Below are 115,343 nucleotides of genomic sequence, written 5' to 3'. Positions count from 1 at the left end.
TGGAGGACGTGCCGCGGCATCTGTTCGTGCCGTACTACTTCGTGAGCCGGGGATACGCCCCGAGCGACGGCGTCGGCAAGGGCGCGTACGAGCGGCTGTGGTGCGAGGACCCCGATCCGCAGCGGCGGGCCCGCTGGCTGCGGGGCGCCTATGCCGACGGGCCGCTCGCTACGCGGGTGCGCGACGGGCAGCTGATCTCCTCCAGCAGCCAGCCCTCGCTGATGGCGCGCATGCTCGATGAGCTGGAGGTACGCGACGGGGATGCCGTTCTGGAGATCGGCGCGGGCACCGGCTACAACGCCGCCCTGCTCGCCCACCGGCTCGGCGACGAGCTGGTGACGACCATCGACGTGGACCCGGAGATCACCGAGTCGGCACGCTCGCATCTGGCCGCCGCGGGCTACCACCCGGCCGTGATCACCGGCGACGGCGCGCGCGGCTGCCCCGAACGCGCACCCTTCGACCGCATCATCGCGACCTGCACCCTGCCGTCCGTTCCCTTCGACTGGCTGCCGCAGTGCAGGCCGGGGGCGCGGATCCTGGCGCCGCTGTCCACCGGTCTGATCGCCCTGCGGGTGCACGACGACAGCCGCGGCCGCACCGCGGAGGGGCGCTTTCTGCGGACGGCCGCCTACTTCGTGCCGCTGCGCGGCGGCTCCGCCGCACGGGAGGGGCACACCGGCGGGCTGCCCAGGCGCGCGATCGAGAACGAGCTGTTCCGTTTCCTGCTGACGCTGACCTCGGGCAGCCTCGACCCGCACGAGGCATTGTCGCTGTGGGAGCGGGAGCGGCGCCCGCAGCGGGACCGCTTCGGGGTCACGGTCAGCGGACACCACCAGTGGGCCTGGCTGGACGACCCCGAGGGGCCGTACGCCTGGCCCCTCGGGCGTCCCACACGCCAGGCTTAGCCCCGGCGGATCGTGATCGTCGTCCAGGCTCCGACATGGACCCGGTCGCCGTCGTTCAGCGGGATCGGGACATAGGGCTGGATCGGGTCCTCGGCGCCGTTGAGCGTGGTGCCGTTGGTGGAGTTCTGGTCGACGACCGCCCACGAGCCGTCGGGCTGCTGCACCAGCACCGCGTGCTGGTGCGAGACACCCGGGTCCTCCGGAGGCACCGAGAGATCGATGTCGGGGGACTCGCCGGTGGAGTGCCGGCGGCGGCCGATGGTGATCTGGTTGCCGACGAGCGGGAGCTGCTGCTCGGGGGAGTACGCGGGCAGGTTGAGGCCGCTCGCGTCCGGGCCGCTGCGCTGCATCATCGCCAGGAAGTACTCACGGTCGGGCGCGATGACGGCCGTCCAGCCCGCGGGTGCGGCCTGCTGGTACGGGGGCGGAGCCTGCTGACCCTGCGGCGGGCCGGGCTGCTGGGTGTACTGCGGCTGCATCGGCTGCTGCTGCTGGAACGGGTGCGTCTGCTGCGGTGCCTGCGTCTGCTGCGGCGCCTGCGCCTGCGAGGGCGGAGGCAGCATCCAGTCGTCCCCGCCGCCCGTCTGCTGGTGCCCCGGCGGCGCGGGAGTTGCGGGCTGCTGATACGCGGGCGGCGCCGGCGGGCCCGGCTGCTGCTGGAACGCCTGCGGCACAGGCGGCGGCCCCTGCTGCTGGAAGCCCTGCGGCGGCTGCTGCTGCGACGGCGGCTCGTTCATCAGCGGCTCGGCGGGCCGGTTCATCTGCGAGGGCCGCGAGCTCTGGTACTCGTACGGGTCGTGCTGCTGCGGACTGGGGTGCTGCTGCTGCGGCGCGGGCGCCGGCTGCGCCTGGAAGCCCGGCGGCAGGTTCAGCCCGCCGACCGGCTGCGGGGGCGGAGCCAGTGGGGTGTACGAGGTCGCCGTGTGCGTGAGGAAGTTGTACCGGCACTCCTCGCAGAAGGGGGCCATGGCCTCGCGCGGGGTGCGGCACTGCGGGCAGAGCTCGGCCTGGGCGGTGGCGTTCGGGTCGCCGGAGCCGGGACCCGGGCCGGGGTAGCCGTAGGCCGGCGGCGGCGGTGGTGGTGGAGGCGGCGGCACGGCACCCGCGGGAGCGCCAGGACCGGCCATGCGGTGGCCACAGACCTCGCACCAGTCGTCGGAACCCGACTGGTGTCCGTTCGGGCAGGTCGGCATGTCGGCGCTTCCCCCTCTCCTCGTCCGGCCCGGGGGCCGTTTCACATCGGTCAATCTGGGTGCTTCTGCTGGCTACTTCTTCACACGAACCGTCTTGGTGGAGCGCGTTTCGAGGGTCATCTCGTCCGCCTCCGCGACCTTCGCCTTCAGTCGCACAGTACCCGTCGCCGCATCGACGACGTCCACCACCTTCGAAAGCAGTTTCGCAGTGTCCTCGTTCCCCGAGTCAGCCGCGAGCTGCACCGCGCGGCCGAGCTTCGCGGTCGCGCCGTCGATGTCGCCCGACTTGCGGGCATCCAGCCCCTGTTGGATGACTTGTGCCAGTTCGGCCTGACCCGTGTAGTGCGCGACCTGCGGGTTGATCGAGGTGGACGCCACCATGTCGTCCGTCCACACCGCGCGTACGAGACCCTGCGAGAGCACCTGCGGAGCGCCGCCGTCCGCGGCCGGAATGATCAGCGAGACGCGGGCGGCGAGCATCTCCTGGCCGATGCCCGCCTCCGGCACCTGGACGCACACGTGATAGTCGCGGGACTCGTCGCCCCAGGATCCCGTGGGGTAGTCCCCGGCCCGCGGACCCGCCTCCGTGCGCCGCCCGGTCAGCTCCTCGACCGTCGGCGCCACCTGCTTGATGAACTTGATCTCCACGCCGACGGGTGTCCACAGCCGCAGCGCCACGTCCGCGACCTCCTTGCCCATCGCGTTCTCCATCATGCTCGTGAAGTCCGTGGCCAGCTCCGCCGGGTTCGCGACGATGTCCGCCGTGCCGAGCAGCGCGGAGGCGATACCGGTGACCTCCTTGACCTCCCAGTCGGTCCCGACGCCGCGGGCGTCGCACGTGAAGCGGCCCCCGACCGCGTCGAGCGTGGCCCGCAGATCCTCCGGCGCCTCGTGCTCGTTACGGCCGTCGGTGAGCAGGATGCCGTGCCTGATCGCGACATCGGAGGTGGCGAACAGCCGGTCGGCCAGCCGCAGCCAGGTGCCGATCGCGGTGCCGCCGCCCGCGGTGAGACGCCGCAGTGCGTCCTTGGCCCGGGCGCGGGTCGCCGGATCGGCGACGGCGAGCTTTCCGTCGCCGGGGAAGACCTCGGCGGCCACATGCGTGCCAGCGACCACCGCGAACGCGACGCCGTCGCGCAGGGTGTCGATGGCGGCGGCCGTGGCATCACGGGCATTGCGCATCTTGGTCGGCGGGTAGTCCATCGAGCCGGAACAGTCGACCATGATCACAACGGCCGCGCTCGGCGTCTGCCCCGGTATGGCGGTGGGGGAGGGCGTGGCGCCCGTGAGCGGAGCCCCGCCCCTGGTGCCGCCTCCGGTGGAGGTGACGGTGACGATCGCGTTCACCTCGCGGCCGCCCTCGGGCAGGTATGCGTTCTGGTACACCTCGACGGAGAACTGCGGCACCTGGGACTTGGAGAAAACAGCCATCTGAATCGGCTCCTTGAGGCTCCGCTCGGGCAGAGTTGGTCAGAATCGGTCAGCGAGAAACGGCATGACGGTCCGCAAGCCGCGGACAAAAGGGGGCTCAAGCCTTGTTGTAGGCCGATCCTGCCCCTTGCTGCGGCACGGCGAACGGCAGGACGGCCACTGTTACGTTGTCGTGGCCCCCGCCGTCCAGGGCATGACCGACCAGAACCTGCGCACTGTGCAGCGGCCGGTCCGCGGCATCGGCGGGGATCGCCCGGGCCATGTCCTCGGCGCCCTCGGCGTAGTTCCACAGGCCGTCCGTGCAGACCACGACCACACCGGAACGGTCCGGCTTGAAGGACGCGGTGTGCGGCTCCAGTTCGTACGCGTCAGCTCCCAGCCAGCCCGTGATGGCGTGGGCGCGCTCGTCCGCGTACGCCTCGGCCTCGCTCATCAGGCCCGCCGCCACCATCTGGGCGGCCCAGGAGTCGTCCTCGGTGAGCCGGGCGGGCGGGCCGCTGCGGTCGTCGGGCACCCAGTACGCCCGGCTGTCGCCGACCCAGCCGACGACCAGCAGGCCGCCGGCCGCGACCGCGCCGACGATCGTGCACGCGGGCGCGTTCTGGTGGCGGTGCGGGTCGTGCTCCATCGCCTCGCCCTCACCGGGGTCGGTGGCAAGGGAGTTGACCGCGTCCGCGGCTGCGACGATCGCCTCGTGCATGGCCTGCTGGGGGTGCGTGCCGCGCGGCAGGGTCTCCAGCAGCAGCTCGTTGGCGGCACTCGCCGCGGCCTCGGAGGCCTCGTCGGGGCGGGTCGCCGACGACACTCCGTCGCAGACGATCGCGACGACGGCCGGTGAGCCGTCGGGCAGAGCCGTGGAGGAGACCGCGAACGAGTCCTCGTTGCGGTGGTGGCGCAGTCCGCGGTCGCTGACCGCGGCGACCGAGCCGAGCTCACGCTCCATGTGGTCGCGTTCGCGGGGCTGGGCGTGCCCGCAGTTCTCGCAGTAGCCGTCGGTGTCGACATGGCCGGCGCGGCAGGCCACGCAGAGCTTGGTCCCGGACGGGGCAGTGACGGGGTCCGCGGCGCGCGGGTCGGTGGCGCCGGCGGGGGCCGCCTCGGGTGCGGGCAGCTCGAAGTCGCCACTGGGTGAGACGCTCGGCGCGGCGCTCGGCGCGGCGTTGGGGGCGGTGTTGGGCGAGGTGGCTTGGACAGGGACGACGGGGACATCGGGCGAGGCCTCACGGCCCGGCCGGTTGTCGTACCGTACGGCCGCCGGGGCGGCCAGCGGGCCGCCGCCCGAGTCCGTGCCCGGCAGATCGCCGGGCCGGTGCGTGGGCGCCGGGGTACCCGCACTGTCCGTGCCGGTGGCCGTCGGCCACTGGACCCCCGTACCGATGGCGATGGTCGGGTGGTCGTCCGGCTGCTCGGGTACGGCCGAGAGGTCGTATCCGCACGCGCCGCAGAAGAGGTCACCCGTCTCCAGCGGCTCGTCGCAGCTTGGGCAGGTCGACCCCGCGGCCGGCTGGTGCATCTGCGAGGCCATCAATCACACCCACGTCCGGGGGCGGAAGCGGTTGGCCCGCTCCACCAGGTCGATCCGCTCCTCGCCGCGCTGGGCGAGCCGGGCGAGTACCCGGTAGGAGCGTTCCAGCCCGAAGCGCAGTCCGCGCTCGTCCAGTTCACTGCCGAGCAGCACGGTCGGCGTGCTCTGCGCCGCCGCGTGCGGTGCGCTCGGCGCGTTCTGTACGGACGGAGGGGCTCCGGGACTACCGGAGAGTACCCAGTCCAGGGCCGTGCCGAGTACTTCTGTCGACAACTGTTCGCGGCGTACCGCGTCCAGACCGAAGTCCTTCAGGCCGTCCACCTGCGCGGCGGCGGCCAACAGGTCGCCGATCAGCGGCTCGTGCACGGCGCGTCGCCGCAGCCTCGCCCGCACGGCGGCCACGCGGGCCGCCGTGTAGTGGATCGACGCCTCCGGCACCGACTCCAGAGTCCGTACGGCTCCGGCCCGGTCGCCCGCCGCGAGCTGCACCCGCGCGAGGCCGAAGGCGGCGCTGACATAGCTCGGGTCGGTCGTCCACACCAGGCGGTAGTACTCAGCGGCGTTGTCCAGCTGACCGAGCACCTCGGCGCAGACGCCCAGCGCGAGCTTGGGCGCGGGCTCGCCGGGGAACGCGTCGTAGATCGCGTCGAAGGAGAGCGCCGCGACCTCGTTCTCCCCGGTCACCAGGGAGGTGAGACCGCGGTACCAGACGACCCGCCAGTCGTCGGGGTGCTGGCCCTCCAGGGTCGCGAGCGCCTTGCTCGCGGAGTCCAGTTCGCCCATCTCCAGGCGGGCGCGCAGCTCACGCAGCCGGGTCTCCGGGGAGGCGGCGGACGTGGAGTGCAGCGCGGCGATCAGCTCGGCGGGGGCCGAGGCCATGAGGCCGGCGAGGAAACCGGCGTTGGGGTCGTTCGGGTCGACGCGCGGCACGGGCAGGGCGAGTGAGGTCGCGCGGGTGTCGAGCGTGGCGAGATGAGGCGCGAGAGGGTAGACACCTGCGGCCCCTCCGCCAGCGATCCCGGCAACCGGTGCGGGCGTCCCGCCCAGGTGGCCGGGCCCGCCGTTGCCGTATCCGGCGCCCGAGACGCCCAGTTGGGGCGCGCCTTCGCCCACACGAGCCCCCGGGACCAGCGCGCCGCCCGCACCCAACGGGGCTGAGCCGCCCACCACCGCAGGACCCGTGCCCACCGAGCCGTTCGCTGCCGCCGACTGCCTACCGCGCCCGCGCCCACGGCCCCAAGCCGCCGCCGCACGCCCGCCCAGCTGCGAAACGTCTCCCGTCAGCTCCGCGAACAACTGCGTGTCCGTGACCCGCAGTTCGGGCCCGAACGTCGTCGACAGCGAGGGCCGCGGGCGGCCCGTCTGGATCGCGACGACCTCCCTGAGCACCCCCGTCAGCTGCTCCGCCATCTCCTGCGCCGAGGCGAACCGCCGCGCCGGGTCCGGGTCCGTCGCCCGCACCAGCAGCCGGTAGAAGGACTCGTACGTCTGGAAGACCTTGATGTTCTCCGGGTCCGGAAGGGAGTCCACGAACACGTTCGTGTAGCCCTGGAAGTCGAAGGTCAGCACCGCCAGCGTGCGCGCCACGGTGTACAGGTCGGAGGCGACCGAAGGGCCGACCTCGGCGACCTCCGGGGCCTGGTAGCCGACCGTGCCGTAGATCGCGGACTCGTCGTCGTCCATCCTGCGGACCGCGCCCATGTCGATGAGCTTGAGCTGGTCCTGCTGCTGGATGGCGTTGTCGACCTTGAAGTCGCAGTACAGCAGGTTCCGGCTGTGCAGATGCCCGAGGGCCTCCAGCGCCTCGATGCCGTACGCACACGCCTGTTCGACCGGCAGCGGATCGCGCTTGCCCGCCGTGTCGCGCCGCTCGTTGGCGATCTCCTTCAGCGACTTGCCGCCGACGTACTCCATGACGATGTAGCCGTCGAGCGAGCCCGTGCGCTGGTCGAGATGCTCCACGAAGTTGTAGATCCGGACGATGTTGGAGTGCTCGATCTCCGCGAGGAAGCGGCGCTCCGAGATCGCCGCGGCCATGGCGTCCTGGTCGCCCGTGTCCAGCAGGCCCTTGAGCACCACCCACCGGTCGGAGACCGCGCGGTCCACCGCCAGATAGACCCAGCCCAGGCCGCCGTGGGCGAGGCAGCCCACCACTTCGTACTGCCCGTGCACGATGTCGCCGTCGGCGAGCTTGGGCACGAACGAATACGGGTGGCCGCACTTGGTGCAGAAACCTTCCGTACGCCCGGGACGCTCACCGCGCGAACGGCCCACCGGTGCCCCGCAGTCGGAGCGCGAGCAGAACCGCTTGCGCTCGGGAACCTCGGGGTTCTCCATCACCGCGGTGCGCGGGTCGGGGCGCGGCACCTGCGGCACGGTGACCAGGCCCGCACCCAGCCGGTTACGGCCGGACGCGCCTGTGGAAGTGCCGGAGCTGCGCACCGAGACCGACCGGGTCGAGGTGCTGCTCCCGGTCAGCGAGCGCGAAAGCCGCCCCGAGACGGAACGCCGCGAGGTCGACGAGCGCGAAGAGGCCCGCGAGGAGCGTGAACTGCGCGCCGAGCCGGAGTCCCTGCCGCCGCCCGTGATGCCGGTGGGCTGCGAGGACACCATGCCGTTCGACGAGACGACGGGAGCGAGCCCGCAGGTGTCGCAGTACAGCTCACCGCCGCCCATGTCCTCGTAACCGCCCTCGCAGTCGGGGCGCTGGCACTTGTTGTTCTCGCTCATGAATCCCCCCTGCGGTCCTGGGGCCCGGCCGGTCCGGCCTGGCGCGGGACCAGTACTTCGGCGGCGGCCTGCTGATAGCGCAGCACCGCCTGTTCGGCGACGCGCAGATCGCACGGCGCGCTCCACAGCATCCGGCGGGCCGCGTCGTACCGCTCGATCAGCAGCGGGTCCTCCGCCATGCCGTGCCGGGCCACCTTCGCCTTGTACGCGTCGAGGCGGCCGCGCAGCTCCGCGCGGACCGCGAGCGGCGCGGTCACGGCCGTCAACGACTCGCGGGCGCGCATCAGTTCGTCCTCGGCCTCGCGCTCCAGCGATTCGAGCAGCGGCGAGAGCCGGTGCCACTGGGAGTGCCTGCGGTACTCGGCCGCCGTGGCGAGCCGCTCCTGCAGCGCGGTCGGCGGGCCGCTGACCGCGGGCACCTCGGAGGCCGCGATCTTCGCGAGCACCTCGCCGCGCGCGGACCGTGCCTCGGTCAGCGTCCGGTCGGCGCGCGACAGGACGTCGCGCAGCCGCAGCAGCCGCTCCTCGGAGTCCTGCCGGACCTGGAGCACCGCCTCGATCTCACGGCGGATGTCCTCAAGGGCGCGGGCCGCCCGGTCGTAGCGGTCGGTGTCGGGCCGTCCGCCGCCCGGGGCCGAACTGCTGGGCGCGGGCCGCCAGAAGGCGAGCGGATCGGAGATCACCTGGGCACGCAGCGTGGACAGCTCATGGGTGATCGCCTCCAGCTCGTCGCCGGCCGGGTGCTCGCCTGGCCGTACGCCGACGGAGTGCGCGAGCGATCGGGTCCGCTGCAGTTCGGCGGAGAGCAGATCTATGCGGGCGGGCAGCGCCGACCACACCGAGTCGGCCGTGACGACCATGTCCAGCGAGCTCGCGTACAGCTCGTTCATCCGGGCGACCAGCTCTTCGAGCGTGAACTGCTCGGAGAGCTTGGCGGGTCCGGTGATCGACGGCGCGGTGTGGGTGGCGGTGCCCGCGACCGTGACGCTGCGGCCGCGCAGCCGCTCGGTCAGCTCCACCAGGTCCTCACGGCTGGGCCAGCGACGGCGGGAACGCAGCTCACGGGTGTCGTTCAGGGCGGCGGCGTACGCGTCGAAGTACCCCCACAGCAGGGTGATCGCCTGCTCGGCGGAGGCCCAGCGGTCCTTGGTGACGCCCGTGAGCTCGGCGCCTTCGAGGAGCCGGCGGCCCGCATGGTCCTGGAGGGCGAGGAGCGACGTCTCGATCGCTTCGTGCTCGGCGCCGAGGCGCGCCAGAGCACGGTCCACCTCGTCCCGGTCCATCACCGGTCCTGGGGGTCCCGCCGCGAAGCTGGGGGAGGGTCCCGCCGCGCCCATCGATCACCTCTCCGCTCTTCCTTGCCGGACTAGCTTTCCTGCAGCACTAGTTGTTCGTTGTCCGGCTTCAGCCGGTGCGGTACTTCGGCGCGGGCGGCCCGGGTATCCCGGGCAGATCGGCCACCAGCCACTTGTTGTACGCCTCCGTCCACGGGCCCTTGCGGTAGTCGTCGAGCACGCTGTTCACCCGGCGCACCAGGTCGTCGTTGCCGAGCTTGGTGGCGACGCCGTAGAACTCGGTGGTGAAGGGCTTGCCGCCCTTCAGCGCGACCGCCGGGTCCTGAGCGGCCTGGCCCGCCGCGAGGGCCGCGTCCGTGACGACGGCGTCGACGAGGCCCAGCTGCAGCCGCACCAGGCAGTCGAGCTGATTGGGCACGGTGAGCTGGTCCTCGTCCGATGCCTGCCCGTCGTGCGAGTCCTTGAACGTCGCCCCGAACGAGTTCTTCTCCAGTGCCTCGTAGGCCGTCGAGCCCTCGGCCGAGCAGACCTTCTTCCCGGACAGCGACTTGTCGTAACCGGTGATCGACGACCCCTTCGGGGCGAGCACCTGCTGGCCGGTCTGGAAGTACGCCGTGGAGAACGCGACCTGCTTGATCCGGGCACAGTTGATCGTCATCGTACGGACGACGATGTCCACCGTGCCGTTGTTCAGGGCGGGTATGCGCTGGTTGGTCGGGATGGCGCGGAAGATGATGGCGTCGGGCCTGCCGAGGATGTCCTTGGCGATGGCCCGGGCGAGGTCGATGTCGAAGCCTTCGAGGCCGCCGGTGGCGGGATTGCGGTAACCCCAGCGGTAGCTGTTCTGGTCGACGCCGACGATCAGCTTGCCGCGCTGCACGATCGCGTCGATGGTCGGTCCGCCGGCGGTCGACGACGGCAGCGAGGCCTCGGGGGTGGTGCAGCTGTCCTCCTTGGCGGGCACGACGGAGGCCACGCCCTGCGTGGCCGGCTCGGCGCCGGGCTCCTGCGTGCCTCTGGCCAGCGGCAGCAGTGTGACGGCGGCGGTCAGCGCGCAGGCCGCGGCCATCCCCGCGACGCCCTCCCAGCCGCGGATCCTGCTCCTCACGTCCCTCATGGCGCCCCCTGTCACCGGTACTCCGAAAGCCTGCGGTTGATGCCGAGTACGGCTCCTGCCGCGCCGAGCACGGCCAGCGCGGCGGCGCCGACCGGCAGCCCGTCCAGCGCGCCGCGCCCGGACGTCGCCGACGCCGTGAACTCCCGCTGCTCATGGTCGATCGCCCTGCGCAGCGCCGCGTCCACCGTGTCGAACGACTGGCCCGTCGAGGCCTTCGGGCCGATGATCTGCTGCAGCGCGCTGTCGTAGTCGCCGCCGTTGTCGGTGGCACGCGCCTTCTTGTGGCGGGTGCGCCACTCGGCGACGGCGTTGGTGGCGTCCGCGACGGGATCGCGCCCCTCGGAGTCGTCGGCCAGGTCCTTCGCCGACGTCAGCGTGACACCGACGGCGTCCATCCGGTTCGTGTAATTGAATTCGTACTGGTCGTTCTTCCCGTCCGGGGTGAGGACCGCGCCCCGGGAGACGACCGCCAGATTCTCGTTGGCACGGGCCTGCAGCGCCTGCACCCGTGAGCTGTTGAGGGCCTTCAGGGACTCCTGGCCGCGCTCCATGGCGTTGTTCAGCTCGGCACGGGCCACCGAGTGCCCCACGATCAGCCAGAGCACGACGACCGTCGACGCGGCCGTGGCGGCGAGCAGCCCGTGGTTGAACATCCGGTTCGTCCGCCGGTAGTTGCGCCGCTGGGCCCAGACGAGCGCTCCGAGCACCAGCACACCGAGTCCGAACGAGACGAACGGCCAGTCGCGCGCGTCGTCGTTGTCCTCACCGAGGCGCTTCGTCTCCGCCTGGTAGAGCTTGTCGGCCGCGGGCAGCAGCTCGTTCGACATTTTCAGGTTGGCGTAGCGCAGATAGGCGCCGCCGAGCGGAAGGCCCTGCCGGTTGTTGGCACGGGCGCGCTCGATCAGGCCCGTGTAGCGGGGCAGCTGCTCGTTGAGCGCGGCAATCTGGCGGCCCGACTCGGTCGAACTGTCGGTGTTCGCCGCGGCGCTGACGAGCAGCCTGGACGCGGCCGTGATGTCCTTCTCGTACCGCTCATGGATCGCGCGGGGCTCTTCGGCGCCCGCGAGGAAGCCATTGGCGGCCGCCGCGTCCGCGTCGGCCAGCGAGCGGTGGATGGACGCGGCGTCCGCGCTCAGCGGCTGACTGCGGCTCACCACATCGTCGGCCGCGGAAGCGCGGTCGGAGATCTCGAACGCGGTGACCGCGCCGAAGGCCACGACCAGCGCGGCCAGAACGGCCCCGATGATCTGCAGCCGCCCCGGCTCGGTCGTCGCCGCGGTGCGCAGTCGCTCCTTGCCCACGGCCCAGGCGCCGCGGTGTGCGGGCGGCTGGATGGCCGGCCGGGCCGGTGGCTGTGCGGGCGCATGCCCCGGAGCCGACTGGGGCGCGGTGCGCACATTCGGCGGGTATGTCACGTGACCTCCCCCTCGGTCCCTGACGTCGGCCCGCCCCCCGGCGGGTCGGGAGACTGCTCCCGGCCAGCAGTATGGCCGGAGTGACCGACATTCACACCAGGATTGACTGGATCTTGTTCCCATCGCAGCCATCCAGGATCCTGCCAGACCGGTCTCCCCACCATGAATACGCCCCCCGACCTCGATCGGTTCCCATTGGCGAGGGGTGGACACGGGTGCCGGACGGGCATGAGTTCAAACCCGTCCGGCGAGTGAGGACAGCGCTCCCCAATTGACCCTGCGCCACACGTAAATTGACCCTGGGCTACGCGTAGTACCCGCGCAGCCGGGCACGGGCCTGTGGTGGCGCCCCCACATGGTCGAGCCCCAGCAGAGCCGCGCCGAGCACCGGTGGGGCCGTCACCACCTCGACGACCGCCTTCGGAGCCCTGGCCGCCAGCAAGGCGCCGATCTGCTCGTCCAGTTCCGGATGCCGGGCCGCCAGCACACTGCCGCCCAGCAGCACCGGCACCTCCTCGTCCAGGAGATCCAGCCGGGCCATCGCCACCGTGGACAGCGCGACGACCTCCTGTGCCAGCCGGTGCACCAGCGAGCGGGCCACCGGGTCGCCCTCCGCGCTGGTCGTGAAGAGGACCGGAGTCAGCTCGTGCCTGCGCCCCGAGGGGATGTGCTCCAGGTGCAGTGCCTCTATCAGGGCGTACATCGAGTCGAGTCCGAAGTGCGCGGGCAGCGTACGGGCCAGGGCCGTCGGCTCGCCCCGCCCGTCCTCCGCCCGCGCCGCGAACCACAGCGCCTCCTCCGCGAGCCCCGCGCCTCCGCCCCAGTCCCCGGAGATCTTGCCGATCGCCGGGAAGCGCGCGGTGCGGCCGTCCGGCAGCATGCCGACGCAGTTGATTCCCGCGCCGCACACCACCGCGACACCGCGCGGCTCGTCGACACCGGCGCGCAGGATCGCGAAGGTGTCGTTGCGGACTTCGGTCGTACGCCCCCAGCCGCGCCGCTGCACTGCCTCGGCCAACTCCCGTTCCTCCACCGGAAGATCGGCGTTGGCCAGGCAGGCCGAAACATGCGCGACGCCCGTCACGTCCGCCTCGGCCAGTGCCCGGCCGACCACTTCGGCGAGGGCGTCGATCGCCGCCTCCACGCCGACCCGTGGCGGCTGGAAGCCACCACCGCGCGCGGCACCGAGCACGGCGCCATCCCGACCGATCACGGCCACATCGGTCTTGCTGTTGCCCGCGTCGATGGCGAGCACGTTCGTCTCCGCGGGCCGACGTGCGTTCAGGCCCACGCGAGGTGCTCCTGGTTGTGCGCGATCAGCTTGTCGGTGAGCGCATCGGCGTACTCGTACTGGCCGATCAGGGGATGAGACAGCAGCGCCTTGAAGACACGGTCGCGGCCGCCGCGCAGGGCAGCCTCCAGGGCCAGGTCCTCGTACGCCGTGACATGGGTGATCAGCCCGGCGTACAGCGGGTCGAGCTCGGGCACGGGCAGCGGGGTCGCGCCCTGCGCGCCGACGGTGGCCTGCACCTCGATCACCGCGTCGTCGGGGAGGAAGGACAGGGTGCCGTTGTTGACGGTGTTGACGACCTGGTACGGGCTGCCGCCCCCGCCGATGAGGGAGGCCGCGAGATCCACGGCCGCCTCCGAGTAGAAGGCGCCGCCACGCTTGGCCAGCAGCTCCGGCTTGGTGTCGAGCGCCGGGTCGCCGTACATCTTGAGCAGCTGCTTCTCCATCGCCGCGACCTCGGCGGCTCGTGAAGGCTTGGTCCTCATTTCCCGTACGACCTCGTCGTGCGCGTAGAAGTAGCGTAGGTAGTACGAGGGGACGACGCCGAGCCGGTCGAGCACCCCACGCGGCAGACGCAGATCGTCGGCGATCGCGTCGACGTGCTCGGCCAGCAGCTTCGGCAGTACGTCCGCGCCCTCCGGGCCGCCGAGTCGCACCCCCGTCTCCCACGTCAGGTGGTTGAGGCCCACATGGTTCAAGTGGACGTCGGCGGCGGCGACGTCAAGGAGGGCCGCGAACCTGCGCTGGAAGCCGATGGCGACATTGCACAGGCCCACGGCCTTGTGGCCGGCCTGAAGCAGCGCCCTGGTCACGATGCCCACCGGATTGGTGAAGTCGATGATCCAGGCGTCCGGGTTGGTACGCCGCACCCGCTCGGCGATGTCGAGGACGACGGGGACCGTGCGCAGCGCCTTGGCGAGGCCGCCCGCGCCCGTCGTCTCCTGACCGACGCAGCCGCACTCCAGCGGCCAGGTCTCGTCCTGGTTGCGGGCCGCCTGACCGCCGACGCGCAGCTGAAGGAGTACCGCGTCGGCGTCCGCGACGCCCGCGTCGACGTCGGAGGTGGTGACGATCTTCCCGTCGTGGCCCTGCCTGGCGAAGATCCGCCGCGCCAGACCACCGACGAGCTCCAGCCGGTCGGCCGCCGGGTCGATGAGGACCAGTTCGCTGATCGGGAGGGTGTCCCTCAGCCGGGCGAAGCCGTCGATCAACTCAGGGGTATAGGTGGATCCGCCACCCACGACTGCGAGCTTCATGTGGTTCTAGCCCTTCACTCCGGTCAGTGTGACGCCCTCGACGAATGCCTTCTGGGCAAAGAAGAAGACGAGGATGACGGGGGCCATGACCAGGACGGTCGCGGCCATGGTCAGATTCCAGTCCGTGTGGTGCGCGCCCTTGAACGACTCCAGGCCGTAACTCAGCGTCCAGGCCGCCGGGTTCTCCGAGGCGTAGATCTGCGGGCCGAAGTAGTCGTTCCAGGCGTAGAAGAACTGGAAGAGCGCTACGGCGGCGATGCCCGGCCTGGCCATCGGCAGCACCACCTTGAGCAGGGTGCGCAGTTCGCTGCAGCCGTCGACCTTCGCCGCGTCCAGATACTCATTGGGGATGGTGAGCAGGAACTGGCGCAGCAGGAAGATCGAGAACGCGTCGCCGAACGCCATCGGGATGATCAGCGGCCACAGCGTGCCCGCCAGGTCGAGCTGCTTCGCCCAGAACAAGTACATCGGGATGATGACCACCTGGGGCGGCAGCATCATCATCGAGATGACGAGCATCAGCGCGAGTCTCTGGCCGCGGAAGCGGAACTTGGCGAGGGCGTACGCGACCGGGATCGAGGACACCACCGTGAGCACGGTGCCGAGCCCCGCGTACAGCAGGGTGTTGCGCCACCAGGTCACAAAGCCCGGAGTGTCCAGCACGCGGCTGTAGTTGTCCCACTCCCAGGTCTTCGGGACGAGGTCGCGGGTAAGTGCCTGCTGGTCGCTCATCAGCGAGGTGAGGACGACGAAGACGAACGGCAGCACGAAGAAGAGCGCGGCCGCGACACCCAGGGAGTGCACGGCGATCCAGTGCAGCAGCGTCTTGCGGCGTGCGGTCCGTTCGGCGTCGCCGACGATGCTTGCCGCCCGGACGGGCTTGTCGAGGATCTGGGTCATGATGGTCAGTCACCCACCTGGACGAGGCCGCCGCGCCTGCGCATCAGGAACGCGGTGAAGACCATGGAGAGCACGAACAGGACGAGCGCGATGACGGCCGCGGCACCGTAGTCGAAGCGCTGGAAGCCGACGTTGTAGACGAGCTGCGGCAGTGTCAGGGTCGACTTCTCGGGGTAACCGGGCTCGAACTGCTGCCCGCTGCCGCCGATGATTCCGGACGCGACCTTTCCGGCCACCAGCGGCTGTGTGTAGTACTGCATCGTCTGGATCACACCCGTGACCACGGCGAACATCACGATCGGCGAGATGTTCGGCAGGGTGACGAAGCGGAAGCGCTGCCAGGCCGAGGCGCCGTCCAGCTCGGCCGCCTCGTACTGCTCCTTCGGTACATCGAGCAGCGCCGCCATGAAGATCACCATCAGATCGCCGATGCCCCAGAGCGCGAGCGCGGTGAGCGCGGGCTTGGACCAGCCGGCGTCGGTGAACCAGCCCGGGGTCGGCAGCCCGATCGAGTCGAGGATCGAATTGACCGGTCCCGTACCGGGGTTGAGCAGAAAGACGAAGGCGAGCGTCGCCGCGACCGGCGGGGCCAGATACGGCAGATAGAACAGGGTCCTGAAGACCCCGGCGCCCGTCTTGATCTTGGTGATGAGCAGTCCGACACCGAGGCCGAACAGGACACGGCAGGTGACCATCACGAGCACCAGCCACAGCGTGTTGCGCAGGGCGGGCCAGAACATCGGGTACTCGCTGAAGACGTACGTCCAGTTGTCCAGGCCGTTGAAGACGGGGGGCCGGAAGCCGTCGTACTTCATGAAGGAGAAGTAGACGGTCGAGATCAGCGGGTAGGCGAAGAAGACGCTGAAGCCGATCAGCCACGGTGACATGAAAGCCGCCGTTCGAAGCGCCGAACGCCGGCGCTTCGTCCGCAGCGTGTGCGTAGCCACTGTTCTTCTCGGCTACTTCTGCTTGGCGATGTCGGTGTCGATCTGCTTGGCCGTCTTTTCCAGACCGGCCTTCAGGTCGTTCGCCTTTCCGGACTCGTACTGGTAGCCGAAGTCCTGGAAGGTCACCTGGTACGCGCCGCCGTCGACGTTGGCGGGCGTGGTGTTGGACTTCGGGTGCTGCGCGATGTCGATGAAGGTCTTGAAGCCCGGGTCGATCTTCAGGTTCGGCGACTTGAGCGCCTCGATCGTGGAGGGCACGTTGTGGATGCCGTTGGCGAAGGCCACCACCGCCTCGGTGTCCGTGGTCATGTACCTCACCAGCTCCCACGCGGCGTTCTGCTTCTTGCTCGTGGAGGCGATGCCCATGATCGTGCCGGAGAGATAGCCCTTGCCGTAGTCGGCGACCTGCTCGTCGGCGACGGGCAGCGGCGCGGTGCCGATCTCGAACTTCACCTTCGCGTCCTGAGCCATGCCCAGCCGCCACTCGCCGTCCAGCTGCATGGCGACCTGACCGGTCTGGAAGGGGTGCTTGGCGCCCCACTCGTCACCGAAGGTGTTGCGGTACTTCTCCAGCTTGGTGAAGCCGCCCAGCTTGTGGACTAGGCCCTTCTGGAAGGTCAGCATCTTCGAGAACGCCGGGTCCTTGGCGATGTTGGACTTGCCGTCCGCATCGAAGTAGGTGGGGCCCCACTGCGAGGCGTAGTGCATGGGGGTCGTCTCGTAGCCGTGGTAGTTCGGCATGAAGCCCAGCTGCTCGTAGCTGTCGCCCTTGGTCTTGGTCAGCTTCTCGGCGACCTTCTCGAATTCGCTCCAGGTCTTCGGCGGGGCGGTGATCCCGGCGGCCTTGAAGGCGTTCTTGTTGTAGTAGAGGCCGTACGCGTCGTTGAGCAGCGGCAGCGAGCACTGGTTGCCCTCGAACTGCGTGTAGTCGAGCAGCGGCTTGTGGAAGACCTTCGCCGGGTCGATCTTCGACTTCGCCAGGAAGGGCTTGAGGTCGACGAAGGCACCGGAGGTGCAGAACTTGCCCACGCTGTCGGTGGTGAAGGAGGAGACCACATCCGGGGCGTTCGAACCGCCCGCCCGCAGCGCCTGGTTGATCTTGTCGTCGGTCATATTGCCGACGATCTTGACCTTGATGTTGCTGTGCGCCTTCTCGAAGCGGGAGACGTTCTCCTGGATGGCCTTGACCTCGCTGGGGGCGCTCCAGCCGTGCCAGAAGGTAATGGTCGTCCTGGCGTTCGGATCGTCGTTGGCCGCGGAGTCGCTCGAGCCCGTACAAGCCGAGGCGAACAGGGATATCGCGGCGGTCGCGGCGAGCGCGGCGGCCGTCTTCCGGGTGCGTGTGGACATGGCGGAGTCTCCCTGTGACGGGTCGTGGGCTTGGCGGGTCTTTCGGCAGTTTCGGGCGGGATCAGCTGGATCAGCGGGAGGTGTCGAAGACTTCGTCGCGCGTGGTGGCCAGGGCGCTCTCCAACGCGCCGCGCAGGACGGGGTGTTCTCGTACGGAACCGAGTACGAGACGGGGCCGGGGGGCGGCCAGTTCGGTGAGCTCCGCCTGCACGCGTTCGCGCAGCGGCTCCCCGCCGGCGGCGATCACATCGCCGGACAGGACGACGAGTTCGGGGTCGAGCACGGCGACCATGGAGGCCAGACCGGTGGCGAGACCGGTCGCGTAGGCGTCGAGCAGCTTGCGGTACGGTCCCGAGTCGGCCTCCGCGGCCCGGGCGACGAGAGAGGCGGCGACCTCGGCGTGCGGTCCGTGACCGACGCCCTCGACCCCGAACTCGCGCGCCAGCCGGGGCAGCGCCTGGGCGCCGGCCAGCTCCTGGAAGCCGCCGCTGTTGGCCTTGGTCACCTGCCTCACCAGGGGGGTGCCGGGCACGGGCAGGAAACCGACCTCCCCGGCGCCGCCTGTGAAGCCCCGATGGAGGCGCCCGCCGATGACGACGGCGGCGCCGAGGCCCTCCTCGTTCCACAGCAGTACGAAGTTCTCGTGCCCGTGCGCGGCGCCCAGGCGCTGCTCGGCGACCGCGACCAGGTTGACGTCGTTCTCGTACTCGACGGGCATGGGCAGCACGGCGGCCAGCTCGTCGAGGAGGGTGGGGGCGTGCCAGCCGGGCAGGTGGGAGGCGTACCGCAGCCGCCCGGTGGACGGATCGAAGGCACCGGGCGTACCGATGACGAGCCGGTGCACATCGGACCGGGTCACCCCGGCGGCCTTGACGGCCCCGTCGAGCGCCTCGGTGACCTGCCGCACGACACTCTCGGCGCGCCGCCCCGGGGTCGGCAGCTCGAACTCCCCGACGGTGGCACCGGTGACATCGGCGACGGCGGCGTGAATGCGCTGCGGCGTCACATCGAGCCCGGCGGCGAAGGCGGCGCGCGCGTTGACGGCGTACAACTGCGCATTGGGCCCGGGCCGCCCCTCGGTGGTCCCGGTGGCGACGACGAGCCCGGCGGACTCCAGCCGCGCGAGCAGCTGCGAGGCGGTGGGCTTGGAGAGGCCGGTCAGCTTTCCTATTTTGGTGCGCGACAGCGGCCCGTGCTCCAGCAGCAGATCGAGCGCGGCCCGGTCGTTCATGGCGCGCAGTACGCGCGGTGTACCGGGTGTGGTTCCGGGTGTACCCGGTGTACCCCCGGGTGTGGTTCCGGCCACGACGGATGCACCTGCCCTTCGGCTGCGGACGTCCTCAGCTGGACTGTTAGGAAAGTTTCCTATTCAGTTGGGAGGAAGGTAAGCCGCATGTCAGGCGAGAGTCAATGGTCGGCGCGGACTGGGCAACCAAAGCGTTACGTGGGCGGGCCGCGGGGCCAGGTACAGGAACCGGGTTCACTGACGCGGACATGAGAACGGGACCCCTGTCGAATGGCAGGGGCCCGTGCACCTTGCTGAGCCGCGTCAGCGGCCGTCGGTGAGCACCTGAGCGGTGGGCGCCCAGTACCCGGTGAGCCCGCCGGCGGTGATCCGGACCATGGGGCGGCCGTTCACGATTGCCCTGCGGTCGAAGGGCGCGTTGGACGCACTGGCGAACTTCACCTTCTTGGTGGAGCCGGTGATCCCGTCGGCACCGAACTTGACGCAGGTGACCTCCACGTTCGCGGGGAAGGTCGCCGTGCGCTGCGGACGATAGGTGGTGGAGACGTACTCACCGCGCAGGAAGACCCTCGGGTAGGCCTCACCGACCCACCAGCCGGCGTACGTACCGGCGTTGATCCGGTAGTAGATACCGCGGCCCATGATGCGGCGGCGCACATTGACCGGCGCCTGGGTGGCCTTGGCGAAGGTCACCTTCTTGATGGCCAGCTGCTTGTCGCCCTTGGAGGAGGACCATCCGTAGTTGCCCTCGGCGCCGAGCGTGTCGAGCTTGTAGAGCGTGTGCGTGCCGGCGGCGAAGGCCGCGACGGACCCCGCGCGCAGGATGTACGCCGGGAAGTCGTCGATCAGCAGGTCGTGCCGGTTGGCGATGGTGGGGCTTCCGGTCTGCCAGTGGAGCTGGCGGAGCAGGTTGATGTGGTGCTGGTGGTAGGTCGGCGCGGGTATCCGGTGGGTGCCGCAGTAGAACGAGTACCAGCGGGTGTTGCGCAGCCGCGGGAAGTGATCGCGGATCGTGGTGAGCGAACCGTCGTACAGCTGCTCGGCCAGCGGGTTTCCGGTCGCCTGGAAGTAGTCCCAGAGGCCGAACATGGCGAAGACCATGCCGTTGTAGGTGTAGTCCGAGGTGCCCGGGGCGTCGATCGGGTACTCCTGGATCCACAGGTACCCGTCGCTGTCCTTGTTCACCGCCCACGGCTTGGCGTCGTCGGCGCGCAGCATCGAGGCGAAGGCACCGTCGGCGGCCGCCTTGTAGAGGGTGCGCTCCGCCTCGGTGATCCCGTCGAGCTGGGAGAGCTGGGTGAAGAGGCTGATCGCCTCGCCCTGCGCCATGCCGGAGTACCAGGGAGCCGTGTAGGCGATACCGCTGTGCGCGGCGTGTGCGAAGTTGAAGGGGTACGGGAAGTACCAGGCACCCCGGGACTCCACCCGCTTGTCGATCAGGCGCTGAGCCTGCGCCTTCGCGCGCTTGAGGAAGAGCGCCTTGCGGGCGGGGTCCTTCTCGATGCGGTAGCTGGATATGCAGCCCAGACCGAACTGCATCTGGGTGACGGGCTGGTCGTATCCGGCCGCGGTCCAGCTCGGCCGGTACTGGATGACGCCCTGCGCGTCGAGGAAGGTGTGCTCGGTCTTGGGCGTGACATTGGCCCACGACGTCGGCCGGTCCCGCCACGGGCGCATCGACTCGGGCAGATCGGTCACACACTTGTAGCCGGCCGTCTTGAACTCGAACGGCAGGACGGTCGGCACGGAGTCCTCGACCACCTGCGGGTTCACGGGCTGATCGGCGTACGGGATCAGCGTCCGCCGCGCACCCGGCTTGGAGATGGTGCCCTCGGCCATCTGATCGGGCAGCGGCGGCAGCGGCGGCGGCTCGGTCCCGCCGGGCGTTGCGGGAAGACTCAGCGCGAGCGACCTCGGCATCCCGCCGAAGGGGTCGGACGTGGGGGTGTCGAACACCCCGGTGGCCATGGCGGTGAACGTCCCCCCACCCGCCACGGCAGCACCGGCGACGGTGCCTCCAGCCACACGTATGAAACGTCTGCGGCCGATGTCGGCACGTCTCTTTCCAGCCATGACTGAAGAACCCCCCACGGGTAACACGCGTCAGTAAGTGTGGAGATCCTATGTGCCTCCTGGAGCAGTTGTGATGCCAGTGCTCGGAAGGCGCGCAAAGTGAAGCATTGAAACAGCCCAGCTCCGCTCAAATCAGGCCGGGGGAAGTGCTGTTGAGTCAAAAAGTTGAGCTCGGCCGCCTTGGGGCTCAGCTCGACGGTCGTGCGCAGACTGTGTCGTTTTGTGGAGCGACTGTGATGAATATGTGACCGAGTGGATCGGTCGATGTCGGACTTGCGCCACTGGTGTCACGGGTTGCCTCCGGGAAAGATCAGTTTTCTTTGCATGGACTGACTGGGTGGGGATCTTCGATGTCCGGGGTGGGGAAAAACTGGCAGCGCTGTGCTGCCCTCGTAAGTGCGGCAGTGCTGATGTCGTCAGCGCTCGGAGGAGCGACGGCAGTCGCGTCGCCCGCCGCTGTGGCCGCTGTATGTGCCGGTGGAGTGGAGTCGGACTTCAACGGCGACGGGATTCGGGATGTAGCGATCACCGATCCTCTCGCCACCGTCTCGGGTCAGGAGAAAGCCGGTCTGATCCGAGTTGTCCTCGGCGGTGGCAAGGGCGTTGTCACGGTGTCGCAGGACATGGCCAATGTGTCCGATGCCGCTGAGACGGGGGACCAGTTCGGTTTCTCCCTCGCGGTGTATGACGCGAACCTCGATGGTTGTAGCGACCTTGCCGTCGGCATGCCGTACGAGGACATCGCTGCCGTGCCGGACGCGGGTCTGGTACAGGTCATCTACGGTTCCACGGCGGGAATCGGTCAGGGCACTCCGAGCCTGGGTTTCCGGCAGGGCGCGGACGGCAACATGGCGGACGCCTATGAACCGGAGGACTGGGTCGGGTTCTCGGTTGCCGGTGGCACATCAGCAACGGGGGTCCCGTTTTTGGTGATCGGTGTTCCCGGAGAAGACAGCTCCGGCTTCACCGACATGGGGCTCGCCGCCTATGCGTATGGAGTGACGCCCAGCATCACTTCCTTCCACCAGAACAGCCCCAACGTCTGGCACGACCCCGCGTCCGGTAACCGTTTCGGTGCCGCGATCGCCGCAACAAGCAGGCACTTTGCGGTGGGCACCCCAGGTGCTGTGATCGGTACTGCAGATCAAGCCGGGGGCATCGTTGCCTTCAAGCCCTCGCTCAATACGGACAACATTCCTCTGCCGCTGTTCGGTATCGGCCAGGACGGCACGGGAACCGGGGACCAGGCGGCCGAGTCCGGGGACGGCTTCGGGACATCGGTCGCCATGGCGCCCCACCGGCCGTCAGGGGCCACGGCCAACACCGAATCCCTGCTGGCCGTTGGGGTGCCTAACGAGGACATCGGGAGCAAGGCCGATGCCGGGGCCGTTCAGCTGCTTCAGATTGCTGAGGCAGGGACGGTTACGGAGACGCAGTGGATCAGCCAGGACATCACCGACGTCGACGAGACGGCTGAGGCGAGCGACTACTTCGGCCAACGCGTGGCCGCGACGAACACCAGCCCAGGGTCGGTCGGAACGGCATCGACGATGCGACTGGCGGTCGGTGTCCCGGGTGAGGAAACGGCAGCGGAATCGCCCGACTCAGGAGGCGTGCAGCTCTTCCCGATGGTGGGCGCTGCGGGCGCCTCGGACGCGTGGCTCCAGCCGGGCAACGGAATCCCGTCGGCTGCGGCGCCTCGCCAGTTCGCCGGAATGAGCGTCGGTGCTGCCGGCGCGCAGTTGTACGTCGGCATGCCGTACGGCCCGACGGTCGGCCGGGCCGTTTACGCGTACTCGTGGAACGTGGCGCCGGGGGGCGCACCCGCACAGACGTGGAAGCCCGGTGAGGGCGGCATTCCGGCGGAGGCTGTCGCCTTCGGTGCCGTGGTCCGCTGACGCGGCCGCTCGGAACAGAGATTCAGTGGAACACAGGGTGGGGAGTACAGGCGTGTTCGCTCGTAAGCGGGGCCGAGGTCTGGCGCGGGGCGCGGTCGTTACGGCAACTGCGGGGGCAGTCTTCGCCGCGGGACTCGTGGGTGTGCCCGCGAGCGGACCCACGGCGGCCAAGGAGGCGGTCGCGGCTGAGCAGAGCAGCGACGGCAAGGCGATCTCCGAGGACGCGGCACAGGAGGAAGCGGCTGCGGCCGGCCGACAGGTGGAGGCCATGAACCTGCGCACGGAGCGCAGTGAGACGCTGGCCAATCCGGACGGCACGTTCACGCTCCGGGAGCATGTGCAGCCCGTGCGGACGTACAAGAACGGGAAGTGGGCGCAGCTCGACACCACCCTCGTTCAGCAGCCCAACGGGACATGGGCTCCAAGGGCATCGACCGCGGACATGGTGATCTCGGGCGGCGGAAAGGGCCCCTTCGCCTCCATGGACCGAGCGGGGAAGCGGATGTCCGTGAGCTGGCCGGGCCCGCTTCCCAAACCGCAAGTCGAGGGCAGCACAGCGAAGTTCGCAGACGTCCTGCCAGGCGTGGACCTGACCGTGACGGCCGACATCGATGGTTTCTCCCACCTCCTTGTAGTCAAGACCGCCCAGGCTGCGAACCACCCGCGACTGGCAGAGATCGCCCTGCCAGTGACGACCGATGGCGTCAATCTCCGCACGAACGCCGAAGGCGGCGTCGTCGCTGTCGACGAAGCAGCCGACGGCCCCGTCTTCGAAGCCGCGCAGCCTCAGATGTGGGATTCCACGGGGGCAGGCTCGGTTGCCGAGACCAAGCCCGGTGCGCGCAGCGCACCTGCCGATGGCAAGGGTGAGGCGGCCCGGGGCCGTGGCGAGGATCTTTCCAAGGGCCCGGGTGAAGGCTCACGGGTCTCTCCGGTGAAGCTGGGGCTCCGCGGCAGCTCGATGGTTCTCACACCGGACAAGGAGCTGCTGAAGGCAGCCAAGTTCCCGCTCTACATCGATCCGGTGACCAAGACCTACACCCGCTCCGGCTGGACGATGGTCTCGTCGTACTACCCCACCGAGGAGTTCTGGAAGTTCCCCGATCACGAAGGTGTCGGCCGTTGCCCTGCGGACACCTCAGTCCTGTGTGCGAGCAGCGACGACAGGAAGCGCCAGTTCTACGCGATTCCGACCGGGACGCTGGCCGGCAAGGACGTCCTCGAGGCCGAGTTCGCGATCACGCTCGCGGATGCCTACAACAGCACGGCGCGGCCAGTCGTGCTGTCCAGGGTCAACAGCACCGGTGGAGCTGCCATCGGTGCTGCGACGAACTGGAGCAATCAGCCTTCGGCGAAGCAGACGATCGCCTCCGCATCGACATCGGCTCGGGCTGGTTCCTGCACGGCGTCGAACCAGAATCTCCGCTTCAACGTGGCATCGACAGTGCAGCAGGCAGCGGACAGCGGTTGGGCGACGACCACGTTCCGTCTCGCGGCAAGCGATGAGTCAAGCTATGCGTACTGGAACCGGTTCTGCGGCAACGGCCAGTTGGAGGTCAAGTACAACCGGCTTCCTCCGCAGCCTTCCAAGGCCGAGATGAGCATCTCGCCGGGTGGTAAGTGCGTGAACGGTGCGGGGCGTCCGTACGTGGATACGCCACCGATCATGTCGGCGATCATCCGGGACTTCGATCACAACGACATTCCCGGCCTTGCCGAGACATTGCACGCCGAATTCATTCTGTCGTGGAACGACCCCACGACCGGTGAGCGGAAAACCTCGGAGCCGTTCCGTGCTGCTCCGAAGACGTCATATACCGACCCGGCCGACAGTCAGACCGGGATGGCGAAGTTCACTGCGAAGGCGGGGTTGCAGGGTTCTGCGAGTGCGAATACGACGCTCACGCTGCTGGAGAACGTCGTGTACTCCTGGCAGGTGCGTGGAGGGGACGGATATGGCTGGGGGCCATGGAGCAGTGTGCCCCCGCAGGCATGCGAGTTCGTCCTTGACAAGACGACTCCTGCCGCTCCGACGGTCACTTCGGTGCAGTATCCGAATGATGACGCCGAGCACACCGGCGTCGGGGACTACGGAACCTTCACCTTTACGTCCACCTCGACCGATGTTGCCTCCTATCGCTACGAGTTCCAGGATGGGACAAACGGTTCTGTCCCCGCGCAGTCAGGGACAGGGCGCCCCGGGACGCTGCGTTGGGCGCCGGCGCGGTCGGGCACGCACGCCCTGACGGTCACCGCAGTCGATGCGGCCGGCAAGTCTGCTCGCGGCCCGGCGGGTTACGTGTTCATCGTTTCCAATGGGCGAGCACCCGCGGCCGCCTGGAAGCTGGACGATCCGGTCACAGCGACAAGCGCGGCGGGGAGGCCCGGTGATCCCGCAGCGGCAAAGGGCTCTGGAGTCACCTTCGCCGCGACGAACCTCGGCGATCAGAAGCAGCGGACCGCAGCCACATTCAGTGGGTCGCAGGATGCCCATCTCTCCACGCCGGGCGCAGTAGTAGACACGGCCAACACCTTCTCGGTGTCGACCTGGGTCTATCTGCCCGAGCTGCCGACCAGCGACATGACGTTGGTCAGTCAGGACGGCACGGCAGAGCCGGGATTTGTGCTCGGCTATGACGGTCTGTCCAAGAGCTGGGAGTTCCGTTTCCCGGCTTCCGGCATCGACTCGTCGACTGAGTGGCGAGTACTAGACAGCACGCCGGCTGTAGCCAACACCTGGACCCATCTTGTGGGCGTGTACGACGGGGAACAGCGCTCCATGCGGTTGTACAAGCAGGGGCAAGAGGCAGCCGCCACTCCGGCACAGCGCCGCACGTCATGGAGTGCCACGGGCGGGCTGCAGATGGGACGCTCGCTCGCACTGTCCGGCTACACCGGACATCTCAAGGGCTCCCTCTCCGAAGTACAGGTGTACGACCGCCTGTTGTCCGAGGAAGAGATGGCGAAGCTGAATGCGGCCGACCCGGCACAGCTCGGATACTGGCCGCTCGACGAGGCGACGAACGGAGTGTCGCCGGAGACCGGCGGCGGCTCGGGGCTCGCTCTGTCCGGCGGTGCCTCCATCTACCGTGTGACCGACAACGTGTGCGATGACCTCGACGAGAACTGCACGAGCATCCCTGCAGAGCCGCTGAGGGGCGACGGTCACCTTCAGCTGGACGGCATGAACGGCTTCGCGCAACGAGGCGCGGGGCTGTTCGCGGCCGAAGGAAGTTTCGCCATTGCGGCGCGTGCCCGTCTCGCCTCCCCTGTACCTGGCCGGGATCAGGCGGTTCTCTCCCTGGCTGGAACCAACGGGAAGGCAGCGGTGGTCAGGTACTCACAAGCTCAGCAGCGGTGGCAGTTGGTCGTGACGGATCGGGATGTCAACGACACCGCAGCAGTGTCGACTTCTGTCCACGACTCGATCACCCCGCCAACGTCGGAGAACTCGGGTGACCACCTGACGCTGGCCTATGACGCCGTATTCGGCGAGGTGCGGCTCTATGTCAATGGCCAGCTCAACGGAGCGAAGGCCCTGTGGCCGAACACATGGGACTTCTCCAGCGTGACCGTCCAGGTCGGCCGGGCACTGACCGGCAGCACTGGAAGTGAGTACTTCTCCGGCGCACTTGACGAAGTCAGGGCCTACCAAGGCTCCGTCGATCAAAGCCGGGCCGCGCAGATCGCGGCGGGTATCAGCAGCAGCTAGTCGGACAGCTCATGCGGTGGTGGCGGGTTCGTACCGCCACCACCGCAACCCGCTGCCCTGTCCACCCCCGTTTTCCTTGGGAGCAGTAATGTCCTCGCCTTCGTGGTTCCGAACCCGTCCGGCGCTCTCGAACAGTCCGGTTCGACGACGTGTCGCAGCTGTGCTGGGGCTGGCCGTCGCGATCGGCGTCCTGCCGCAGTACGCCCCTCAGGCCGAGGCCAGCGGTCTTGGTAAGCCCGCCGCACAGCGGGACAGGGATCCGGCGCGCGGCACCAACGCGAAGGCCAAGAAGCCCAGGAAGAACCCGGTGAACTCCGCCGTGGTCTCCCATCCGGCGAAGGTGACGTGGCCGCGCCCGGGCCGGGACGAGATGACCGTCTCCGCCAAGCTCGTTCAGGCTGAGGGCCTGCCGCTGAAGGCCGCCGCTGCCGCAGCTTCGGGACCGGACTCGCTCGCTGTCGAAGTGCTCGACCACAAGAAGGCTCTGTCAGCAGGCGTAGACGGTGTCCTCCTGAAGGTGGCGCGCACTGACGGTGTGGTCAACGCGGGCAAGGTCAAGGTCGAACTCGACTATTCCGGCTTCGCTGATGCGTATGGCGGCAGCTACGGGTCGAGGCTCCGCCTCGTTCAATACCCGGAGTGTCTGCTCACCACCCCGCAGAAGAAGGAGTGCTCCACTCCTCGGGAGCTGAAGAGCACAAACTCCATACCGCGCAAGACCCTGACCGCGACTGTGGATGCGGCACCCCAGCCTGGAGGGACAACCACCCAGACGCTGAGCACGCAGCTCGCAGGCAGTGGTGCCACCCTTCTCGCAGCCACCGCGGGAGCGTCCGGCGACCAGGGCAACTACGGAGCCACCTCGCTCCAGCCGTCGTCGGAGTGGAGTGTCTCCAACTCCTCGGGTGCGTTCAACTGGTCGTATCCGATGCGCACTCCGCCCGTTCCCGGCGGGCTCAGCCCGTCGGTGAGCCTCGGCTACACCTCGCAGTCCGTCGACGGACAGACCGCCGCGACCAACTCGCAGGGCACGTGGATCGGTCAGGGATTCGGCTACGAGCCCGGGTTCATCGAACGCCGCTACAAGGGCTGCGCCCAGGACGGGCAGGACAAGGCCAACGGCGACCAGTGCTGGGCGTTCGAGAACGCCTCGATCCAACTGGCGGGCGGAACCTCCGGCGAGATCATCAAGGATGACGCCACTGGAAAGTGGCGGGTCAGTAACGACGACAACTCGAAGGTCGAGAAGGTCACCGGCGCCACCAACGGCGACAACGACGGTGAGTACTGGCGTATTACGGCGTCAACCGGCACGGAGTACTACTTCGGTCTTGACCGTCTGCCCGGGTGGCGTTCGGACGACCCGGCGACCACCGGCACCGTGGACCCCGATCCGACGACCGACTCCACTTGGACTGTTCCCGTCTACGGCGACGACAGTGGCGAGCCCTGCCATCAAGCGACGTTTGACGCCTCGCACTGCAATCAGGCATGGCGCTGGAATCTGTCGTACGTGAAGGATCCGCACGGCAACGTGATGTCCTTCTACTACGGCAAGGAGACCAACTACTACACGCAGAATCTCAAGTACACGGAAAACGGAAAGCCGTACATCCGCGGTGGTTACCTCAAGCGTGCGGAGTACGGGCAGCGTGACGGCCAGGTGTACACGAGCGCCGCACCCGCCCGCGTGGTGTTCACCACGGACGAGCGCTGCGTCGACGCGGCCGCCGACTGTGAGCCGGGTGATCTGTCCGATGCCACAGCAACCCGCTGGCCGGACGTTCCCTGGGACCGGAACTGCAATGTCAACACGAAGTGCGAGGGTCAGAACTCGCCGACGTTCTGGACCCGCAAAAAGCTCGCATCGCTCACTACTCAGATCCGATCCGGTTCCGGCTATTCCGATGTGGATCACTGGAAGCTGACACATGTTTTCACCGACAACGGTGACGGCTCGAAATCGCTTTGGCTGAAGTACATCGACCACACTGGCCGCGTAGGAACCGCGACCTCCATGCCGTCCGTCGAGCTCCACGGCAGCCAGTTGCCGAACCGCATTGACATCGCGGGTGACAACATCCAAGCGATGAACCGGTTCCGCTTGTCTGGTGTTTCCAATGAGACCGGAGGCCATCTCAGCGTCATCTACGCCTCTGCAGACTGCACCGCCGGCTCTCTGCCCAAGGAGGGCGAATCCACCAGGCGCTGCTACCCGGTGAAGTGGAATCCGCCGGGCGTCGAGGAGCCCATCACCGACTGGTTCCACAAGTACGTTGTCGGCTCTGTCACCCAAGAAGACCTCGTTGGTGGCAGCCCCGACATGACCACCTCGTACGACTACCTTGGCGACACCGGCTGGCGGAAAACCCGAGCGGATGGCATCACCGAGTCCAAGTACCTCACGTGGGGCGACTGGCGGGGCTACAACAAGGTTCGCGTCACCCGCTCAGAGGGCGGCGTCGCGGCACCTACCAACACCCGTACCGAGCACACGTTCTTCCGTGGACTCAACGGTGACGCGACACCGGCAGGCGGGACTCGTACCGAGACCGTCACCGACTCGGCCGGTACTGTCCACACCGACTCCGACCACCTGTCCGGTTTCGAGCTCGAGACGGCTACGTACAACGGCTCCTACAGCGCCGATGCGATCGTCTCCAAGAGCCTGAGCACTCCTTGGACTCGCGTCACCGGAACGCGTGTGAAGCCCTGGGGAACGCTCGAATCCCGCTATGTGCGTCCGTGGCGGACCGCCAGCTACACGGCGCTGGAAGGCCATACAGCCGCAGCCCCGAAGTGGCAGGTGGTGAAGAGCGCCAACGTGTACGACATCGCCACCGGCCGAGTGACGAAGGTCGACGACTTCGGCATCGATGGCGATGCCACTGACGATCAGTGCACGCTCACGCACTACGCGGACAACGTGAGCAAGAACATGCTCGGTTACCCGTACCGGGTTCACACCACGGCGACTAACTGTGCCAACACGGCTGACCACGTCAAGGAGACTCTCTCCGACGACCTGACCTTCTATGACGGCCAGGCGCTAGGCGCCGGCCCGACGAAGGGCGATACCACCAAGGTTCAGCGGTTCGGCGCGCTGAACATCGACACCCCTGTCTATGAGACCGTCACCGAGCTCGTTCCTGCGGACTTCGATGCCTACGGCCGCCCGCTGAAGGTGAAGGACGCCGTAGGCACGGAAACCTCGATGGTCTACACCGACACCAACGGCCTGGCCACGAAAAAGGTCGAAAAGAACGTCCTCGGCTGGGAGACCTCGACCGAGTACGAGCCCGCTTGGGGCAGCCCGATCGCCCAGACGGATCCCAATGGCAAGCGTTCCGACCTCGGATACGACGGATTGGGCCGTCTCGTCAACGTCTGGCTCCCCGACCTCCCAAAGAGCCAGAATTTCACGCCCAGTATCAAGTACGCCTACCTCGTCCGTAAGAATGCGCCGTCCGCTGTGACGACGCAGAAGATTCAGATGGGCGGCGGCTACGCGACGCCCGAGTACACGCTGTACGACGGCAGTCTGCGCCCTGTCCAGGTCCAGACGGAAGGGCCGACCAGCGGCCGCATGGTCGCCGACACCTTCTACGACGGTCTTGGCCAGGTCGTGAAGTCGAACACCGACTACTACACCACGGGTGCTCCCAGCGATCAGCTCTTCGCCGTCCGCAACGGCGATGTCGACGCGCAGAATCTGACGGAGTACGACGGAGCAGGCCGCAAGACGGCCGATATCTTCGCCGTAGCAGGTGACGAGAAGTGGCGAAGCACCTTCACGCATGGCGGCGACCGCGTCCATGTTGATCCGCCGAACGGCCAGGCGCCGACCACGACGATCACTGACGGCCGAGGTCGCACGATCGAGCGGCGTCAGTACAAGGGCGACTCGCCGCTCCCCATCGGAACTCCTGCCGACTATGTGACGACCAAGTACACCTACACCACGGCCGGCCTGCTGGATTCGGTGAAGGACGCCAAGGGCAACGTCTGGTCCTACACCTACGACAAGCGCGGCCGGAAGATCACTTCCAGCGATCCGGACACTGGCGGGAGTTCGTTCAAATACGACGCCCTGGATCGCCTGACCTCGGCGACCGACTCGCGCGGTAAGCAGATCTCCACGGTCTACGACAAACTCGGCCGGACCACGGCCACCTGGGACGGGGAGCCGGGTGTCGGCAAGCAGCTGAGCGGCTTCACCTACGACGTAGTGGCGAAGGGCCACGCTTATGGCACTTACACCTACGTCAATGGCTCCACCTACGCGGCAACCCTGGTCACCCAGCTCGACGCCAGCTACCAGCCTCTGACCGTCCGTTACAGCATCTCCAAGACCGCTGAGCCTGAGTTGGGCGGCGCGTACGAGTACAAGACCGCGTACAACATCGACGGAACGGTGCAATCTTCGACCATTCCGGCGGCCGGAGGCCTTTCACAGGAAGGCCTGTACCCCACGTACGACGGTTTGCAGCGTCAGACAGCGCTCCGAAGTGGCTACGGAGCGACATTCGTCAACAACACCTACGTGAACAAGGCTGGCTATAGCACCACCAGCCAGTTGACGGAGTTGGAGCTGACCAGCGGGGCCGAGGGAGCCAAGAAGACCAAACTGAACTACGGCTATGAGCGCGGTACCAACCGGATGACAAGCTCCCGTGTCGACCGTGAAGGCGCTGCCGCGGTCACGTACGACGCCCGCTACACCTTCGACACGGTCGGCAATGTCACCTCCATCACCGACCAGCCGACCGGTGGAGAGACGGACGTCCAGTGCTTCCAGCACGACTGGCAGCGCCGGATGACCCAGGCTTGGACGAGCACGACGACCCCCGACACGGCAATCGGCACGGGCGCCACCAATGCCGCCTGCGCGTCGGCACCGACCGCCTCCAACGTCGGGGGTCCGGCCCCGTATTGGCGCTCGTACGAGTTCGACGATGTGACGGGCAACCGCACGAAGGAGATCGCACACGGCTTCGGCGGCACCGGAGCGCCTGACAACACGCGGACCTACACCTACAGTGACGCGGATCAGGACGGTACCGCGGGTGAGACCGGCGATGGCGGCCCGCACGCGTTGACCAAGGTCGAGGAGTTCGCCCCCGCCTACCAGGGCAGCCCGGAGGTCAGGTCCCAGGACACGTTCGAGTACGACAGCACAGGCAGTACGACCAAGCGTGTGCTCGGCGGCAATACCCAGAGCCTGGACTGGAACTCCCAGGGCAAGCTCTCGAAGGTCACAGGCGCGCAGACGACGGACTACGTGTACGACGCCGGCGGCCAGCGACTGCTCCGTAACGTCGGCGGCGAAAAGACGCTGTACCTGCCGGGCATGGAACTGCGCCTGGACCGTACGACGAAGGCGGTGACAGCGACCCGCTACTACGGGTTCGGCGGTTCCACTGTCGCCATGCGCACGGCCAGTGGTGTCCAGTTCGTGGCGGCCGACCACCACGGCACGGCCGAGATCGCTGTTCATGCGACCACGGGCGAGATCACCCGTCGCCGCATGGACCCGTACGGCAGCGAGCGCGGCAGCGACGGCAAGAACTGGGTAAACGACAAGGGTTTCTTGGGCAAGACGGTCGACGAGTCGACGGGCCTGGTCAATGTCGGCGCCCGCGAGTACGACCGGGAGATCGGCCGCTTCATCTCGGTCGACCCGATCATCGACTACAACGACCCGCAGCAAATGAACGGGTACGCGTACGCCAACAGCAACCCCGTGAGCAGCAGCGACGCGAGTGGTCAGTTCTGTGATGGCTGCAGCGCCGATCCGAACACGGTGTGGACGGCAGACAACGGCCCCGGATGCACAACGGAAGGGTGCTACGACAAGAGCGGCAAGTTCCTGTACCCGGTGAACGGAAAGTCCGTCGCACAGGACAAGGCCGACAAGGAGCGCGCCAAGGCCGACGGGGCCAAGATGCGGGCTGCCGCGGCGGCCCGAGAGCTTGCCGATATCGCGATGGAAGAGCTGGGCATCAAGGATGCTCTCGACTGCTTCACGACAGGAAACCTGGGTGCGTGTGGCGCGACGCTGCTCAATGTCGCCACAAGCTTCGTAGGCGGATTGGTCGGCAAGCTCGCGTCAAGATATGGCCTCCCGTGGAAGTGGAAGAAGGCCTACGAACTGGGCAAGCGGGTCTGGGGGCTGCTCGACAAACTCATCACCGGCCTCAAGGATTGGTTCAAGTTCGATAAGGCCGCGGACAAGGCTGAGGCAGCGGCTGAAGCCGCAGTTGAAGGAGCCACCTGCAACAGCTTTGTTCCAGAAGAGAAAGTCTTGATGGCTGATGGGAGTACCAAAGCCATCAAGGATGTCGATATTGGTGATGAGGTAGTCGCTACCGATCCGGATACCGGCAAGACGGAGACTCAGACGGTCACGGCGGAGATCAAGGGGCAGGGAACCAAGAACCTGGTCAAGGTCACCATTGATACGGACGGGGAGAAGGGCAAGAAGACAGCGTCGGTCACCGCCACGGACGGCCACCCCTTCTGGGTTCCGGAGCTGCGGGACTGGATCGACGCGACGGACCTCATGGCGGGCCAGTGGCTTCGCACTGCGGCCGGCCCGATGGTGCAGATCAGTGCGGTCCAGCGATGGACCCAGCAGTCCACGGTGCATAACCTCACCGTTAGCGACCTGCACACGTACTATGTGCTCGCGGGGGTCACGCCGGTCCTAGTTCATAACACTGGCGGCAATGGGCATATGTGCGATATCTCTGTGAGGTCGTCAGATGGGAGCACGAGCGATATCTCGCTGGAGAGCGGCGATATGACGCCTGAAGAGGCTGGGCTCGGGTACCCCAACAACTCGGCTTTCACGCACACGGAGCATCGATTCTCGCGCATGGCGGGTGCTTCCACGGGGCCGAAGGTTTCACTGCCGAATGACCCGTTCGCTGGAAAGTTCCCGTTGAGCTCCGGTGATGCGGTTAGGATGCAAGGCCAACTCCCTCCCTGCTCGCGGTGTAAGGGTGCGATGAACCGTATGGTCAACGAATTGGGGGTGTCGGTCACGTATGAATGGTCCGGCGCCAAGGGGGATGGGTCGTGGACAGCTGGAAGGAGGAGGCGCTAACAATGAGATTGACCGCCACAGAGGTTGGGTTCTTCGAGGATTATGAGGACGAAGAGGCCCTTGAGGTGGGCGTTGCCGGGGAGGATGAGTCCGGCGCCCAGAGATCGTTTTCAATTCAGCGATCTACGTACGAACCAGATGAGCAGGAAATCCAGTCTGGAATGGATTCCTACAATGTCTCTACTGAGCGAGGCTTCACCGTATACGGCTGTCTGCGAAGCGTGCGACTTTCCAATATGGTTCTCACGTTGGAATTCGCCACTGAAGATGCAGAGATCCTTGAGATCTCAACGCCCGTTGAAGTGAACCTGAGTGAAGCGCAGGTGGATGAGGAGAACCTGTCTCGGAAGCTCCGCGAAATTCTGGACTGGGGCTCTCCTGAGAAGCGACCGGATTTGATTGGGCTGGACGTCTAGGATCTGCCCACCGGCGCGTAGGTTGCGCTTCTTGAGGGAGCTCCGTCTGCCATCTCCTCATGGAGAATCCGGTAGCCCGGTACATGCGAGGGTCCCCTCCGCGCTTCTGCGTGGAGGGGACCCTCGGGGCGTTTGACGGCAACGGTGACGGCAACGTCAGCGGATGACGGCTGCGGTGGGCGGGTCGTCTGGGGTGTCGGTCTGGCTGAGGATGCTGCCGAGGGTGTCGATGGCCTGGCTGAGGATGCTGCCGAGGGTGTCGATGGCCTGGCGCTGGAGGCGGAGCCGGACGTGGGCGTAGACGCCGGCGGTGACGCCGATGTGGGCGTGGCCGAGGAGTTCCTTGATGACGACGGGATCGACGCCCTGTTCCAGGAGGAGGGTGGCGGTCGAGTGTCGGAGGTCGTGGAAGCGGATGGTCCGGAGTTCGGCGCTGTGGAGGAGGCGGCGGAAGCGGCGGGTGAGGTTGGTGGGGTCGAGAGGCCTGCCGTTCGGGGTGGTGAAGACGAGGCCGTTGTCCGTCCAGTCTCGTCCGGCCGCCTGGCGCTCTTCCTGCTGCCGTTTCTTGGTGGATCTTGAGGGAGTTGAGGCATTCGGTGGGAAGGGCGATGCGCCGTTCGGAGGCCAGGGTCTTGGTGTTCAGGACGGTCAGGCCTTGGCTGCGGGTGCGCTGGAGGGAGCGGTGGACGGTGGCGGTGCCGCCGGTGAGGTCGAGGTCTTCCCAGTGGAGGCCGAGGAGTTCACCCTTGCGGAGTCCGGTGCGCAGGGCGAGTTCGTACAGGGCGTGAAGCCGGTCGTTGTGGGCCGCGTGCAGGAGTCGCCGGGCTTCGGTGGCGGTGAGGGGCTGGAAGCGTCGGGGGCGGGGCGTGGTCGTCTTGACGTTCCGGGCGACGTTGCGGGGAAGTTCGTCCTCGCGGATGGCGTGTTCCAGGGCGGACTTGAGCACCGCGTGGACGTACGTGACGGTCAGCGGCGACAGCCGCTTTCCGCAGCACTCGCCGATGGCGCAGCAGGATCGCCGGACGGAGTCCCGGTTCTGGGCGCAGCACTGGCAGGTGGTGCGGAGTCCGTCGAGGAAGGTGCGGACGTCGCGGGTGGTGAGCCGGGCGAGCTTCTTGGTGCCGAGGCCGAGGCCGAGGCCGAGGCCGGGGTTGAGGTGGAGGCGGATGGAGGCGGCGTAGCGGGTGTGGGTGTTTTCCCGCAGGTGGTGAACGGCGACGCCGTCCAGCCAGTACGCGAGGTAGGCGCTCACGGTGCTGTCGGCTGCGGCGATGAGGAGGCCGCGGTTGCTGGCGGCGATCTTCTCGGTGAGTTTGGTCATCGCGTCTTTACGGGTGGTGCCGTAGACGCGTACGCGTTTGCGGGTGTTGCCGGGGGCGAGGACGTATCCGGCGGCTTCCCAGCGTCCGTCCTTGCGCTGGTAGACGGTTCCGTCGCCGTTCGCACGGGTGCGGGTGCGGGTGCGGGTGCGGCGGGACGGAGCGGGGCGGGGTGTGGTCATCAGGCGGCTTCCTGTTCCAGGCGGGTACGAATGAAGTCGTGCGGATCACTGGGCCGCCTCCACCGTCACCAGCTCCAGACGGGCGGCACGGTAGGCGACGCCGTCGGAGAGCTGCCCGTTGAAGATCCGCGCCCACGGGGTCGCGAACAGCTCGACGGGCCGCACCGTCACACGCGCAGGGGGCCTACGGTCGGTGGTCGTACGACTATCGAAGACACCCGCGGCCGCGGAGACGGCCCTGGGGCGTGGTCCACCTGAAGAAAGCAGGTCGACTTGCCGCACCGTATCGCCCGTATCTTCGAGCAGTTACTGAGACTGCTGTTCCCCGCCCGAGGCCGACACAGGGCTGCCTGGTCGGTGCCCTACCTCGTGACCGTGCCGGACGCCGCCGCTCGCGCACGTATCCCGTCGCTGCTGCGGGGTGAGGACTCCGCGCTCGTACGTCCCTATCTCGTCGCGCACGAACAACGATTCCGCAGGCAACACCGCCGGGTGCTGTGGCTCGCGTCGTACGGGATCGATCTCGACACCCGGGACATCCACGGGCTGGGAGTCGCCTGATGGGTAGGGAGCCAGCCGCCCGGCTGCTGCCCTGGACCGGGCCTGAGGGCAAGCCCTGCTATCTGCTCACGGACAAGGGTGGAGGCTACATCTCCCGCGTCGCCGACCAGATCGAGTCCGTTCAGCTCGGAATGGGTGCTGAACTGCTCGGCCATGCAGAGGCGATAATCGATGACCCGCGAGTCGACGCCTTCCAGCTCCGGTTTCTCTCGGCCCGGCTGACCGAAGCACTGCGAGACGCCATGCGCGTGGCTGAGAGCCGCGGTGCCCGACTGCCCGAACCCGACACTGACCCGTCGTCCGGAGCTTGATGGTCTAGGGGGTCGCTCGGTCCGAGCCGCCCCCTGTCGAGGTCGAAGAGTTTCCGGCACTAATTTATCGATCAAGCCCGCTGCCTGGGGCTAAGGTTCGCCGACGGACTTCATGCGGTCGTCCGTTCGAGGAAGGGTCTGGGGAGGCCCTTGGAGGGGATCAGTCATGCCTGCAGGCAGATGGAGACGCGCTCGCCCATGGAGCGCGCTGGTGGGTGCTGCACTGATGGCAGGGGTGCTCTCGACCCCGGCCTTCGGCGTGGAGGACGACCCGGTGCCCCTGGCTCCGCGGATCACCAGCAACGGCCCCTACACGGAGTGCACGGCGGATGATTGCGCCGGGCAGGGCGAGCCCGGGCTGGCTGGGATGTTCACGTTTCGGCCCAACGTGGCGGACATCGATGCCGCGACGGGGAGCACCGATGTCACGGGCTACCGCGTGAGGTTGCTGACCGATTTCGGAGCCACAGTGGTCAGCGGGGCCGAGCCGGCGCCCTATGCAGCGGTGCCTGCCAATGCCGGAACTCAGGTTCTGCAAGTTGAAGCCAAGGACTGGGGTGGGCGGTGGGGCACACCCGCGTCCTTCGCGTTCAAAGTGAAGCCGGCCTCGGGCGCGGTCGGGCAGTGGCAGTTTGCCGACCGTCCTACGGACCTGGCGGTGACCACCACGAAGGACACCGCCACCGAGGGCACTGAGCGCCATGATGCGACGCTCAAGGGCGGCGCGACCTGGTCGGACCGGGCACGGCGCGGCAAGGGTGACTATTCGCTCAGCCTGAACAGCACCAACCCGGACAAGGGGAAGGCGTACGCGGCGACGGCCGAGCCGCCTGTCGATACCAAGGGATCGTTCACCGTCTCGGCCTGGGCGTATCTCGCCGGTACGAGGTCCGATCAGGTCGTGCTCTCGGCTCCAGGGGCGCGCGATGCCGCATTCAGCCTGCGCTACTCCGCCGAGCAGAAGAAGTGGGCTTTCGGCCGTGGCGCTCGAGACGCCGACGGCACGACGGAGGTCGTCTCCTACGGTGATGCGGCGAACCCGCCGGTCGGTGTCTGGACGCATCTGGCAGGGGTGTTCGATACCAAGAGGGACACGGACAAGACGAACGACACCGTCCAGCTGTTCGTCAACGGCCGCCCCCAGGGCCAGCCGGTGAATCTCTCCGCCGAGGCCGCGGCGTACGAGCCATGGTCGTCCCCCAAGGGACTTCAGATCGGCCGCACCAGGGCTGACGGCAGCTACCAGGGCTACTTCCACGGTTATGTCGACGAAGCAGCTGTGTGGCAGCGGGCGCTCAGGCCTGTGGACGTTCAGCAGGCGTCGGCACTCACGGCCGACGGAGAGCCGGCTACCGCGCTCGTTGCGGACTGGAGCGCCGGGCCTGCCGGCGGCAGCGAGATCAAGGACGTCAGCGGCTACGGCCGACCCGCCCTCGCCCTGTCGGCAGAGGGGGCGCAGCTCCGGGCGGACGAGGCGGGGCAGAGCACGCTTGCCCTCGACGGAGTGCAGGGGTTTGCGGCGGCGCAGGGACCGGCGGTGGACGAGACCGATTCGTTCACGGTGTCGGCCCGTGTGCGTGTGGACAGTGCCGAGTGGGCGGCCAAGCCGATCGGCTATCGCGGAATCGTGGCCGGCCAGAAGCTCGCGGGCGAGTCGTCGTGGGCGCTCGTGCTGACCAAGTTCGACGTGGACGTCTCCGCGTGGAGCTTTGTGCGGACCGCGGTGGATGCGGCCGGCAACGTCACGGAGCGGGTCGAGGTCCAGGCAGACGACGTGATGGGGGACTTCGACACCCCGATCGATGTCACCGGCATCTTCGACGCGGCTGCGACCACCCCTGGTGATCCGGACACATCCGGCAGGCTCAGGCTCTTCATCGGAACCACCTCGCAGGTGACAAGCCCTCATGCGGGACTCACGTCGCAGTCGCAGGGTACGGGTGAACTGGCCGTGGGCCGCGGCGTCGACGGCGGCAGCCTCGACCACTATCTCCCCGGCAGTCTGGACCGCTTGCGCATCTGGAGCGGCGCCCCGACGGCGAACGGGCTTTGGTACATGCTTGAGCCAGGGACGGTCGGCTGACCACTGATGACGCGGACTGGGAACGGGCGCCTGCTGTAGCGGAGGTGCCCGTTCTCGGTCTCGTGACCTACTTCGACAGGTTCGCCGGAGGAGCGTTACGTGGGTCGGCGAGCGGCGCACCATCGCATGGCTTCGCGGATTCCTCCGCCTCCGCGTCCGATTGGAAATGACGCGACGAAATCCACGACGCCTTCCTCGGCATCCGCCACCTGCCCCATCACCCACCCACACGTCCAACGTCTTTGCTAGGACCCTTGAAGGGCTCTACGGAGACACCGCAGGAACCGAGAGGCGAATCCGCCGGACCTCGTGCCGCAGCAGTGCGGGTTGGAGTCGTACGCTCCTGCTGTCTCACTGTGCATCAGGAGGGGAAACAGGGTGGGGAAGACAGGAAGAAACAGGCTGGCGACTGCAGTTGCTGTGGCCTGCACAGCTGTGGCGGGCTCGGTCGTCATGCCCGCCGACGCCGTGGCGAAGCCCATTGCCGCGCCGGCGGATTTCAACGGGGACGGCTACCAGGACCTGGTCGTCCCGGCGCCCACGGCCAAGGTGGGAGGCATGGACGGAGCGGGGGCGGTCGCCGTCCTCTACGGCTCCAGGACCGGGGTGTCCACTCTGCGCAAGGCCGTCATCACACAGAACACGGCCGGTGTGCCGGACGCCGCGGAGGCCCAAGACCTCTTTGGCGCCTCGACGGCGTTCGCCGACCTCGACAAGGACGGCTACAGCGATCTGGTCGTCGGAGCGCCGAACGAGGACCTCGGCAGCGCCGCGGACGCCGGCGGAGTCACCGTCCTGTGGGGTGGCAAGAACGGCTTGGCCGCGGCAAGCACGTTGCCAGTGACGTTGACCAAGGGCGGCCGGTACGGCCTGGATGTCGCTGCAGTGCGCGACAGCGGTGGCGCGCGTGTCCTGGTCGGCGGCTACGCCGGATCGGTCGAGTTCAGCGGCACCTTCGCACGCAACGGCTCCGTCAGCACGAAGACGCCGCACTGGGGCACGCCCTCGGTCGCCGTCACCGACTACTTGGTGCGCGACGGACGGGCGGCGCGGGTCATCACCTCCGTGCGGGTCGGTGGCTACAGCGGCGGTCTCGTGTACGTCGACCCCGCGAGCCCCAGCGTCCCGTTGCCCATTGACGGCACTACCACCGCCACCGGGGATGTCAACGGCGACGGCTACAACGACCTTGTTGTCGGCGACCCCGACGAACCGATCAGTGGCACCTACGGCCACAAGGGCGGTCAGATCACTGTCTGGTACGGCGGTGAGAACGGTCTGGCGGCAACACCGGTGCGGATCAGCCAGGACACCGCCGGCGTCGTCGGCGCGTCGGCGAAGTACAACCGTTTCGGCACCGCCCTGGCCGTCGCGGATCTGAACAAGGACGGTGTCGGCGACATCGTCGTCGGCGCGCCCGGACAGACGCAGAACGGCAAGGCGCGCGCCGGAGTCGTCGTCATCATCCCCGGTACGAAGACCGGCACGCCCGGCGCCGGCTCGTACCAGCTCTCCCAGGAGACCGCGTCGGTTCCCGGGGTGTCGGAACCGGGCGACGGGTTCGGTCTCACGCTCGCGGTGGGCGACGTCAGGGCCGACGGTCGTCCTGATGTGATCATCGGCGCGGAGGGCGAGGACAGCTACCGCGGCGCGGTGTGGGTCCTACCGGGCGGCTCCACCGGCCCCACCGGAACAGGCAGCGTAGAGCTGACCGCCGGGAAGCTCGGAGTGGCCGGGGACATGCCCCAGGTGGGCGGCTTCCAGCCGTCGTAAGCTCCGGCCACGCCCCGCCCGCGTGATGGGGCAGGGCGTGGAGGGCCGCGGCCCGGCGATGGGGGATCAGGGTCGGTGGGCGGTCAGGCAGCTCCTGAGTCCGCAAAAAGGGCGATACGCCGGAACGGGCGCCCCGGCCACAGCAGCCGGGGCGCCCGTTCCCGTACGTCGTACTACTTCGACATGTTCGCCTGCGGCCCGATCGGTGTCGCAGCCATCGACTGCGGCGACGTCGTCGACGCGTACGCCGAAGGTGCCGCCATTCCCGCCGTCGGGTCCGTCGTCGTCGCCTCTTCCGCCACCGGCGGGAGGCCGCCCACGATGCGGATGCCCGCCCTGTCGAAGGCCTGCTTGATGCGCCAGCGCAGTTCGCGTTCCACGCCGAGTGCCTTGCCCGGCATCGTCTTCGCAGAGACCCGGACCGTCATCGAGTCCAGCAGGACCTCGTTCAGGCCCAGCACCTCGACCGGGCCCCACAGGCGCTCGTTCCACGGTTCGGCCTTCGCCAGGACGTCCGCGACCTCGCTGATCACCGAGCGGATGTGGTCCAGGTCCTCCGTCGGGCGGACCATGACGTCGACCGAGGCCGTCGCCCAGCCCTGGCTGAGGTTGCCGATGCGCTTGATCTCGCCGTTGCGGACGTACCAGATCTCACCGTTGTCGCCGCGCAGCTTGGTGACGCGCAGGCCCACCTCGATGACCTCGCCCGAGGCGACGCCCGCGTCGATGCTGTCCCCGACGCCGTACTGGTCCTCCATGATCATGAAGACGCCCGAGAGGAAGTCGGTGACCAGGTTGCGCGCGCCGAAGCCGATCGCGACGCCCGCTACTCCCGCCGATGCCAGCAGCGGTGCCAGGTCGATCTTGAAAGCGCCCAGGATCATCAGGCCCGCAGTGCCGAGAATCACAAAAGAGGAGACCGAGCGGAGTACGGATCCGATGGCCTCGGAGCGCTGACGGCGGCGTTCGGCGTTGACCAGCAGGCCGCCGAGGGCCGTGCCCTCCACCGCCTGGGCGGAGCGGTTCATCCGCTCGATCAGCTTGGTCAGGGCGCGGCGCAGCAGCATCCGCATCACCAGTGCGACCAGCAGGATCAGGGCGATACGCAGGCCGGTGTTCAGCCACGTGGACCAGTTCTGTTCCACGTAGCCCGCGGCGTCTCCTGCCTGCTTGGCGGCCTCGTCGAGCGAGCGCGGCTCGGTGGAGGGGCCGGCGGCCAGTAGGACGGAAAGGGACACGAGGGGAACCTCCAGGCATTGCGGTGGCAGACCAACCACCCTAACGGGGCATCCGGTGTGCTCCGTTGCGGTGTTCGAGGGAGAGACGAGGCTCACCCGGGGATGAACTGGTCGACAGCATGTGGTGCAAAACACCTCGAGCCCGTTACCTGTACGTGGTGGCGCTCGGACCTGGCATGAGGAGACACTGAAGAGCAGATCGTCCCGGCGCGAGCCACGCGCCGCCGGCGTACAAGGAGGCATCCACCGTGCCGCACGTCTTGGTCCTCAACGCGTCGTACGAGCCGCTCGGCGTCGTACCGCTTCGCCGCGCGCTCATCCTCGTCCTGGAGAACAAGGCTCTCTGCCTCGAGGAATCCGGCGCCTTCATGCACAGCGCGACCCGTGTCATCGCCGCACCCAGCGTCGTACGGCTGAAGCGGTTCGTGCGGGTCCCTTACCGGGGGCCCGTTCCTCTCACCCGCAAAGCACTCTTCGCCCGCGACGGCGGGCGCTGCATGTACTGCGGTGGCGTCGCAACCAGCGTCGACCATGTCATTCCGCGCAGCCGTGGCGGACAGCACGCCTGGGACAACGTGGTGGCGGCCTGCCGCCGCTGCAACCACGTCAAGGCCGACCGGCATCTGCGCGAGCTGGGGTGGCGGCTGCGCCATCACCCCGCCCCGCCGAGCGGGCTCGCGTGGCGCATCATCGGGACCGGGCATAGAGACCCGCGCTGGCTGCCATACCTGCAGCCGTACGGCGCGGACGACGCGATGGCCCGGATCGACGGCATCTCTGCCTGAGAGCGGGTCGTTTTTGTTGGCGCACGGGCGCTGGACCTTCGGGTCCCGCGCCCAGAGCCCGCGCCCGCCCGGAGCCCGAGCCACGGCCCGCGGCGCCGAGCCCCGTCGGCCTCACTCCGCTACTGCGTACGCCTCCACCGACCACAGTGAGTAGCCGTACTGCGTGGCCCGCGCATCGCCCTGGACCCGGACGAAGCGGGTGTCGCGGCTGTCCATACGGACGATCTCGCGCCCGCCCCTGCCTTCGCCCACCGTCGCCGCCGTGCGCCAGGTGCGGCCGTCCGCCGAGACCTGGATGCGGTACCTCTTCGCGTACGCGTCCTGCCAGTGCAGGACGACCTGGCCGAGCCGCGCCGGGCGGGCCAGTTCCAGCTGCCACCAGGCGCCGTCCTCGGGGGGTGAGGACCAGCGGGTCTTCGGGTCGCCGTCGATCGCCGAGGCCGCCGGGAAGTCCGCCGTCTCGTCGCCGGACGAGGACGCGGCGGGGCCCGCGGCGCGCGCGAGGTCGGGGCCCGCGGTGCGCGGGTAGGCGCGCACCGTCAGGGTGCGCTCCTCGCCCGCGAAGGACAGCGGCACCTGGTACTCCCCGGCCGGTGTGCCCGCCGGGACGGTGACCTCGACCGGCACGGTCGTCCCCGGCCCGCGCGGCACCGTCGTCTCCTTCGGCACCGTCACCTTGATGCCCGCGGGGGCCTTCGCTGTGAGCGCGCCGCGTACTTCGGCCGGGCGGTGCGCGGTGAGGCGGACCCCGGCCTGCTGCGGGCCGCCGCCGATCTCGGCGTCCGCCTCGCCGCGTACGAGATCGAGGCCCGCGAGGGGCTCGTCCGCGAACCAGGGCACCACGGACCGTACGGCCACAGGCTGCGCACCGGCCGACGTGATCCGCACCCCGTCCACCCGCAGGCCCTTGGCGTCCGCCTGGGTCCAGCCGCTTGCCGAGAGCGGGCCGAGCGGTCGCCAGCCCTCGCCCGGAACGTGTGCTTCCAGGTTGCCGGAGCCCGTGCCCGCGCCCGGCCTGCCGGATCCCGCGCCCGCTCCGGCGGACGGCTCGGTCATCGCGGTCACGGCCACGACGGGCCGGGGCCGGTCCAGCCACAGCGTGTCCTCGCCGGCCGTCTCCTTGAAACGGTCGGCGCCCGTCCAGGCCGCCGACTCCTTCGCGGCCCGGTTCAGGAAGGGGCCCAGAACCCCCTTGCCGACCGTCGCCCGGCTCGCCTTCAGTGCCGGGCGCAGCGGCTCAAGGTCCAGCGAGGCCCGCCAGGCCGCCTCGCCGTCGCCGCGTGCCTGCGCCTGGAGCATGTCGACGGAGAGTTCGCCCGCGCGGCCGTAGCGCGCCAGCTGATCGAGCCACGGCCGTACTTCGTCGTCGAGTTGCCCGTCGGCGGACTGCTTCAGCCGCTGCGGGGCCTCGCGCATCACGGTGAACGCTGCGCGCAGCGCGGCCGCCGCCCGGTCCCTGGCTGCCGCGTCCCTGGTCGTGCGGGAGTGCCAGAACTCCTTCAGCAGCGGTTGCAGATAGCCGGACTCGGCGGGGCTGAGGATCGAGGAGGAGTGGTTGCCTGCGAGCGCGGTCAGCGCCTCGCGGGCCCTGGTGTCGCCGCCCGCGAGATCGTTGATGGCCGCCTTCCAGGACTCCTGGGGACGGTAGCCCTTCGGGTTCCAGGCGTAGTCGGCGGCGGTGAAGAGCGGGATGCGGGAGGCGGACGCCTGCTCCATCGCGTTCGCGAGCAGGGCGGCGGAGCCCGTCGCGACGGCGGGCTCGCGGCCCGTGTAGGGGCCGAGGAATATCCGGTCCCGCGCGTAGTCGTTGACCGGGTAGTTGTCCATGGTGACGAGCGGGTGCCTGAACACGTCGCGGGCACCGGCCAGTTCGCTTCCGGTGATGGAACGGGGCACCACGCCGACGCCCGTCCACGCCACCTGGACCCGGCTGCCAAGCTCGTCGGCGAGGGCCCGCCGGTAGGCGGTTGTTCCGTCCTGGTAGAACTCCGTCGGCATCAGGGACAGCGGCTGCGCACCCGGATACCGGTCCGCGAGATGCCCCGCGACCGCGCCCGCGACCCGCGCTTGCGCCCTGGCCGCCGCCTCCGGTCCCGAGCCGAAGGTGTCGGCGTCCCTGCCGCAGTGCCACTCGCTGTAGCTGACGTCCTGGAACTCCAGCTGGAAGGCGCGTACACCCAGCGCCCACATCGCGTCGATCTTGCGGGTCAGCGCCTTGACGTCGCCGTCGTCGGCCAGACACATCTCCTGCGCGGGCGCGACGGCCCAGGCGAGCGTGACGTGGTTCTGCCGGGCACGCTCGGCGAGTTCCCGGAACTGCGCGCGCTGGGCGGTGGGATACGGATCGCGCCAGCGGGCCTGCCGGAAGGGGTCGTCGCCGGCCGCGTACAGATAGCGGTTCTGCTTGGTGCGCCCCATGAAGTCCAGCTGCGCCAGCCGCTGTTGATGGCTCCACGGCTGACCGTAGAAACCCTCCGTCATGCCGCGTACCGCCGTGCCCGGCCAGTCGCGTACGAGCACTCCGGCGACGCTCGCACCGCCGGCGCCCGCACCGACCGCGCCGGTCTTCCGCACGATCAGCTGGCGCAGCGTCTGCACGCCGTGGAAGAGACCGTCGTCGCCGACGCCGTCGAGCGCGATCGTGGCGCGGCCCTGTATCCGGCCGACGGCGATCCGGTAGCCGCCGGAGGGGAGATCGGCGCGTTCGCGTGCCCGCAGGGCGCGCAGCGCCTCCTGCGCGCCGCTCCCGCCGACGCGCACGACGGGTCCGCGGCCGGGCAGTTCGCTGTGCACGGTCCTGACGCCGGACTCGTGCAGCAGCTCCTTCAGCCGCTGAACGGCGTACGGATCGGCGGCACGGTCCACGAGGACGGTCGCCTCGCTGTCGAGCGGTACGGACGGGCCCGCCGCGCGCATCGTCTGCGGACGCGGCCAGACCGCGGGCAGCCCCGCCTCGCCCTCGGGGTCCGTGGCGGTGCCGACGGGGGAGCCGGGGTTGTCGGGGGCCGCGACCGCGCTGTGCGCGCCGCCGAGCAGGCTGCCGATGACAGCGACCGCGACGGCTGTCGCGGTGCGCCTCCTGCGCGCGAGCCGCACGCCCGTCTCCCCTCGTGTCCCCTGTCGTTCCGGCCGTCGTTCCGTTGTCGCTCCGCTTGCTGTTCCGGTCGCGTTCCGGTTGGTTTCGAGCCCACCACCCCCACAGCGAGGGTGTCAATGCAGGTGGCCGTTGTGCACCATTTGCCTGGCGGGATGGGCGGTTTGATCCAACTGCCGTGCCGGGAACGGAATGTGACACGGAACACGTTGACTGATCGTGTACGTCTGCGGTCGCGCCCACTGGGTAGGGCTGCTGTGTCCCGCTACCGTCCGTCTGGAGTGACCGTCATGGCCGTATCCGCACACCTTCTGCTCTCTGCCCTGTCCAAACAGGTCCCGGGCCCCGGCCCGCTGACCAGCGAACCCCCGCTCGCCGACGCCGCACCGCTGACCAGTGAGCCGCCGCTCGCCGAGGCCGCCCCCCTCACCAGCGAGCCGACGGCCCCTGGCACGGCCGGCGGCACGGAGTCCCCAGGAGTCTGAATGGGCCTTGCCCGGCTCGCCGCGCTGCATGGAGTCGCCACCGCCTACGCGCCCTCCGAGGGCGTGAGCGTCCCCGTCCCCGACGCCACGGTCGTCGCGGTCCTCGCCGCCCTCGGCGTCGACGCCTCGACCCCCTCGGCGGTACGGGACGCCCTGGCCCGCGCCGAATCCGCCGCCGCGGAGCGGCTGCTGCCGCCGACGCTGGTGCTGTGGCCCGAGGGCGACGTCCCGGCGCCCCTGACCGGGCTCCCCGCGGGCACGGCCCTGCGGGTCGAGACCGAGGAGGGTGCCGAGCTCGCCCCGCAGCCGGTGGCGGAGCCCGGGCAGACCTGGAGGGAGCTCCCCTGCGGCGTCCACCAGTTGGACGCCAGGGCGCCCGACGGGCGCAGCGCCCGCTCCACGCTGGTCGTCGCGCCAGGCCGGGCGCCGCAGCCCGAAGGCCGTTCGTACGGCTTTCTCGTACAGCTCTACTCCCTGCTCTCCGCCCGCTCCTGGGGCATGGGCGACCTCGGGGACCTGGCCGAGCTCGCGACCTGGTCCGGACGGTCGCTCGGAGCCGGTTTCGTCCAGGTCAATCCGCTGCACGCGGCCGTCCCCGGCGCACCCACCGACCCCTCTCCCTACCGGCCCTCCTCGCGGCGCTTCCCCGACCCCGTCCATCTGCGGATCGAGGACATTCCCGAGTACGCGTACGTCGGCGCCCGCGACCGGCAGCGGCTGGACGAGCTGTGCGAGAAGGGGGCCGGGCTGCGCGAATCGGTGCTGCAGAAGGGCGCGTTGATCGACCGCGACGCCGTCTGGGCGCTCAAGCGCGAGGCCCTGGAGATCGTGCACCGCGTGCCGCTCGGGCCCGGCCGCCGCGCCGACTACTGCGACTTCCTGGCCGGGCAGGGCCGTGCCCTGGAGGACCATGCCACCTGGTGCGCCCTCGCCGAGGTGCACGGCCCCGAGTGGCACGGCTGGCCCGCCGCCCTGCGGGACCCGCACTCGCCGGAGACGGTCCGGGCGCGGTACGAACTGATGGACCGGGTCGACTTCCACAGCAGGCTCGCCTGGCTGACCGACCGGCAGCTGGATGCCGCGGGGCGGGCCGCGCGCGAGGCGGGCATGGGCGTCGGCATCGTCCACGACCTGGCCGTCGGCGTGCATCCCGGCGGCGCGGACGCCTGGGCGCAGCAGGACGCCTTCGCGGCGGGCATGTCGGTCGGCGCGCCCCCGGACGCTTTCAACGCCCGCGGCCAGGACTGGGGTCTGCCCCCGTGGCGGCCCGATGTTCTGGCCGGGTCCGGTTACGCCCCGTACCGCGGACTGCTGCGAGGCCTGCTCCGTAACGCGGGCGCACTGCGCATCGACCATGTCATGGGCCTGTTCCGCCTCTGGTGGGTCCCGGAGGGCAGCCCGCCCACCGACGGCACGTATGTCCGCTACGACGCCGAGGCGATGCTCGCGCTTCTGGTCCTGGAGGCCCACCGCGCGGGCGCCGCCGTCATCGGGGAGGACCTCGGCACGGTCGAGCCGGGCGTGCGCGAGGCTCTCACCCGCCGCGGGGTGCTGGGCACCTCGGTGCTCTGGTTCGAGCGCGACTGGGCGGGCACGGGCCGACCGCTGCCGCCCGAGCGGTGGCGCGAGGACTGCGTGGCCACGGCGACCACCCACGATCTGCCGTCCACGGCCGCCCGGCTGACCGGCGGGCATGTGGCGCTGCGCCACCGCCTCGGCCTGCTCACCCGGCCCCTGGACCAGGAGCGCACCCAGGACGCGGCGGACGTCGCCGAATGGCTGGACCTGCTCGGCGGTCTCGGCCTGCTGCCCGAGGGCAGGGGCGACGAGGAGGGGGAGATCCGCGCGGCGTACCGCTTCCTGCTGCGTACGCCCGCCCGCATGGTCGGCGTCTGGCTGCCCGACGCGGTGGGCGACCGGCGTCCCCAGAACCTCCCGGGCACCTGGGACCAGTACCCGAACTGGCGGCTGCCGGTCGCGGACGCCGACGGGCGCCCCGTCGGCCTGGAGGAGCTGGCGGCCTCGCCCCGGCTGCACGCGCTGATGGAGATCTTCGGCCCGGATTCCGGAGCTCGCCCCGAACCCCGGCCTGAAGCCCGCCCCGAACCTCGTACGGCACCCCCGGACGCGCGGTCGTGACAGCCGTTCGCTACGTTGGCACCGTGGACAAGAAGAACGCTTTGCGCGCCGGCGCCGTCGCGGCCGGTACGACGCTGATGATGCTGCTCCTGTCGTCGCCCGCGCTCGCCCTGACCCCCGACGACGGCGACGACCCGGGCCAGGGCCTGAGTGTGGCCGAGACGCTGGGCCTTTACGTGGCCGCGCCGCTGGGGCTCTTTGTGCTGATCGCCGGCCTGGTGATGGTTCTCGACAAGTCCAAGAAGCAGGTCTGACCGGCCTCTCGGCCTCATCTGGCTTTCCCGGGCGCTCCGGGGTGTGAACGCACCCCCGGGGCGCCCTTGTCATGCCCCGACGTCATGCCCCGGCGCCCGAGTGCGTCGCAGGTCCGGCCCGGCAGCCCTGCCGATCTTTCAGCTCTCCTTCAAGTAATCGTCGAAAAGATTCGATGGACCTAAGCGTTCCCTCGCTGCGACCGTAGATCGCACCAGCGAGAGAGCCCCGGGTCGGGGGAGAGGGGCAAGGGGTACCGATGGCAGTCCTGGACCGCATCCGCAGCAGTGAGGCGACCACGGCGAGGCGGGCGCGGCAGGGCTCAGGCGTCGGCCCCGGCCACCGCTCGGGCGCCGGGCTGCTGCTCGCCGTCGTCGCGACGGTCGTCTGGTCAGGGAGCTTCGTCGCCTCTCGTGCCCTCCATGACTCCGTCCCGCCCGTGCAGGCCGCGTTCTGGCGCTGGATCATCGCGATCATCGCCGTCGCGCCCTTCGCACTACGGGAGGCCTGGCGTCAACGAGCGCTGATCCGGCGCCACTTGGGATACATCACGCTCGCCTCGCTGCTCGGCGTCACCGTCTACAACACCCTCGTCAACCAGGCCGGTCTGACCACCCCGGCCGGCAATATGGGCATGATCATGGCCGCCTCGCCCGTCCTGATGGCCGCCTGCGAACGCGTCGGCGGGCAGCGGCTCGGAGCGCGGCGCCTGGTGGGAATGGCCGTCGCCTGCACGGGAGTTCTGCTGCTCGTCGGCAAGGGGTCCCTCGCGATGGACTTCACCGCCGGTGACCTGTGGATGTTCGCCGCCGCGCTCAGTTTCGCCTCGTACAGCGCACTGCTGCGGCGACGGCCCGCCGAGATCGGCGGACTCGCCTTCCTCTTCATGACGTTCGTGCTCGGCGCGCTGATGCTGGCGCCGGTGTTCGCCATCAGCCTTGCCGTCCAGGGCGGCTTCGCGCCGACGGCCGGGACGGTCGGGCCGCTGGTGTACGTCGGCGTCTTCTCCTCCGCGATCGCCTTCCTCGCCTGGAACAGGGCGATCGCGGTGATCGGCGCGGCGCGGGCCGGAGTCGTCTACTACCTGCAGCCGGTGTGCGTGGCGGTGCTCTCCTTCGCCCTGCTGGGAGAGTCGACCGGGCCGACGCAGATCGTGTGCATGGTGCTGATCCTCGGCGGGGTGATGCTGGGGTCGGGAGCCGGGTCAAGTGCGGCTCCGGGAAAGGGTCTTGCGTAACCACTACAGGTGGAGCACTATGAACGTCGTGGTCGGAGACCCGGCCGCCGGAACCAGTGAATGAGGATCAGCTTGCGAAAGCTCGTGTACTACATCGCCGTGTCCATCGACGGCTTCATCTCCGCGCCCGACGGGGACGGCGACGTCTACCCCATCAGCGAGGAGTTCACGGCATACGCCTCGGCGGAGTACCCCGAGACGCTTCCCACCCACGTCCGTCCGATGCTCGGCATCGAGAACGCGGCGAATGTGCACTTCGACACCGTCGTCATGGGGCGCAACACCTATGAGCCCGCGCTCCGGATCGATGTCACGAGTCCCTACGCGCATATGCGCCAGTACGTCGTCTCCCGCAGCCTCAAGGAGTCACCCGACCCGGCCGTCGAGATCGTGTCCGGCGACGTGGTCGCCAAGATCCGCGAGCTCAAGGCGGAGGAAGGCGATCTCGGGATCTACCTCTGCGGCGGGGCCGATCTCGCCGGGCAGTTGCGCGACGAGATCGACGAGCTGCATGTGAAGACCTACCCGGTGGTGCTGGGCGCGGGGATCCCCATGTTCTCGGAGAAGTACGGCGCGATGAACCTCGAGCTGATGAGCAACCGGGTCTTCGACAACGGGCTGATCTTCACGACGTACGCGCGGAAGCGGTAACGCCGGGCCCGGGCCGGGCCGATAGCGTGCGGCCATGACCGAGTGGGACATCAAGAAGCTCCAGATCCTGCGCACGCTGAGCGAGCGGGGGACCGTGACGGCCACGGCGGAGGCGCTGATGATGACCCCCTCGGCCGTGTCGCAGCAGCTCTCGAATCTGGCAAAGCAACTCGGCGTACCCCTGCTTGAGGCGCAGGGGCGGCGGGTGCGGCTCACCGACGCGGCGCATCTGGTGCTGCGGCACGCGGAGGCCGTCTTCGCCCAACTGGAACGGGCAGACGCGGAGTTGACCGGCTACCTGCAGGGCGAGGCGGGGGAGGTGCGGGTAGGCGCCTTCTCGACGGCCGTGCCCGCGCTGGTCGTGCCCGCGGTACGGGAGCTGAGGCAGGAGTATCCCTTGCTTGAGGTCCGGGTGCGGGAGGCGGAGGCGGCGGAGGCGTACGAACTGCTGCTGTCCGGGGACGTGGACGTCGCGCTGTCCCTGGCCGCGCACGCGCCGACGGCCCGCGACCCGAAGTTCAGCCGCTTCCCGCTCCTGGCGGACCCACTGGACGTGGCCCTCCCGGCCGGGCACCCGCTGGCGTCCGCCGCAGGACTGCGGCTCGCCGACCTGTCCGGCGAACCGTGGATCTTCGGAGGCAGCGGACCGTGGTCGGAGATCACACTCGCGGCCTGCGAGGCGGCGGGCTTCGTGCCGGAACAGGCGCACTCGGCGGCCGGCTGGACGGCGATCCTGGCGATGGTGGAAGCAGGGATGGGCGTCGCGCTGATCCCCCGCATGGCGGCCGAACGGGGCGATCGTGCGGACGTCGTGATGCGCGTCCTGAGCGCGAACCAGCCGCGGCGGCATGTGGTGGCGGCGGTGCGCAGGGGGGCGGAGGAAGGGCGGGGGGTCGGGCGAGTGGTGGGGGCGCTGAGGGGGGTTGCGGCGGCGAGGGGGTGAGGGGCGGCGGTGCGTCTGCGGCGGGCCCACGCGGCGGAGCCGCACATCGATACAGCCCCTACCCGCCCTTTCCCGAACGTCGGACGGGCCGAACGTTCGGCCCGCCCGATCGCGAGGTCACGAGGCTTCCTTCGCCACGGCGAGGGCCTGCAGATACCGCATGAGCGTCATCAGTACGTCACGGCTCGACGCACGCGTCCGCGCGTCGCACGCCACGATCGGCACCGAATCCGGCAGGTCGAGCGCGCCGCGCACCTCGTCGAGCGGGTAACCCGGCGCGTCCGGGAAGGAGTTGACGGCCACCACGAACGGCACCCCGCGCTCCTCCAGGCGCCCGATGACGTCGAAGCTGACCTCCAGACGGCGGGTGTCGACCAGCACCACCGCGCCCAGGGCCCCCTCGAACAGGCCGCGCCACAGGAACCAGAAGCGTTCCTGGCCGGGCGTGCCGAAGAGGTACAGCACCAGCTCCTCGTTGATGCTGATGCGGCCGAAGTCCATGGCGACCGTCGTCGAGGTCTTGCGCTCCACTCCGGCCGTGTCGTCGACGCCGACCCCGGCCTGGGTCATCGTCTCCTCGGTGGTCAGCGGCCGGATCTCGCTCACCGAGCCGACCAGGGTCGTCTTGCCGACTCCGAAGCCGCCCACGATGACCACCTTGACGGCGGCGGTGGCCGTCTCCGGCAGCACGTCCTCGCTGCGCGGCCCGACGGCCTGCTCAGAGCTTCTGAAGTCCATCGATCACTGCCTCAATCAAAGCGCGGTCGGGGAGTTGGGCGGGTTTGACGGGTGCGCGGGCCAGTACCCGGTCCTCGGCCAGCAGATCGCTGAGCAGCACGGTGACGACGCTCACCGGAAGCCTCAGATAGGCGGAGATCTCGGCCACCGAGAGCGGGGCGTGGCAGAGCCGGATGATCGCGGCCTGCTCGGGCTGCATACCGGGGCGGGAACCCGACTTGGCCACGATCAGCGTGACCAGGTCGAGTGCGGTGGGTGCGGAGGAGCCGCTGCGGCCGCCCGTGATGACGTAGAGCCGCTCGGGACTGCTCTCCTCCCAGTCCCCGCCCGGGTTGCTCACGCGGTGTGCCCCTCGTGCCGCGGCGGCGTGCTCATGTGCTCCCCGATCCGCAGCACGAGGTCCCGCATCCGCTGCCCCATCAGCCCGGCGTCGACCCCTTCGTTGGCCAGCACGGCGAGAAACGCCCCCGAGCCGGCCGCCATCAGATAGAAGAAGCCGCCGGTCATCTCGATGACGACCAGGTGCATCCGGCCGTCGCTGTGCGGCAGTTCGGAGGCGACGGCGCCCGCGAGGCTCTGGAGCCCGGCGCAGGCGGCGGCCAGCCGGTCCGCGGTGTCGGTGTCCGCGCCGTACTGGGCCATGCGCAGCCCGTCGGCGGACAGAACGACCACGTTCCGGGTCTGGGGGACGCCCTCTGCCAGGTCCTTGAGCATCCAGTCCATGTTCGTCCGGGTGGAATGCTGCTGAATCATGGCTGCGTGTTTCCCTTGCTCGTCTGGGTGGTCTCACCGGCGAGGCCGCTCTGGAAGGCGCTCAGCCACATGCCGGGCTGCACCTCGGGGGCGGCCTCCGGCTCGGGCGCGGCGGCTGCGGCGGAAGCGGCCGTTTCGGTGACGGGAGCCTTGCGACGCCGCTGCGGCAGACCGGTCGGGGTCCGTTCGGTCACGATCGGGGCCTCTTCGTCCGCCGTCATCGGGCCGGTCACCTGCCGGGACGGCGGCTGTTCGGTGATCGTGCCGGTGGCGCGGGGGCCGGAGGACGCCCCGATGCCGTGCGCGAGACCGGTCGCCGACGACGCGGTGGTGATCAGTGCCTGCGGGACGACGAGTACGGCGCGTACACCGCCGTACGCCGACGAACGCAGCGAGACCTGGAAGCCGTACACCTGCGACAGCCGGCCGACCACGGCGAGGCCGAGGCGGGGCGTCTCGCCCAGGTCGTTGACGTCGATGCCCTGCTGGGCCTGGCGGAGCATGCGCTCGGCCCGCTTGCGGGCCTCCTCGCTCATGCTCACACCGCCGTCCTCGATCTCGATGGCGATGCCCGACTGCACGTCGACGGCGGTCAGATGGACCTTGGCCTGCGGCGGCGAGTAGCGGGTGGCGTTGTCGAGGAGCTCGGCGAGCGCGTGGATCAGCGGTTCGACGGCGGTGCCGACGACCGCGACCTCGGAGACGGAGTGGAGCTCGACACGCTGGTAGTCGATGATCCGCGACATGGCGCCGCGCATCACGCTGTAGAGCGGTACGGCCTTGCTCCACTGGCGGCCGGGCCGCGCACCGCCGAGTACGGCGATGGAGTCGGCGAGGCGGCCGATCAGCGCGGTGCCGTGGTCGATCCGCAGCAGATCGCCGAAGACCTCGGGCGACTTGCCGTGCCGGTCCTCCATCTCCCGAAGTTCCTGGGCCTGTTGGTGGACAATGGCCTGAACGCGACGGGCGATGTTCACGAACGCCCGCTGCGCGGACTCGCGCAGGTCCTCCTCGGCGACGACCGCGTCGAGCACCGAGCTCAGCACCGCCTGGTGCTCGGCCGGGGCGTCGAGCGAGTCGAGCACGTCCTCGGGGAACTCGCCCGAGCGCAGCCGCTCCACGACCTGCGGCAGCAGCTCACCGGCCAGCCGTGCGGTCTCGGCCTGCTGTCGTGACAGCACCGCCTCCCGCTCGGCGAGCCGGGCGCTCAGCTCCTCGATCCGCCGGCCGCGCCGCGCCACTTCCGCGCAGACGACGGCGACCGGCACGACTGCCGCGACACCGATCCAGATCACGGCGGTACGCGCCGGGGCGGAGACCAGGGCAGCGGCCACCGCGGCGGCCGCGGCGGTCACGACGACGAGCAGGAGCCACCCGAAAGCGGCCGCGTTCCGCGGACTTCCGGTCGACGTTTCCTGTCGAACCATCAGCATCCTCAAACCATCGAACCGGAAAGATCATATGACGACGGGCGGGAGCATATCTCGTTCCAGTTACGGGAGATGACGCCGGGTCATCGATTTGGCGGGATCTTCATGTGCCCCCTGAAACGGAATGCGCCCCGGGCCGAACGGCCCGGGGCGCCTGCCTGCGCGGATGCGCGTCTACACCATTTACGCGGCGGCCGCGTCGGCCGCCTGCGCCCTCAGCGCACGCTCGATTCCCGCGCGTGATTCGGAGATCAGCCGCCGCAGCGCCGCGTTCGGCTCGGTCGATTCCAGCCATGCGTCCGTGGCGTCCAGCGTGGCCCGCGAGACCTGGAGCGCGGGGTAGAGGCCGACCGCGATCTGCTGCGCGATCTCATGGCTGCGCGAGTTCCACACGTCGTTGACCGCCGCGAAGTACTTCTCGGTGTACTGGGCCAGCAGCTCACGCTGATCGGTCTGGACGAAGCCCGAAATGACCGCCTCCTGCTGGGCGTTCGGCAGCTTGTCGGACTCCACGACCGATGCCCAGGCCTCGGCCTTCGCCTCGGCCGACGGCCGGGCCGCGCGCGCCGTCATCGCGTGGCGCTCGCCCGCCGCGGTCTTGTCCCGCTCGTACTCCGCCGCGATCTCGTCCTCCTCCAGCAGCCCGACCGCCGCGAGACGCTCCACGAAGGCCCACCGCAGCTCGGTGTCCACCGCCAGGCCCTCGATGGTCTCGGTACCGTCCAACAGCGCCTGAAGCAGGTCCAGTTGCTGCGGCGTACGCGCGGTCGCGGCGAAGGCGCGCGCCCACGCCAGCTGGTGGTCGCTGCCCGGCTCGGCCGCACGCAGATGCGCCAGCGTCGCGTCCGTCCACTGCGTGAGCCCCGCCTCGCGCCACTCGGGCGCCGCGTACAGGTCGATCGCCAGCTTCACCTGGCGGTGCAGCGACTGCACGACGCCGATGTCCGACTCCTTGCCGATGCCGGACAGGACCAGGGACAGGTAGTCCCGGGTGGCCAGCTCGCCGTCGCGGGTCATGTCCCAGGCCGATGCCCAGCACAGGGCGCGCGGCAGCGACTCGGTGAAGTCGCCGAGGTGTTCGGTGACGACCCGCAGCGACTCCTCGTCGAGGCGGACCTTCGCGTACGACAGATCGTCGTCGTTGAGCAGGATCACCGCGGGACGGCGGGTGTTCTGCGGGAACGGCACATCCGTGAGCTCACCGTCCACGTCCAGCTCGATGCGGCTCGTACGGACCAGCTTGCCGCTCTCGTCGAGGTCGTAGCAGCCGATCGCGATCCGGTGCGGGCGGAGCGTCGGCTCACCCTTGGCGCCGGCGGGCAGGGCCGGGGCCTCCTGGCGTACCGAGAAGGAGGTGACGTGCCCCTCCGCGGAGACCTCGAGCTCCGGGCGCAGGATGTTGATGCCCGCGGTTTCCAGCCACTTCTGCGACCAGGTCTTCAGATCACGGCCGGAGGTCTCCTCCAGCGCGCCCAGCAGATCGGACAGCCGGGTGTTGCCGAAGGCGTGCGCCTTGAAATAGGCCTGTACACCGCGGAAGAACTCGTCCTGGCCCACGTACGCGACGAGCTGCTTGAGCACCGAGGCACCCTTGGCGTACGTGATGCCGTCGAAGTTGACGAGCACGTCGTCGAGGTCGCGGATTTCGGCCATGATCGGGTGGGTGGACGGCAGCTGGTCCTGCCGGTACGCCCAGGTCTTCATGGAGTTCGCGAAGGTGGTCCAGGACTGCGGCCACCTCGACTCCGGGTGGGCGGCCTGGCAGGCGATCGAGGTGTAGGTGGCGAACGACTCGTTCAGCCACAGGTCGTTCCACCACTCCATGGTGACCAGGTCGCCGAACCACATGTGCGCCAGCTCGTGCAGGATCGTCTCCGCGCGCACCTCGTACGCCGCGTCCGTCACCTTGGAGCGGAAGACGTACTGGTCGCGGATGGTCACCGCGCCCGCGTTCTCCATCGCGCCCGCGTTGAACTCCGGCACGAAGAGCTGGTCGTACTTCGCGAAGGGATAGTCGTAGTCGAACTTCTCCTGGAACCACTCGAAGCCCTGACGGGTGACCTCGAAGATCGCGTCGGAGTCCAGGAACTCGGCGAGCGAGGGGCGGCAGTAGACACCGAGCGGGACGGACTGGCCGTCCTTCTCGTAGCTGCTGTGCACCGAGTGGTACGGGCCGACGATCAGCGCCGTGATGTAGCTGGAGATACGGGGCGTCGGCTCGAAGTGCCAGACATTGTCCTTGGGCTCGGGCGTGGCCGAGTTCGAGACGACCGTCCAGCCCTCGGGGGCCTTCACGGTGAACTGGAACGTCGCCTTCAGGTCCGGCTGCTCGAAGGAGGCGAAGACACGGCGGGCGTCCGGCACCTCGAACTGCGTGTAGAGGTAGGCCTGCTGGTCCACCTGGTCGACAAAGCGGTGCAGACCCTCGCCGGTGTTGGTGTACGCGCAGTCCGCGACGACCTTCAGCTCGTTCGGGCCCGCGTGCAGCTGCGCCAGCGCGATCCGGGAGTCCTGGAAGACCGCGGCGACGTCCAGCGGCTCGCCGTTGAGCACCACCTCGTGCACGGCGGGAGCCACCAGATCGATGAAGGTCTCCGCGCCCTCCTCTGCGGAGTCGAAGCGCACCGTGGTCACGGACCGGTAGGTCCCGCCCTCCTGCGCGCCGCTCAGATCGAGGTCGATCTCGTACGAGTCGACGGTCAGCAGGCTCGCCCGCTGCTGCGCCTCTTCGCGGGTCAGATTCGTGCCAGGCACGCTGTCATCTCCTCGGTTTCGTTACGTTTGCGGCCATCTTTCCACGGGCTGCGGTGGGGCTGCCCGCCGTTAATTCCCTGTCCGTTTCCCGCCGGAACGAGGAGCCCGGAAGCGCCACGCTGAACCCATGACCCACACAGTCTTCACGGCACGGCCCATCGAGGCCGCCGTCCTCAAGCAGCTTCGCGACACCGACGACGCGGGGCGCGTGTGCGCCCCGTACCCGGACCCCGAGGGAGGCGAGATGCTGCGCTGCTGTCTGCGCCCCAGCGCTGCCGGCGAACGCATCGCCCTCGTCTCGTACGCACCGCTGCGCCGCTGGGCCGCGGAGACGGGGGCGAAGCCCGGCGCGTACGACGAGCAGGGCCCGGTCTTCATCCACGCCGAGGAATGCGAGGGCCCGGGCGACGGGGACGGCTACCCGTTCGCCCGGCCGGGGGCGCTGCGGGCGCTGCGGCGCTATGACGCGGAGGGGCGCATAGCGGGAGGCCGCCTCCTTGAGATCCCGGAGGCGGCGACGGAGGCGTTCGACGAGGCGCTGCGGGAGGCGTTCGCGCTGCCGGGGGTGGTGCTGGTCCACGTCAGGGCGGTGGAGTACGGCTGCTTCCAGTTCGAGGTGCGGCGGGGGTAGGAGCGGGCGGTGCGCCTGCGGCGGGCTTTGCCCCCACCCCGCCCCTTTTTTCAGCCCGTCCGGCGTTTGAGGACACGCGCGAAGCGCGTACGGGTCTGGGGCGGAGCCCCAGTTCGGGAAGGGGCGGGGTGGGGAACAGCGCCGCAGGCGCGACCCGCTACCCCCGGAGCTCGTCCGCGACCAGTTCCGCGATCTGGACCGCGTTCAGCGCCGCCCCCTTGCGCAGGTTGTCGCTCGACAGGAACAGCGCAAGACCGTTCTCGACCGTCTCGTCCACCCGGATGCGGCCCACGTACGACGCGTCCTTGCCCGCAGCCTGCAGCGGCGTAGGGATCTCCGAGAGCTCGACCCCGGGCGCGTCCTTCAGCAGCTCGTACGCCCGCTCCACCGAGACCGGACGCTCGAAGCGCGCGTTGACCTGCAGCGAGTGACCCGAGAACACCGGCACCCGGACACACGTGCCGGAGACCTTGAGCTCCGGGATCTCGAGGATCTTGCGGGACTCGTTGCGGAGCTTCTGCTCCTCGTCCGTCTCGAAGGAGCCGTCGTCGACGATGCTGCCCGCCAGCGGCAGGACGTTGAAGGCGATGGGGCGCTTGTAGACGCCGGGCTCGGGGAACTCGACGGCCTCGCCGTCGTGGGCGAGCTCGGCCCCGCGGCCCGCGACCTCCTTGATCTGGCCGTCGAGCTCGGCGACACCGGCCAGACCGGAGCCGGACACCGCCTGGTAGGTGGTGGCGACCATCGCGGTGAGGCCGGCCTCGGCGTGCAGCGGGCGCAGTACCGGCATCGCGGCCATCGTCGTGCAGTTCGGGTTGGCGATGATGCCCTTGGGCCGGTCCTTGATCGCGTGCGGGTTGACCTCGGAGACGACCAGCGGCACCTCGGGGTCGCGGCGCCAGGCCGAGGAGTTGTCGATCACGACGGCGCCCTGTGCGGCGACCTTCTCGGCGAGCGCCCTGGAGGTCGCGCCACCGGCAGAGAAGAGCACGATGTCCAGGCCGGAGTAGTCGGCGGTGGACGCGTCCTCGATGGTGATCTCCTGGTCCTGCCACGTGAGGGTGGTGCCCGCGGACCGCGCGGAGGCGAAGAGGCGGAGCTCGTCGACCGGGAACTTCCGCTCGGCGAGGATCTTGCGCATGACTCCGCCGACCTGACCGGTGGCTCCGACGATTCCGACCCTCACGGTGACTCCTTCTGTCTGTGCGTCCATCTGTACGTGTGACGCGGGCAGCCTGCCCATCATGCGTATGACCCGGGACTGCTTGTCCAATCCATTGTCCGGCATGTGAAAACCGGCATACGAAAGGGGGCGGGCGTCCGGTACGGACACCCGCCCCCGATCACTGACTGCGTTACGGAGTGACCTTCTCGATCACGACGCTACCGGCGCCCGCGACGGTGCCGCGGCCGTTCAGCAGCTGTACCTCGCCGAAGAACTGACGTCCCTCGGGAGCCGCGCCACCCACCAGAATCTCGGCGCTGACCTGCGCCGACGCTCCGTTGGCGAGCTTGACCGGCTTCGCCGAGTCGACCTTGACCGAGCCGAGGGAAGCCGCGAAGTACACATCGCGGTAGTTGTACTCGGTGGTCCCGGCCGGGACGGCGTAACCGTCGACGACGATGGTGTAGGTGCCGGCGGCCGGCTTGAGCAGGCTCACCGCCTCCTCCGAGTCGCCGTCCGCGGCCTGGCCGACCTGCACACCGTTCAGCAGGACCGTCAGGTCCAGGTCGGCGCCGGTGTCGGAGACCCCGCCGATGGCGACGTCGAGACGCTCGACGCCCTCACCGATGGTGACCGTCGACTCCTGCGACTCACCGTTCTTGATGGACGGGCGGGCGACCTTCGCCGAGCCCAGCGAACCGCCCGCGAGCTTGCCGTCGATCGCGGCGAAGCCGTTGGTGGCCTTCCACTCGACGGCGGCCGGCGTACCGACCTTCGCCTCGGGGAGCGTCTTGACGGCCGGGTCGAACGAGGCACCCAGCAGGCTCACGTCCAGCTTGTACGGGTTGTCGAGCAGCGGAGACGTACGCCGCGACTCGACCTCGATCTCCCAGACGCCCGGCGTCGGCTCGGCGTACGAGCGCAAGTCCGGACGGCAGGTGTTCGCCGGATTGTTGTAGTTCGGGTAGCAGAAGATCGTCGAGCTGTCCTCGACACCCACGCCGTACGGGTGGATGCCGATGAACCGGGTCTGGCTGTTGGCGGCCAGACCGCCGAGGGCGACCTCGAGGTTCTTGGCGCCCTCGGGCACCGTGATGAAGTACGACTTGTGGCTGTTGCGCTGCACCGAGCCGGACGCCGAGAAGGTGTACGCGGGCTTCGCGAGCTCCTTGGAGACCACCACGGTCGCCATGATCTGCTTGTCCACGCCCTCGGTGCGCGGGTCGTCCGCCTCCAGGATCGCGCTGTGCAGGCCGGAAGTCCGGGGCCTGGCCTCGACCTTGACGGTGACCGGGGTGTTCAGCGGCAGCGTGACCGCGCCGCTGCCGGGCAGGTCGAAGGTGCCGTCGTTGTACTTCCAGTCCAGCTCGTGCCGCACGGGGCGGTCCGGGCCCGTCGTCCGCGTGATGACGACGTCGTAGGACTTCTTCTGCCCTGCCTTCAGACCGCCCTCGCGGTCGTAGAGGCCGGTGCCGAAGCCGGGGGTCTTCAGCGCGAAGTCGATCGCGGTGTCGACCGGGGCCTTGACGCTGTAGTCGTGGGCGGTGGCACCATCCTCGATGGCGTCCCAGGCGTCCACGATGTTGATCAGGCCGGAGCCCTGCTCGTGCGCCTGCACTCCGGGGATGCGGTGCGCGGTGCTGGTCAGCGCCGTGCGCAGCTTCGCCGGGGTCAGCTCGATGTGACGCTGCTTGGCGGCCGAGAGCAGCAGTGCGCTCGCGCCGGCGGCCTGCGGCGAGGACATCGAGGTGCCCTGCAGCATGGAGTAGCCGGCCGGGAGCTCGTAGCCCGCCTCCTTGACCGGGCCGCCGGGCAGCCAGGTCTGGGTGGTGTTGATGGAGGCACCGGGCGCGGTGATGACCGGCGCGAAGCCGCCGTCCTCACGCGGTCCGCGGGAGGAGAAGGGGAGCATGGCGTACTTCTTGGTCACCGCGGAGCCGTAGTTGGCTGCCCAGGTCTCCTTGGAGATGGCGGCGCCGACGGAGATGACCTTGTCGGCGAGGCCCGGGTCGCCGATGGTGTTGGTGCCCGGACCCTCGTTGCCGGCCGAGATGACCAGCTGGACGCCGTAGGTGTCGATGAGGCGGGTGTAGAGCTCCGCGCGGGCGTTGTTGCCGTCGTTCAGCGCGGGCAGACCGCCGATGGACATGTTGACGATGTCCACGCCGCGGTTGATGACCAGGTCGGCCATGCCCTCGGTGAGCGCGACGTTGGTGCAGCCGCCGCTCCAGGTGCAGGCGCGCGAGGAGACCAGCTTGGCGCCGGGGGCGGCGCCGTTCATCCGGCCGCCGAAGAGGCTGTTGGCGGCGGTGATGCCGGCGACGTGCGTGCCGTGCTCGGACTCGATGACGCCGATGTTGACGTAGTCGGCCTTGGCGCCCGCGGCGTTGTAGACGACGTCCTTGCGGACCTCGATGACGAACGGAATGCGCTCGACGACCTCGGTGGCCGGGTTGTCGGTGCCGAAGTAGCCGACCTGGAAGCCGTTCTTGTACGGCTTCATCACGGTGTCGTTGGCGAAGTTGCCGTCGTTGTCGAGGTCGACCCGGGCGGTGCGGGTGCCCGCGTCGTACAGCACGCCCCAGACGTCGGTGGTGTCGCCGTCCCGGTTGAGGTCACCGGCCATGTCGCCGCCCTTGGTGGCGGCCTCGGCGAAGAGGTTGAACTTGTACGCGCCCGCCGGGGCGGAGTACGTCCGGCCGCCGGCGGTGAACGTCGGGCCGCTGACATCGAGCGACATCCGGCGCCAGGTGGCGTCGGCGTCCGCCACCGGGTCGGTCGCCGTGACCCAGTCGACGATCTTGCGCTCGCCGGTGGTGGTCTTCTGGAGCGCCGGGTGGCCGAGGTCGACGCCGGAGTCGAGGATGCCGATGGTCACACCGCGGCCGTCGGCCTTGGGGTGCTCCTTGACGAAGTCGACAGCGCCGGTCTCGAAGGAGGGGTTGTACGGGTTCTTCGCCGGGGTGCCCTTGCCGGGCGCCGGGTACTGCGTCGTCTGCGCGGCCGCGGTGCCCGCGGTCTTGGCGGAGTCGGCTGCCGGGGTCGGGTCGTCCAGCTTGACCTCGTGCTTGAGGTCGATGCCGTGGACGCTGGAGAGCTTGGCGGCCGCCTTGAGCGCGGCCTCCGCCCTGCCGGTGGGAAGGGTGGCCCGCACATAGCCGAGCTGGTCGTACGTCTTGCCGACCACGGCACCCTCGACTGCGTCGAGCTGCCCGGCGACCTGCTCGGTCGCGCCGGGCGCGGTGGCGACCATGACGGTCACGCTCTTCTCACCCTTGGCCTCGGCCTGGGCGAGGAGTTCCGCGTCGGCCGAGCCGAGCTTGTCGGACGAGGCCGCCTTGACGCCGGCGGAAGTGCCCGGGTCGTCGGCCGGCGCGGCCGAGAAAGCGGGTACGGCGCCTGCTGCTACCAGTGCGGCCACGATCGATGCGGCGGCCGCGATGCGGGCCGCGCGTCTGTGACCTGGTACGGAGCGCCCGGAAAGAGGGCTCTGGGATTGGGGGGTCATCAGCATCCCTGCTTGTGAAAGGAAGGGTCCGGAATTCGGTGCCGGATGACCGCTCAGCCTTGCGTAAGTGACAGGGGTTTGTGGAGAGTTGTCAGAGGCATGATGTGGTCATGGCGGAAACCCGCCACTGCGGACGGTACGCCATGAGGGACAAAGGGGAGATTCAGCCCCCGTGTCCGAGGGCGTGGTGTCGCGAGGCCTTCGCCCGGTTGCCGCACACGGCCATGGACCACCGGCGCCGACGGACCCGACTCCACTGAAATGGGGATCTCGGGCGTACGTCTACCCTCACCGCATGAACAAGCAGTTGCGGAACAGGGAGTTGAGGGTTGCGGCATACGCCGTGTGCGTACGGGAGGAACAGATCCTGCTCGCCCGCTGGGTGGCCCGCGACGGCGCCAAGAAGTGGACGCTGCCCGGAGGCGGCATGGACCACGGGGAGGACCCGCTCGACACCGTCGTCCGCGAGGTCGAAGAGGAGACGGGCTACGCGTCGGAGATGACCGCACTGCTCGGCCTGGACACCATCCGCCGCCAGTACCCCCGCAGACTCGGTGCGTTCGCCGACTTCCAGGGGCTGCGCATCGTGTACGAGGGCAGGGTCACCGGCGGCGAGCTGCGCCACGAGACGGACGGGTCGACGGACCTCGCGGCCTGGCATCCGCTCGCCTCGGTGAACGGTCTGGAGCGGGTCGAACTCGTCGACATCGGTTTGGAACTGTGGCGCTCCAGGCCCCCGGTGGGCCGCGTCGTCCGCAATGGCCGATAGCCGCTCAACCCTGGCACCCCGGGCAACGCCGTACGCGCCGTCCGAGTCCTGTCCTTCGACCGCAGTCGGAGACAGGAGACCAGGATGGCAGGACGTTCAGTACGCACGGTCCGGACGGCGTTGACAGGAGCGGTGGCGGTGGCAGCCCTGGCCACCGGCGCGCTGGTGAGCCCCGCAGCCGCGGACAGCGGGACGGCAGGGAGCGGCGACCACCGCGCCACGCAGCGGGCGATCGAGGCCGCCGTCCGCGACGGGGTGCCCGGAGTCCTCGCCCAGGCGCGCGACCGCGACGGCACATGGAACGGCACGGCCGGCGTCGCGAACCTGAGGACCGGGCGCGAACGCCTGCCGCAGGACCGCTACCGCGTCGGGTCCATCACCAAGACCTTCGTCGCCACCGTCGTGCTCCAGCTGGAGGCGGAAGGCAGACTGAGCCTGGACGACACGGTGGACCAGTGGCTCCCCGGCGTGGTGCGCGGCAACGGCCACGACGGTCGCCGGATCACCCTGAGGCAGCTCCTCAACCACACCAGCGGGATCTACAACTACACCGACGACCAGGGCTTCGTGGAGAAGGTCTTCGGTGACGGCTTCTTCCAGCACCGCTACGACACCTGGACCCCGCGTCGGTTGGTCGGCCTCGCCATGGGGCACAAGCCCTACTTCGCGCCCGGCGCGAGCTGGCACTACTCCAACACCAACTTCATCCTCGCGGGGATGGTCGTCGAGAAGGCGACGGGACGTGCGTACGGCTCCGAGATCGAGCGCCGGATCCTGCGCCCGCTCTCCCTGCGCGCCACCTCCCTCCCCGGAACCGACGCCCGGATGCCGCGCCCCAGCGGCCGGGCCTACTCGAAACTGTCCGAGGACCCCAAGGCGAAGATCCACGATGTGACCGAACTGAACCCGTCGGCCGCGGGGTCGGCCGGCGAGATGGTCTCCGACTCCGCCGATCTGCAGCGCTTCTACCGGGCGCTGCTGAAGGGCGATTTGCTGCCGCGCAAGCAGCTGCGGGAGATGACCGCCACCGTCGCGATGGACCCGAAGGATCAGGACAAGCGCTACGGCCTCGGCCTGATGCAGATCAAGACGAGCTGCGGCAAGGACGTCTGGGGCCACGGAGGCGGGATCCACGGGTCGTCGTCCGAGGCGCTCACCACCCGGGACGGGAGCCATTCGCTGGCGATGAACTTCAACGGTGACTGGTCGGGGGACAGCTGGGCTGTCGTGGAGGCGGAGTTCTGCGGCTGATCTAGGGGGTGTCCGACGGATCAGACTGGGCTCGCGACGCCCTGCGACTCCGTCTCCGGCGTTGTCGTCGGTCGGCACCTAGCGCGGGAGCACCACGACATAGGCGGCCGGGTCGCGGTCCGCCGCCGCCATCAGGGCGGTGCGGACCACGGTCGCCTGCTGCTCCGGCGCATCCCGCAGCTTGCGCGGCGTGATGTACACGACGGTGATGCCGAGCCGCTCCAGATGTTCGCGCTTACGGGCGTACTCCGACCAGAGCGCGTCCTCGTCGTGGCGGGGCGCACGGGTGTCCAGCTCGACGGCGACGGCCTGTTCGGGCCAGTAGGCGTCGAGGCCGCCGAGGTGCGGGCCGCCGGGCAGGCGCAGGTCCACGTTCCACACGGGGACGGGCAGGCCGTGCTCGCGCACCAGGTCGTACAGCCGGTCCTCGGCCAGTGCCCGGCCCTCGGCGAGCAGCCAGTCGACGGCGTCGACGACATGGGGGCGGTTGAGCAGCCGCGCCCGGTTCAGCTCCTTGACGACCGCGGCGGGTTCGCAGTGCCCGCCGCGGACGGCCTCGGTGAGCAGCTGCCGTACGACATGGGCATCGGTGAGCTCCGCCACGGCGTCAGCGAGGGCACGCGGCACGGGCGCGACGGGCACGCCGGTGATCTCCTGTGGTCCCGGCAGCTCGTGCGAGCGCACCAGCCGGGCGCAACCGGTCGACCGCAGCCGCCGGGTGCGGGGCACGAGGACGTCGATCCGTTCGAGGGAGAGGAGCGGCGGGGCTGAGGAGAACTGATGCAGGGCGAGGGCGGCGAGCCCGGTGACCATGGCCTCCCCGTAGCGGGGCGCGGCGCTCCGGGGCTCGCCCTGCGCGGGAATCACCGGGCGCCCGGCGTACAGCAGCGCGCCGTGCAGCCGCTCCTCGCTCGTCGGCGGACCGGGGTGCAGCAGAAACACCCCGGGCAGCAGCAACTGCCAAGGCCCACCAGGCCGGCACTGCGCGGTGGTCCGCGCGGCGGAAACCCCGTGCGCCCGCAGCTGCGCGGCGGACAGGACGCGGCGCTGGACGTCGGAGAGGTGGGAGAGGGGGAGGGGGGAGAGCGGGGTGTTGTGGTTCATGCGACGGGGATGCCCGCGGGGGGCCGGGGAGCTAACCGCTGTTACAGGCTCGTCGACATTTCGGGACAACCTCGTCCTAAAGTACGGGCGTTCGACTGCCGATCAGACGCAGCGGCGTATTCAGCCCCTCCGGCGTTTGAGGAGCGGGGTCCGGGGCGGAGCCCCGGTTACGGGAAGGGGCGGGGTGGGGTGTAGCCCGCCGCAGGCGCACCCCACCCCGACGTCAGCCCGACGCCCCCGCATCGCACGCCTGCGCCCGCAGCCCCCTCGCCAGGTCGTCCCGCGACTCCCGCACCAGCCGCCTCAGCGCCGGCGCCGCCCCCTCGTGCGCCGCAAGCCACGCGTCCGTCGCCGCCAGCGTCGCCTCGCTGTCCTGCAGACCCGGGAACAGGCCCTTCACCACGTCCATGCCGATCTGGATCGACCGCTCCTCCCACACGCGCTCGATCGCCTCGAAGTACTTCGGCACGTACGGCGCCAGCAGCTCCCGCTGTCCCGCCTGCGCGAAGCCCGAAATCGTCGCCTCCACCAGCGCGTTGGACAGCGAGTCCGACTCGACGACCTGCGCCCACGCCTGGTCCTTGACCGCCGCCGACGGGCGCGCCGCCAGGCAGCGGACCTGGTGGCGCTTGCCCGAGGCGGTGTCGTCGCGGGCGAGTTCCGCCGCGACGAAGGTCTCGTCCGCCACCCCGTGCGAGGCCAGCGGTTCCACGAAAGCCCACCGCAGTTCCTGGTCCACGTCCAGGCCGTCGATTTTCGCCGAACCCTCCAACAGGCCCCGCAGCAGCTGCAGATCCGCCGCCGACGTCGCGGTCGTGCCGAAGAACCGCGCCCACGTCAGCTGGTGCTGGCTGCCGGGCTCGGACTGCCGCAGCTCCCGCAGCGCGCCCTCCGCGAGCAGCCGTGCGCCCTGCTCGCGCCAGCCGGGCGCCGCGTAGTGGTGCAGCGCCGAGCGGGCCCACATGTGCAGCATCTGCAGCACGCCGATGTCCGACTCGCGTCCCGCGAACCGCAGCACCAGTCCGATGAAGTCCCGCGCGGGCATCAGCGCGTCCCGCGTCAGATTCCACAGCGCCGACCAGCACAGCGCCCGCGCCAGCGGGTCCGTGATGTCGCCCAGGTGGCTGCGCAGCGTCGCCAGGGAGCCCTCGTCGAAGCGGATCTTGCAGTACGTCAGGTCCTCGTCGTTGACCAGGATCAGTTCGGGCCGCTCGGCGCCCGCGAGGGCGTCCACGACCGTCCGGGGCCCGGTGACGTCCACCTCGGCGCGGGCGTAACGCACCAGCGCACCCGCCTCGCCGCGGTAGAGACCGACCGCCACCCGGTGCGGCCTCAGCTCGTCGCCGTCCTGCGCCACCGCGAGCTCGGTGATCCGGTCGCCCGCGTCGTACGTCACCACAGGGGTCAGTGAGTTCACGCCCGCCGTCTCCAGCCAGGACCGCGACCATGTCGCCATGTCCCGCCCGGACGTCTCTTCGAGCACCGCCAGCAGGTCGGCGAGGCGTGTGTTCCCGTACGCGTGCCGCTTGAAGTAGCGCCGCGCGCCCTCCAGGAAGGCGTCCTGGCCGACGTACGCGACGAGTTGCTTCAGTACGGAGGCGCCCTTCGCGTACGTGATCCCGTCGAAGTTCAGCTTGGCGTCCTCCAGGTCACGGATGTCGGCCGTGATCGGATGGGTCGACGGCAGCTGGTCCGCCCGGTACGCCCACGACTTGCGGTTGTTGGCGAAGGTGATCCAGCCGTTGGTGAAGCGGGTCGCCCCCACCATCGAGAAGCTGCCCATGAAGTCCGCGAAGGACTCCTTCAGCCACAGGTCGTCCCACCACACCATGGTGACCAGATCGCCGAACCACATGTGCGCCATCTCGTGCAGGATGACGTTCGCCCGGCGCTCGTACGACGCCTGCGTCACCTTCCCCCGGAAGATGAACTCCTCGCGGAAGGTCACACAGCCCGGGTTCTCCATCGCCCCGATGTTGTACTCCGGCACGAACGCCTGGTCGTACTTCCCGAAGGGGTACGGGTAGTCGAAGTGGTCGTGGAAGAAGTCCAGCCCCTGCCGCGTCACCAGGAAGATGTCGTCGGCGTCGAAGTGCCTGGCGAGTCCCTTGCGGCACATCGCGCCGAGCGGGATCTCCAGCGTCGTCCCGTCGTCGAAGGTGCGTGTGTAGACGTCGGTCTCGTAGTGGTACGGACCGGCCACGACCGCCGTGATGTACGAGGAGATCGGCTTCGTCTCGGCGAAGCGCCACACCCCGTCCTCGTCCCGCGCGCCCTCGCCGTTGCTCCAGACGGTCCAGCCCTCCGGCGCGGTCACCTCGAAGCGGAACGGCGCCTTGAGGTCCGGCTGCTCGAAGGTGGCGAAGACACGGCGGGCGTCGGCCGGCTCGTACTGCGTGTAGAGATAGACCTCGCCGTCCTCCGGGTCGACGAAGCGGTGCAGTCCCTCGCCGGTACGGCTGTAGGCGCACTGCGCGTCCACGACCAGTACGTTCTCCGCGGCCAGAGAGTCGAGCGCGATCCGCGAGCCGTCGAAGACGGCGGCCGCGTCCAGCTTCTCGCCGTTCAGCGTGACGGCCGTGACGGCGGGCGCCAGCAGATCCGCGAAGGTCGATGCGCCCGGCTTGCCGCAGCGGAAGCGGATCGTCGTCACCGAACGGAAGGTGCGTGGCCCGGAGCCGTCCGGGGTCTCCCCGACCGCGGAGCGCAGATCGAGGGCAACCTCGTACCCGTCGACGGACACCAGCTCGGCCCGTCGACGGGCCTCGTCGCGGGACAGATTCTCACCGGGCACGGGCACTCCTTCGTGTCTCGTTCGGACAGGACCGATCCTCCCATGCACACCTGAGCGGGGTGCGTGCGGGAATCGTCCGGTGACCATCGGCGTTGCCCGTTCGAGGCGCGCGTGACGCCACAACGAGGAGAGACATGTCCGAGAACGGTCAGACCGGCAAGACCCCCGTCGACTTCTGGTTCGACCCCCTCTGCCCCTGGGCGTGGATGACCTCGCGCTGGATGCTCGAAGTGGAGAAGGTCCGCGACGTCGAGGTCCGCTGGCATGTGATGAGCCTCGCCGTCCTGAACGAGCCCAAGCTCGACGAGCTCCCCGACAAGTACCGCGAGGCCATGAAGGAGGCGTGGGGTCCGGTCCGGGTCGTCATCGCCGCGCAGCAGAAGCACGGCGACGAGGTGCTCGCGGACCTCTACACCGCGCTCGGCACCCGCTTCCACAACCGCGGCGAGGGCGCGACCCGCGAGGCCATAGCCGGCGCGCTGGAGGAGGTGGGCCTCCCGGCCGAGCTGATCGAGTACGCCGACTCCGACGCGTACGACACCGAGCTGCGCGCCTCCCACAAGGAGGGCATCGACAAGGTCGGCCAGGACGTCGGCACCCCTGTCATCGCGGTCCCCGGCTCGGACGGCGAGCAGCTCGCGTTCTTCGGCCCGGTCGTCACGCCCGCCCCGAAGGGCGAGGATGCGGCGAAGCTCTGGGACGGCACGCTGATGGTCGCCTCGATCCCCGGCTTCTACGAGATCAAGCGCACGCGGACGCAGGGCCCGATCTTCGACTGACCTCTCCCCTCGGTCCTTGCTCCTGGAAGGACCCCCGCGAGTCAGGTCCTCGCGGGGGTCCTTCGTCATACCGCCCGCACGTGAAGGCTGAGAAGACGATCACGGGCAGGACGCTTCAGGTTCCCCTGCTCACGGGGTGATGAGCCCGGTGCGTGCCTTGGCCCGGTCGTAACGCCTCGCCACGTCCTGCCAGTTGACGACCTGCCACATCGCCTCGATGAAGTCCACCTTCTGGTTCTTGTACTGAAGGTAGAACGCGTGCTCCCAGGCGTCGAAGACCAGGATCGGGACCGAGCCCTGGCCGACGTTGCCCTGGTGGTCGTAGACCTGCTCGACGATCAGACGCCCGCTGACCGGCTCGTACGCGAGAACGCCCCAGCCCGAACCCTGGGTGGTCGCGGAGGCCTTGGTCAGCTGGGACCTGAACTTGGCGAAGGATCCGAAGGACTCGGTGATCGCATCCGCGAGCTCGCCGACGCCGTCCGCGGCCAACGGCTCGCCGCCGCCGTCGCCGGTCATGTTGTGCCAGTAGATCGAGTGCAGGATGTGGCCGGAGAGATGGAACGCGAGGTTCTTCTCCAGGCCGTTGATCGTCCCCCAGGCCTCCTTGTCGCGGGCCTCTTCGAGCTGCTCCAGGGTGTCGTTGGCGCCCTTGACGTAGGCGGCGTGGTGCTTGTCGTGGTGGAGCTCGATGATCTGCGGATTGATGACCGGTTCGAGCGCCGCGTAGTCATAAGGAAGTTCAGGAAGCGTGTAAACGGCCATGTCTGTCCGGTCCCTCCGACTGCTTATTGCACATCTTATGCAAGTGCACGCTAGCAGCAAGAGGGTTGGGTCATGATCAGGCGCCGTCCCTAGGCCGTGTCTGACAAATAGCGCCGTCCGCCCGCAGGGCGGGGTGTGCGGCGTCCGGTGCGTGCAATCGCAAGGCGGTGGGGGCACCCCCGGACGAAGTCTGGGGGAGATCATCCTCGTACTGGACGTACTTGGATGACTCTGACAACGCAGCGAGTGTGCGTGCCGGGCGTCGCGCGCCAGGCGAGATTTGTCAGACACGGCCTAGGACTCCGAGTCCCCGACCCACTGGCCCCTGGCGATCACGGCGAGGTCCGGGAAGTCGGTGACGACCGCATCCACGCCGAGCCCGTAGTGCAGGGCGTACTCGGCGAACGTGTCACCGAAGTCGTTGGGGTTCGTCCCGCGGCGCAGCGCGGCGGGCAGGAACTGGTTCTCCGCGCGGAAGGTGTACGCGCCCACCTTCAGGCCCGCGGTGTGCGCGTCGGCCAGCAGCGCCGAGGGTGCGACGACCGAGGACTTGTCCGGGCCGATCCAGTCCGCGTACTCCGCGATCTCGCGCAGCCCGTCGGGCTGCATCATCTGGGCATACGTCGCGGTGTGGCCGTAGGGACCACCGGTGGTGCCGAGCGCCTGCCACAGCGGAAGCCGCAGCCGCGCGTCCGCGATCCGCAGCAGGCTGGACGGCTCGAAGGACTGGATGACGCACTCGCGGGCGTCGAGCCGGTTCCGGCGCACGACGCGCACGAGCTCGGGCTCCAGCGGTAGGCCGATGGAGCGGAAGTACGTCGGGTGCTTGGTCTCCGGGAAGACGGCGACCCTTCGGCCGTACCGCTTGGAGAGCGCGCGGGAGAGATCGACGACCTCCTGGAAGGTCATGATGTGCTGGGTACCGTCGAAAACGGTGTTGCGGTTGCGGATCAGCGGCAGCCGCTCGACCGCCCGGAGGGTCTTCAGCTCGGCGAGCGTGAAGTCCTCGGTGAACCAGCCGGTCACGGCGCGCCCGTCGACCGTCTTCGTCGTGCGGCGCTCCGCGAACTCGGGGTGCTTCGCGATGTCCGTCGTCTGCGAGATCTCGTTCTCGTGCCGGACGACCAGCACATGGTCCTTGGTGGGGACGAGGTCCGGCTCGATCCAGTCGGCACCGGCCTGGACGGCGAAGGTGTACGCCGCGGCCGTGTGCTCGGGCCGCCAGCCCGCGGAGCCGCGGTGGCCGATCACCAACGGGCGTGCGGGGTGCGGGCGTTGACGCTCCGCCGCGGCGGCGGGCAGCGCGGTCACGGCGGTGGTGGCGGCAGTAGCTGTGGCGGCGCCTGCGGCGAGCAGGATCGAACGGCGTCTCGGCATCGCGGGCATGCGGGTCTCCTCATCGGATCCGGTCGTGGGGCGCGTTTGTTCATCACGCTTGCCACGCCGGGTTGCGGTGAGGAGGCGGGGGAGTGGCCGCGTCGTGTCCTGCGTGCGCGGTCCGCCCCGAACGCCGTACGCCCGTCCGGGGGTCCCCCCTACGCCCGCAGGACGTAGGGGGAGTTCGTCACACTCCGGACGGGCTGCATTGCGGCCCGGTGGGAAGAACTCAGCCCGCGGCCCCCACCCGCCGCGCCCGCACCTGGCGTAGGTAGCCCACAGCCGCCAGAGCCACCGTCAGCCCGCCCGTGTAGTACAGCTGCGTGCGGGTGTCCGGCTCCCGTGCCATCAGGACGAAGATCGCGACCATGCCCGCCAGCGCGACCCACGTCAGCGCCGGGTAGAGCCACATCTTCACGACCAGCTTCGACGGGTCCTCGCGCTCGGTGCGTCGGCGCAGCACCAGCTGCGAGACCGCGATGAAGATCCATACGACCAGAATGATCGCGCCGATCATGTTGAGCAGCCACGTGAAGACGTCGTTGGGCCGCCAGTAGCTGAGCAGTACGCACAGGAACCCGAACACGGACGACACCAGCACCGCGGTGCGCGGCACCCCGCCGGAGGTCCGGCCGAGCGCCTTCGGGCCCTGGCCGCGGGCGACCAGCGAGCAGGCCATGCGGGAGGCGCCGTAGACGTTGGCGTTCATCGCCGAAAGCAGGGCCACCAGCACGACCACGTTCATGATCTGACCGGCCGCGGGGATGCCCAGGTGGTCCAGCGTTGCGACGTACGGGCCCTTCTCGACGACCTTCGGGTCGCCCCACGGGACCAGCGTGACGATGACCGCCATTGAGCCGATGTAGAAGACCGCGATACGCCACATCGCCGTACGCACGGCCTTGGCGACGCCCTGGACCGGATGCTCGGACTCGGCGGCGGCGATGGTGACCGTCTCCAGACCGCCGTACGCGAAGACGGAGGCGAGCAGTCCGACGACCAGACCGTCCGCGCCGTTCGGCAAGAAGCCGCCGTCGCCGGTGAGGTTGGCGGTGCCGGGCGCGTCCGTGCCGGGCAGGATGCCGAGGATCGCCAGCGCGCCGATGCCCAGGAAGAGGGCGATCGCGCCGACCTTGATGGCCGCGAACCAGAACTCGAACTCGCCGAAGTTCTTCACGGCAGCCAGGTTCGTGCCGCAGAACACCAGCATGAACAGCGCGACCCAGGCCCACTCGTGCGTGCCGGGAAGCCAGCCCGTCATGATCTTCGCCGCGCCGATGCCTTCGAGGCCGACAGCCACACAGAGCAGGAACCAGAACGCCCAGCCCGCCGTGAATCCGGCCCAGGGGCCGATCGCCCGTTCGGCATGCACCGAGAAGGAGCCGGATGCCGGGTTCGCCGCCGACATCTCGCCGAGCATGCGCATCACGAGCATGACGAGAAGGCCGGAGACCGCATACGCGATGACGATCGACGGGCCGGCCGCGGCGATGCCCGCGCCGGATCCGACGAAGAGTCCGGCTCCGATGACGCCGCCGAGGGCGATCATCGAGAGATGGCGTTGTTTGAGTCCGTGCGAGAGCGGGGCGTCGGCCTGCTGGTCGACGGGCGCGGGCGCGGAGGTCCGAGACATGGGCATGCCCTGTTCAGTAGCTGAGACGGGGAGAGGGACCACAGTCTGGTTGCGCGTACCGCTTACACGGAACGGATGTCCGCTATACGGTCACCAGGCTTACACCTGGTGAACACATCCTCACGCCCAACTGCTCCTTGCCCTCCCGGTTCATTTGGCAAGATCCCACAGTGTCTCCAACATCCGCCCCTCCGTGCAAAACGGGCCGACCATGCTCCGACCTCAGTGACGAGCATCACGCCAACTCGCGCATGTCGCGCCGCCTTTGTGCGATCCCCACCAACTGGCGCGGTGGGCCTTTGTTGTCGGCCGACCGTGATCAGCACCTTCTCCGTGGGTTAGCGTCGCCGTGTCCCCAACCCGTCCTCGCCTCAGCGGAGTCCCGATGAGTACTGCTTCCGTCACGTCCCGCCCCGGAGTGGTCCTCGCCGACCTGCTGCCCGCATCCCGTACGAAGGACATCGCGCTCGTACTCGGCGGCGCCGCGCTCACCGGCATCGCGGCCCAGATCGCCGTCCCGGTCCCCGGCTCACCGGTCCCGGTCTCCGGCCAGACCTTCGCGGCCCTCCTCGTCGGCACCGCGCTCGGCGCCCGCCGCGGCTTCCTCTCCCTCGCGCTGTACGCGGTTGCGGGCATGGCGGGGATGCCGTGGTTCGCGCAGGCCACGTCGGGCTACGGGATGCCGTCCTTCGGTTACATCCTCGGCATGATGCTCGCGGCCACGGTCGTCGGCGCTCTCGCGCGCCGCGGCGCCGACCGCTCGGTGCTGCGCACCGCGGGGGCGATGGCCGTCGGCTCGCTGATCATCTACGCGGTCGGTGTCCCGTATCTCGCGCTGGCCACCGGTATGACGCTGTCTCAGGCCGTCGCCGCCGGTCTGACGCCGTTCCTGATCGGCGACGCGCTGAAGGCCGCGCTGGCGATGAGTGCACTGCCCGCGGCCTGGAAGCTCGTCGGCCGCCGCGGCTGATGCCGGCGGTGCTTTCTCTGACAGCGTGAGGGCCCGCGGCCACCGACGGCCGCGGGCCCCTGCGCGTCTCACAGGACGCCGCTCCGACCACTTACGAAGACGTGACCGAGTCCTTCACGCCGCTCTGATCGGCATCGGCATCGGCATCGGCAGCCGCACCGGCCTCGGCGCCCGCGCCGCCCTTGCCCAGCATCTGCCGCACCACCGCGACGCCCACCACGAGCACCGCCACCAGCAGCGACAGCAGCACCTGCTCCCGCGCGTCGCCACCGTCGTAGACCATGTAGCCGAGCACGAAAACGATCATGCCGATCGTCAGCCACGTCAGATACGGGAAGAGCCACATCCGCACGATCAGCTTCTCCGGCGACTCGCGCAGGATGATCCCGCGCATCCGCAGCTGCGTGACGCAGATGACCAGCCACACGAACAGCGCGACCGCACCGGACGCGTTCAGCAGGAACGCGAAGACCGTGTCGGGCCACTTGTAGTTGAAGAAGACGGCGAGGAAGCCGAAGACGACAGAGCCGAGGATCGCCGCCTGCGGCACGCCCCGCGAGTTCGTACGGCCGAAGGCCTTCGGCGCGTCGCCGCGCCGTCCGAGCGAGAAAGCCATGCGGGAGGCCGTGTACAGGCCGGAGTTGAGACACGACAGCACGGCCGTCAGCACGATCACGTTCATGATCTGCCCGGCGTGCGCGATCCCGATCGAGTCCAGGGACGCGACGTACGAGCCCTTGGCGAGGATCGACTCGTCGTTCCACGGCAGCAGCGTCAGCACCACGAAGATCGAGCCCAGGTAGAAGACACCGATCCGCCAGATCACGCTGTTCGTCGCCTTGGTGACCGCGCGCTGCGGGTCCTCGGACTCGCCCGCCGCCAGGGTCACGATCTCACTGCCCATGAAGGAGAAGACGACCATCAGCACGCCGGTGAGAATCGCGCCCGCGCCGTTCGGCATGAATCCGCCGGCGTCCGTCAGGTGCGCGAAGCCCGCGCCGGGGTTGTCGGAGCCCGGCAGCACGCCGAAGACGGCCAGCAGGCCGATCACGATGAACGCGCCGATCGCCACGACCTTGATGCCCGCGAACCAGAACTCGAACTCGCCGTACGAGGACACGGACACGAGGTTCGTCGCCGTCAGCACGACCATCACTATCAGCGCCCAGCCCCACTGCGGGACCGCCGGTACCCAGCCTTCGAGGATGTCCGCACCGGCCGTCGCCTCGACCGCCAGCACGACGACCCAGAAGAACCAGTAGAGCCAGCCGATGGAGAACCCGGCCCAGCGGCCGAGCGCCCGGTCCGCGTAGGCGGAGAAGGAGCCGGAGGTCGGGTTGGCCGCCGCCATCTCGCCGAGCATCCGCATCACGAAGACGACCAGCGCGCCCACGAGTGCGTACGAGAGGAGGATGGCCGGGCCCGCCGCGGCGATACCCGCCTTGGAGCCGACGAACAGGCCGGCGCCGATCACACCGCCGATGGCGATCATGGACAGATGCCGGTTCTTGAGTCCGGCCTGGAGACCACCGGAGGGCTGCGAGTTACCGGTCGTACCGGCCTTCTCGCCTTCCTTCGTGAGGGTCTGCTGCGAGGTCATGGACGAATCCTTAGGTTTGAGTGCACTCGGGTCACGAGCCCCCGCATTCAAACGCGCGACTCCAGATGTGTGAAGTCCCGTCTCCGGATCGTTAGGTCCGGGTGATAGGCGAAAGCCCCCGGCCCGACAGGGCCTGACCCCGGTCACCGCTACCCGGACACTCGCGTGCCACACTCGGATCATGCGCGTGTACCTCGGCTCCGACCATGCCGGCTTCGAACTCAAGAACCACCTCGTCGAGTGGCTCACGGCCCACGGCCACGAGCCCGTCGACTGCGGTCCCCACATCTACGACGCCCAGGACGACTACCCCCCGTTCTGCCTGCGTGCCGCCGAGAAGACGGCCGCGGACCCGGACAGCCTGGGCATCGTCATCGGCGGCTCCGGCAACGGCGAGCAGATCGCCGCCAACAAGGTCAGGGGAGTGCGCGCCGCACTCGCCTGGAGCGAGCAGACCGCAGCGCTCGGCCGTGAGCACAACAACGCGAACGTGATCTCCATCGGCGGCCGGATGCACACGCTGGAAGAGTCGGTGAAGTTCGTCGAGATCTTCCTCTCCACCCCGTACTCGGGTGAGGAGCGTCACACCCGCCGTATCGAGATGCTCTCGGCGTACGAGGAGACCGGCGAGCTTCCCCCGATCCCGGCCCACCACCCGCAGCAGGGCTGAGCGTGCCCGAGGGTCATACGATCCACCGACTGGCCGCCGACCACTTCGAGAGGTTCGGCGGCCGGCCTGTGCGGGCGACCAGCCCGCAGGGGAAGTTCTCCGACAGCGCGGCGCTGCTCGACGGCCAGCCTCTTGAGAGCACCGAGGCGCACGGCAAGCACCTCTTCCTCGGCTTCGGCCCGCTCGGCTGGGTCCATATCCATCTCGGCCTGTTCGGCAAGGTCGCCTTCGGTGACGCGCCCGCGCCGCCGCCGACCGACACCGTGCGGCTGCGGCTCGCCAACCCGGCGGCCTATGTCGATCTGCGCGGGCCCACGGCCTGCGGGCTGATCGCGGACGGTGAGAAGGCGGCGATACACGAGCGTCTGGGCCCCGACCCGCTGCGCCCCGCCGACGATCCTGACCGCGCCTGGGCCCGTGTCTCCCGCTCCCGCACCACCGTCGCCGCGCTGCTCATGGACCAGAAGATCATCGCGGGCGTGGGCAACGTCTACCGCGCCGAGGTCCTCTTCCGGCACGGCATCGACCCCTACCGCGCGGGCAAGGACCTCACGCACGGCGAGTGGACCGCGATCTGGGCGGACCTCGTGGAGCTGATGCGCGAAGGAGTACGCAACAACCGCATCGACACCGTCCGCCCCGAGCACACACCCGAGGCGATGGGCCGCCCGCCGCGAGTCGACGACCACGGCGGCGAGGTCTACGTCTACCGCCGGGCACACCTGCCCTGCCATGTCTGCGGCGGCGAGATCCGCACCGCCGGTCTCGCCGCACGCAATCTTTTCTGGTGCCCGGGCTGCCAGACGGCGTGAGGTACGGGCATACCCGGGCGTGTTTCAGAACCCGTGCGGCAGCCAGGGCGCGACGTCCGAGGCGAACGCCACCGACGCCTCGGCCAGCGCCCCCTGCCGCAGCTCCCGCACCCTCCCCGCGCCCGCCAGCGCGGCCAGCGACACCCCGCCCAGATAGGCCGCGCCCAACTCCCGTACGGACAGCGCCAGATCCGCGTGGTCCTCGGTCCGCTTGCAGGAAGCGCCCTTGTGGTCGCCTGTCAGCCGCCAACGCCCCGCGTTCCAGGGGCAGAAGGCGTCGTCGACGTCGAAGACGACATCCACCGGCGTCTGGTACGTACGCGCCTCCAGGGCCGCGCCCAGTTCCACGAGCCGTACGAACATGCCGTCCCGCACCCGCACTTCGCACCGCCGGATGTCATTGACGAGATGCAGCAGCGGATCGTCCAACGGCCGGTTGCGCGCCACGACCTGCACCGTCAGGTCGATGTCGAAGAGGAAGCGCCACAGCACGGCGTACGTCACCGGGTCGAGCGCCTCGATGTGCCGCAGGGTGATGCTGCCCTTGGGACCCTGCGTATCCCAGTCCGGCTTGGTGTGGAAGCGCACGAAACCGACGATCTCGCCCTCCCGCTCGGCGACCACGCACTGCATCGGCGAGGAGCCGTGCCGCTCGCTCTCGGGGTCGAGCAGCGGCAGCCGCTCCCAGCCGGGCCTGCGAGCGAGCATGCCGGGCCGTGAGCCGATGGTGCGGACGTAGACCGCCTCGCACTCCCGCGCGACCTCCGCGACCTCCGCGAAGCGCAGCCGGACCGCGTCCGCGCCCTCGGGGACGGCGATGTGTCCCCGGACGGTGTCGATCGTCAGGGACAGCTGCTGGGTCCCGAGGCCGTAGCCGAATCGTCCGTAGATCTCCGGTTCTGACGCCGTCAGTACGGCGAGCGGCTCGCCCCAGCCGCGTACGTCGTCGAGCTGGCGGCGCATCATCGAGGTGAGCACCCCGCGGCGGCGGTGCGTCGCGGACACGCTGACCATCGTCACGCCCGCGGCGGGAACCATCGCGCCGCCCGGCACCGAGACCCCGAACGTGAACGCCCCGGCCGTCCCGACGCACTCGTCGCCGTCCCAGGCGCCGATGGAGCGCTCGTGCTCGGTCAGCGACTGGTAAAGCTCGCGCTCCTCAGGGGCCTCCGCCACACCGCCGAACGCGCGCTCCAACTTGCCGTACCAGAGGTCCCATTCGGTACGGCGCAGTACGCGAAGTTCGAGAGTCATATGCCATGCCTACCAGGGCGACGGCGTCGAGGCGACCCGATTTCGAACGCATTGTCACCGGGGTCCCCCTGCACGGATGGCGAGCGGGTGGATAGGGTCCACGGCAATGGCCCGCGGCTCTGCAGCAGACTCGTTCACGGCCCGGTTGCGGAAAGCCGTGCACCGGGGACGCATCGCGCTGCGCAAATCCGGGGTCGACTACTTCCGCGGCGACGGCTCCGACTGGATCGCGCTCGTCGGGCTGCTGCTGACGATCCCGGCCTTCACCTGGGGCACGGTCGTAATGCCCGTCTGGGTTTCCCCGGCGGCCCTCGTCCTGCCGATCGTGGCGGGCGGTCTGCTGCTGCGTCCCGCGAGCCTGCTGGGTCTGTACGCGGGGGCAGCGGCGGCGCTGATCGTCGAGTCGGTCGTGCTCGGCCCGTACGCCGAGGGCCCTGCGCGCGTCACCCCGGGAACGGTTCTCGCCGTCGCGGCCTGCGGTCTCTTCGGACTGCTGATAGCCCAGTTCAGAGCCCGGGTCGGAGTGCCCTGGCGGCGCGGCGGGACGATGCTCTTCGACCTGCGCGAACGCATCCGGGTGCAGAGCGCGCTGCCCCGGCTCCCCAAGGGCTGGCACCGCGAGATGTCGCTCCGCCCGGCCGGCGGCCAGTCCTTCTCCGGCGACTTCGTGGTCGCGGCCCGTACGAACGGCGGCCGCACCCTGGAGGTCATCCTCACCGACGTCTCGGGCAAGGGCATGGACGCGGCCTCGCGGGCGCTGCTGCTGTCCGGCGCGTTCGGGGGTCTGCTCGGCTCGCTGCCACCGCACGGCTTCCTGCCCGCGGCCAACGGCTATCTGCTCCGCCAGGACTGGGACGAGGGCTTCGCGACCTCCATCCATCTCGTCCTGGACCTGGACTCCGGAGACTACGAACTGTTCTCGGCGGGCCATCTGCCCGCGCTCCAGCTGCACGCGGGCAGCGGCCGCTGGGAGGAGAAGGGCGCCGAGGGCCCGCTCCTGGGGGTGTACGACGGGGCACAGTTCGACCCGGTCAAGGGCTCCCTGCGGACCGGCGACGTACTGATGCTCTTCACCGACGGCCTGGTGGAGGCGTCGGGCCGTGACATCAGCGAGGGCATAGACCGCCTCACCGGTGAGGCCGACCGCTATGTCGCCTCGGGGTTCGAGGGCGCGGCCTGGCATCTGATCGAGGCCGTCGCGAAGGACGTCAACGACGACCGGGCGCTCTTGCTGCTCTGCCGCGAGGCGTAATCCGCCCGGCGGGCGGGGGCCTGAGATGCTCGAACGCCCACGACGGCGTCCCGAGGAGTCCTGATGGCGACGACAGACACCGCGGTCTGGCGCGAGCGAGGCAACCCGCTGGTCGCCGGGTCCGGCAGTGGCCCGCTGCACGGCGTACGGCTGGCGGTCAAGGACGTGCACGCCGTCGCCGGCCACCGGCTCGGCGCCGGCAATCCGGCCTGGCTCGCCGAGGCGGAACCCCAGAGAGCGCACTCGTGGGCCGTGGGGACCCTGCTTGCCGCGGGGGCCGACGTGACCGGCATCGCGCAGACCGACGAGTTCGCCTACAGCCTCAACGGGACGAACGCGCACTACGGCACCCCGCCCAACCCGGCGGCACCCGGCCGCGTCCCCGGCGGCTCCTCCGGCGGACCGGCCGCCGCGGTCGCCCTCGGCCAGGCCGACGCCGGGCTCGGCAGCGACACCGCCGGATCGATCCGGGTGCCCGCCTCGTACTGCGGGCTCCACGGCCTGCGGCCCACCCACGGCGCCGTCCCCGCCACCGGAATGCTGCCGCTGGCCCCCTCGTTCGACACGGTCGCCTGGCTCGCACGGGACGCGCGCACGCTGGCACGGCTGGGCGACGTACTGCTGCCATCGGGCGGCGCCGAGGGCCAACGTCCTTTCCGTACCGCCCTGGTGGCGAGGGACCTCGTCGCGCTCGCCGATACGGGAGTACGTCAGGCCTTCGGCCCGGCTGCGGCGGGACTGGCTGAGCGGCTCGGCCTGAAGACGGAGGAAGTCCCGTCCCTGGGAGGCGATCCGGCGGAGCGGGCGGCGGCCTTCGCGACCGCTCAGGCGGCGGAGGTGTGGGAGTGCGACGGGGCCTGGGTGAGTGCCCATCCCGGGACGCTCGGGCCCGGCGTCGAGGCACGGTTCGCCCGCGCCGCCGCGGTCACCCCCGAGGAGCGGACCGCCGCGGAGGAGATGGTCCACCTCAGCGCCCGCCAGCTGCTCGCGGCTCTGCCGGACGACGCGGTACTGCTCCTGCCCGCGGCGAGCGGACCGGCCCCCCTCCCCGACGAGGACAGCGCGCGCAAGGCAGCCACCCGGCAGGGCACGTTCCGCCTCACCTGCCTGGCGAGCGGCGCGGGCCTGCCGTGCCTGGTGCTTCCGCGGATGTCGGTGGACGGACTGCCGGTGGGTCTTGCGGTGATCGCCGGCCGCGGGAGCGACCGCGCGCTGCTCGACCTGGCTGTGCGCAGCGCCGGGCAGGGCTTCCGGCCCTGACCAGGGAGCCCAACTGCCCGGCAGGGCGCGCCCGTGCGCCCGTACAGTCGTGCCATGCCGTATCTCACGCTCACCGAGATCGAGGCCGTCGCCCGCGAGGCCCACGCCGCCCAGACGGACAAGGCGGGACGCCCGTACACCGAGCATCTCGCCGCCGTCGCGGAAGGGGTGCGGGTCCGAGGCGGGAGCGAGGAGCAGATCGCCGCGGGATGGCTGCACGACGCCGTCGAGGACGACGCGCTGTCCCGGGAGTGGCTGGACGAGGCCGCGCTGCCGCAGACGGTGAAGGACATGGTCCTCGCCCTCACCAAGCGCAAGGGCGAGGATCTGGAGGAGTACACGAGGCGGATTCTGGCCACGCCGGGGGCGCGCCTCGTCAAGGAGGCCGACCTCGCGCACAACGCCGATCCGGCGCGGCTGGCGGTCCTCGACGAGGCGACGCGGACGCGGCTCACGGCGAAGTACGCGAAGGTACGCGCCCTGCTGGGCCTGCCGGACGGTGACCAGGCCTGACCGACCGTAAGGGCTGGGACCGGGCCGCGACGGGGCCCGGCCCCGTCGCACGGCTCAGCGCCGCGGACTCAGTTTCGCCGCGTCCCGCCGGAAGGCCCACGTCATCTCCGGCTCGGTCACGAACCGCAAAGCCCTGCGCACCGGCGGCGTGCACAGCAGCGTCACCGCCGCCACCGCGATCAGCGTGAGCACGATCTCGCCGCTCGGGTCGCTCAGCCACGCGTACGTCTCGAAGACATGCCCGTAGTCCGCGGCCTTGATCAACAGGCCGTGCCCCAGATAACCGCAGATCGTCCCGGCGCCGAGCACCGTGAACCATGTCCTGCGGCCCGGCACCCAGGCCAGGAACCCGGCCGTGAGCAGCGCCGCACAACCGAAGAACGCCAGTGTCATCACGACACCCACCCACCACGGCTCGCCCAGTTCCTGGGCGCTGCTGGAGCGGTAGAGCCAGCTGAAGTTCATCCGGGGAGAGGCCCAGTACGCGAAGGCGCCCGCGCCCGCGAAGAGCGGCAGCGCGAGCAGCCGCACCTCCCGGCGCCGCACCATCTGGAAGTGCTCGGGCTTCAGCGACAGACCCAGAACGAAGAACGGCAGGAACTGCAGTACGCGCTGGAGATTGAGATCGGCGCCGATGTCCGGCGTCAGCGCGGCGAGCGAGGCCAGGGCGAGCGCGACCGGCACCGGCCACCGGATCAGCCGCCACAGCGGGGCGGTCAGCCGCCAGATGAACAGAGCCGCCAGGAACCAGGTCAGATAGAAGGGGTCGAGCAGGCTGATCGGCTGCTCGGGGGCGTGCTGCGCCCACCGTCTGAACAGGGAGTACACGATCTCGAAGACGACGTACGGCACGGCGATCCCGGTCAGCAGCCGTCTGAGCTGGTCGGGCCTGCCGGTGTAACTCCGGGAGAAATAGCCGGAGATGAGGATGAAGGCCGGCATGTGGAAGGTGTAGACGAGCAGGTAGAGCGCCCGGGAGGCACGGCTTCCGTCCATCACCGGCTCCCATGCGTGCGCGATGGCGACGAGCACGATGGCCAGATACTTCGCGTTGTCGAAGTAGGCGTCTCGACTGGTGGACTTCGCAGGTGCCTTCTCGGCCCCGGCGGCTAGGGCCGGTGTGGCCGACTCCTGTGTTGTAGGGACGGGCTCCGACTCCCGGGCCTGGGGGAGCGGGGCCCTGCTGAATCCATTCGGAGCGTGGAACATCTGAGGCACCCTAGCCCCGCCGATTCGATTTCGTAAAACCGTCTGCGCATGTCTCCCATTCGAATCTGAAACGGCCACCAACCGCCCGCTATGCCCCAATTAATCCCCCTTAAATGGTGCATAGCGGCACGCTCTTGTGAGTGCGTGAATTTCCTCACCGAACGCCTTCGAATTTCGCGTGACCGACGTGTGGGGGCATGGAAACGATCAGGCCGAATTCCTTGGGTATTTCACCCGGCCGGACCAGTCTCCGCCCGCGTACAGGCGCACGCGTGCGCGCGGATGGCGTGATCCCGTCGTCGATGATTCGTCAGCAGGGAGCATGTATCGGGCTGTTGGTGGCACGATGGTCATGGCGGGGGTGTGCTGGGCCGCACGCTCCCGGGCCGGCAAGGCGGACCGACCGAGGGTGTGATCAGTTGTGGCCATTTCACTGTCTGTGGTGCTGCTGTTGGCGATCATCCTCGTGGTGCTGATCCGCGGCGGCTCCATCAAGGCCGGACCCGCCATCGTCGCGGTGCTGTTCGGCTTCTTCCTCGCCTCGACGGGCATGGCGCCGTCGATCAACAAATTCCTCGACTCGATAGCCGACACCATCAATCAGATCAGCTTCTGAATCGGCGTTCAGAATCAGCGTCCGACCCGGCACCGCCCGGCGGTCCGTCTGCCCTGCGCCGAGAACGACTCAGGCCCGGTCCTGGTGGTCAACCACCGGGCCGGGCCTGAGACATGAAGAGCGGGCGACGGGAATCGAACCCGCGTAGCTAGTTTGGAAGACTAGTGCTCTACCATTGAGCTACGCCCGCACGCATCGCACCGCAGGTCACGAGGGCCGCGGTACGAAGAGCATCGTAGCGGGTCCGCGGCCGCCGCCGCACACCCCATTCCATCGTGCGCCGCCTCCCGAAGAATGCGGCAGCCGCATGGCCTGCGGGCATGTACCCTACGTGTCGCACCGACGGGGTGTGGCGCAGCTTGGTAGCGCGTCCGCTTTGGGAGCGGAAGGTCGTCGGTTCGAATCCGGCCACCCCGACCATCATCACCATCGCTCTTCAAGATCACATTGTGGGGCTCATCCTGCTTGCGGCTACTATGCAAGCTGCGTGCCCGTGTGTCCGACGAGTCCGGCGAAACGCCGGCGAGTCTGGCGGAGAGACCGGGCCGAATCCGCTGAGCCGCCTCCAGTGCGGCGGACGCAGCAGAACCCCAGAATCAGCCACCAAGGAGACCGAACCGTGAAGAGCGCCGTGGAGACCCTGAACCCGACTCGGGTTCGGCTCACTGTCGAGGTGCCCTTCGAGGAGCTCAAGGACAGCCTCGACGCGGCGTACAAGAAGATCAACCAGCAGGTCACGGTCAAGGGCTTCCGGAAGGGCAAGATCCCGGCCCGAGTGATCGACCAGCGGTTCGGCCGTGGTGCGGTGCTGGAGGAGGCCGTCAACGACGCCCTCCCGAAGTTCTACACCGAGGCCGTCAACGAGGCCTCGGTCAACCCGCTCGGCCAGCCCGAGGTCGACATCACCGAGCTGAAGGACGGCGAGCTGCTGGCCTTCACCGCCGAGGTCGACATCCGCCCGGCCATCGAGATCCCGGACTACTCCGGCATCGAGGTCACCGTCGACGCCGTCGAGGTCAGCGACGAGGACGTCGAGAAGTCCGTGGAGCAGCTGCGCGAGCGCTTCGCCTCCACCAACCCGGTCGAGCGCGCCGCCGCCGAGGGCGACGTCGTGACGATCGACCTCGAGGCCAAGGTCGACGGCGAGGTCCTGGAGGACGGCGTCGCGGCCGGCGTGCAGTACACCATCGGCTCCGGCGAGCTCCTCGACGGCATCGACGAGGCCGTCACCGGCCTGGAGGCCGGCGGCGAGGCCACCTTCACCTCGCAGCTGAAGGGCGGCTCCGCGGAGGGCAAGGACGCGGAGGTCACCGTCAAGGTCACCGCCGTCGCCGCCCGCGAGCTCCCCGAGCTCGACGACGACTTCGCGCAGATGGCGAGCGAGTTCGACACCCTCGAGGAGCTGCAGGCGGACAGCCGCAAGCGCCTGGAGAACATGAAGCAGTACGACCAGGCCACCCAGGCCCAGGAGCGCGTCCTCGACGAGCTGCTGAAGCTGGCCGAGGTGCCGATCCCCGAGAAGCTTCTCGAGGACGAGGTCAAGACCCGCAAGCACAACCTGGAGCACCACCAGCTCGGCCAGATGGGCATCGACCTCGCCAAGTACCTGGAGATCCAGGGCAAGACCGAGGAAGAGTTCGACGCCGAGACGTCCGAGCAGGCGATCAAGGGCATCAAGACCCAGTTCATCCTCGACGAGCTGGTCAACAAGGAGAAGCTGAACGTCAACCAGGAGGAGCTCACCGAGCACCTCATGCGGCGTGCGGCCTCCTCCGGCATGAGCCCCGACCAGTTCGCCCAGGCGGTCGTCGAGGGCGGCCAGGTGCCGATGCTCGTGGGCGAGGTCGCCCGCGGCAAGGCGCTCGCCGTGGTCGTCGAGGCCGTCAAGGTCATCGACACCAACGGTGAGGTCGTCGACCTCGAGGACGAGGACGAGACCGAGGTCGCCGCGGAGACGGTCGAGGCTGTCGTCGACGGTGACGAGGCCGAGGAGACCACGGAGAAGACCGAGGCCTGAGCCTCGCTCTGAACCACTGATTCGGGCCCCGGACGCAACCGCGCCGGGGCCCGACTCGTACTGCCGCGCACCCCCGTCCACCTTGCGCTCCGAGCGAACAGTTGGGGAACCGGGATGGCGCCCGCCGACCAGCGCGTTAGGGTCCTTGAATACGAGGGCAGGGGAGTCCCCGCCCCCAGTACGAAAGATGCTGAGACGGCCAGGGCCGTCAGAGACGAGCAGGTGGATACGTGACGAATCTGAAGCCTTACGCCGCGGGTGAGCCGTCCATCGGTGGCGGCCTCGGCGACCATGTCTACAACCGGCTGCTCGGCGAGCGCATCATCTTCCTCGGCCAGCAGGTCGACGACGAGATCGCCAACAAGATCACGGCGCAGATGCTGCTCCTGGCCGCCGAGCCGGACAAGGACATCTACCTCTACATCAACAGCCCCGGTGGCTCGGTGACGGCCGGCATGGCGATCTACGACACCATGCAGTACATCCCGAACGACGTGGTCACGATCGGTATGGGTATGGCGGCCTCGATGGGCCAGTTCCTGCTCACCGGCGGCAGCGCGGGCAAGCGCTTCGCGCTCCCGAACACCGACATTCTGATGCACCAGGGATCGGCCGGCATCGGCGGCACCGCCTCGGACATCAAGATCCAGGCCGAGTATCTGCTTCGCACGAAGAAGCGCATGGCGGAGATCACCGCCCTCCACTCCGGCCAGACCGTCGAGACGATCATCCGCGACGGTGACCGCGACCGCTGGTACACCGCGGAAGAGGCCAAGGCCTACGGCCTCATCGACGAGATCATCTCCGCCGCATCGGGCGTTCCGGGCGGCGGCGGCACCGGCGCCTGAGCCGTACTGCCCCCAGCCCCCGCCCACAGAACGCCACCAGGATGGTGAACACCCACATGAGTAACTTCCCCGCGAGCGGCCTCTACACCGGCCCGCAGGTGGACAACCGCTACGTCGTCCCGCGCTTCGTCGAGCGCACCTCCCAGGGTGTGCGCGAGTACGACCCGTACGCGAAGCTCTTCGAGGAGCGAGTCATCTTCCTCGGCGTGCAGATCGACGACGCCTCCGCCAACGACGTGATGGCGCAGCTGCTGTGCCTGGAGTCGATGGACCCGGACCGCGACATCTCCATCTACATCAACAGCCCCGGCGGCTCGTTCACGGCCCTCACGGCCATCTACGACACGATGCAGTTCGTGAAGCCGGACATCCAGACGGTCTGCATGGGCCAGGCGGCCTCCGCCGCGGCCGTGCTGCTCGCCGCCGGTACGCCCGGCAAGCGGATGGCCCTGCCGAACGCCCGCATCCTGATCCACCAGCCGTCCTCGCAGACCGGCCGTGAGCAGCTCTCCGACCTGGAGATCGCGGCCAACGAAATCCTGCGGATGCGTACGCAGCTGGAAGAGATGCTGGCCAAGCACTCCACCACGCCGATCGAGAAGATCCGTGACGACATCGAGCGCGACAAGATCCTGACCGCCGAGGACGCGCTTGCGTACGGCCTTGTCGACCAGATCGTCTCGACCCGTAAGACCACGGCCGCAGCGGCCGCCTGACCGGTCCGGTCCCCTTGGCGCGGAGCACAAGCATGTGAACCGCGCCAAGGGGGGCCCGAACGGGGGGCCCGGCAAGGTACCGTCGGATATGAGGCACCAGGAGTCGGCTGAACCAAGCTGCTCCCAGGCGAAGGGGAAGCACCTCGTGGCACGCATCGGTGATGGCGGCGACCTGCTCAAGTGCTCGTTCTGCGGAAAGAGCCAGAAGCAGGTGAAGAAGCTCATCGCAGGCCCGGGTGTGTACATCTGCGACGAGTGCATCGACCTCTGCAACGAGATCATCGAGGAGGAACTCGCCGAGACCTCCGAGGTGCGGTGGGAGGAACTGCCCAAGCCGCGCGAGATCTACGAGTTCCTCGAGGGGTACGTCGTCGGGCAGGAGCCCGCGAAGAAGGCCCTCTCGGTAGCGGTCTACAACCACTACAAGCGCGTCCAGGCCGGCGAGAACGGCGGGGGCACGGGCCGGGACGACGCGATCGAACTGGCCAAGTCGAACATCCTGCTGCTGGGCCCCACCGGGTCCGGCAAGACTCTTCTCGCCCAGACCCTGGCCCGGATGCTCAACGTCCCGTTCGCCATCGCCGACGCGACGGCGCTGACGGAGGCCGGGTATGTCGGCGAGGACGTCGAGAACATCCTGCTGAAGCTGATCCAGGCGGCCGACTACGACGTCAAGAAGGCCGAGACCGGGATCATCTACATCGACGAGATCGACAAGGTCGCTCGTAAGAGTGAAAACCCGTCGATCACCCGTGACGTGTCGGGCGAAGGCGTCCAGCAGGCCCTGCTGAAGATCCTCGAAGGCACGACGGCCTCGGTCCCGCCCCAGGGCGGACGGAAGCACCCGCACCAGGAGTTCATCCAGATCGACACGACGAACGTGCTGTTCATCGTGGGCGGTGCCTTCGCGGGCCTGGAGAAGATCATCGAGTCGCGGGCGGGCGCGAAGGGCATCGGCTTCGGCGCGACGATCCGCTCGAAGCGCGAGATCGAGGCGAGCGACCAGTTCCAGGAGGTCATGCCGGAGGACCTGGTGAAGTTCGGGATGATCCCGGAGTTCATCGGCCGCCTCCCGGTCATCACCTCGGTCCACAACCTGGACCGCGAGGCCCTGCTCAAGATCCTGGTCGAGCCGCGCAACGCACTGGTGAAGCAGTACCAGCGCCTGTTCGAACTGGACGGCGTGGAGCTGGACTTCGACCTCCCGGCCCTGGAGGCGATCGCCGACCAGGCGATCCTGCGCGGCACGGGCGCGCGTGGCCTGCGGGCCATCATGGAAGAGGTCCTGATGTCGGTGATGTACGAGGTCCCCTCCCGCAAGGACGTCGCACGGGTAGTCATCACGGCGGACGTGGTGCACAACAACGTGAACCCGACGCTGGTGCCGAGGGAGCCGCGGATCGTGAAGAACGACGGGCGGCACGAGAAGTCCGCGTAGTTTTTTGCACGTACGGGTAAAGGGGCGCCCGGCCAGTCAACTGGCCGGGCGCCCCTTCGTGTTGGATCAGACCTTCTGGCGGCTCGTCTTGTACATCTCGGCGGCGAGTTTTGCGACCTCGTCCTGCGACGTCCCCGCCGGCTTGGACAGGTCCACGACGTTCACGACGCCGTAGGTGCTGTAGTCGGCCCAGATGCAGGTCGGAATCACGATTTCCTTGGGCAGCCCGGGCAGGGAGGTGTCCTTGCTCGTGCTCGAGAGCTTCACGTTCTGGCACTTCATCAGGGCGCCTTCGAAGCCGGCGGGCTTGAACTCCTTCGGGCTGCCGACGAGTTCGATCTTGGCGTCGTCGCTCTCGTCGGCGTTCTTCGTCGCGTCCTTGAACGAAGCGTCGAGCACCTTCGCGGGGTCGGCGATCTCGCCCCACACACCCTGGAAGCTCAGCGACTTGCCCGAAAGCGGATTGGTCTTGTCAACGCCCGCCTGGTACTGCGTCATCACCCGCTGCGGGTTCTTGACGCTGAGGGCCTCGGCCTTCTTCTTCTCCTCGGCGGTCATGGGCTTCGTCTGGTCGCCCCTCTGGCCCTTCTTGAAGTCGCTGACCGTCGCCGGGGGAACGATCTTGTAGCCCTTCGTGTCCGCCGAGACGTCCCCGTTCCCGCTGCTCCCGCCCAGCAGGAAGTACGCCCCGCCGCCGATCACCGCGAGCGCTACGACCGAGGCCGCCACGATCAGACCCGTCTTCTTCTTCGGGGCAGCCGGCGGGGGCGGGACCTGGCCGCCGCCGTAGGGCTGGCCGTACTGGGGCTGTTGGCCGTACGGGCCCGGCTGCTGGGGCTGGCCCCACTGGCCCGGCTGCTGAGGCTGCTGCGGCGGGACGCCGGGAGGTGCCTGCTGGGGGTAGCCGTAGCCGGGCTGCGGGGCCTGCGGCTGCTGGCCGTAGGGACCCGGCTGACCGTACGGTCCGGGCTGCTGAGGCTGTCCGCCGTACGGGCCCGGCTGGTTGTAGCTCATTACTGGGTTCCCCTCCAGAAACTTATGTGGTTCGAACATCCTGGCCCAAGCGCCAACGCCTTGGGGCGGCAGGGGTCACACCGTTACCGAAGAATCCCGTTTCAGTACGGCCCTGTGACACCCGTAAACTGAGCCCGTGACCGAGAACACTCAGCAGCAGCCAGCCAGCAACCCCGAACTGCCGACCCAGTACGCGCCGGCCGAAGTAGAGGGGAAGCTGTACGAGCGCTGGGTAGAGCGCGGTTACTTCGAGGCGGACGCGAAGAGCGAGAAGCCCGCGTACACCATCGTTATCCCGCCGCCCAACGTCACTGGCTCCCTGCACCTGGGCCACGCCTTCGAGCACACGCTGATCGACGCCCTCACCCGCCGCAAGCGGATGCAGGGATACGAGACGCTGTGGCAGCCCGGCATGGACCACGCAGGTATCGCCACCCAGAACGTCGTCGAGCGCGAGCTGGCCAAGGAGGGCAAGTCCCGCCACGACCTCGGCCGTGAGGCTTTCGTCGAGCGGGTCTGGCAGTGGAAGTCGGAGTCCGGCGGGCAGATCTCCGGCCAGATGCGCCGCCTCGGCGACGGTGTCGACTGGAGCCGTGAGCGCTTCACCATGGACGAGGGTCTCTCCCAGGCCGTCCAGACGATCTTCAAGAGGCTCTACGACGACGAGCTGATCTACCGTGCCGAGCGCATCATCAACTGGTGCCCGCGCTGTCTGACCGCCATCTCCGACATCGAGGTGGAGTACCAGGACGACGAGGGTGAGCTCGTCTCGATCCGTTACGGCGAAGGCGACGCGTCGATCGTCGTCGCGACGACTCGGGCCGAGACGATGCTCGGTGACACCGCTGTCGCCGTTCACCCCGACGACGAGCGCTACGCCCACCTCGTCGGCACGGAGATCGAACTGCCGCTCACCGGCCGCCGGATCCCGGTCGTCGCCGACGAGCACGTCGACCCCGAGTTCGGCACGGGCGCCGTCAAGGTCACCCCGGCCCACGACCCGAACGACTTCGAGATCGGACAGCGCCACGGCCTGCCGAATCTCGCGATCATGGACGAGCACGCGGTCATCACCGTGCATGGCCCGTTCCAGGGTCTTGACCGTCTGGAGGCCCGTTCCGCGATCGTCGGCGCGCTGCGCGCCGAGGGCCGGATCGTCGCCGAGAAGCGTCCGTACACCCACTCCGTCGGCCACTGCTCGCGCTGCAAGACGACGATCGAGCCGCGGCTGTCCCTGCAGTGGTGGGTCAAGGTCGGCCCGCTCGCCAAGGCCGCCGGTGACGCCGTCCGCGACGGCAAGGTCAAGATCCACCCGCAGGAGATGGAGAAGCGGTACTTCGACTGGGTCGACAACCTCCACGACTGGTGCATCTCGCGCCAGCTGTGGTGGGGTCACCGCATCCCGGTCTGGTACGGGCCGAACGGTGAGATCGTCTGCGTCGGACCGGACGAGCAGCCGCCGGCGGGCGAGGGCTGGACCCAGGACACCGATGTCCTGGACACCTGGTTCTCCTCCGGCCTGTGGCCCTTCTCCACCCTCGGCTGGCCCGAACAGACCGAGAGCCTGGAGAAGTTCTATCCGAACTCCGTCCTGGTCACCGGGTACGACATCCTCTTCTTCTGGGTCGCCCGGATGATGATGTTCGGCCTGTACGCGATGGACGGCACCCCGCCGTTCCACACCATCGCCCTGCACGGCATGGTCCGCGACCAGTTCGGCAAGAAGATGTCGAAGTCCTTCGGCAACGCGGTCAACCCGCTGGACTGGATGGACACTTACGGCTCCGACGCGGTCCGCTTCACGCTGGCCAACGGTGCCAACCCGGGTGTGGACGTCCCGATCGGCGAGGACTGGGTCAAGGCGTCGCGCAACTTCGCCAACAAGATCTGGAACGCCACCCGCTTCGCGCTCATGAACGGCGCGACGGTGGAGGGCGAACTGCCGCCCGCCGAGCAGCAGTCGGCGGCCGACCGGTGGATCCTCTCCCGGCTCAACGCGGTGGTCGCCGAGGTCGACGCGTACTACGACGACTACCAGTTCGCGAAGCTCGCCGACGCCCTCTACCACTTCGCGTGGGACGAGGTCTTCGACTGGTACGTCGAGCTGTCGAAGACGACGTACTTCGCGGGCGGCGAGCAGGCGCGTGTCTCCGGCCGCGTCCTGGGCGAGGTCCTCGACGTCACGCTGCGACTCCTGCACCCCATCGTCCCGTTCGTCACCGAGACGCTGTGGACCACGCTCACCGGCAAGGAGTCGCTCGTCATCGCCGACTGGCCGAGTGACAGCGGCTTCCGCGACAAGGCCGCCGAGCGGGAGATCGAACTGGTCCAGCGCGTCGTCACCGAGGTCCGCCGGTTCCGGTCCGACCAGGGGCTCCAGCCCGGGCAGAAGGTTCCGGCCCGGCTCAGCCTCGACGGCACCGCGCTGGCGCCGCACGAGGCCGCCATCCGGCAGCTGCTGCGGTTGCAGCCGGAGGGTGAGGCCTTCAGCGCCACGGCGACCCTCCCGGTTGCGGGGGCCACGGTCGCGCTCGACCTGTCCGGCACGATCGACGTCGGCGCCGAGCGCAAGCGGCTCGCGAAGGACCTGGCCGCCGCCGAGAAGGAGAAGGCCCAGGCGCTGGGCAAACTCGGCAACGAGGCGTTCCTCGCCAAGGCCCCGGACAACGTGGTCGACAAGATCCGTACACGCCTCGCCAAGGCAGAGGAGGACATCGCGCGGATCACCGCCCAGCTGGACCGGCTGCCGCAGGCGTAGTCACGACGTACGAGAGGCCCCGGGGGAGCACCCCGGGGCCTCTCGCGCGTTCAAGCCCTGCTGCCCCGCTACCTCTCGCGGGGTACGCAGACCACCCGAAAGGGGCGGGGCGAACGTCCTGTCACTGCTCCTCCGTAGACTGGCCCCGTGAGTAACCAGCCCGACCCCTTCGACGAGATCGTCGACGCCGAGACCGACCGTGACCCCGACCTGGCGGTGATCGAGGCCGGCAGCCGTACCCTGCGCGCGCAGGCCGGATCGCTCCAGGGTGACCCCGTGCCCGCCCGGCCCGCAGACCCGGAGGTGGACAAGGCGCTGCGCGCGGTCGAGGCGGACCTGGCGACGCGCTGGGGCGAGACGAAGCTGGAGCCGTCGGTCGCCCGTATCTCTGCCCTGATGGACGTGCTGGGCGAGCCCCAGCGCGCGTACCCCTCGATCCACATCACCGGGACGAACGGCAAGACGTCCACGGCTCGCATGATCGAGTCGCTGCTCGGTGCCTTCGATCTGCGCACCGGCCGGTACACCTCGCCGCACGTCCAGTCGGTCACCGAGCGGATCAGCCTGGACGGCGCCGCGATCGACGCCGAGCGCTTCATCGAGACGTACAACGACATCAAGCCGTACATCGAGATGGTGGACTCCCAGCAGGAGTTCCGGCTGTCCTTCTTCGAGGTGCTGACCGGCATGGCGTACGCGGCCTTCGCCGACGCGCCCGTGGATGTGGCCGTCGTCGAGGTCGGCATGGGCGGCAGCTGGGACGCGACGAACGTCATCGACGGATCCGTCGCCGTCATTACCCCCATCGATCTGGACCACACCGACCGCCTCGGCGAGACGCCCGCCGAGATCGCCGTCGAGAAGGCCGGTGTCATCAAGCAGGGCGCGACGGTCATCCTGGCGCAGCAGCCGGTGGACGCCGCGCAGGTGATGCTGAAGAAGGCCGTCGAGGTCGACGCCACGGTCGCGCGCGAGGGCATGGAGTTCGGCGTCGTCGCCCGCGAAGTCGCGGTCGGCGGCCAGCTGGTGACGCTGCGCGGACTCGGCGGCGAGTACGACGAGATCTTCCTCCCGCTGTACGGGGCTCATCAGGCGCACAACGCGGCGGTGGCGCTCGCCGCGGTCGAGGCCTTCTTCGGCATCGGCTCCGAGCAGGCCCGCACGCTCGACATGGACACCATCCGCAAGGCGTTCGCCTCGGTGGCCTCTCCGGGCCGTCTGGAGGTCGTGCGCCGCAGCCCGACGGTCGTCCTGGATGCCGCGCACAATCCGGCGGGCGCCCGCGCGGCCGCCGACGGGATCACCGAGTCGTTCGGCTTCTCCCGGCTCATCGGCGTGGTGGGCGCGAGCGGCGACAAGGACGTCCGGGGCTTCCTGGAAGCCTTCGAGCCGATCTTCGCCGAGGTGGTGATCACCCAGAACTCGAGTCATCGGTCGATGGACGCCGACGAACTGGCGGCGGTCGCCGTCGAGGTCTTCGGCGACGAGCGGGTGGTCGTCGAACCGCGTCTCGACGACGCGCTGGAGGCGGCGATCACGCTCGCCGAGGAGGAGTCCGAGTTCGCGGGCGCAGGCGTCCTGGTGACCGGTTCCGTGATCACGGTCGGCGAGGCCCGGCTGCTGCTGGGGAAGGGCTGACCTCCGATGCGTACGCTCTGTGCTTCCACCCTGATCGGTGAGTTCTTCGTGATCGGCTTCGCCGGTCTCGTCGCCATGAAGTCCGACGAACTTTCCATGACCACCGTATGGACCGTGTGCGGCATCGGGATGCTGCTCTCGGTCCTGCTCTGCGGGATGATCGGCCGCCCCGGCGGAGTGCAGCTCGGCTGGGCACTGCAGATCGCGCTGATCGCCAGCGGCTTCGTGGTGCCGACGATGTTCTTCCTCGGCGCGATCTTCGCGGGTCTGTGGTGGGCCTCGGTCCACTACGGCCGCAAGATCGACGAGGCGAAGGCGAGATGGGCCGCGCAGGCCCCCTCAGAGCCTGACGCTGCGTAATCGGCGTACTGTCCGGCCCTGTAGCCTCTGAACTCCCGAATCAGCACATGAAGGAGCCCGCACCGTGAGCCAGCGCACGCTCGTCCTGCTCAAGCCCGACGCCGTACGCCGCGGCCTGATCGGCGAGATCATCGGCCGTATTGAGGCCAAGGACGGCTGGACCATCAGCGCGCTGGAGCTGCGCACCCTGGACCGGGAGATCCTGGAGGTGCACTACGCCGAGCACGTCGGCCGGCCGTTCTACGAGCCGCTCGTCGAGTTCATGCAGTCCGGTCCGGTCGTCGTGGTCGTCGTCGAGGGCGAGCGCGTGATCGAGGGCCTGCGCGCGCTCGCGGGGCCGACCGACCCGATCGCCGCCGCGCCCGGCTCCATCCGTGGGGACTTCGGCACTATCGTGCGGGAGAACCTCATCCACGCCTCGGACTCCGAGGAGTCCGCCATTCGAGAACTCAAGATTTTCTTCCCCGGGCTTTCCTGATTGGCCGTCAGCCATACAGAGCTCTTCACCTGGGGCGACCGAAGGAATTTCGGTCGCCCTTCGGTGTACATAGGTGCTTTGCGGGAACGCATCGCTCCGACACCTCGTCACCACATTGAGAGGTGGACTCACCGCGCGGTGTCCGTGCAGGCGGCACTACGATGAAACCTCCACGCCACAGCACCCACCTCGCCATCCTAAAAAGCCATCAACGCTCGATTTGGGAAGGCCAGACGCATCCTCATGGGGAACAACATGTCGTTCATCGGCCGTGACATGGCTGTCGACCTCGGGACCGCCAACACGCTGGTGTACGTCAGGGGCCGGGGGATCGTCCTCAACGAGCCGTCCGTCGTCGCCATCAACACCAACACGGGCGGCATTCTCGCGGTCGGCGCCGAGGCGAAGAAGATGATCGGCCGGACACCGGGCAACATCGTTGCCGTCCGGCCGCTGAAGGACGGCGTCATCGCCGACTTCGAGATCACCGAACGGATGCTCCGCTACTTCATCCTGAAGATCCACAAGCGCCGGTACCTCGCCCGGCCGCGCGTCGTCGTCTGTGTGCCCTCCGGCATCACCGGCGTCGAGCGCCGCGCGGTCATCGAGGCGTCGACGCAGGCGGGCGCCCGTCAGGTGCACATCATCGAGGAGCCCATGGCCGCGGCCATCGGCTCCGGACTCCCGGTTCATGAAGCCACCGGCAACATGGTCGTCGACATCGGTGGCGGGACCACCGAAGTCGCCGTCATCTCACTCGGCGGAATCGTCACGGCACAGTCCATCCGCGTCGCCGGCGACGAGCTGGACAACGCGATCATCCAGCACATCAAGAAGGAGTACTCGCTCCTCCTCGGCGAACGGACCGCCGAGAACATCAAGATCACCATCGGTTCCGCCTACGACATGGACAAGGACGAGCACACCGAGATCCGCGGCCGTGACCTCGTCTCCGGTCTGCCGAAGACCGTCGTCATCTCGGCCGCCGAAGTCCGCAAGGCGATCGAGGAACCCGTCAACGCGATCGTCGACGCCGTCAAGACCACCCTCGACAAATGCCCGCCGGAGCTCTCCGGCGATGTCATGGACCGCGGCATCGTCCTCACCGGCGGTGGCGCCCTGCTGCGCGGCCTGGACGAGCGGCTGCGCCGCGAGACCGGAATGCCCATCCATATCGCCGAGGATCCGCTGGACTCCGTTGCTCTCGGATCCGGTAAGTGCGTCGAGGAGTTCGAGGCACTCCAGCAGGTGCTGGACGCCCAGCCCCGCCGCTAGCGGCATCGACGGATCCTCCCCCTACGCCCTGGCCGGCGTGGGGGGACCCCCATACGGGTGCGCTGCCAACCCGTGCGGCGGGTCGTTGACATACAGACATCACCATTCCTACGAGGAAGGCACGGCCGCCGCACTGTGAGGGACACACGAGAGAGCCGGCTGCTCCTGGTGCTGCTGATCGCCATCGCGTTCGCTTTGATCACGGTGGATATCCGCGGGGGCGAGGAGTCACCGGTCGACGGCGCCCGGCAGGCCGCCGCCACGGTCTTCGGACCGGTCGAGAACGGCGTCGCGGCAGCGGTCGACCCGATCGGCAACGCGATCGGAGCGGTGCGGGACTCCGGTCAGCGCCACGACCGCATCACCCAACTGGAGCACGAGAACGCCGCGCTGAAGCAGAGACTCGGCAGCGACGACCGCAACCGCAGCCGGGTGCGCGAGCTCGACAAGATGCTCAAGAAGGCCGGCGCGGGACAGTACGGCATCAAGGGCGCCGAAGTCATCGCCATTGGGGCGGCCCAGGGCTTCTCCTGGACGGTGACCATCGACGTCGGCTCCAGCGACGGCATCCAGCGGGACATGACCGTGCTCAACGGCGACGGACTCGTCGGACGCGTCACCACGGTCGGCCCGAACACCGCGACCGTACTGCTCGCCAACGACCCGGACTTCACTGTCGGCACGCGCATGGAGAAGACCGACGAACTCGGCTTCGCCACCGGGCAGGGCGACCGTCCGCTCTCCGTACAGCTGCTCAACGGCAAGGCCAAGGTCAAGAAGGGCGACCGCCTGGTCACCTTCGGCTCGCAGGCCGACAAGCCGTTCGTGCCGGGTGTCCCGGTCGGGGAGGTCGTCCGTGTCGACCCCTCCGGCGGCGACCTCACCCGCACCGTCTACGTCCGGCCGTTCGTCGGCTTCACCAAGCTCGACATCGTCGGCGTCGTCGTCCAGGCACCCCGGTCCGATCCGCGCGACGCGGTCCTGCCGCCCAAGCCGGCGGCCCCGAAGCCCACACCGACGGTCACGGTGACGGTCACTCCGTCACCCGGCGGCGATGTGAACGCGACCGGCCAGAACGACGAGCAGTAGGAGCTGATCCGTCATGCGTTTCAACCGGATGCTGCTCTCCACGACACTCGTCGTGGTCGCCCTCGTCATCCAGGTCTCCGTCCTTGCCCGCCTCCAGCTCCCCGGCGCCGTCCCCGACCTGCTGCTGCTCGTCGTACTCGGACTCGCCTTCGTCTACGGGCACATGGCCGGCGCCTTCATCGGCTTCGGCGCGGGGCTGCTCGCCGACCTCGCCCCGCCCGCCGACCACGCCGCGGGACGCTACGCACTCGTGCTCTGTGTCATCGGCTACCTCGCGGGCCTGGTGCGCCCCGACAACGGCCAGATCAAGTCGGCCACCGGCCCGATGGTCGTGGTCGTCGCGGCCGCCATCGGCTCGACGCTGCTGTACGCGGGGGTCGGCGCCCTCGTCGGCGACACCGCGGCCCGCCATGTGGGCCTGGGCAGCCTGCTGTTCACGGCCGCCGTCTACGACCTGCTGCTCGCGCCCTTCACCGTGCCGCTGATCATGGCTCTCGCCAGACGCGCCGATAACGATCCGCTTTCCGAGAGCCAGAGCAGCGGCGGCAGCGACGTCGCCTCCCGCTGGCTCTCCTCCGGCACCGGTCTGCGCATCGGCACCCAGCGCCGCGGCGGACTGCGGGTGAAGGCGGCCAGGACGCGGGCGGCGCGAGCCGGCCGCATCAAGGGAGTCAAGCGACTGTGAACGAGGGGGCAGCAGCGTGAGCAATATTCCGGAGACCGGGCGGACCCCCCGAGTCCAGATCCGGCTCGTGATCATCCAGGTCCTTGTCTTCTCCCTCCTCCTGACCCTCGGCGGACGCCTCTGGTACCTCCAGATCCGCAACGGCGAGGAGTACACCGACGAGGCGAAGAACAACCACGTCCAGCAGGTCGTCCAGCCCGCCGTCCGCGGCGCGATCCTCGACGCCCGCGGCATCCCGCTCGCCGACAACGAGACCCGCCTCGTGGTCTCCGCCTCCCGCACCGAGCTGATGAAGATAAAGGACGACGGCAAGGGCGTCCTCACCCGTCTCGCGGCCGTCCTCGGCATGAAGCCGAAGGACGTCATGGACAAGGTCAGGCTCTGCGACTCCAAGACCCCCCAGCCCTGCTGGAACGGCTCCCCCTACCAGCCGATCCCGGTCACCGACGAGGCCACCACCCAGCAGGCCCTGCAGATCCGTGAGCGCGCCGAGGACTTCCCCGGCATCACCGCCGAGCCCACCGCCGTACGCCGCTACACCGCGCCCGGCAAGACCAACACCGCGCAGGTGCTCGGCTATCTCTCGCCGGTCACCGACGAGGAGATCACCAAGGCCAAGGACACCGACTCGCCGTTCCTGCGCTCCGACCAGGTCGGCCGCTCGGGCATCGAGCGCACCTACGACAAGGAGCTGCGCGGCAAGGCCGGAGTCACCCGCTACGAGGTCGACAACCTCGGCCGCGTCATCGGCCAGGCCGCCAAGGACGAGGCCCAGCCCGGCGCCAACCTCGTCACCTCGATCGACGCGCGTGTCCAGGCCGTCGCGGAGTTCGAGCTCAACAAGGCGATGAAGACCGCCCGTGGGGAGTTCGACAAGAACACCGACGAGAACTACAAGGCCGACGCCGGTGCCGTCGTGGTGATGGAGAACAAAACCGGCCGGATCGTCTCGATGGCCTCCCAGCCCACCTACGACCCCAACTCCTGGGTCGGCGGCATCTCAGCCAAGGACTACGCCAAGCTCACCGGCAAGAACTCCAACTACCCGCTGCTGAACCGCGCGATCCAGGGGCAGGCCGCCCCCGGCTCGATCTTCAAGGTGATCTCCTCGACCGCCGCGGTCAACGCCGGCTACCCCTTCGACGGCGACTACCCCTGTCCCTCCTCGTACTCCGTCGGCGGCCAGGTCTTCAAGAACTTCGAGTCCAAGGGCTACGGCAGCATCGACCTCGGCAGGGCGCTGGAGGTCTCCTGCGACACCGTCTTCTACGGCCTCGCCCACCGCGAGTGGCAGAAGGACGGCGGCACCAAGCCCAAGAAGCAGACCAACGACTGGTTCTACAAGACCGCCCACCAGTTCGGCCTCGGCAAGGAGACCGGCATCGACCTCCCCAACGAGGTCAGCGGCCGTGTCCCCGACCGCCAGTGGAAGCAGCGCTTCTGGGAGGCCAACAAGGACGGCTGGTGCAAGCAGGGCAAGAAGAACGGCTCCTACGTCGAGAAGATCGCCTTCGAGAACTGCCTCGAAGGCAACCGGATGCGGGCGGGTGACTCCGTCAACTACTCCATCGGACAGGGCGACACCCTGGTCACCCCGATCCAGATGGCCACGATCTACGCCGCCATCGCCAACGGCGGCACCCTCTTCAACCCCACCATCGGCAAGGCCGTCATCAGCCCGGACGGCAAGTCCGTCAAGGAGATCAAGCCGAAGTCCCACGGCAAGCTGCCGATGGACGCCGACACCCGCGAACAGATAGACCAAGCCCTGGCGGGAGTCACGACCCGCGGATCGGCCGCCTGGCGATTCGGCGGCTGGCCGCAGGACAAGATCCCGATGCACGCCAAGACGGGTACGGCGGAGGTCTACGGCAAGCAGACGACCTCCTGGTTCGTCTCGTACACCCCGGACTACACGATCATCATGACGATCGCCCAGGGTGGTACGGGCTCCGGCGCCTCGGGTCCTGCCGTGCGCAAGATCTACGAGGCGATGTACGGACTCGACGCGAAGGGCGGCCAGGACCTGAAGAGGGCCCTGCTGCCCGCGCCGCAGAAGGCGCTCCCCAAGATCCAGCCCGACGGCTCCATCGACGCTCCGGAGATCAAGCCGTACGTGCCGAACGAAGAGGAACCGGACCAGACCGAGCAGCTCGCGGGCCCGCCCGCGCGGAGGGACTGAGCCATGGCCGGTACGAACGGCTTCTCCGTCTCCGGATACGGGCCCCGGCGCAGAGGCCTGTGGTCCCAGCTGAGCGCCCGTGACTCCATGGTGCGCAGGCTCGACTGGCCGCTGCTCTTCTCGGCGATCGCGCTCTCCTTCGTCGGCTCGCTGCTCGTGTGGTCGGCGACGCGAGGGCGCACCGAGCTCAACCAGGGCGACCCGTACTACTTCCTGTTCCGGCACGCCCTCAACACCGGTATCGGCTTCGCGCTGATGATCGGCACCATCTGGCTCGGGCACCGCACCCTGCGCGGTGCCGTCCCGGTGCTGTACGGGCTGTCCGTGGTGCTCGTCCTGCTGGTCCTCACACCGCTCGGCGCCACCATCAACGGCGCGCACGCGTGGATCGTCATCGGCGGCGGATTCTCCCTCCAGCCCTCGGAGTTCGTGAAGATCACGATCATCCTGGGGATGGCGATGATGCTGGCCGCGCGCGTGGACGCGGGCGACCAGGTGCATCCGGACCACCGGACGGTCGCCAAGTCGCTGGGCCTCGCGGTCCTTCCGATAGCGATCGTCATGCTGATGCCGGACCTCGGCTCGGTCATGGTGATGGCGGTGATCGTGCTCGGAGTGCTGCTCGCCTCGGGAGCTTCCAACCGCTGGATCCTCGGGCTGATCGGCGCCGGAGTCATCGGCGGGGTGCTGGTCACGGCCCTCGGACTGCTCGACGAGTACCAGATCAACCGCTTCGCCGCGTTCGCCAACCCGGAGCTGGACCCGGCCGGTGTCGGCTACAACACCAACCAGGCCAGGATCGCGATCGGATCGGGCGGGCTGACCGGCACGGGCCTGTTCAAGGGCTCGCAGACCACCGGCCAGTTCGTGCCCGAACAGCAGACGGACTTCGTCTTCACCGTCGCGGGCGAAGAGCTCGGCTTCCTGGGGGCCGGTCTGATCCTTCTGCTGCTCGGCATCGTGCTGTGGCGCGCCTGCCGGATCGCACGCGAGACCACCGAGCTGTACGGCACGATCGTCGCCGCCGGGATCATCGCCTGGTTCGCGTTCCAGTCGTTCGAGAACGTCGGTATGACGCTCGGCATCATGCCGGTGGCGGGTCTGCCGCTGCCGTTCGTGTCGTACGGAGGCACGTCGATGTTCGCGGTCTGGATCGCGATCGGACTGCTGCAGTCGATCCGTGTTCAGAGGCCGATAACGGCTTAGGTGAACATTTGGGGCTGCCATGAAGTCCTCTGGGCAACTAGATTCAATTCATGGCGGACACGAAGCGCGAGATTGAGCGGAAGTACGAAGCCACTCCCGAGACCCGGCTGCCGGATCCCGGGCGGGTGCCCGGGGTTTCGGCGGTCGTCGACAAGGGCGTCGTCGAGCTGGACGCCGTCTACTACGACACCGCGGACCTGCGGCTCGCCGCCGCCTCGATCACCCTGCGGCGCAGAACGGGCGGCAGCGACGCGGGCTGGCACCTAAAACTTCCCGTCGCACCAGGGGTACGGGACGAGATCACCGCGCCCCTGTCCGACACGGTCCCGCGCAACCTGGCGAGCCTGGCCCGGGCCCGCACCCGGGACGCCGAGCTCGTGCCGGTCGTACGGCTGCGGTCCTCCCGGGACATCCGCCACCTTCTGGACGGCGACGGCACGCTGCTCGCCGAGCTGAGCCGGGACACCGTCCGTGCGGAACGCCTCACCGAGGGCGGCAGAACGGCTGCCTGGGACGAGATCGAGGTCGAGCTCGGTGACGGCAGTGACCCGTCCTTCCTGGACGCGGCCGACAAAAAGCTCCGCAAGGCAGGGCTGAAGCCCGCCGCCTCGCCGTCGAAGCTGGCGAGGGCGCTGGTGGACACCGCCCCCCAGGGCGAGCACGCCCCGAAGCAGCCGGCCCCGCGCGCCGAGCTCGACCCGGGGACCGCCGGCGGCCAGGTCCTCGCCTACCTGGGGGAACAGGCCGACGCGCTGCTCGCCTACGACCCTGCCGTACGCCGCGATCTGCCCGACTCCGTCCACCAGATGCGAGTCGCCACCCGGCGGATGCGCAGCGCGTTCAAGACATTCCGGAAGGTCATCGACCGGTCCGTCACCGACCCGATCGGCGAGGAGCTCAAGTGGCTCGCGGCCGAGCTCGGTGTCGCCCGCGACCAGGAAGTGCTCACCGAACGGCTGAAGTCGAGGATCGACGCCATGCCCAGGACCCTGCTGCTCGGCCCCGTGCGCGGGCGGCTGCGGCTGTGGAGCGTCGCCCACGGCTCGGGCGCCCGGCGCAAGGCTGTCGCCGTCCTCGACAACAAGCGCTACCTCGCACTGCTGGATTCCCTGGACACCCTGCTCGCCGACCCGCCGCTGCTGAAGGCGGCGCGCGGCGCGGCCGCCAGGGTGATCCCCGCGGCCGTGCTCAAGGACTACGACCGGCTGGCGGGCCGGATCGACCACGCCCTGGAACTCCCGGCCGGCGAGGCCAGGGATCTGGCCATGCACGACGCCCGCAAGGCCGCCAAGCGCGCCAGGTACGCGGGCGAGGCGGCCAGGCCCACGCTCGGCAAGGCGGCCAAGAAGTTCGCCAAGCGGATGAAGGCCGTGCAGACCGTCCTCGGCGATCACCAGGACAGCGTCGTCGCCCGCGAAGCCCTGCGTAATCTCGCGATCCAGGCACATGCGGCGGGGGAGTCCGCCTTCGCCTGGGGACTGCTCTACGGCCAGGAAGAGGCTGCCGCGGCACAGCGCGAGGCGGAGCTGCCGGGGGTGTGGGAGGAGGCTTCGGCCCCCAAACTTCGGGCGGATCTGACCGGCTGAGCGCCAAGGTACGCTTGATGGTCACCCCAGCCCGCCTCTATGAGAGACACCACGATGCCTGTCGAGTCGGTCTTCCCCCGCCTGGAAGCCCTCCTGCCGCACGTGCAGAAACCCATTCAGTACGTCGGCGGTGAGCTCAACTCCACCGTCAAGGACTGGGACGCCTGCGATGTCCGCTGGGCGCTCATGTACCCCGACGCGTACGAGGTCGGACTGCCCAACCAGGGCGTCATGATCCTCTACGAGGTACTGAACGAACGCGAGGGCGTGCTGGCCGAGCGTACGTACAGCGTCTGGCCGGACCTCGAAGAGCTGATGCGGGAGCACAAGGTCCCGCAGTTCACCGTGGACTCCCACCGTCCCGTGAAGGCCTTCGACGTCTTCGGGCTGAGCTTCTCCACCGAGCTCGGGTACACCAACATGCTCACCGCCCTCGACCTCGCGGGCATCCCGCTCGCGGCCAAGGACCGGACGATCGACGACCCGATCGTGCTCGCGGGCGGCCACGCGGCCTTCAACCCCGAGCCGATCGCGGAGTTCATCGACTGCGCGGTCATCGGCGACGGCGAGCAGGCCGTCCTCGACATGACCGGGATCATCCGTGCCTGGAAGGCCGAGGGCCGCCCGGGCGGGCGCGAGGAGGTCCTCTTCCGCCTCGCCAGGACGGGCAACGTCTACGTTCCGGGCTTCTACGACGTCGAGTACCTGCCCGACGGCCGTATCGGCCGCGTCGTCCCCAACAGGTCGGGCGTGCCGTGGCGGGTGTCCAAGCACACCGTCATGGACCTCGACGAGTGGCCCTACCCCAAGCAGCCCCTCGTGCCGCTCGCCGAGACGGTCCACGAGCGGATGTCGGTGGAGATCTTCCGCGGCTGCACCCGCGGCTGCCGCTTCTGCCAGGCCGGCATGATCACGCGCCCCGTGCGGGAGCGAAGCATCACCGGCATCGGCGACATGGTCGAGAAGGGCCTCAAGGCGACCGGCTTCGAGGAGGTCGGACTGCTGTCGCTGTCCTCCGCGGACCACAGCGAGATCGGCGACATCGCCAAGGGTCTTGCCGACCGGTACGAGGAAGACAAGATCGGCCTCTCGCTGCCGTCCACCCGGGTCGACGCCTTCAACGTCGACCTGGCCAACGAGCTGACGCGCAACGGCCGTCGCTCGGGTCTGACCTTCGCCCCCGAGGGCGGCTCCGAGCGCCTGCGCAAGGTCATCAACAAGATGGTCTCCGAAGAGGACCTGATCCGTACCGTCTCGACGGCGTACGGCAACGGCTGGCGCCAGGTGAAGCTGTACTTCATGTGCGGCCTGCCCACCGAGACCGACGAGGACGTCCTCCAGATCGGCGACATGGCGGTCAAGGTCATCGCCGAGGGGCGGAAGGTCTCCGGCCAGAACGACATCCGCTGCACGGTCTCCATCGGCGGCTTCGTGCCCAAACCGCACACCCCCTTTCAGTGGGCCCCGCAGCTGAGCGCCGAGGAGACGGACGCCCGTCTGGAGAAGCTGCGCGACAAGATCCGCGGCGACAAGAAGTACGGCCGCTCCATCGGCTTCCGCTACCACGACGGCAAGCCCGGCATCGTCGAGGGGCTGCTCTCGCGCGGCGACCGCCGGGTGGGTGCGGTCATCCGTGCCGTCTACGAGGACGGCGGCCGCTTCGACGGCTGGCGTGAGCACTTCTCGTACGACCGCTGGATGGCGTGTGCCGCCAAGGCGCTGCCCGAGTTCGGTGTGGACGTCGACTGGTACACCACCCGAGAGCGCACCTACGAAGAGGTCCTGCCCTGGGACCACCTGGACTCCGGTCTCGACAAGGACTGGCTCTGGGAGGACTGGCAGGACGCGCTCGACGAGACCGAGGTCGAGGACTGCCGCTGGACGCCTTGCTTCGACTGTGGCGTCTGCCCGCAGCTGGACACGCATATCCAAATCGGCCCGACCGGCAAGAAGTTGCTGCCGCTGACGGTCGTCAAGTAGAGCTCGGGGCAAGATCCGAACGACAGGCCCTAAGGCCCGGCCGCGGGGGAAACCCCGTGGCCGGGCCTTGATCGTGTGCTGCGCCTTCCCACATCACAACCCGCGTCCCGGTAGTGGATCCGGACAGGGCTGTGGCGCGTCATGGCTGACATGGAGTTCGAGAAGTCCCCCCAGGCATACGGGAGTCATCAGGCCCCCGCGCACTACCAGCCCGGCGAGGGCTGTCTCACCACGGTGGTCCGGGTCCCGGTGCGGATCGTGGTGCTGCTCGTGGTCGTTCCCGTACGGATGGTCTGGGACCTGCTCGTCGTCTGCGGGGTCGCTCTCGACCGCGTCCTGCTGAGGCCGGTCGGCCGCGGGCTGGTCCGGCTGTACGAGAGCGTGCTGGCCCCCGTCGCGCTCTTCGTCGGCAAGGCTCTGTTCGTCTGGCCGTGTTTGGCGATGTGGCGGTATGTCGTGGTGCCGGTGGTGACGTACGGGCTGGTGGTGCCGGTGGTGTGGATCTACCGGCAGCTGTTGACGCCACTTGGCCACGGCATCGCCTGGCTCGTCGAGAACCTGCTGTTCGCACCCGCGCGCTGGATCTACCGCCGGCTGCTCACCCCGGTCGGGCACGGCATCGCCGCGGTGCTCCGCTTGCTGGGCATGGCGCTGTTCGTCTGGCCGTGGGTGGCGCTGTGGCGGTATGTCGTGGTGCCGGTGGTGACGTACGGGCTGGTGGTGCCGGTGGTGTGGATCTACCGGCAGCTGCTGACGCCGCTCGGCCACGGCATCGCCTGGCTGCTCACCGTGACGGGGCGCGGCATCGCCGCCGTCGGCCGCGGGGTGTGGGCAGCAGTCGTCTGGCTGGTCGTGACGCTGCTCGTCACGCCCGGCGCCTGGGTCTACCGGCGCATTCTCGCCCCCGTCGGACGCGAGATCGCCGACGCGTTCGCTTTCGCCTGGCGTATCGCCGGATACATCTCGCACGCCGTCGGCAGAGCGCTCAAGTGGCTTGCCTGGAATCTGGTGGGACGCCCCGTGCGCTGGTTCTACCAGGTCGTCTGCACCCCCGTCGGGCATGCCCTGCGCGACGGGATCTGGCGTCCGGCGAAGAAGGCCGCCGTCGAGGCGGGCCGGGCCGCCTCGGCCGCGCTGCGATCGGCCCGCGAGACGGTACGCCAGGCCAGGCGCGACGCCTGGCGGGCACTGGTCGGCGGGCCTCCGGCGCGCACGCTCGGCGAACCGGTAGTGCGGCAGACGCGTAGGCTGGGTGATGCGCAACAAACACAGACTGTTCCCGGCGCGCCGGCCGAACCCGAGATCTCCCTGCACAAGCGGGGGTGAGCCGGTCAGGCCCCCAGGGAACACCCAGCACGTCCGAGGGCGGCGCGCCCCCCGCGCCAGCCCCGCACCGAGGAGAAGAACCACTGGGCAAGCGACAGCCCGAAGGCCCGCCGCCCGCACCGGCGGTGCAGCGCATCCGACTGCGCTACACCAAGCGCGGCCGCCTCCGGTTCACCAGCCACCGAGACTTCCAGCGTGCCTTCGAGCGGGCGCTGCGCCGTGCCGAGGTGCCCATGGCGTACTCGGCGGGCTTCACACCGCACCCCAAGGTCTCCTACGCCAATGCCGCACCCACCGGCACGGGCAGTGAGGCCGAGTATCTGGAGATCGCCCTCACCGAGCACCGCGACCCCGACAAGCTGCGTGAGCTGCTCGACGAGTCGCTGCCCGCCGGGCTGGACATCACCGACGCCGTCGAGGCCCGTACGTCAGGGCTCGCCGACCGGCTCACCGCCTCCGTGTGGGAGCTGCGGCTCGACGGGGTGGGAGTCGACGATGCTTCACAGGCCGTGTCCGCCTTCCTCGGCGCCGAGACCGTAGAGGTCGAGCGCAAGACGAAGAACGGCCTGCGGACCTTCGACGCACGAGGCGCCGTGGCAGAGCTGCAGGCGCTCCATTCACCGTCCGACGCAAGCGTCGGCTCCACTGGAGCGGCTGCCGCCGCGCTCATCAATAGGCCGGGGGACGGGCCCTGTGCGATACTGCGGCTGGTTGTTCGGCACGTAACACCTGCCGTGCGACCCGACGACGTCCTGTCCGGTCTCCGAGCTGTGGCCGACCTGGCGCCGCCGGTCCCCGCAGCGGTGACCAGGCTGGCGCAGGGGCTCTTCGACGAGGAGTCCGGCACGGTGACCGACCCGCTCGCGCCCGACCGCGAGGCAGTTCCGGCCGCTACACCCACGGCCGCCGGAATCGCCGCCGCGACGGCGCCGGGTCCCGCCGCGTAAGGGCAGTCGTTGTAGCGCAGCCCTGGTACTCGGGAGCCACCTGGGTCGGGCAGCGCACTGACAGGAGACTTTCGCCAGGCCGTACGTACAACGCGTAGGGAACCGGCGAGCCATACATCAGCTCCCGTGCGGCGCCCGCGCCCCGGACGGCGGCACCGCGAACATCACGCGGGCCGTGACCGGACCGGAATCAGGCGTGGCGCCCGGGAGCGTGACGGGAGAACCGCCCGCATGCACGAGCCGAACGAATCCGGCACCGCCGGAGAGACCGAGAACAATTCACCCAGCGATACGCTGCCGCCGCGCCGCAGGCGCCGGGCAGCATCGCGTCCCGCGGGGCCGCCGACGGTGGCCGCGGGTTCCACGGAGGCCGCGGAGGTCACGGCGGACATCGCCGAGACCGCTGTCGTCGCCGATGTCGCGGAGGCCGAGGCCGCTGCGCCCCGTACGCGTCGCCGTGCGACCCGTAAGGCGACAGCGCCCGCCGGTGCCCCGGAGGCCCCTGAGACCTCTGCCGAGCCGGAGGCCGAGGCCGCCGCGCCGCGTAGCCGCCGTCGCGCCACCCGCAAGGTCACCGCGCCCGCCGGCGCCCCGGAGCTCGCAGAGGCTGCGGAGGCTGCCGAGGCCGCTGAGGTTGCTGCCGAGCCGGAGGCCGAGGCTCCCGCGCCGCGTAGCCGCCGTCGGGCCACCCGCCAGGTGACCGCGCCCGAGCCGGTCGCCGAGCCCGCTGCCGCCGAAGCCGTGGCCGCCGAGGACGAGACCGAGACTGAGACCGAGGCTGCCGCGCCGCGTGGCCGTGCCCGCCGCCGGGCGTCCGCGCCCGCCGGTGCGCCGCAGCCCGTAGAGACGGCTGAGGCCGATGAGGCCGCTGAGGTTGCTGCCGAGCCGGAGGCCGAGGCCGCCGCGCCGCGTAGCCGCCGTCGCGCCACCCGTAAGGTCACCGCGCCCGCAGCCGCCCCCCAGGCCGCCGAGGCCGACGAGGACGAGGACGTCGTCGAGGCGGGCGAGAGCCTGCCCACGGGCATCGTCGCCCAGATCACCTCCGCCGAGGCCGAGGTCGCGGCCGCCGAGAAGGCCGCCACCCGTGGCCGTACGCGCCGTCGCGCCGCCGCGCCCGAGTTCGCCCAGCCCGCGAAGGCCGAGCCCGCCAAGGCCGAGAGCGAGAAGGCCGAGGCGCCCGCGCGCGGCCGCCGGGCCGGACGGCCCGCCGTGGCCGTGTTCCAGGCCCCCGTCTTCACCGAGCCCATGTTCCAGACCCCGGAGACGGCCGCCGCGGCCGCCGCCGCTGCCGTGGACACGGAGGAGGACGAGGACGTCGTCGAGCCGGCCGCCGAGACCGTCGCCCCCGAGCCCGCGGGCCGTCGCCGCCGTCGCCGTCGTGGTGAGGCCGCCGAGCCGGTCGAGGCCCCCGCGCCCGCCGCGCAGGAGGCCGAGCCGGAGACAGAGACCGAGACCGAGACCCAGGCCGAGCCGGAGACCGAGGGCGAGGAGTCGGACGAGTTCGACGAGCGTCCCTCGCGCCGCCGCCGCCGTGGCGGCCGTCGCCGTCGCCGCGGTGAGCCCGCCGACACCGACGAGACCTCGGAGGAGCCCTCCGAGGAGACCGCCGGCGAAGAGGCCCAGTACGACGAGGAAGGCGACGAGGAGGAGCAGGGCGAGACCGGGACCCCCTCGGCCGCCGGTACCGCCAGCAGCCGTCGCCGTCGTCGCCGTCGCCGTCGCAGCGGTGAGCCCGCCGAGGGCGAGGAGACGGTTTCGGGCGACCCGGAGCGTACGGTCGTCAAGGTCCGCGAGCCGCGCCCGGCGCGCGCCAAGAGCGACGAGCCGTCCGACGAGGTGCAGTCCATCAAGGGCTCGACCCGTCTGGAGGCGAAGAAGCAGCGCCGCCGTGAGGGGCGCGAGCAGGGCCGCCGCCGGGTGCCGATCATCACCGAGGCCGAGTTCCTCGCCCGCCGCGAGGCGGTCGAGCGGGTGATGGTCGTCCGCCAGAGCGGCGAGCGCACCCAGATCGGCGTCCTCGAGGACAATGTGCTCGTCGAGCACTACGTCAACAAGGAGCAGGCGACCTCGTACGTCGGCAATGTCTACCTGGGCAAGGTGCAGAACGTACTGCCGTCCATGGAGGCCGCGTTCGTCGACATCGGCAAGGGACGCAACGCCGTTCTGTACGCCGGTGAGGTCAACTTCGAGGCGCTGGGCATGGCGAACGGCCCGCGCCGTATCGAAGCCGCGCTCAAGTCCGGCCAGTCGGTCCTCGTCCAGGTGACCAAGGACCCGATCGGCCACAAGGGCGCCCGCCTGACCAGTCAGGTCTCGCTGCCCGGCCGCTACCTGGTCTACGTGCCCGAGGGCTCGATGACCGGTATCAGCCGCAAGCTGCCCGACACCGAGCGCGCCCGTCTGAAGACCATCCTCAAGAAGATCGTCCCCGAGGACGCGGGCGTCATCGTCCGTACCGCCGCCGAGGGTGCGAGCGAGGACGAGCTGCGCCGCGATGTCGAGCGTCTGCAGGGACAGTGGGAAGACATCCAGAAGAAGGCCAAGAGCGGCGGCAGCTCCAACGCCCCGACCCTTCTCTACGGTGAGCCGGACATGACCGTCCGGGTCGTCCGCGACATCTTCAACGAGGACTTCACCAAGGTCATCGTCAGCGGTGGCGAGGCCTGGGAGACCATCCACGGCTACGTCAACCACGTCGCCCCGGACCTGACCGACCGGCTGTCCAAGTGGACGTCCGAGGTCGACGTCTTCGCGACGTACCGGATCGACGAGCAGCTGATGAAGGCGCTGGACCGCAAGGTGTGGCTGCCGAGCGGCGGTTCGCTGGTGATCGACAAGACCGAAGCCATGATCGTGGTCGACGTCAACACCGGCAAGTTCACCGGTCAGGGCGGCAATCTCGAGGAGACCGTCACCAGGAACAACCTGGAGGCGGCCGAGGAGATCGTGCGCCAGCTGCGGCTGCGCGACCTGGGCGGCATCGTCGTCGTCGACTTCATCGACATGGTCCTGGAGTCCAACCGCGACCTGGTCATGCGGCGTCTGCTCGAATGCCTGGGCCGTGACCGTACGAAGCACCAGGTGGCCGAGGTCACCTCGCTGGGCCTGGTCCAGATGACCCGTAAGCGGGTGGGCCAGGGTCTGCTGGAGTCCTTCTCCGAGACCTGTGTCCACTGCAACGGCCGTGGCGTGATCGTGCACATGGAGCAGCCGACCGCCCCCGGTGGCGGTGGCGGCGGCAAGCGCGCCAAGAAGCGCGGGCGCGGTGGCGCGGAGCAGGGCCAGGAGCACGACCACGAGCTCGCTGCCGAGGCCGAGTCCGAGTCCGAGGCGGAGGTCGCCGCCGAGGTGGCTGCCCCGGTGGCGCTGGCGGAGCCCGAGTTCGTGCCGGACGAGGAGCTGTACAGCAGCGCCGCGGAGGCCGAGGCCGCCGCGACGCGCGGCCGTGGTCGCCGCCGGGCGACCCGTAAGGCCACCGCTCCGGCCGGTGCGCCGAAGGCCGCGGCCCCCGCGGCCGAGGCCGAGGTCGTCATCGAGGCCAGGGCCGAGGCGCCCGTTGCCGAGCCTCTGGCCGAGGCGCCCGTCGCCGAGGCGGAGGCTCCCGCTCCCGAGGCCGCTCCGGCGGGCCGCACCCGCCGCCGGGCGACCCGTAAGGCGACGGCTCCGGCCGGTGCGCCGAAGGCCGCCGAGACGACCCCCGTCGAGGCCGAGGTCGTCATCGAGGCCAAGGCGGAGGCTCCCCAGGCCGAGGCGCCGGTCGCCGAGCCGGAGGCCACCGTCTCCGAGGAGGCTCCCGTCGTGGCGCCGCCGCGTGCGCGCCGCCGGGTGACCCGCAAGGTCACCGCGCCCGCCGGTTCGCCGTCGGGCGCCGAGGAGGCCGCGATCGTCGTGGTCCCCGCGACGGCCGAGCCCACGGCGGAGCCGGAGGCGGGGGCCGACGAGGCCGAGGCCGGCGCTCCGGCCAAGAAGGCCGCCCGCAAGACCGCCAAGAAGGCAACCGCGAAGAAGGCCGCCACCAAGAAGACGGCGGCCAAGAAGACCGCGGCGAAGAAGACGACCGCGAAGAAGGCCGGTGCGAAGAAGACCACAGCGGCGGCCGAGCAGCAGTCGCTGCCCACAGTGACGGCGACCACTGAGAGCTGAACAGTTGATGAGCCCTCAGTGAACGAACCGTGTCCCATCCCGCAGACTGCGGGGTGGGACACGGTTTTTGTCGCCGAATCGATGCAGGGCTGCGTTAACAGCCCCGAAATTGACTAGGAAATCCCTGATAATGTGACGGCGGTCGCTGCCGGGTGAGGGCCCCGTTCCGGACACTACGGTGGGTGACCGGCCCGGTTCGGGACAAGACCGGTCCCAGATCCTCGGTAGGGCGTTGGCTTTGCGCCGGAGGGGTATGCGCGGCCTCGTGAGACGTCCGCTCCGCCCCTGACCTCTGCCACATAGAGCTCTTGCGGTGTTCAAGGAGGACGTCCATGACGAGCAGCAACCAGCAGCCCATTCCCGCTGCACGCCCGGTCATCGGTGAGGAAGAGATCGAGGCGGCAGTACGCGTACTGCGCAGCGGCAGGGTCGTACAGGGCCCCGAAGTCGCCGCGTTCGAGGAGGGCTTCTCGGAGCTCGTAGAGGGGCGCCACTGTGTGGCCGTCAACTCGGGTACCTCCGCGCTGCACCTCCTTCTGCTGGCTTTGGGTATCGGCCCCGGAGACGAAGTGATCGTTCCTTCGTTCTCGTTCGCCGCTTCGGCGAACGCCGTCCGCCTGGTCGGCGCCGATGTCGTCTTCGCCGACATCGAGCCGGGCAGCTTCGGCCTGGACCCCGCGGCCGTCGAGGCCGCGATCACCCCGCGCACCGCCGCGATCATGCCGGTGCACCTGTACGGCCACCCGGCCGCGATGGACAAGCTCATGCCCATCGCCGCCAAGCACAAACTGGCCGTCGTCGAAGACGCGTGCCAGGCGCACGCCGCCGCGCTGAACGGCACCCCCGTCGGCGCGTTCGGCTCGGGCGGCACCTTCAGCTTCTACCCGACCAAGAACATGCACTCCCTCGAGGGCGGCATGATCTCCACGGGGGACGCCGAGACCGCCCGCACCCTGCGCCTCCTGCGCAACCAGGGCATGGAGCAGCGGTACGCGAACGAGATCGTCGGCGCCAACATGCGGATGACCGACGTCGCCGCCGCCGTCGGCCGCGTACAGCTGTCCAAGCTGGGCGGCTGGACCGAGCAGCGCATCGCCAACGCCGCGTACCTCACCGAGCACATCACCGCGCCGGCCGTGCAGACGCCGTCCGTCGCCGAAGGCGCGCGCCACATCTACCACCAGTACACGATCCGGATCGCCGGGGACCGCGACGCCGCCATGGCGAAGCTCACCGAGGCGGGCGTCGGCAACGCCGTCTACTACCCGACCCCGATCCACCGGCTGAAGCCGTACTGGGAGCCGGACCAGAAGGCCGGCCGTAACTGGGACCTGCCCGAGACCGAGCGTGCGGCGGCCGAGGTCGTCTCCCTGCCGGTGCACCCTTCGCTGTCCGCGGAGGACCTCGAGCGGATCGTTGTCGCCGTGAACGAGCTTGGAGAGAACCAGTGACCATCGCCCAGGGACTTCGGGCCGGCCTGATCGGCCTCGGCTCGATGGGCCGCCACCACGCCCGCGTACTCGCCGGCCTGGAGGGCGTCGAGCTTGTCGCCGTCGTCGACCCGATGGGTGACAAGAACGGCTGGGGCCAGGGCGCCCCGGTGCTGTCGACCGTCGAGGAGCTCATCGCGCTCGGCATCGACTACGCCGTCGTGGCGTGCCCGACCGCCCTGCACGAGGAGGTCGGCCTCCAGCTGGCCGAGGCCGGAATCGGCGCGCTCGTCGAGAAGCCGGTCGCGGACACCGTCGAGGGCGCCCGCCGCCTCGTCGAGGCCTTCGAGTCGCGCGGCCTGGTCGCCGGCGTCGGCCACATCGAGCGCTGCAACCCGGCGCTGCGCTCCCTGCGCCAGCGCCTGGAGGCCGGCGAGCTCGGCGACGTCTACCAGGTCGTCACCCGCCGCCAGGGCCCCTTCCCGCACCGCATCGCCGATGTCGGCGTGGTCAAGGACCTCGCCACCCACGACATCGACCTCACCGGCTGGGTGACCGGCCAGACGTACACCTCGATCTCCGCGCGCACGGTCTCCAAGTCGGGCCGTCCGCACGAGGACATGGTCTCCGCGGTCGGTCAGCTCTCCGACGGCACCATGGTCAACCACCTGGTCAACTGGCTGAGCCCGCTCAAGGAGCGCTTCACCTCGGTCACCGGTGAGAAGGGCTGCTTCGTCGCGGACACCCTCACCGCCGACCTCACCTTCTACGCGAACGCCTCCCAGGCCACCGAGTGGGAAGCGGTCCAGGCGTTCCGCGGCGTCGCCGAGGGCGACATGATCCGTTACGCCATCGCGAAGCGCGAGCCGCTGCTGGTCGAGCACGAGCTCTTCCGTGACGCGGTCCTCGGGAAGTCGCACGACATTTGCACACTGCGCCAGGGTCTTCGTACCGTCGAGGTCGCAGCAGCCGTTCTGGAGTCCGCCGCCACGGGCATCACCGTCGATCTCACCGCGTACCCCGCGGCCCAGTAGGGCGAGGAGCCTTGACCAGTCCTGATGTCACCGTCGTCGTCGCCGTGTACAACACGATGCCGTATCTGACGGAATGCCTTAACTCCCTTGTCGGGCAGAGCATTGGCCGGGACAGGCTCGAGATCGTGGCCGTCGACGACGGTTCCACGGACGAGAGCGGAGCGGAGCTCGACCGGTTCGCGAAGAAGTACCCGGACACCATCACGGTGATCCACCAGGCGAACTCCGGTGGCCCGGCCGCGCCCAGCAACAGGGCGCTGGACGTGGCCACCGGACGTTACGTCTACTTCATCGGCGCCGACGACCACCTCGGCAAAGAGGCGTTGGCGCGGATGGTGGCGTACGCCGACAAGCACGACTCCGACGTCGTGATCGGCAAAATGGTCGGCACGAACGGCCGCTATGTCCACCAGGCGCTCTTCAAGAAGAGCGACCCGGACATCAGCCTGTACGACTCGGAACTGCCGTTCACGCTGGCCAACACCAAGCTGTTCCGCCGTGAGCTGGTGGACAAGTACAAGCTGCGCTTCCCCGAGGACCTCCCGGTCGGCAGCGACATGCCCTTCACGATCGAGGCGTGTGTCCGGGCCCGGAAGATCTCGGTGATGGCGGACTACACCTGCTACTACGCCGTGAAGCGCGGGGATGCCAGCAACATCACCTACCGCGCCGATCATCTGTCGCGGCTGCGCTGCACGGCCGAGATCATGAAGCACGCGGCCGGGCTCGTCGAGGCGGGCCCCCGGCGTGACCACCTCCTCAAGCGGCACTTCACCTGGGAGCTCGCCAAGCTCGTCCGGGAGGACTTCCCGCCGCTGGACGAGGCGACCCGGCGGGAGGTGTGCGCCGGTATCGCCTCTCTCGCGGACGAGTACTTCACGGACGCGCTGCGTGACTCCATGGACGTCAAGCGGCGGGTACGGATCGGGCTGGCCCAGCGGGGCGCGGTCGAGGAGCTCGTGCAGGCCATCACCGACGAGGCCGGGGCGCCGGTCCTGGTCGAGGACGGCCGCGCCTTCGTCCGCTACCCGGGCTTCCGCACTGCGGGGCTGGACCTGCCCGACCGCCTCTTCGAGGCGGACGCCGCGTCCCTCCCCGCGGCGCTGGCCGAAGCCACCGGCCTGGTCTCCGCCGAGTGGGAGCAGACCGGCGAGCAGCTGACGCTCGCTGTCGCCGTACGGGCCGGCACGGTCGGGGACACCGACTCCGCCGTCATCCGTCTGGTGAACGGAGCCATGCCCAAGAGCTTCGACAAGGCGGGCGGCCGCAAGCTGCCCGACGGGCACGAACTGCCCGCCCCCGTGGGCGAGTTCAGCCGCGAGCCCATGCCCGACGGAAGCGGCACCCTGATCCGGGCCCGGATCCCGATCGAGCCGAAGCGCGCCAAGCTCGGCGTCCGCGTCCATGTGAACGTCGCAGGCTCGACGTACGAGATCCCGGTGAAGACCTGCGGGCTGCCGCTGCCGCTCGCACGGCGGTGGCGGGAGAAGATCCCGTACCGCATCTCCGCCAACGCGAACCCCAAGGGACGGCTGGTCATCACCACGGCCCCCCTGTGGGAGCCCAGAGTCGGCCTGGACGCGCGCCTGCGCACCCTGCTGTCCCGTCTCCCGCGCCTGCGCGCCCTGCTGTCCCGTGTGAAGAGGAAACTGACCCGATGAATATCTGTGTAGTCGCGCTGGGCAAGATCGGCCTACCGCTCGCCGTCCAGTTCGCCGCCAAGGGCCACAAGGTCATCGGCGCCGATGTCAACGAGAAGGTCGTCGAGCTGGTCAACGCCGGCACCGAGCCCTTCCCCGGCGAGCACGACCTCGACCGTCTGCTCAAGGAGACCGTCGGCGCCGGGCTGCTGTCCGCGACCACCGACACCGCCTCCGCCGTCGCCGAGTCCGACGCCGTCGTGGTCGTCGTCCCGCTGTTCGTGGACGCCGAGGGCGTGCCGGACTTCGGCTGGATGGACTCCGCCACCAAGGCGATCGCCGCGGGTCTCAAGCCCGGCACCCTCGTCTCGTACGAGACCACCCTGCCGGTCGGCACCACCCGCACCCGCTGGGCCCCGATGCTGGAGCAGGGCTCCGGTCTCACCGCGGGCAAGGACTTCCACCTGGTCTTCTCGCCGGAGCGGGTGCTCACCGGCCGGGTCTTCGCCGACCTGCGCCGTTACCCGAAGCTCGTCGGCGGTATCGACGAGGCCTCCGCGAAGCACGGTGTGGAGTTCTACGAGCAGGTGCTCGACTTCGACGAGCGCGCGGACCTGGCGCAGCCGAACGGCGTCTGGGACCTGGGCACCGCCGAGGCCTCCGAGCTGGCGAAGCTCGCCGAGACCACGTACCGCGACGTCAACATCGGCCTGGCGAACCAGTTCGCCCGTTTCGCCGACAAGAACGACATCGACGTCAAGAAGGTCATCGAGGCCTGCAACTCGCAGCCCTACAGCCACATCCACCAGCCCGGCATCGCGGTCGGCGGCCACTGCATCCCGATCTACCCGCGGATGTACCTGTGGAACGACCCGGAGGCCACCGTCGTGCGCTCGGCGCGCGAGGCGAACGCCGCCATGCCGGAGTACGCAGTCGACCTGCTGGCCGCCGCCTACGGCGACCTGGAGGGCGTGGGTGTGCTGGTGCTCGGCGCCGCCTACCGCGGCGGTGTGAAGGAGACGGCCTTCTCCGGCGTCTTCCCGACCGTCGAGGCGCTCAAGGCGCGCGGGGCCGTCCCCTTC

At 69.3% G+C, this 115,343-nt stretch carries 82 protein-coding genes, 2 tRNA genes and 1 pseudogene (2 of these 85 only partly in view); 50 read left to right on the top strand and 35 right to left on the bottom strand.

The annotated features are described in order from the left end of the window. Positions 1–908: the 3' portion of a methyltransferase domain-containing protein gene (locus OG741_RS14600; RefSeq protein ID WP_405597810.1), read on the top strand. 112 nt of this gene lie to the left of the window's left edge; 908 of the gene's 1,020 nt are visible here — the last part of the coding sequence; its start codon lies off the left edge, out of view; it ends in the stop codon at positions 906–908. Here OG741_RS14600 and OG741_RS14595 read toward each other — a convergent pair. The 14 genes from OG741_RS14595 to OG741_RS14530 all read right to left on the bottom strand — a co-directional run bounded on the left by OG741_RS14595 (position 905) and on the right by OG741_RS14530 (position 20,629). Continuing rightward, entirely contained in the window at positions 905–2,101 is a 1,197-nt protein-coding gene (locus OG741_RS14595; RefSeq protein WP_405597807.1) for an FHA domain-containing protein, read from the bottom strand. The genes OG741_RS14600 and OG741_RS14595 overlap by 4 nt on opposite strands. 72 nt (positions 2,102–2,173) lie before the next feature. Next, positions 2,174–3,532 (bottom strand): vWA domain-containing protein, encoded by a 1,359-nt coding sequence (locus OG741_RS14590; protein ID WP_405597805.1) that lies wholly within the window; start codon positions 3,530–3,532, stop codon positions 2,174–2,176. Between the two features lie 97 nt (positions 3,533–3,629). Next, a complete protein-coding gene (locus OG741_RS14585) occupies positions 3,630–5,057 on the bottom strand; it encodes a PP2C family serine/threonine-protein phosphatase (RefSeq protein ID WP_405597803.1) in 1,428 nt (475 codons plus the stop codon). Positions 5,058–5,060: 3 nt separating this feature from the next. Beyond that, positions 5,061–7,787, bottom strand: a complete 2,727-nt coding sequence (locus OG741_RS14580) for a tetratricopeptide repeat protein (RefSeq protein ID WP_405597801.1) — start codon at positions 7,785–7,787, stop codon at positions 5,061–5,063. Next, positions 7,784–9,124, bottom strand: coding sequence for a hypothetical protein (locus OG741_RS14575; protein ID WP_405597799.1), 1,341 nt, complete (start codon positions 9,122–9,124; stop codon positions 7,784–7,786). Before OG741_RS14575 ends, OG741_RS14580 begins: the two co-directional genes overlap by 4 nt. Positions 9,125–9,191: 67 nt before the next feature. Beyond that, positions 9,192–10,199 (bottom strand): glutamate ABC transporter substrate-binding protein, encoded by a 1,008-nt coding sequence (locus OG741_RS14570; protein ID WP_405597797.1) that lies wholly within the window; start codon positions 10,197–10,199, stop codon positions 9,192–9,194. Between the two features lie 11 nt (positions 10,200–10,210). Further along, entirely contained in the window at positions 10,211–11,614 is a 1,404-nt protein-coding gene (locus tag OG741_RS14565) for a hypothetical protein (RefSeq protein WP_405597795.1), read from the bottom strand. Positions 11,615–11,918: 304 nt separating this feature from the next. After that, the gene (locus OG741_RS14560; RefSeq protein ID WP_405597793.1) at positions 11,919–12,905 is read right to left on the bottom strand and encodes an N-acetylglucosamine kinase; all 987 of its coding nucleotides are present in this window, start codon (positions 12,903–12,905) and stop codon (positions 11,919–11,921) included. Further along, positions 12,896–14,161, bottom strand: coding sequence for a 6-phospho-beta-glucosidase (locus tag OG741_RS14555; RefSeq protein ID WP_405597791.1), 1,266 nt, complete (start codon positions 14,159–14,161; stop codon positions 12,896–12,898). The genes OG741_RS14560 and OG741_RS14555 overlap by 10 nt, the downstream gene beginning before the upstream one ends. Before the next feature lie 6 nt (positions 14,162–14,167). Beyond that, the gene (locus OG741_RS14550) at positions 14,168–15,061 is read right to left on the bottom strand and encodes a carbohydrate ABC transporter permease (protein ID WP_405597789.1); all 894 of its coding nucleotides are present in this window, start codon (positions 15,059–15,061) and stop codon (positions 14,168–14,170) included. A 5-nt stretch (positions 15,062–15,066) separates the two neighbouring features. Further along, positions 15,067–16,008, bottom strand: coding sequence for a carbohydrate ABC transporter permease (locus OG741_RS14545; protein ID WP_405597787.1), 942 nt, complete (start codon positions 16,006–16,008; stop codon positions 15,067–15,069). A gap of 12 nt (positions 16,009–16,020) precedes the next feature. After that, complete coding sequence (locus OG741_RS14540) at positions 16,021–17,358, bottom strand: ABC transporter substrate-binding protein (protein WP_405597785.1); 1,338 nt, start codon at positions 17,356–17,358, stop codon at positions 16,021–16,023. A gap of 70 nt (positions 17,359–17,428) precedes the next feature. After that, positions 17,429–18,589, bottom strand: a complete 1,161-nt coding sequence (locus tag OG741_RS14535) for an ROK family protein (protein WP_405597783.1) — start codon at positions 18,587–18,589, stop codon at positions 17,429–17,431. A 318-nt stretch (positions 18,590–18,907) separates the two neighbouring features. Next, positions 18,908–20,629, bottom strand: a complete 1,722-nt coding sequence (locus tag OG741_RS14530) for a D-glucuronyl C5-epimerase family protein (protein WP_405597780.1) — start codon at positions 20,627–20,629, stop codon at positions 18,908–18,910. 332 nt (positions 20,630–20,961) lie between these two features. Between OG741_RS14530 and OG741_RS14525 the strand changes: the two genes are divergently transcribed. The 4 genes from OG741_RS14525 (at position 20,962) to OG741_RS14510 (ending at position 33,811) form a co-directional block, all read left to right on the top strand. Then, the gene (locus OG741_RS14525) at positions 20,962–22,575 is read left to right on the top strand and encodes a VCBS repeat-containing protein (RefSeq protein ID WP_405597778.1); all 1,614 of its coding nucleotides are present in this window, start codon (positions 20,962–20,964) and stop codon (positions 22,573–22,575) included. Between the two features lie 142 nt (positions 22,576–22,717). Continuing rightward, positions 22,718–26,287 (top strand): LamG-like jellyroll fold domain-containing protein, encoded by a 3,570-nt coding sequence (locus tag OG741_RS14520; protein WP_405597776.1) that lies wholly within the window; start codon positions 22,718–22,720, stop codon positions 26,285–26,287. Between the two features lie 160 nt (positions 26,288–26,447). After that, positions 26,448–33,395 (top strand): polymorphic toxin-type HINT domain-containing protein, encoded by a 6,948-nt coding sequence (locus OG741_RS14515; protein WP_405597774.1) that lies wholly within the window; start codon positions 26,448–26,450, stop codon positions 33,393–33,395. Further along, entirely contained in the window at positions 33,368–33,811 is a 444-nt protein-coding gene (locus OG741_RS14510; RefSeq protein WP_405597772.1) for an Imm10 family immunity protein, read from the top strand. Before OG741_RS14515 ends, OG741_RS14510 begins: the two co-directional genes overlap by 28 nt. A gap of 156 nt (positions 33,812–33,967) precedes the next feature. Here the strand turns inward: OG741_RS14510 and OG741_RS14505 are convergent. Both OG741_RS14505 and OG741_RS14500 read right to left on the bottom strand, forming a co-directional pair. After that, a pseudogene (locus tag OG741_RS14505) lies at positions 33,968–35,312 on the bottom strand (tyrosine-type recombinase/integrase). A gap of 45 nt (positions 35,313–35,357) precedes the next feature. Then, entirely contained in the window at positions 35,358–35,483 is a 126-nt protein-coding gene (locus tag OG741_RS14500) for a hypothetical protein (protein ID WP_405597769.1), read from the bottom strand. Between the two features lie 102 nt (positions 35,484–35,585). On the opposite strand from OG741_RS14500, the gene OG741_RS14495 reads away from it, so the two are divergent. The 4 genes from OG741_RS14495 (at position 35,586) to OG741_RS14480 (ending at position 40,040) form a co-directional block, all read left to right on the top strand. After that, positions 35,586–35,873: a hypothetical protein gene (locus tag OG741_RS14495; RefSeq protein ID WP_405597767.1), complete on the top strand. Its 288-nt coding sequence runs from the start codon at positions 35,586–35,588 to the stop codon at positions 35,871–35,873. After that, positions 35,873–36,184, top strand: coding sequence for a hypothetical protein (locus OG741_RS14490; RefSeq protein WP_405597765.1), 312 nt, complete (start codon positions 35,873–35,875; stop codon positions 36,182–36,184). Before OG741_RS14495 ends, OG741_RS14490 begins: the two co-directional genes overlap by 1 nt. A gap of 211 nt (positions 36,185–36,395) precedes the next feature. Continuing rightward, positions 36,396–38,267, top strand: a complete 1,872-nt coding sequence (locus OG741_RS14485; RefSeq protein WP_405597763.1) for a LamG domain-containing protein — start codon at positions 36,396–36,398, stop codon at positions 38,265–38,267. A gap of 420 nt (positions 38,268–38,687) precedes the next feature. Beyond that, positions 38,688–40,040, top strand: coding sequence for a VCBS repeat-containing protein (locus OG741_RS14480; RefSeq protein ID WP_405597761.1), 1,353 nt, complete (start codon positions 38,688–38,690; stop codon positions 40,038–40,040). Between the two features lie 173 nt (positions 40,041–40,213). Here the strand turns inward: OG741_RS14480 and OG741_RS14475 are convergent, their stop codons facing one another. Then, the gene (locus OG741_RS14475; RefSeq protein ID WP_405597758.1) at positions 40,214–41,278 is read right to left on the bottom strand and encodes a mechanosensitive ion channel family protein; all 1,065 of its coding nucleotides are present in this window, start codon (positions 41,276–41,278) and stop codon (positions 40,214–40,216) included. A gap of 248 nt (positions 41,279–41,526) precedes the next feature. Between OG741_RS14475 and OG741_RS14470 the strand changes: the two genes are divergently transcribed. Then, entirely contained in the window at positions 41,527–42,063 is a 537-nt protein-coding gene (locus OG741_RS14470) for an HNH endonuclease (protein WP_266476305.1), read from the top strand. A gap of 111 nt (positions 42,064–42,174) precedes the next feature. On the opposite strand, the gene OG741_RS14465 is transcribed toward OG741_RS14470, so the two are convergent. Beyond that, complete coding sequence (locus OG741_RS14465; RefSeq protein ID WP_405597755.1) at positions 42,175–45,159, bottom strand: beta-N-acetylglucosaminidase domain-containing protein; 2,985 nt, start codon at positions 45,157–45,159, stop codon at positions 42,175–42,177. 288 nt (positions 45,160–45,447) lie between these two features. Here OG741_RS14465 and OG741_RS14460 point away from each other — a divergent pair, with 288 nt between their 5' ends. The 6 genes from OG741_RS14460 to OG741_RS14435 all read left to right on the top strand — a co-directional run bounded on the left by OG741_RS14460 (position 45,448) and on the right by OG741_RS14435 (position 50,864). Beyond that, positions 45,448–45,642 (top strand): hypothetical protein, encoded by a 195-nt coding sequence (locus OG741_RS14460; RefSeq protein ID WP_405597754.1) that lies wholly within the window; start codon positions 45,448–45,450, stop codon positions 45,640–45,642. Beyond that, on the top strand, positions 45,643–47,781 hold the full coding sequence (gene malQ, locus OG741_RS14455) for a 4-alpha-glucanotransferase (RefSeq protein WP_405597753.1): 2,139 nt from the start codon (positions 45,643–45,645) through the stop codon (positions 47,779–47,781). Positions 47,782–47,804: 23 nt separating this feature from the next. After that, positions 47,805–48,035 carry a hypothetical protein gene (locus tag OG741_RS14450; protein ID WP_405597751.1) on the top strand — a complete coding sequence of 77 codons (231 nt, stop codon included), beginning with the start codon at positions 47,805–47,807 and terminating at the stop codon, positions 48,033–48,035. A 257-nt stretch (positions 48,036–48,292) separates the two neighbouring features. Then, positions 48,293–49,270, top strand: coding sequence for a DMT family transporter (locus OG741_RS14445; RefSeq protein WP_405597749.1), 978 nt, complete (start codon positions 48,293–48,295; stop codon positions 49,268–49,270). 72 nt (positions 49,271–49,342) lie between these two features. Next, positions 49,343–49,921, top strand: a complete 579-nt coding sequence (locus OG741_RS14440) for a dihydrofolate reductase family protein (protein WP_405597747.1) — start codon at positions 49,343–49,345, stop codon at positions 49,919–49,921. Positions 49,922–49,955: 34 nt separating this feature from the next. Next, positions 49,956–50,864, top strand: a complete 909-nt coding sequence (locus OG741_RS14435) for a LysR family transcriptional regulator (protein ID WP_405597744.1) — start codon at positions 49,956–49,958, stop codon at positions 50,862–50,864. Positions 50,865–50,981: 117 nt separating this feature from the next. Here OG741_RS14435 and OG741_RS14430 read toward each other — a convergent pair whose 3' ends face one another. From OG741_RS14430 to pepN (OG741_RS14410), 5 genes are all read right to left on the bottom strand, one after another. Beyond that, the gene (locus tag OG741_RS14430; RefSeq protein ID WP_405597741.1) at positions 50,982–51,602 is read right to left on the bottom strand and encodes a GTP-binding protein; all 621 of its coding nucleotides are present in this window, start codon (positions 51,600–51,602) and stop codon (positions 50,982–50,984) included. Beyond that, the gene (locus tag OG741_RS14425) at positions 51,583–51,942 is read right to left on the bottom strand and encodes a DUF742 domain-containing protein (protein ID WP_266476322.1); all 360 of its coding nucleotides are present in this window, start codon (positions 51,940–51,942) and stop codon (positions 51,583–51,585) included. The genes OG741_RS14430 and OG741_RS14425 overlap by 20 nt, the downstream gene beginning before the upstream one ends. Then, positions 51,939–52,355, bottom strand: a complete 417-nt coding sequence (locus OG741_RS14420; protein ID WP_405597738.1) for a roadblock/LC7 domain-containing protein — start codon at positions 52,353–52,355, stop codon at positions 51,939–51,941. The genes OG741_RS14425 and OG741_RS14420 overlap by 4 nt, the downstream gene beginning before the upstream one ends. Next, positions 52,352–53,782: a sensor histidine kinase gene (locus tag OG741_RS14415; RefSeq protein WP_405597735.1), complete on the bottom strand. Its 1,431-nt coding sequence runs from the start codon at positions 53,780–53,782 to the stop codon at positions 52,352–52,354. The genes OG741_RS14420 and OG741_RS14415 overlap by 4 nt, the downstream gene beginning before the upstream one ends. A gap of 186 nt (positions 53,783–53,968) precedes the next feature. After that, positions 53,969–56,539: an aminopeptidase N gene (gene pepN / locus OG741_RS14410; protein WP_405597733.1), complete on the bottom strand. Its 2,571-nt coding sequence runs from the start codon at positions 56,537–56,539 to the stop codon at positions 53,969–53,971. Between the two features lie 127 nt (positions 56,540–56,666). Here pepN (OG741_RS14410) and OG741_RS14405 point away from each other — a divergent pair, with 127 nt between their 5' ends. Further along, positions 56,667–57,170 (top strand): DUF1203 domain-containing protein, encoded by a 504-nt coding sequence (locus OG741_RS14405; RefSeq protein WP_405597731.1) that lies wholly within the window; start codon positions 56,667–56,669, stop codon positions 57,168–57,170. A 157-nt stretch (positions 57,171–57,327) separates the two neighbouring features. On the opposite strand, the gene OG741_RS14400 is transcribed toward OG741_RS14405, so the two are convergent. Both OG741_RS14400 and OG741_RS14395 read right to left on the bottom strand, forming a co-directional pair. Continuing rightward, complete coding sequence (locus OG741_RS14400; RefSeq protein ID WP_405597728.1) at positions 57,328–58,356, bottom strand: aspartate-semialdehyde dehydrogenase; 1,029 nt, start codon at positions 58,354–58,356, stop codon at positions 57,328–57,330. A 169-nt stretch (positions 58,357–58,525) separates the two neighbouring features. Beyond that, on the bottom strand, positions 58,526–61,849 hold the full coding sequence (locus tag OG741_RS14395) for a S8 family serine peptidase (RefSeq protein ID WP_405597725.1): 3,324 nt from the start codon (positions 61,847–61,849) through the stop codon (positions 58,526–58,528). Between the two features lie 289 nt (positions 61,850–62,138). Between OG741_RS14395 and OG741_RS14390 the strand changes: the two genes are divergently transcribed. Both OG741_RS14390 and OG741_RS14385 read left to right on the top strand, forming a co-directional pair. Further along, positions 62,139–62,612: an NUDIX hydrolase gene (locus OG741_RS14390; protein ID WP_405597723.1), complete on the top strand. Its 474-nt coding sequence runs from the start codon at positions 62,139–62,141 to the stop codon at positions 62,610–62,612. An 84-nt stretch (positions 62,613–62,696) separates the two neighbouring features. Beyond that, entirely contained in the window at positions 62,697–63,863 is a 1,167-nt protein-coding gene (locus tag OG741_RS14385) for a serine hydrolase domain-containing protein (protein ID WP_405597721.1), read from the top strand. Positions 63,864–63,941: 78 nt separating this feature from the next. Here OG741_RS14385 and OG741_RS14380 read toward each other — a convergent pair whose 3' ends face one another. After that, on the bottom strand, positions 63,942–64,967 hold the full coding sequence (locus tag OG741_RS14380; protein WP_405597718.1) for a hypothetical protein: 1,026 nt from the start codon (positions 64,965–64,967) through the stop codon (positions 63,942–63,944). Positions 64,968–65,190: 223 nt separating this feature from the next. Next, positions 65,191–67,761 carry an aminopeptidase N gene (pepN, locus tag OG741_RS14375; protein WP_405597715.1) on the bottom strand — a complete coding sequence of 857 codons (2,571 nt, stop codon included), beginning with the start codon at positions 67,759–67,761 and terminating at the stop codon, positions 65,191–65,193. Positions 67,762–67,895: 134 nt separating this feature from the next. Here pepN (OG741_RS14375) and OG741_RS14370 point away from each other — a divergent pair, with 134 nt between their 5' ends. Then, the gene (locus tag OG741_RS14370) at positions 67,896–68,540 is read left to right on the top strand and encodes a DsbA family protein (RefSeq protein WP_405597712.1); all 645 of its coding nucleotides are present in this window, start codon (positions 67,896–67,898) and stop codon (positions 68,538–68,540) included. Between the two features lie 129 nt (positions 68,541–68,669). Here the strand turns inward: OG741_RS14370 and OG741_RS14365 are convergent, their stop codons facing one another. From OG741_RS14365 to OG741_RS14355, 3 genes are all read right to left on the bottom strand, one after another. After that, positions 68,670–69,305 (bottom strand): superoxide dismutase, encoded by a 636-nt coding sequence (locus OG741_RS14365; RefSeq protein WP_405597709.1) that lies wholly within the window; start codon positions 69,303–69,305, stop codon positions 68,670–68,672. Between the two features lie 294 nt (positions 69,306–69,599). Then, positions 69,600–70,691, bottom strand: a complete 1,092-nt coding sequence (locus OG741_RS14360; RefSeq protein WP_405597707.1) for a glycerophosphodiester phosphodiesterase family protein — start codon at positions 70,689–70,691, stop codon at positions 69,600–69,602. A gap of 220 nt (positions 70,692–70,911) precedes the next feature. Next, entirely contained in the window at positions 70,912–72,315 is a 1,404-nt protein-coding gene (locus OG741_RS14355) for an amino acid permease (protein WP_405605560.1), read from the bottom strand. Positions 72,316–72,700: 385 nt separating this feature from the next. On the opposite strand from OG741_RS14355, the gene OG741_RS14350 reads away from it, so the two are divergent. Beyond that, positions 72,701–73,285: a biotin transporter BioY gene (locus tag OG741_RS14350; RefSeq protein WP_405597705.1), complete on the top strand. Its 585-nt coding sequence runs from the start codon at positions 72,701–72,703 to the stop codon at positions 73,283–73,285. 91 nt (positions 73,286–73,376) lie between these two features. On the opposite strand, the gene OG741_RS14345 is transcribed toward OG741_RS14350, so the two are convergent. Continuing rightward, positions 73,377–74,885, bottom strand: coding sequence for an amino acid permease (locus tag OG741_RS14345; RefSeq protein ID WP_405597703.1), 1,509 nt, complete (start codon positions 74,883–74,885; stop codon positions 73,377–73,379). Between the two features lie 181 nt (positions 74,886–75,066). Between OG741_RS14345 and OG741_RS14340 the strand changes: the two genes are divergently transcribed. Both OG741_RS14340 and OG741_RS14335 read left to right on the top strand, forming a co-directional pair. Next, positions 75,067–75,555 carry a ribose-5-phosphate isomerase gene (locus OG741_RS14340; protein WP_405597700.1) on the top strand — a complete coding sequence of 163 codons (489 nt, stop codon included), beginning with the start codon at positions 75,067–75,069 and terminating at the stop codon, positions 75,553–75,555. 2 nt (positions 75,556–75,557) lie between these two features. Next, positions 75,558–76,367, top strand: a complete 810-nt coding sequence (locus OG741_RS14335) for an Fpg/Nei family DNA glycosylase (RefSeq protein ID WP_405597697.1) — start codon at positions 75,558–75,560, stop codon at positions 76,365–76,367. A 24-nt stretch (positions 76,368–76,391) separates the two neighbouring features. On the opposite strand, the gene OG741_RS14330 is transcribed toward OG741_RS14335, so the two are convergent. Beyond that, positions 76,392–77,621, bottom strand: a complete 1,230-nt coding sequence (locus OG741_RS14330) for a GNAT family N-acetyltransferase (RefSeq protein WP_405597694.1) — start codon at positions 77,619–77,621, stop codon at positions 76,392–76,394. A 106-nt stretch (positions 77,622–77,727) separates the two neighbouring features. Between OG741_RS14330 and OG741_RS14325 the strand changes: the two genes are divergently transcribed. From OG741_RS14325 to OG741_RS14315, 3 genes are all read left to right on the top strand, one after another. Beyond that, positions 77,728–78,873 (top strand): PP2C family protein-serine/threonine phosphatase, encoded by a 1,146-nt coding sequence (locus tag OG741_RS14325; protein ID WP_405597691.1) that lies wholly within the window; start codon positions 77,728–77,730, stop codon positions 78,871–78,873. A 63-nt stretch (positions 78,874–78,936) separates the two neighbouring features. Next, positions 78,937–80,133 (top strand): amidase, encoded by a 1,197-nt coding sequence (locus OG741_RS14320; protein ID WP_405597689.1) that lies wholly within the window; start codon positions 78,937–78,939, stop codon positions 80,131–80,133. Between the two features lie 54 nt (positions 80,134–80,187). After that, the gene (locus tag OG741_RS14315) at positions 80,188–80,646 is read left to right on the top strand and encodes an HD domain-containing protein (RefSeq protein WP_405597687.1); all 459 of its coding nucleotides are present in this window, start codon (positions 80,188–80,190) and stop codon (positions 80,644–80,646) included. 54 nt (positions 80,647–80,700) lie between these two features. Here OG741_RS14315 and OG741_RS14310 read toward each other — a convergent pair whose 3' ends face one another. After that, the gene (locus OG741_RS14310; protein WP_405597685.1) at positions 80,701–81,855 is read right to left on the bottom strand and encodes an acyltransferase family protein; all 1,155 of its coding nucleotides are present in this window, start codon (positions 81,853–81,855) and stop codon (positions 80,701–80,703) included. A gap of 421 nt (positions 81,856–82,276) precedes the next feature. Here OG741_RS14310 and OG741_RS14305 point away from each other — a divergent pair, with 421 nt between their 5' ends. After that, positions 82,277–82,471, top strand: a complete 195-nt coding sequence (locus tag OG741_RS14305; RefSeq protein ID WP_266476365.1) for a hypothetical protein — start codon at positions 82,277–82,279, stop codon at positions 82,469–82,471. A 119-nt stretch (positions 82,472–82,590) separates the two neighbouring features. On the opposite strand, the gene OG741_RS14300 is transcribed toward OG741_RS14305, so the two are convergent. Further along, a tRNA-Gly gene (locus OG741_RS14300) sits at positions 82,591–82,661 on the bottom strand. Positions 82,662–82,814: 153 nt separating this feature from the next. On the opposite strand from OG741_RS14300, the gene OG741_RS14295 reads away from it, so the two are divergent. From OG741_RS14295 to clpX, 5 genes are all read left to right on the top strand, one after another. After that, a tRNA-Pro gene (locus tag OG741_RS14295) sits at positions 82,815–82,891 on the top strand. 199 nt (positions 82,892–83,090) lie between these two features. Beyond that, positions 83,091–84,488: a trigger factor gene (tig, locus tag OG741_RS14290; protein WP_405597683.1), complete on the top strand. Its 1,398-nt coding sequence runs from the start codon at positions 83,091–83,093 to the stop codon at positions 84,486–84,488. 230 nt (positions 84,489–84,718) lie between these two features. After that, a complete protein-coding gene (locus OG741_RS14285) occupies positions 84,719–85,336 on the top strand; it encodes an ATP-dependent Clp protease proteolytic subunit (RefSeq protein ID WP_266476368.1) in 618 nt (205 codons plus the stop codon). Between the two features lie 41 nt (positions 85,337–85,377). After that, positions 85,378–86,052: an ATP-dependent Clp protease proteolytic subunit gene (locus OG741_RS14280; RefSeq protein WP_323136031.1), complete on the top strand. Its 675-nt coding sequence runs from the start codon at positions 85,378–85,380 to the stop codon at positions 86,050–86,052. A 145-nt stretch (positions 86,053–86,197) separates the two neighbouring features. After that, a complete protein-coding gene (clpX, locus tag OG741_RS14275) occupies positions 86,198–87,490 on the top strand; it encodes an ATP-dependent Clp protease ATP-binding subunit ClpX (RefSeq protein ID WP_328677831.1) in 1,293 nt (430 codons plus the stop codon). Positions 87,491–87,556: 66 nt separating this feature from the next. Here clpX and OG741_RS14270 read toward each other — a convergent pair whose 3' ends face one another. Then, complete coding sequence (locus tag OG741_RS14270) at positions 87,557–88,504, bottom strand: hypothetical protein (protein ID WP_405597680.1); 948 nt, start codon at positions 88,502–88,504, stop codon at positions 87,557–87,559. 136 nt (positions 88,505–88,640) lie between these two features. On the opposite strand from OG741_RS14270, the gene OG741_RS14265 reads away from it, so the two are divergent. The 18 genes from OG741_RS14265 to OG741_RS14180 all read left to right on the top strand — a co-directional run. Continuing rightward, complete coding sequence (locus OG741_RS14265; protein WP_405597677.1) at positions 88,641–91,262, top strand: valine--tRNA ligase; 2,622 nt, start codon at positions 88,641–88,643, stop codon at positions 91,260–91,262. A gap of 147 nt (positions 91,263–91,409) precedes the next feature. Next, on the top strand, positions 91,410–92,900 hold the full coding sequence (locus OG741_RS14260) for a bifunctional folylpolyglutamate synthase/dihydrofolate synthase (protein WP_405597675.1): 1,491 nt from the start codon (positions 91,410–91,412) through the stop codon (positions 92,898–92,900). A 6-nt stretch (positions 92,901–92,906) separates the two neighbouring features. Further along, positions 92,907–93,260, top strand: a complete 354-nt coding sequence (locus tag OG741_RS14255) for a DUF4233 domain-containing protein (RefSeq protein WP_405597673.1) — start codon at positions 92,907–92,909, stop codon at positions 93,258–93,260. Between the two features lie 64 nt (positions 93,261–93,324). Then, positions 93,325–93,738 carry a nucleoside-diphosphate kinase gene (gene ndk, locus OG741_RS14250; protein WP_405597671.1) on the top strand — a complete coding sequence of 138 codons (414 nt, stop codon included), beginning with the start codon at positions 93,325–93,327 and terminating at the stop codon, positions 93,736–93,738. A 255-nt stretch (positions 93,739–93,993) separates the two neighbouring features. Further along, entirely contained in the window at positions 93,994–95,013 is a 1,020-nt protein-coding gene (locus tag OG741_RS14245; protein WP_142218247.1) for a rod shape-determining protein, read from the top strand. 135 nt (positions 95,014–95,148) lie between these two features. After that, complete coding sequence (gene mreC, locus OG741_RS14240; RefSeq protein ID WP_405597668.1) at positions 95,149–96,102, top strand: rod shape-determining protein MreC; 954 nt, start codon at positions 95,149–95,151, stop codon at positions 96,100–96,102. Positions 96,103–96,115: 13 nt separating this feature from the next. After that, positions 96,116–96,787, top strand: a complete 672-nt coding sequence (mreD, locus tag OG741_RS14235) for a rod shape-determining protein MreD (RefSeq protein ID WP_405597667.1) — start codon at positions 96,116–96,118, stop codon at positions 96,785–96,787. A gap of 16 nt (positions 96,788–96,803) precedes the next feature. Continuing rightward, entirely contained in the window at positions 96,804–98,969 is a 2,166-nt protein-coding gene (gene mrdA / locus OG741_RS14230) for a penicillin-binding protein 2 (protein ID WP_405597665.1), read from the top strand. A gap of 3 nt (positions 98,970–98,972) precedes the next feature. Further along, positions 98,973–100,175 carry a rod shape-determining protein RodA gene (rodA, locus tag OG741_RS14225; RefSeq protein ID WP_266476396.1) on the top strand — a complete coding sequence of 401 codons (1,203 nt, stop codon included), beginning with the start codon at positions 98,973–98,975 and terminating at the stop codon, positions 100,173–100,175. Between the two features lie 50 nt (positions 100,176–100,225). Beyond that, positions 100,226–101,761: a CHAD domain-containing protein gene (locus tag OG741_RS14220; RefSeq protein WP_405597662.1), complete on the top strand. Its 1,536-nt coding sequence runs from the start codon at positions 100,226–100,228 to the stop codon at positions 101,759–101,761. Between the two features lie 54 nt (positions 101,762–101,815). Further along, a complete protein-coding gene (locus OG741_RS14215) occupies positions 101,816–103,741 on the top strand; it encodes a TIGR03960 family B12-binding radical SAM protein (protein ID WP_405605558.1) in 1,926 nt (641 codons plus the stop codon). Between the two features lie 141 nt (positions 103,742–103,882). Beyond that, the gene (locus tag OG741_RS14210) at positions 103,883–105,067 is read left to right on the top strand and encodes a hypothetical protein (protein WP_405597660.1); all 1,185 of its coding nucleotides are present in this window, start codon (positions 103,883–103,885) and stop codon (positions 105,065–105,067) included. Between the two features lie 125 nt (positions 105,068–105,192). After that, positions 105,193–106,014 carry a TIGR03936 family radical SAM-associated protein gene (locus OG741_RS14205; RefSeq protein ID WP_405597658.1) on the top strand — a complete coding sequence of 274 codons (822 nt, stop codon included), beginning with the start codon at positions 105,193–105,195 and terminating at the stop codon, positions 106,012–106,014. Positions 106,015–106,245: 231 nt separating this feature from the next. Then, a complete protein-coding gene (locus OG741_RS14200; RefSeq protein ID WP_405597655.1) occupies positions 106,246–110,157 on the top strand; it encodes an Rne/Rng family ribonuclease in 3,912 nt (1,303 codons plus the stop codon). A gap of 332 nt (positions 110,158–110,489) precedes the next feature. Beyond that, the gene (locus OG741_RS14195) at positions 110,490–111,608 is read left to right on the top strand and encodes a DegT/DnrJ/EryC1/StrS family aminotransferase (protein ID WP_405597653.1); all 1,119 of its coding nucleotides are present in this window, start codon (positions 110,490–110,492) and stop codon (positions 111,606–111,608) included. 2 nt (positions 111,609–111,610) lie between these two features. Then, the gene (locus OG741_RS14190) at positions 111,611–112,621 is read left to right on the top strand and encodes a Gfo/Idh/MocA family protein (protein ID WP_405605556.1); all 1,011 of its coding nucleotides are present in this window, start codon (positions 111,611–111,613) and stop codon (positions 112,619–112,621) included. Positions 112,622–112,632: 11 nt separating this feature from the next. After that, positions 112,633–114,282, top strand: coding sequence for a glycosyltransferase family 2 protein (locus tag OG741_RS14185; RefSeq protein WP_405597651.1), 1,650 nt, complete (start codon positions 112,633–112,635; stop codon positions 114,280–114,282). Beyond that, positions 114,279–115,343, top strand: partial view of a nucleotide sugar dehydrogenase gene (locus OG741_RS14180; RefSeq protein WP_266476408.1) — the 5' portion only. The gene runs 219 nt beyond the window's last position; only the first 1,065 of its 1,284 coding nucleotides appear in the window; it begins with the start codon at positions 114,279–114,281; the stop codon falls past the right edge of the window. The genes OG741_RS14185 and OG741_RS14180 overlap by 4 nt, the downstream gene beginning before the upstream one ends.

The organism is Streptomyces sp. NBC_01410 (assembly GCF_045040195.1).
Classification (GTDB): domain Bacteria; phylum Actinomycetota; class Actinomycetes; order Streptomycetales; family Streptomycetaceae; genus Streptomyces.
Note: the sequence above shows the minus strand (reverse complement) of the source record. Positions and strands in the feature narration are given on the sequence as shown.

What these genes read in the sequence shown, in the direction of transcription:
- OG741_RS14595 (WP_405597807.1), bottom strand. Translation starts at nt 2,101, where the DNA reads ATGCCGACCTGCCCGAACGGACACCAGTCGGGTTCCGACGACTGGTGC.
- OG741_RS14590 (WP_405597805.1), bottom strand. Translation starts at nt 3,532, where the DNA reads ATGGCTGTTTTCTCCAAGTCCCAGGTGCCGCAGTTCTCCGTCGAGGTG.
- OG741_RS14585 (WP_405597803.1), bottom strand. Translation starts at nt 5,057, where the DNA reads ATGGCCTCGCAGATGCACCAGCCGGCCGCGGGGTCGACCTGCCCAAGC.
- OG741_RS14580 (WP_405597801.1), bottom strand. Translation starts at nt 7,787, where the DNA reads ATGAGCGAGAACAACAAGTGCCAGCGCCCCGACTGCGAGGGCGGTTAC.
- OG741_RS14575 (WP_405597799.1), bottom strand. Translation starts at nt 9,124, where the DNA reads ATGGGCGCGGCGGGACCCTCCCCCAGCTTCGCGGCGGGACCCCCAGGA.
- OG741_RS14570 (WP_405597797.1), bottom strand. Translation starts at nt 10,199, where the DNA reads ATGAGGGACGTGAGGAGCAGGATCCGCGGCTGGGAGGGCGTCGCGGGG.
- OG741_RS14555 (WP_405597791.1), bottom strand. Translation starts at nt 14,161, where the DNA reads ATGAAGCTCGCAGTCGTGGGTGGCGGATCCACCTATACCCCTGAGTTG.
- OG741_RS14550 (WP_405597789.1), bottom strand. Translation starts at nt 15,061, where the DNA reads ATGACCCAGATCCTCGACAAGCCCGTCCGGGCGGCAAGCATCGTCGGC.
- OG741_RS14540 (WP_405597785.1), bottom strand. Translation starts at nt 17,358, where the DNA reads ATGTCCACACGCACCCGGAAGACGGCCGCCGCGCTCGCCGCGACCGCC.
- OG741_RS14535 (WP_405597783.1), bottom strand. Translation starts at nt 18,589, where the DNA reads ATGAACGACCGGGCCGCGCTCGATCTGCTGCTGGAGCACGGGCCGCTG.
- OG741_RS14490 (WP_405597765.1), top strand. Translation starts at nt 35,873, where the DNA reads ATGGGTAGGGAGCCAGCCGCCCGGCTGCTGCCCTGGACCGGGCCTGAG.
- OG741_RS14460 (WP_405597754.1), top strand. Translation starts at nt 45,448, where the DNA reads ATGGCCGTATCCGCACACCTTCTGCTCTCTGCCCTGTCCAAACAGGTC.
- malQ (WP_405597753.1), top strand. Translation starts at nt 45,643, where the DNA reads ATGGGCCTTGCCCGGCTCGCCGCGCTGCATGGAGTCGCCACCGCCTAC.
- OG741_RS14445 (WP_405597749.1), top strand. Translation starts at nt 48,293, where the DNA reads ATGGCAGTCCTGGACCGCATCCGCAGCAGTGAGGCGACCACGGCGAGG.
- OG741_RS14435 (WP_405597744.1), top strand. Translation starts at nt 49,956, where the DNA reads ATGACCGAGTGGGACATCAAGAAGCTCCAGATCCTGCGCACGCTGAGC.
- OG741_RS14430 (WP_405597741.1), bottom strand. Translation starts at nt 51,602, where the DNA reads ATGGACTTCAGAAGCTCTGAGCAGGCCGTCGGGCCGCGCAGCGAGGAC.
- OG741_RS14420 (WP_405597738.1), bottom strand. Translation starts at nt 52,355, where the DNA reads ATGATTCAGCAGCATTCCACCCGGACGAACATGGACTGGATGCTCAAG.
- OG741_RS14415 (WP_405597735.1), bottom strand. Translation starts at nt 53,782, where the DNA reads ATGGTTCGACAGGAAACGTCGACCGGAAGTCCGCGGAACGCGGCCGCT.
- OG741_RS14405 (WP_405597731.1), top strand. Translation starts at nt 56,667, where the DNA reads ATGACCCACACAGTCTTCACGGCACGGCCCATCGAGGCCGCCGTCCTC.
- OG741_RS14395 (WP_405597725.1), bottom strand. Translation starts at nt 61,849, where the DNA reads ATGCTGATGACCCCCCAATCCCAGAGCCCTCTTTCCGGGCGCTCCGTA.
- OG741_RS14390 (WP_405597723.1), top strand. Translation starts at nt 62,139, where the DNA reads ATGAACAAGCAGTTGCGGAACAGGGAGTTGAGGGTTGCGGCATACGCC.
- OG741_RS14385 (WP_405597721.1), top strand. Translation starts at nt 62,697, where the DNA reads ATGGCAGGACGTTCAGTACGCACGGTCCGGACGGCGTTGACAGGAGCG.
- OG741_RS14380 (WP_405597718.1), bottom strand. Translation starts at nt 64,967, where the DNA reads ATGAACCACAACACCCCGCTCTCCCCCCTCCCCCTCTCCCACCTCTCC.
- OG741_RS14370 (WP_405597712.1), top strand. Translation starts at nt 67,896, where the DNA reads ATGTCCGAGAACGGTCAGACCGGCAAGACCCCCGTCGACTTCTGGTTC.
- OG741_RS14365 (WP_405597709.1), bottom strand. Translation starts at nt 69,305, where the DNA reads ATGGCCGTTTACACGCTTCCTGAACTTCCTTATGACTACGCGGCGCTC.
- OG741_RS14360 (WP_405597707.1), bottom strand. Translation starts at nt 70,691, where the DNA reads ATGCCCGCGATGCCGAGACGCCGTTCGATCCTGCTCGCCGCAGGCGCC.
- OG741_RS14355 (WP_405605560.1), bottom strand. Translation starts at nt 72,315, where the DNA reads ATGTCTCGGACCTCCGCGCCCGCGCCCGTCGACCAGCAGGCCGACGCC.
- OG741_RS14350 (WP_405597705.1), top strand. Translation starts at nt 72,701, where the DNA reads ATGAGTACTGCTTCCGTCACGTCCCGCCCCGGAGTGGTCCTCGCCGAC.
- OG741_RS14345 (WP_405597703.1), bottom strand. Translation starts at nt 74,885, where the DNA reads ATGACCTCGCAGCAGACCCTCACGAAGGAAGGCGAGAAGGCCGGTACG.
- OG741_RS14340 (WP_405597700.1), top strand. Translation starts at nt 75,067, where the DNA reads ATGCGCGTGTACCTCGGCTCCGACCATGCCGGCTTCGAACTCAAGAAC.
- OG741_RS14330 (WP_405597694.1), bottom strand. Translation starts at nt 77,621, where the DNA reads ATGACTCTCGAACTTCGCGTACTGCGCCGTACCGAATGGGACCTCTGG.
- OG741_RS14325 (WP_405597691.1), top strand. Translation starts at nt 77,728, where the DNA reads ATGGCCCGCGGCTCTGCAGCAGACTCGTTCACGGCCCGGTTGCGGAAA.
- OG741_RS14320 (WP_405597689.1), top strand. Translation starts at nt 78,937, where the DNA reads ATGGCGACGACAGACACCGCGGTCTGGCGCGAGCGAGGCAACCCGCTG.
- OG741_RS14315 (WP_405597687.1), top strand. Translation starts at nt 80,188, where the DNA reads ATGCCGTATCTCACGCTCACCGAGATCGAGGCCGTCGCCCGCGAGGCC.
- OG741_RS14310 (WP_405597685.1), bottom strand. Translation starts at nt 81,855, where the DNA reads ATGTTCCACGCTCCGAATGGATTCAGCAGGGCCCCGCTCCCCCAGGCC.
- OG741_RS14280 (WP_323136031.1), top strand. Translation starts at nt 85,378, where the DNA reads ATGGTGAACACCCACATGAGTAACTTCCCCGCGAGCGGCCTCTACACC.
- OG741_RS14270 (WP_405597680.1), bottom strand. Translation starts at nt 88,504, where the DNA reads ATGAGCTACAACCAGCCGGGCCCGTACGGCGGACAGCCTCAGCAGCCC.
- OG741_RS14255 (WP_405597673.1), top strand. Translation starts at nt 92,907, where the DNA reads ATGCGTACGCTCTGTGCTTCCACCCTGATCGGTGAGTTCTTCGTGATC.
- OG741_RS14245 (WP_142218247.1), top strand. Translation starts at nt 93,994, where the DNA reads ATGTCGTTCATCGGCCGTGACATGGCTGTCGACCTCGGGACCGCCAAC.
- mreD (WP_405597667.1), top strand. Translation starts at nt 96,116, where the DNA reads ATGCGTTTCAACCGGATGCTGCTCTCCACGACACTCGTCGTGGTCGCC.
- rodA (WP_266476396.1), top strand. Translation starts at nt 98,973, where the DNA reads ATGGCCGGTACGAACGGCTTCTCCGTCTCCGGATACGGGCCCCGGCGC.
- OG741_RS14220 (WP_405597662.1), top strand. Translation starts at nt 100,226, where the DNA reads ATGGCGGACACGAAGCGCGAGATTGAGCGGAAGTACGAAGCCACTCCC.
- OG741_RS14215 (WP_405605558.1), top strand. Translation starts at nt 101,816, where the DNA reads ATGCCTGTCGAGTCGGTCTTCCCCCGCCTGGAAGCCCTCCTGCCGCAC.
- OG741_RS14210 (WP_405597660.1), top strand. Translation starts at nt 103,883, where the DNA reads ATGGCTGACATGGAGTTCGAGAAGTCCCCCCAGGCATACGGGAGTCAT.
- OG741_RS14200 (WP_405597655.1), top strand. Translation starts at nt 106,246, where the DNA reads ATGCACGAGCCGAACGAATCCGGCACCGCCGGAGAGACCGAGAACAAT.
- OG741_RS14195 (WP_405597653.1), top strand. Translation starts at nt 110,490, where the DNA reads ATGACGAGCAGCAACCAGCAGCCCATTCCCGCTGCACGCCCGGTCATC.